General features: G+C 67.6%; 110 protein-coding genes, 3 tRNA genes and 1 pseudogene (2 of these 114 only partly in view). 42 read left to right on the top strand and 72 right to left on the bottom strand.

The window, feature by feature from the left end; all coding sequences use genetic code 11:
• Together ACLD0U_RS05825 and ACLD0U_RS05820 are read right to left on the bottom strand one after the other, a co-directional pair.
• On the bottom strand, positions 1-395 hold the beginning of the coding sequence (locus ACLD0U_RS05825) for a class I SAM-dependent methyltransferase (RefSeq protein WP_206823808.1). It extends 406 nt beyond the left edge of the window; 395 of the gene's 801 nt are visible here — the first part of the coding sequence; its start codon is at positions 393-395; the stop codon falls past the left edge of the window.
• Between the two features lie 10 nt (positions 396-405).
• Positions 406-2,760, bottom strand: coding sequence for an ATP-binding cassette domain-containing protein (locus tag ACLD0U_RS05820; RefSeq protein WP_410340068.1), 2,355 nt, complete (start codon positions 2,758-2,760; stop codon positions 406-408).
• 162 nt (positions 2,761-2,922) lie between these two features.
• On the opposite strand from ACLD0U_RS05820, the gene ACLD0U_RS05815 reads away from it, so the two are divergent.
• Entirely contained in the window at positions 2,923-3,495 is a 573-nt protein-coding gene (locus ACLD0U_RS05815; RefSeq protein WP_206549886.1) for an HdeD family acid-resistance protein, read from the top strand.
• 90 nt (positions 3,496-3,585) lie between these two features.
• Here ACLD0U_RS05815 and ACLD0U_RS05810 read toward each other — a convergent pair whose 3' ends face one another.
• Positions 3,586-4,350, bottom strand: a complete 765-nt coding sequence (locus ACLD0U_RS05810; RefSeq protein ID WP_179410850.1) for an SDR family oxidoreductase — start codon at positions 4,348-4,350, stop codon at positions 3,586-3,588.
• Positions 4,351-4,461: 111 nt separating this feature from the next.
• On the opposite strand from ACLD0U_RS05810, the gene ACLD0U_RS05805 reads away from it, so the two are divergent.
• The 4 genes from ACLD0U_RS05805 (at position 4,462) to ACLD0U_RS05790 (ending at position 7,138) form a co-directional block, all read left to right on the top strand.
• Entirely contained in the window at positions 4,462-4,944 is a 483-nt protein-coding gene (locus ACLD0U_RS05805; RefSeq protein WP_410340067.1) for an NfeD family protein, read from the top strand.
• Positions 4,944-5,861, top strand: coding sequence for an SPFH domain-containing protein (locus ACLD0U_RS05800; protein WP_179410852.1), 918 nt, complete (start codon positions 4,944-4,946; stop codon positions 5,859-5,861). The genes ACLD0U_RS05805 and ACLD0U_RS05800 overlap by 1 nt, the downstream gene beginning before the upstream one ends.
• The gene (locus tag ACLD0U_RS05795) at positions 5,858-6,634 is read left to right on the top strand and encodes a glycerophosphodiester phosphodiesterase family protein (protein ID WP_410340066.1); all 777 of its coding nucleotides are present in this window, start codon (positions 5,858-5,860) and stop codon (positions 6,632-6,634) included. Before ACLD0U_RS05800 ends, ACLD0U_RS05795 begins: the two co-directional genes overlap by 4 nt.
• Positions 6,635-6,754: 120 nt before the next feature.
• Complete coding sequence (locus tag ACLD0U_RS05790; protein ID WP_179410854.1) at positions 6,755-7,138, top strand: RNA polymerase-binding protein RbpA; 384 nt, start codon at positions 6,755-6,757, stop codon at positions 7,136-7,138.
• A 15-nt stretch (positions 7,139-7,153) separates the two neighbouring features.
• On the opposite strand, the gene lnt is transcribed toward ACLD0U_RS05790, so the two are convergent.
• From lnt to ACLD0U_RS05745, 9 genes are read right to left on the bottom strand one after another with little or no spacing between them, the layout of a single operon-like run.
• On the bottom strand, positions 7,154-8,677 hold the full coding sequence (lnt, locus tag ACLD0U_RS05785) for an apolipoprotein N-acyltransferase (RefSeq protein ID WP_410340271.1): 1,524 nt from the start codon (positions 8,675-8,677) through the stop codon (positions 7,154-7,156).
• Positions 8,678-8,682: 5 nt separating this feature from the next.
• The gene (locus tag ACLD0U_RS05780) at positions 8,683-11,157 is read right to left on the bottom strand and encodes a DEAD/DEAH box helicase (RefSeq protein WP_206820540.1); all 2,475 of its coding nucleotides are present in this window, start codon (positions 11,155-11,157) and stop codon (positions 8,683-8,685) included.
• Positions 11,154-11,918 carry a twin-arginine translocase subunit TatC gene (gene tatC / locus ACLD0U_RS05775; RefSeq protein WP_206551199.1) on the bottom strand — a complete coding sequence of 255 codons (765 nt, stop codon included), beginning with the start codon at positions 11,916-11,918 and terminating at the stop codon, positions 11,154-11,156. The genes ACLD0U_RS05780 and tatC overlap by 4 nt, the downstream gene beginning before the upstream one ends.
• A gap of 57 nt (positions 11,919-11,975) precedes the next feature.
• Positions 11,976-12,242 carry a twin-arginine translocase TatA/TatE family subunit gene (locus tag ACLD0U_RS05770; RefSeq protein WP_206549889.1) on the bottom strand — a complete coding sequence of 89 codons (267 nt, stop codon included), beginning with the start codon at positions 12,240-12,242 and terminating at the stop codon, positions 11,976-11,978.
• Between the two features lie 42 nt (positions 12,243-12,284).
• Positions 12,285-13,262: a helix-turn-helix transcriptional regulator gene (locus ACLD0U_RS05765; RefSeq protein ID WP_410340065.1), complete on the bottom strand. Its 978-nt coding sequence runs from the start codon at positions 13,260-13,262 to the stop codon at positions 12,285-12,287.
• A 2-nt stretch (positions 13,263-13,264) separates the two neighbouring features.
• The gene (locus ACLD0U_RS05760) at positions 13,265-14,251 is read right to left on the bottom strand and encodes a helix-turn-helix transcriptional regulator (protein ID WP_222446119.1); all 987 of its coding nucleotides are present in this window, start codon (positions 14,249-14,251) and stop codon (positions 13,265-13,267) included.
• Positions 14,248-15,156 (bottom strand): hypothetical protein, encoded by a 909-nt coding sequence (locus ACLD0U_RS05755; RefSeq protein WP_410340064.1) that lies wholly within the window; start codon positions 15,154-15,156, stop codon positions 14,248-14,250. Before ACLD0U_RS05755 ends, ACLD0U_RS05760 begins: the two co-directional genes overlap by 4 nt.
• A gap of 10 nt (positions 15,157-15,166) precedes the next feature.
• Positions 15,167-16,177, bottom strand: coding sequence for a tRNA (adenine-N1)-methyltransferase (locus ACLD0U_RS05750; protein ID WP_179410860.1), 1,011 nt, complete (start codon positions 16,175-16,177; stop codon positions 15,167-15,169).
• A complete protein-coding gene (locus ACLD0U_RS05745; RefSeq protein WP_347401191.1) occupies positions 16,174-16,851 on the bottom strand; it encodes an HAD family phosphatase in 678 nt (225 codons plus the stop codon). Before ACLD0U_RS05745 ends, ACLD0U_RS05750 begins: the two co-directional genes overlap by 4 nt.
• Before the next feature lie 86 nt (positions 16,852-16,937).
• Here ACLD0U_RS05745 and ACLD0U_RS05740 point away from each other — a divergent pair, with 86 nt between their 5' ends.
• Positions 16,938-17,780, top strand: coding sequence for a PAC2 family protein (locus ACLD0U_RS05740; RefSeq protein ID WP_206549894.1), 843 nt, complete (start codon positions 16,938-16,940; stop codon positions 17,778-17,780).
• A gap of 3 nt (positions 17,781-17,783) precedes the next feature.
• Here ACLD0U_RS05740 and ACLD0U_RS05735 read toward each other — a convergent pair whose 3' ends face one another.
• Together ACLD0U_RS05735 and ACLD0U_RS05730 are read right to left on the bottom strand one after the other, a co-directional pair.
• Positions 17,784-18,614 carry an undecaprenyl-diphosphate phosphatase gene (locus ACLD0U_RS05735; protein WP_179410862.1) on the bottom strand — a complete coding sequence of 277 codons (831 nt, stop codon included), beginning with the start codon at positions 18,612-18,614 and terminating at the stop codon, positions 17,784-17,786.
• A 41-nt stretch (positions 18,615-18,655) separates the two neighbouring features.
• Positions 18,656-19,951, bottom strand: a complete 1,296-nt coding sequence (locus tag ACLD0U_RS05730) for a M20/M25/M40 family metallo-hydrolase (RefSeq protein ID WP_410340063.1) — start codon at positions 19,949-19,951, stop codon at positions 18,656-18,658.
• Between the two features lie 113 nt (positions 19,952-20,064).
• Between ACLD0U_RS05730 and ACLD0U_RS05725 the strand changes: the two genes are divergently transcribed.
• Positions 20,065-20,149, top strand: a tRNA-Leu gene (locus ACLD0U_RS05725).
• 206 nt (positions 20,150-20,355) lie between these two features.
• On the opposite strand, the gene ACLD0U_RS05720 is transcribed toward ACLD0U_RS05725, so the two are convergent.
• The 3 genes from ACLD0U_RS05720 to ACLD0U_RS05710 form a co-directional block, all read right to left on the bottom strand.
• Positions 20,356-21,003, bottom strand: a complete 648-nt coding sequence (locus ACLD0U_RS05720) for a Pr6Pr family membrane protein (protein WP_410340062.1) — start codon at positions 21,001-21,003, stop codon at positions 20,356-20,358.
• A gap of 178 nt (positions 21,004-21,181) precedes the next feature.
• Positions 21,182-22,279: a VIT1/CCC1 transporter family protein gene (locus ACLD0U_RS05715; protein ID WP_179410865.1), complete on the bottom strand. Its 1,098-nt coding sequence runs from the start codon at positions 22,277-22,279 to the stop codon at positions 21,182-21,184.
• A gap of 122 nt (positions 22,280-22,401) precedes the next feature.
• Positions 22,402-24,144, bottom strand: coding sequence for a DEAD/DEAH box helicase (locus ACLD0U_RS05710; RefSeq protein ID WP_179410866.1), 1,743 nt, complete (start codon positions 24,142-24,144; stop codon positions 22,402-22,404).
• A gap of 94 nt (positions 24,145-24,238) precedes the next feature.
• On the opposite strand from ACLD0U_RS05710, the gene ACLD0U_RS05705 reads away from it, so the two are divergent.
• Complete coding sequence (locus ACLD0U_RS05705; RefSeq protein ID WP_179410867.1) at positions 24,239-25,081, top strand: SGNH/GDSL hydrolase family protein; 843 nt, start codon at positions 24,239-24,241, stop codon at positions 25,079-25,081.
• Positions 25,082-25,093: 12 nt separating this feature from the next.
• Here the strand turns inward: ACLD0U_RS05705 and ACLD0U_RS05700 are convergent, their stop codons facing one another.
• Positions 25,094-25,894, bottom strand: coding sequence for a TrmH family RNA methyltransferase (locus tag ACLD0U_RS05700; RefSeq protein ID WP_410340061.1), 801 nt, complete (start codon positions 25,892-25,894; stop codon positions 25,094-25,096).
• A gap of 63 nt (positions 25,895-25,957) precedes the next feature.
• On the opposite strand from ACLD0U_RS05700, the gene ACLD0U_RS05695 reads away from it, so the two are divergent.
• Positions 25,958-26,806: a Sir2 family NAD-dependent protein deacetylase gene (locus ACLD0U_RS05695; RefSeq protein ID WP_224817812.1), complete on the top strand. Its 849-nt coding sequence runs from the start codon at positions 25,958-25,960 to the stop codon at positions 26,804-26,806.
• A gap of 23 nt (positions 26,807-26,829) precedes the next feature.
• On the top strand, positions 26,830-27,414 hold the full coding sequence (locus ACLD0U_RS05690; protein ID WP_224817811.1) for a histidine phosphatase family protein: 585 nt from the start codon (positions 26,830-26,832) through the stop codon (positions 27,412-27,414).
• 36 nt (positions 27,415-27,450) lie between these two features.
• On the opposite strand, the gene ACLD0U_RS05685 is transcribed toward ACLD0U_RS05690, so the two are convergent.
• Genes ACLD0U_RS05685 through ACLD0U_RS05665 form a run of 5 tightly spaced genes read right to left on the bottom strand, consistent with a single transcriptional unit; the run spans position 27,451 to position 33,400 of the window.
• Entirely contained in the window at positions 27,451-28,269 is an 819-nt protein-coding gene (locus ACLD0U_RS05685) for an HpcH/HpaI aldolase/citrate lyase family protein (protein ID WP_410340060.1), read from the bottom strand.
• Positions 28,270-28,746, bottom strand: a complete 477-nt coding sequence (locus ACLD0U_RS05680) for a MaoC family dehydratase (protein ID WP_179410872.1) — start codon at positions 28,744-28,746, stop codon at positions 28,270-28,272. It lies immediately after the preceding gene.
• A gap of 9 nt (positions 28,747-28,755) precedes the next feature.
• Positions 28,756-29,922 carry an acyl-CoA dehydrogenase family protein gene (locus ACLD0U_RS05675; RefSeq protein WP_410340059.1) on the bottom strand — a complete coding sequence of 389 codons (1,167 nt, stop codon included), beginning with the start codon at positions 29,920-29,922 and terminating at the stop codon, positions 28,756-28,758.
• Complete coding sequence (locus ACLD0U_RS05670) at positions 29,919-31,841, bottom strand: acetyl/propionyl/methylcrotonyl-CoA carboxylase subunit alpha (RefSeq protein ID WP_410340058.1); 1,923 nt, start codon at positions 31,839-31,841, stop codon at positions 29,919-29,921. The genes ACLD0U_RS05675 and ACLD0U_RS05670 overlap by 4 nt, the downstream gene beginning before the upstream one ends.
• A gap of 5 nt (positions 31,842-31,846) precedes the next feature.
• Positions 31,847-33,400, bottom strand: coding sequence for a carboxyl transferase domain-containing protein (locus tag ACLD0U_RS05665; protein WP_410340057.1), 1,554 nt, complete (start codon positions 33,398-33,400; stop codon positions 31,847-31,849).
• Between the two features lie 111 nt (positions 33,401-33,511).
• On the opposite strand from ACLD0U_RS05665, the gene ACLD0U_RS05660 reads away from it, so the two are divergent.
• Positions 33,512-34,108, top strand: a complete 597-nt coding sequence (locus ACLD0U_RS05660; RefSeq protein WP_410340056.1) for a TetR/AcrR family transcriptional regulator — start codon at positions 33,512-33,514, stop codon at positions 34,106-34,108.
• A gap of 4 nt (positions 34,109-34,112) precedes the next feature.
• On the opposite strand, the gene ACLD0U_RS05655 is transcribed toward ACLD0U_RS05660, so the two are convergent.
• The 3 genes from ACLD0U_RS05655 to pdhA are packed head-to-tail and all read right to left on the bottom strand — an operon-like array spanning position 34,113 to position 37,626.
• Positions 34,113-35,492: a dihydrolipoamide acetyltransferase family protein gene (locus ACLD0U_RS05655; protein WP_410340055.1), complete on the bottom strand. Its 1,380-nt coding sequence runs from the start codon at positions 35,490-35,492 to the stop codon at positions 34,113-34,115.
• Complete coding sequence (locus ACLD0U_RS05650; protein WP_206551202.1) at positions 35,489-36,517, bottom strand: alpha-ketoacid dehydrogenase subunit beta; 1,029 nt, start codon at positions 36,515-36,517, stop codon at positions 35,489-35,491. The genes ACLD0U_RS05655 and ACLD0U_RS05650 overlap by 4 nt, the downstream gene beginning before the upstream one ends.
• Positions 36,518-36,519: 2 nt before the next feature.
• On the bottom strand, positions 36,520-37,626 hold the full coding sequence (pdhA, locus tag ACLD0U_RS05645; RefSeq protein WP_206549909.1) for a pyruvate dehydrogenase (acetyl-transferring) E1 component subunit alpha: 1,107 nt from the start codon (positions 37,624-37,626) through the stop codon (positions 36,520-36,522).
• Between the two features lie 168 nt (positions 37,627-37,794).
• Between pdhA and ACLD0U_RS05640 the strand changes: the two genes are divergently transcribed.
• Positions 37,795-38,268: an Lrp/AsnC family transcriptional regulator gene (locus ACLD0U_RS05640; RefSeq protein WP_179410877.1), complete on the top strand. Its 474-nt coding sequence runs from the start codon at positions 37,795-37,797 to the stop codon at positions 38,266-38,268.
• On the opposite strand, the gene ACLD0U_RS05635 is transcribed toward ACLD0U_RS05640, so the two are convergent.
• The gene (locus ACLD0U_RS05635) at positions 38,240-39,148 is read right to left on the bottom strand and encodes an alpha/beta fold hydrolase (RefSeq protein ID WP_179410878.1); all 909 of its coding nucleotides are present in this window, start codon (positions 39,146-39,148) and stop codon (positions 38,240-38,242) included. The genes ACLD0U_RS05640 and ACLD0U_RS05635 overlap by 29 nt on opposite strands.
• A gap of 67 nt (positions 39,149-39,215) precedes the next feature.
• Here ACLD0U_RS05635 and ACLD0U_RS05630 point away from each other — a divergent pair, with 67 nt between their 5' ends.
• Positions 39,216-39,491: a hypothetical protein gene (locus tag ACLD0U_RS05630; protein WP_224817805.1), complete on the top strand. Its 276-nt coding sequence runs from the start codon at positions 39,216-39,218 to the stop codon at positions 39,489-39,491.
• Positions 39,492-39,516: 25 nt separating this feature from the next.
• Here ACLD0U_RS05630 and ACLD0U_RS05625 read toward each other — a convergent pair whose 3' ends face one another.
• On the bottom strand, positions 39,517-40,122 hold the full coding sequence (locus ACLD0U_RS05625) for a MarR family winged helix-turn-helix transcriptional regulator (RefSeq protein ID WP_206549911.1): 606 nt from the start codon (positions 40,120-40,122) through the stop codon (positions 39,517-39,519).
• A gap of 90 nt (positions 40,123-40,212) precedes the next feature.
• Here ACLD0U_RS05625 and idi point away from each other — a divergent pair, with 90 nt between their 5' ends.
• Genes idi through ACLD0U_RS05585 form a run of 8 tightly spaced genes read left to right on the top strand, consistent with a single transcriptional unit; the run spans position 40,213 to position 49,067 of the window.
• The gene (gene idi / locus ACLD0U_RS05620) at positions 40,213-40,791 is read left to right on the top strand and encodes an isopentenyl-diphosphate Delta-isomerase (protein WP_410340054.1); all 579 of its coding nucleotides are present in this window, start codon (positions 40,213-40,215) and stop codon (positions 40,789-40,791) included.
• Positions 40,788-41,885 carry a polyprenyl synthetase family protein gene (locus ACLD0U_RS05615; RefSeq protein ID WP_179410882.1) on the top strand — a complete coding sequence of 366 codons (1,098 nt, stop codon included), beginning with the start codon at positions 40,788-40,790 and terminating at the stop codon, positions 41,883-41,885. Before idi ends, ACLD0U_RS05615 begins: the two co-directional genes overlap by 4 nt.
• Before the next feature lie 53 nt (positions 41,886-41,938).
• Positions 41,939-42,793: a phytoene/squalene synthase family protein gene (locus tag ACLD0U_RS05610; protein WP_242519427.1), complete on the top strand. Its 855-nt coding sequence runs from the start codon at positions 41,939-41,941 to the stop codon at positions 42,791-42,793.
• Positions 42,790-44,424, top strand: a complete 1,635-nt coding sequence (gene crtI / locus ACLD0U_RS05605; RefSeq protein WP_410340053.1) for a phytoene desaturase family protein — start codon at positions 42,790-42,792, stop codon at positions 44,422-44,424. Before ACLD0U_RS05610 ends, crtI begins: the two co-directional genes overlap by 4 nt.
• A complete protein-coding gene (locus ACLD0U_RS05600; protein WP_179411862.1) occupies positions 44,424-44,771 on the top strand; it encodes a lycopene cyclase domain-containing protein in 348 nt (115 codons plus the stop codon). The genes crtI and ACLD0U_RS05600 overlap by 1 nt, the downstream gene beginning before the upstream one ends.
• Positions 44,768-45,958: a prenyltransferase gene (locus ACLD0U_RS05595; protein WP_410340052.1), complete on the top strand. Its 1,191-nt coding sequence runs from the start codon at positions 44,768-44,770 to the stop codon at positions 45,956-45,958. Before ACLD0U_RS05600 ends, ACLD0U_RS05595 begins: the two co-directional genes overlap by 4 nt.
• The gene (locus ACLD0U_RS05590; protein WP_410340051.1) at positions 45,955-48,171 is read left to right on the top strand and encodes an MMPL family transporter; all 2,217 of its coding nucleotides are present in this window, start codon (positions 45,955-45,957) and stop codon (positions 48,169-48,171) included. The genes ACLD0U_RS05595 and ACLD0U_RS05590 overlap by 4 nt, the downstream gene beginning before the upstream one ends.
• Positions 48,168-49,067, top strand: coding sequence for a TIGR01777 family oxidoreductase (locus ACLD0U_RS05585; protein WP_410340050.1), 900 nt, complete (start codon positions 48,168-48,170; stop codon positions 49,065-49,067). Before ACLD0U_RS05590 ends, ACLD0U_RS05585 begins: the two co-directional genes overlap by 4 nt.
• A 20-nt stretch (positions 49,068-49,087) precedes the next feature.
• On the opposite strand, the gene ACLD0U_RS05580 is transcribed toward ACLD0U_RS05585, so the two are convergent.
• Positions 49,088-49,163, bottom strand: a tRNA-Arg gene (locus tag ACLD0U_RS05580).
• Positions 49,164-49,210: 47 nt separating this feature from the next.
• Here ACLD0U_RS05580 and orn point away from each other — a divergent pair.
• Together orn and ACLD0U_RS05570 are read left to right on the top strand one after the other, a co-directional pair.
• On the top strand, positions 49,211-49,837 hold the full coding sequence (gene orn / locus ACLD0U_RS05575; protein ID WP_179410944.1) for an oligoribonuclease: 627 nt from the start codon (positions 49,211-49,213) through the stop codon (positions 49,835-49,837).
• A 36-nt stretch (positions 49,838-49,873) separates the two neighbouring features.
• Positions 49,874-49,949 (top strand) — tRNA-His (locus tag ACLD0U_RS05570).
• A 57-nt stretch (positions 49,950-50,006) separates the two neighbouring features.
• Here ACLD0U_RS05570 and ACLD0U_RS05565 read toward each other — a convergent pair.
• Positions 50,007-50,870: a CPBP family intramembrane glutamic endopeptidase gene (locus ACLD0U_RS05565; RefSeq protein ID WP_410340049.1), complete on the bottom strand. Its 864-nt coding sequence runs from the start codon at positions 50,868-50,870 to the stop codon at positions 50,007-50,009.
• A 138-nt stretch (positions 50,871-51,008) separates the two neighbouring features.
• Between ACLD0U_RS05565 and ACLD0U_RS05560 the strand changes: the two are divergent.
• The 4 genes and pseudogenes from ACLD0U_RS05560 to ACLD0U_RS05545 all read left to right on the top strand — a co-directional run.
• Positions 51,009-51,407: pseudogene (locus ACLD0U_RS05560) on the top strand (GNAT family N-acetyltransferase); the annotation flags it as partial.
• Positions 51,408-51,521: 114 nt separating this feature from the next.
• Positions 51,522-51,866 carry a metallopeptidase family protein gene (locus tag ACLD0U_RS05555; RefSeq protein ID WP_241263598.1) on the top strand — a complete coding sequence of 115 codons (345 nt, stop codon included), beginning with the start codon at positions 51,522-51,524 and terminating at the stop codon, positions 51,864-51,866.
• Positions 51,863-52,153: an ATP-dependent Clp protease adapter ClpS gene (gene clpS, locus ACLD0U_RS05550; protein ID WP_410340048.1), complete on the top strand. Its 291-nt coding sequence runs from the start codon at positions 51,863-51,865 to the stop codon at positions 52,151-52,153. Before ACLD0U_RS05555 ends, clpS begins: the two co-directional genes overlap by 4 nt.
• Positions 52,150-52,644 (top strand): DUF2017 family protein, encoded by a 495-nt coding sequence (locus ACLD0U_RS05545; protein WP_410340047.1) that lies wholly within the window; start codon positions 52,150-52,152, stop codon positions 52,642-52,644. Before clpS ends, ACLD0U_RS05545 begins: the two co-directional genes overlap by 4 nt.
• Positions 52,645-52,650: 6 nt before the next feature.
• Here the strand turns inward: ACLD0U_RS05545 and ACLD0U_RS05540 are convergent, their stop codons facing one another.
• The 6 genes from ACLD0U_RS05540 to gatC are packed head-to-tail and all read right to left on the bottom strand — an operon-like array spanning position 52,651 to position 58,152.
• Complete coding sequence (locus ACLD0U_RS05540; protein WP_410340046.1) at positions 52,651-53,232, bottom strand: hypothetical protein; 582 nt, start codon at positions 53,230-53,232, stop codon at positions 52,651-52,653.
• A complete protein-coding gene (locus ACLD0U_RS05535) occupies positions 53,216-53,536 on the bottom strand; it encodes a hypothetical protein (RefSeq protein WP_179410949.1) in 321 nt (106 codons plus the stop codon). The genes ACLD0U_RS05540 and ACLD0U_RS05535 overlap by 17 nt, the downstream gene beginning before the upstream one ends.
• 9 nt (positions 53,537-53,545) lie before the next feature.
• Positions 53,546-54,790: a DNA polymerase IV gene (gene dinB / locus ACLD0U_RS05530; RefSeq protein WP_224817796.1), complete on the bottom strand. Its 1,245-nt coding sequence runs from the start codon at positions 54,788-54,790 to the stop codon at positions 53,546-53,548.
• Between the two features lie 34 nt (positions 54,791-54,824).
• On the bottom strand, positions 54,825-56,342 hold the full coding sequence (gene gatB, locus ACLD0U_RS05525; protein WP_179410951.1) for an Asp-tRNA(Asn)/Glu-tRNA(Gln) amidotransferase subunit GatB: 1,518 nt from the start codon (positions 56,340-56,342) through the stop codon (positions 54,825-54,827).
• Complete coding sequence (gene gatA, locus ACLD0U_RS05520) at positions 56,342-57,856, bottom strand: Asp-tRNA(Asn)/Glu-tRNA(Gln) amidotransferase subunit GatA (protein ID WP_179410952.1); 1,515 nt, start codon at positions 57,854-57,856, stop codon at positions 56,342-56,344. The genes gatB and gatA overlap by 1 nt, the downstream gene beginning before the upstream one ends.
• The gene (gene gatC, locus ACLD0U_RS05515; RefSeq protein WP_179410953.1) at positions 57,853-58,152 is read right to left on the bottom strand and encodes an Asp-tRNA(Asn)/Glu-tRNA(Gln) amidotransferase subunit GatC; all 300 of its coding nucleotides are present in this window, start codon (positions 58,150-58,152) and stop codon (positions 57,853-57,855) included. Before gatC ends, gatA begins: the two co-directional genes overlap by 4 nt.
• Positions 58,153-58,199: 47 nt before the next feature.
• On the opposite strand from gatC, the gene ACLD0U_RS05510 reads away from it, so the two are divergent.
• Positions 58,200-59,906 (top strand): long-chain-fatty-acid--CoA ligase, encoded by a 1,707-nt coding sequence (locus ACLD0U_RS05510; protein ID WP_410340045.1) that lies wholly within the window; start codon positions 58,200-58,202, stop codon positions 59,904-59,906.
• Between the two features lie 100 nt (positions 59,907-60,006).
• A complete protein-coding gene (locus ACLD0U_RS05505; protein ID WP_410340270.1) occupies positions 60,007-61,863 on the top strand; it encodes a DEAD/DEAH box helicase in 1,857 nt (618 codons plus the stop codon).
• Positions 61,864-61,942: 79 nt separating this feature from the next.
• On the opposite strand, the gene ACLD0U_RS05500 is transcribed toward ACLD0U_RS05505, so the two are convergent.
• The 5 genes from ACLD0U_RS05500 to ACLD0U_RS05480 all read right to left on the bottom strand — a co-directional run bounded on the left by ACLD0U_RS05500 (position 61,943) and on the right by ACLD0U_RS05480 (position 68,804).
• Positions 61,943-63,490 carry a DUF222 domain-containing protein gene (locus ACLD0U_RS05500; protein WP_410340044.1) on the bottom strand — a complete coding sequence of 516 codons (1,548 nt, stop codon included), beginning with the start codon at positions 63,488-63,490 and terminating at the stop codon, positions 61,943-61,945.
• Between the two features lie 87 nt (positions 63,491-63,577).
• Positions 63,578-64,024: a GNAT family N-acetyltransferase gene (locus ACLD0U_RS05495; protein WP_242521890.1), complete on the bottom strand. Its 447-nt coding sequence runs from the start codon at positions 64,022-64,024 to the stop codon at positions 63,578-63,580.
• A gap of 54 nt (positions 64,025-64,078) precedes the next feature.
• On the bottom strand, positions 64,079-66,448 hold the full coding sequence (ligA, locus tag ACLD0U_RS05490) for an NAD-dependent DNA ligase LigA (RefSeq protein WP_410340043.1): 2,370 nt from the start codon (positions 66,446-66,448) through the stop codon (positions 64,079-64,081).
• A 69-nt stretch (positions 66,449-66,517) separates the two neighbouring features.
• Positions 66,518-67,615: a tRNA 2-thiouridine(34) synthase MnmA gene (mnmA, locus tag ACLD0U_RS05485; RefSeq protein ID WP_179410957.1), complete on the bottom strand. Its 1,098-nt coding sequence runs from the start codon at positions 67,613-67,615 to the stop codon at positions 66,518-66,520.
• Positions 67,616-67,625: 10 nt separating this feature from the next.
• A complete protein-coding gene (locus ACLD0U_RS05480; RefSeq protein ID WP_410340042.1) occupies positions 67,626-68,804 on the bottom strand; it encodes a cysteine desulfurase family protein in 1,179 nt (392 codons plus the stop codon).
• 97 nt (positions 68,805-68,901) lie between these two features.
• On the opposite strand from ACLD0U_RS05480, the gene glgX reads away from it, so the two are divergent.
• The 3 genes from glgX (at position 68,902) to glgB (ending at position 75,320) form a co-directional block, all read left to right on the top strand.
• Positions 68,902-70,971, top strand: coding sequence for a glycogen debranching protein GlgX (gene glgX, locus ACLD0U_RS05475; protein ID WP_410340041.1), 2,070 nt, complete (start codon positions 68,902-68,904; stop codon positions 70,969-70,971).
• A gap of 75 nt (positions 70,972-71,046) precedes the next feature.
• Positions 71,047-73,116 (top strand): alpha-1,4-glucan--maltose-1-phosphate maltosyltransferase, encoded by a 2,070-nt coding sequence (locus ACLD0U_RS05470; protein WP_410340040.1) that lies wholly within the window; start codon positions 71,047-71,049, stop codon positions 73,114-73,116.
• Positions 73,113-75,320 (top strand): 1,4-alpha-glucan branching protein GlgB, encoded by a 2,208-nt coding sequence (gene glgB / locus ACLD0U_RS05465; RefSeq protein ID WP_410340039.1) that lies wholly within the window; start codon positions 73,113-73,115, stop codon positions 75,318-75,320. Before ACLD0U_RS05470 ends, glgB begins: the two co-directional genes overlap by 4 nt.
• 45 nt (positions 75,321-75,365) lie before the next feature.
• Here the strand turns inward: glgB and ACLD0U_RS05460 are convergent, their stop codons facing one another.
• Both ACLD0U_RS05460 and ACLD0U_RS05455 read right to left on the bottom strand, forming a co-directional pair.
• Complete coding sequence (locus ACLD0U_RS05460; protein ID WP_410340038.1) at positions 75,366-76,304, bottom strand: tetratricopeptide repeat protein; 939 nt, start codon at positions 76,302-76,304, stop codon at positions 75,366-75,368.
• Positions 76,301-78,154: a glycosyl transferase gene (locus tag ACLD0U_RS05455; protein ID WP_410340037.1), complete on the bottom strand. Its 1,854-nt coding sequence runs from the start codon at positions 78,152-78,154 to the stop codon at positions 76,301-76,303. Before ACLD0U_RS05455 ends, ACLD0U_RS05460 begins: the two co-directional genes overlap by 4 nt.
• 175 nt (positions 78,155-78,329) lie before the next feature.
• Here ACLD0U_RS05455 and ACLD0U_RS05450 point away from each other — a divergent pair, with 175 nt between their 5' ends.
• Positions 78,330-79,409: an AI-2E family transporter gene (locus ACLD0U_RS05450; protein WP_206549935.1), complete on the top strand. Its 1,080-nt coding sequence runs from the start codon at positions 78,330-78,332 to the stop codon at positions 79,407-79,409.
• Positions 79,410-79,424: 15 nt separating this feature from the next.
• Here the strand turns inward: ACLD0U_RS05450 and ACLD0U_RS05445 are convergent, their stop codons facing one another.
• From ACLD0U_RS05445 to ACLD0U_RS05400, 10 genes are all read right to left on the bottom strand, one after another.
• Positions 79,425-79,712, bottom strand: coding sequence for a hypothetical protein (locus tag ACLD0U_RS05445; RefSeq protein WP_224817786.1), 288 nt, complete (start codon positions 79,710-79,712; stop codon positions 79,425-79,427).
• Between the two features lie 9 nt (positions 79,713-79,721).
• The gene (locus ACLD0U_RS05440; protein WP_410340036.1) at positions 79,722-80,234 is read right to left on the bottom strand and encodes a transglycosylase SLT domain-containing protein; all 513 of its coding nucleotides are present in this window, start codon (positions 80,232-80,234) and stop codon (positions 79,722-79,724) included.
• A 197-nt stretch (positions 80,235-80,431) separates the two neighbouring features.
• Positions 80,432-81,016, bottom strand: coding sequence for a DivIVA domain-containing protein (locus ACLD0U_RS05435; RefSeq protein WP_410340035.1), 585 nt, complete (start codon positions 81,014-81,016; stop codon positions 80,432-80,434).
• A complete protein-coding gene (locus ACLD0U_RS05430; protein WP_410340034.1) occupies positions 81,013-82,230 on the bottom strand; it encodes a phosphatidate cytidylyltransferase in 1,218 nt (405 codons plus the stop codon). The genes ACLD0U_RS05435 and ACLD0U_RS05430 overlap by 4 nt, the downstream gene beginning before the upstream one ends.
• Positions 82,231-82,233: 3 nt before the next feature.
• On the bottom strand, positions 82,234-82,788 hold the full coding sequence (gene frr / locus ACLD0U_RS05425) for a ribosome recycling factor (RefSeq protein WP_179410965.1): 555 nt from the start codon (positions 82,786-82,788) through the stop codon (positions 82,234-82,236).
• A gap of 72 nt (positions 82,789-82,860) precedes the next feature.
• Positions 82,861-83,577 (bottom strand): UMP kinase, encoded by a 717-nt coding sequence (pyrH, locus tag ACLD0U_RS05420; RefSeq protein ID WP_179410966.1) that lies wholly within the window; start codon positions 83,575-83,577, stop codon positions 82,861-82,863.
• A 93-nt stretch (positions 83,578-83,670) separates the two neighbouring features.
• Positions 83,671-84,498: a translation elongation factor Ts gene (gene tsf, locus ACLD0U_RS05415; protein WP_410340033.1), complete on the bottom strand. Its 828-nt coding sequence runs from the start codon at positions 84,496-84,498 to the stop codon at positions 83,671-83,673.
• 41 nt (positions 84,499-84,539) lie between these two features.
• On the bottom strand, positions 84,540-85,379 hold the full coding sequence (rpsB, locus tag ACLD0U_RS05410; RefSeq protein WP_179410968.1) for a 30S ribosomal protein S2: 840 nt from the start codon (positions 85,377-85,379) through the stop codon (positions 84,540-84,542).
• A gap of 261 nt (positions 85,380-85,640) precedes the next feature.
• A complete protein-coding gene (locus tag ACLD0U_RS05405) occupies positions 85,641-86,048 on the bottom strand; it encodes a hypothetical protein (protein ID WP_206549937.1) in 408 nt (135 codons plus the stop codon).
• A gap of 107 nt (positions 86,049-86,155) precedes the next feature.
• Positions 86,156-87,334 carry a phosphotransferase gene (locus tag ACLD0U_RS05400; protein WP_410340032.1) on the bottom strand — a complete coding sequence of 393 codons (1,179 nt, stop codon included), beginning with the start codon at positions 87,332-87,334 and terminating at the stop codon, positions 86,156-86,158.
• 89 nt (positions 87,335-87,423) lie between these two features.
• On the opposite strand from ACLD0U_RS05400, the gene ACLD0U_RS05395 reads away from it, so the two are divergent.
• From ACLD0U_RS05395 to ACLD0U_RS05385, 3 genes are all read left to right on the top strand, one after another.
• Entirely contained in the window at positions 87,424-88,959 is a 1,536-nt protein-coding gene (locus ACLD0U_RS05395) for a sensor histidine kinase (RefSeq protein ID WP_410340031.1), read from the top strand.
• A 2-nt stretch (positions 88,960-88,961) separates the two neighbouring features.
• Positions 88,962-89,618 carry a response regulator transcription factor gene (locus ACLD0U_RS05390; RefSeq protein WP_179410972.1) on the top strand — a complete coding sequence of 219 codons (657 nt, stop codon included), beginning with the start codon at positions 88,962-88,964 and terminating at the stop codon, positions 89,616-89,618.
• Between the two features lie 196 nt (positions 89,619-89,814).
• A complete protein-coding gene (locus ACLD0U_RS05385) occupies positions 89,815-90,402 on the top strand; it encodes a murein hydrolase activator EnvC family protein (protein ID WP_410340030.1) in 588 nt (195 codons plus the stop codon).
• A 36-nt stretch (positions 90,403-90,438) separates the two neighbouring features.
• On the opposite strand, the gene ACLD0U_RS05380 is transcribed toward ACLD0U_RS05385, so the two are convergent.
• From ACLD0U_RS05380 to ACLD0U_RS05340, 9 genes are all read right to left on the bottom strand, one after another.
• Complete coding sequence (locus ACLD0U_RS05380) at positions 90,439-91,341, bottom strand: tyrosine recombinase XerC (protein ID WP_410340029.1); 903 nt, start codon at positions 91,339-91,341, stop codon at positions 90,439-90,441.
• A gap of 47 nt (positions 91,342-91,388) precedes the next feature.
• Complete coding sequence (gene dprA, locus ACLD0U_RS05375; RefSeq protein ID WP_410340028.1) at positions 91,389-92,564, bottom strand: DNA-processing protein DprA; 1,176 nt, start codon at positions 92,562-92,564, stop codon at positions 91,389-91,391.
• A complete protein-coding gene (locus ACLD0U_RS05370; RefSeq protein ID WP_410340027.1) occupies positions 92,561-94,093 on the bottom strand; it encodes a YifB family Mg chelatase-like AAA ATPase in 1,533 nt (510 codons plus the stop codon). The genes dprA and ACLD0U_RS05370 overlap by 4 nt, the downstream gene beginning before the upstream one ends.
• On the bottom strand, positions 94,090-94,452 hold the full coding sequence (locus ACLD0U_RS05365; protein ID WP_410340026.1) for a YraN family protein: 363 nt from the start codon (positions 94,450-94,452) through the stop codon (positions 94,090-94,092). Before ACLD0U_RS05365 ends, ACLD0U_RS05370 begins: the two co-directional genes overlap by 4 nt.
• A gap of 97 nt (positions 94,453-94,549) precedes the next feature.
• The gene (locus ACLD0U_RS05360; protein WP_179410977.1) at positions 94,550-94,876 is read right to left on the bottom strand and encodes a DUF2469 family protein; all 327 of its coding nucleotides are present in this window, start codon (positions 94,874-94,876) and stop codon (positions 94,550-94,552) included.
• 28 nt (positions 94,877-94,904) lie between these two features.
• Positions 94,905-95,564, bottom strand: a complete 660-nt coding sequence (locus ACLD0U_RS05355) for a ribonuclease HII (RefSeq protein ID WP_179410978.1) — start codon at positions 95,562-95,564, stop codon at positions 94,905-94,907.
• Complete coding sequence (lepB, locus tag ACLD0U_RS05350; RefSeq protein WP_224817773.1) at positions 95,564-96,289, bottom strand: signal peptidase I; 726 nt, start codon at positions 96,287-96,289, stop codon at positions 95,564-95,566. The genes ACLD0U_RS05355 and lepB overlap by 1 nt, the downstream gene beginning before the upstream one ends.
• Positions 96,290-96,408: 119 nt before the next feature.
• On the bottom strand, positions 96,409-96,756 hold the full coding sequence (rplS, locus tag ACLD0U_RS05345; RefSeq protein ID WP_179411870.1) for a 50S ribosomal protein L19: 348 nt from the start codon (positions 96,754-96,756) through the stop codon (positions 96,409-96,411).
• 174 nt (positions 96,757-96,930) lie between these two features.
• Positions 96,931-97,416 (bottom strand): MFS transporter permease, encoded by a 486-nt coding sequence (locus ACLD0U_RS05340; RefSeq protein WP_179410980.1) that lies wholly within the window; start codon positions 97,414-97,416, stop codon positions 96,931-96,933.
• A 105-nt stretch (positions 97,417-97,521) separates the two neighbouring features.
• Between ACLD0U_RS05340 and map the strand changes: the two genes are divergently transcribed.
• On the top strand, positions 97,522-98,304 hold the full coding sequence (gene map, locus ACLD0U_RS05335; RefSeq protein WP_179410981.1) for a type I methionyl aminopeptidase: 783 nt from the start codon (positions 97,522-97,524) through the stop codon (positions 98,302-98,304).
• A gap of 97 nt (positions 98,305-98,401) precedes the next feature.
• Here the strand turns inward: map and ACLD0U_RS05330 are convergent, their stop codons facing one another.
• Genes ACLD0U_RS05330 through rpsP form a run of 5 tightly spaced genes read right to left on the bottom strand, consistent with a single transcriptional unit; the run spans position 98,402 to position 101,144 of the window.
• Entirely contained in the window at positions 98,402-99,142 is a 741-nt protein-coding gene (locus tag ACLD0U_RS05330; protein WP_206823757.1) for a class I SAM-dependent methyltransferase, read from the bottom strand.
• Between the two features lie 28 nt (positions 99,143-99,170).
• Positions 99,171-99,860, bottom strand: coding sequence for a tRNA (guanosine(37)-N1)-methyltransferase TrmD (gene trmD, locus ACLD0U_RS05325; protein WP_179410983.1), 690 nt, complete (start codon positions 99,858-99,860; stop codon positions 99,171-99,173).
• 20 nt (positions 99,861-99,880) lie between these two features.
• Complete coding sequence (gene rimM, locus ACLD0U_RS05320; protein ID WP_206549947.1) at positions 99,881-100,477, bottom strand: ribosome maturation factor RimM; 597 nt, start codon at positions 100,475-100,477, stop codon at positions 99,881-99,883.
• A gap of 1 nt (position 100,478) precedes the next feature.
• Positions 100,479-100,709 (bottom strand): RNA-binding protein, encoded by a 231-nt coding sequence (locus ACLD0U_RS05315; RefSeq protein ID WP_071644715.1) that lies wholly within the window; start codon positions 100,707-100,709, stop codon positions 100,479-100,481.
• Between the two features lie 6 nt (positions 100,710-100,715).
• Positions 100,716-101,144 carry a 30S ribosomal protein S16 gene (gene rpsP, locus ACLD0U_RS05310; protein WP_410340025.1) on the bottom strand — a complete coding sequence of 143 codons (429 nt, stop codon included), beginning with the start codon at positions 101,142-101,144 and terminating at the stop codon, positions 100,716-100,718.
• A gap of 204 nt (positions 101,145-101,348) precedes the next feature.
• Here rpsP and ACLD0U_RS05305 point away from each other — a divergent pair, with 204 nt between their 5' ends.
• Positions 101,349-102,497 carry a glutamate--cysteine ligase gene (locus tag ACLD0U_RS05305; RefSeq protein WP_206820595.1) on the top strand — a complete coding sequence of 383 codons (1,149 nt, stop codon included), beginning with the start codon at positions 101,349-101,351 and terminating at the stop codon, positions 102,495-102,497.
• A 47-nt stretch (positions 102,498-102,544) separates the two neighbouring features.
• Here the strand turns inward: ACLD0U_RS05305 and ACLD0U_RS05300 are convergent, their stop codons facing one another.
• Positions 102,545-103,519: a sugar-binding transcriptional regulator gene (locus ACLD0U_RS05300; protein ID WP_179410987.1), complete on the bottom strand. Its 975-nt coding sequence runs from the start codon at positions 103,517-103,519 to the stop codon at positions 102,545-102,547.
• Between the two features lie 107 nt (positions 103,520-103,626).
• Between ACLD0U_RS05300 and ACLD0U_RS05295 the strand changes: the two genes are divergently transcribed.
• A complete protein-coding gene (locus tag ACLD0U_RS05295) occupies positions 103,627-105,327 on the top strand; it encodes a glycerol-3-phosphate dehydrogenase/oxidase (protein WP_206821670.1) in 1,701 nt (566 codons plus the stop codon).
• 266 nt (positions 105,328-105,593) lie between these two features.
• Here ACLD0U_RS05295 and ACLD0U_RS05290 read toward each other — a convergent pair whose 3' ends face one another.
• Complete coding sequence (locus ACLD0U_RS05290) at positions 105,594-106,475, bottom strand: LysR family transcriptional regulator (protein ID WP_410340024.1); 882 nt, start codon at positions 106,473-106,475, stop codon at positions 105,594-105,596.
• 78 nt (positions 106,476-106,553) lie between these two features.
• Between ACLD0U_RS05290 and ACLD0U_RS05285 the strand changes: the two genes are divergently transcribed.
• Entirely contained in the window at positions 106,554-107,456 is a 903-nt protein-coding gene (locus tag ACLD0U_RS05285) for an EamA family transporter (protein ID WP_218847954.1), read from the top strand.
• Positions 107,457-107,463: 7 nt separating this feature from the next.
• Here the strand turns inward: ACLD0U_RS05285 and ffh are convergent, their stop codons facing one another.
• Positions 107,464-109,014, bottom strand: a complete 1,551-nt coding sequence (gene ffh, locus ACLD0U_RS05280) for a signal recognition particle protein (RefSeq protein WP_410340023.1) — start codon at positions 109,012-109,014, stop codon at positions 107,464-107,466.
• 51 nt (positions 109,015-109,065) lie between these two features.
• Positions 109,066-109,650: a TetR/AcrR family transcriptional regulator gene (locus tag ACLD0U_RS05275; RefSeq protein ID WP_179410991.1), complete on the bottom strand. Its 585-nt coding sequence runs from the start codon at positions 109,648-109,650 to the stop codon at positions 109,066-109,068.
• 128 nt (positions 109,651-109,778) lie between these two features.
• Between ACLD0U_RS05275 and lipB the strand changes: the two genes are divergently transcribed.
• Both lipB and lipA read left to right on the top strand, forming a co-directional pair.
• Complete coding sequence (gene lipB / locus ACLD0U_RS05270; protein WP_410340022.1) at positions 109,779-110,432, top strand: lipoyl(octanoyl) transferase LipB; 654 nt, start codon at positions 109,779-109,781, stop codon at positions 110,430-110,432.
• Positions 110,429-111,421, top strand: coding sequence for a lipoyl synthase (gene lipA / locus ACLD0U_RS05265; RefSeq protein ID WP_206823748.1), 993 nt, complete (start codon positions 110,429-110,431; stop codon positions 111,419-111,421). The genes lipB and lipA overlap by 4 nt, the downstream gene beginning before the upstream one ends.
• Here the strand turns inward: lipA and ACLD0U_RS05260 are convergent.
• On the bottom strand, positions 111,418-111,510 hold the 3' portion of the coding sequence (locus ACLD0U_RS05260) for a DUF2004 domain-containing protein (protein ID WP_410340021.1). It continues 408 nt past the right edge of the window; only the last 93 of its 501 coding nucleotides appear in the window; the start codon falls outside the window, past its right edge — the gene reads right to left on this strand; its stop codon occupies positions 111,418-111,420. The genes lipA and ACLD0U_RS05260 overlap by 4 nt on opposite strands.

Genomic DNA, 111,510 nt, shown 5'->3' with positions numbered 1-111,510 from the left:
GCTGCTTCGCGCAACGCAAGGATTCGATCAGCATAGGCGGCCAGGTGATACAGAGGGCCGAGCAGCAGGGCCGCATCGAAGGACCCAGCGGCGAACGGCAGCTCTCTGGCGTCTCCCACCCGCGCGTTGAGGCCGAGCGCGCGGGCTTGCTCGACGTGACGCGAAACCGGATCGAGAACTTCGACGACGTAGCCGGCATCCGTCAGCGCGCGTGCGTGGATTCCCGCGCCGCCACCGATGTCGATCATCGTGCCCGCCGAGACATGCTCCCGAATGATCTCTTGCGTCCGCACGTACTCCAGCGGACCCTGCGCCGAACGCGTCGTCAGACGCGCATGCTCATCGAACACACTCGTGTAGTAGGACTGGATGCGGGCATCAATGTCCTCCTGCATCGGCACCGAGTCACGCCCCGACGTAGTCGGCGAGGTGCTGCCCTGTCAGCGTCGAACGCGCCGCCACGAGGTCGGCCGGGGTGCCCTCGAACACCACGCGACCGCCGTCGTGTCCTGCCCCCGGGCCGATGTCGATGATCCAGTCGGCGTGCGCCATCACCGCCTGGTGGTGCTCGATCACGATGACCGTCTTTCCGGAATCAACGAGCCGGTCGAGCAGCGCGAGCAGATTGTCGACGTCGGCGAGGTGCAAGCCGGTGGTCGGCTCGTCGAGCACGTATGTCTCTGCCGCCTCGCCCATCTGGATGGCGAGCTTCAGGCGCTGACGCTCTCCGCCCGAGAGAGTGGAGAGCGGCTGGCCGAGCGTGAGGTAGCCGAGCCCGACGTCCTCCATACGGCTGAGGATCTTCACGGCCGCGGGGATCCTGGTATCGGGTGCCGAGAAGAACGCGTGCGCCTCGGCCACGGGCAGATCGAGCACCTGCGTGATATCGAGTCCACCCAGCCGGTAGTCGAGCACCGCTGCTTGGAAACGCTTGCCGCCACAATCCTCACAGGGCGTCTCGATGGTGTCCATGAACCCGAGCTCTGTCACGATCACGCCGGCGCCCTTGCACGTGGGGCATGCGCCTTCGCTGTTCGCACTGAACAACGCGGGCTTGACGCCGTTCGCCTTCGCGAATGCCTTGCGGATCGGATCGAGCATTCCGGTGTACGTGGCGGGGTTGCTGCGGCGCGAGCCCTTGATCGCCGTCTGATCGATCGAGACGACGTCCGGACGCGGCGAAATGGAGCCGTGCACGAGTGAACTCTTACCCGAGCCAGCGACACCGGTGATCACCGTGAGCACCCCGGTCGGGACGTCCACATCGACGTTCTTCAGATTGTTCGCGTTGGCACCGCGTACCTCGATGACCCCGGTACGTGTGCGGACGCCCTCCTTGAGACGCGCGCGATCCTTCAGATGTCGGCCGGTGACCGTGTCACTGGCGGCGAGGTCCTCGACCGAACCCTTGAAGTCGATCTCGCCTCCCGCGCTACCGGCTCCGGGGCCGAGATCGACGACATGGTCGCCGATCGCGATGGTCTCTGGCTTGTGCTCGACGACCAGAACGGTGTTCCCCTTGTCGCGCAGCTGCAGCAGCAGGGCATTCATCTGCTGAATGTCGTGCGGATGCAACCCGATCGTCGGCTCATCGAAGACGTAGGTGACGTCGGTGAGGGATGATCCCAGGTGCCGAAGCAGCTTGATGCGCTGGGCCTCTCCCCCACTCAGCGTGCCCGACGGGCGCTCCAGGCTCAGATACCCGAGTCCCAGTGTCACGAAGGAATCGAGATTCGCCCGCAGCGCCTCCAGCAGCGGACCGGCACCGGGGAGTTCCAGCCCGCGGACCCAGGTGGCCAGGTCGGTCACCTGCATCCGACAGGCATCGGCGATGCTGACGCCATCGATCTTCGACGACCGCGCCCCCTCCGTCAGACGGGTCCCGTCGCATTCGGGGCATGTGGCGAACGTCGCGGCGCGTTCGACGAATGCGCGGATGTGCGGCTGCAGGGCGTCGATGTCTTTGGACAGCATCGACTTGCTGATCTTGGGGATTAATCCCTCGTAGGTGATGTTGATGTCGTTGATCTTGACCTTGGTCACCTCGCCGTACAGGAACAGGTGGCGCTGCTTCTCGGTGAACGAGGCGATCGGCTTGTCGGCCGGGTAGAAGCCCGAGCCGGCGAACTGCTTCACCATCCACCCGTCGGCGGTGTAGCCGGGCACCAGGATGGCGCCGTCCGACAGCGACTTCGATTCGTCGACGACCTGTGTCAGATCCAGATCCGACACCGATCCCCTGCCCTCGCAGCGTGGGCACATACCGCCCAGATAGACGGCATCCTTCACGATCTTCTTCTCGCCGCCCGGCCCCGTCATCACACCGCTCGCGCGCTGGGTCGGGATATTGAACGAGAAGGCCGTCGGGCCACCGATGTACGGTGCGCCGAACCGCGAGAACAGGATGCGCAGCATTGCATTCGCGTCCGTGACGGTTCCCACCGTTGACCGCGGGTTGGCGCCGAGGCGTTCCTGATCGACGAGGATCGCCGTCGTGAGGCCCTCGAGCACGTCGACATCCGGTCGCGGCACCGATGGCATGAACCCCTGCACGAAGGCGCTGTAGGTCTCGTCGATCATGCGCCGGGACTCCGCCGCGATCGTGTCGAAGACGAGAGAGCTCTTGCCCGACCCCGAGACGCCGGTGAAGACCGTGAGACGCCGTTTCGGGATGCTGACGCTGACGCTCTTGAGGTTGTTCTCGCGTGCCCCCTCGACGCGGATGACGTCGTGGCCGTCCGCCGGATGCCTGTCTGCCACGGGTGGCTCCTTCCGCCGGGTTTTCTACGCCGGACCGTCTGATCCTTGCATCCACGTCCGACACACGCCACCCTCCATGGGCGAGAAAGTCGTGTGCCGGCGCCGGCACCCCGCTACGCTGAGGAACATCACCTTCATAGGAGACTCAAGGAAAGGTTCCCCATGACCGATGCACTCACTGAAGCGAAGAGCTTCATGAAGTCCGTTCGCACGTTCCTCGCCGTGTCCGGTGCGATCGCACTGATCGCCGGCATCGTTCTGCTCGCCTGGCCGAGCAAGACCGCGGTGATCGTCACCGGTATCTTCGCGTCCTACCTCATCGTCGGGGGCCTCGTCTACATCGGGCTCGGCATCTTCTCGGGCAAGGGTGGCGGCTGGGCCCGTGTCGGGCACATCCTGCTGGGTCTGCTGTATCTCGCGGCAGGAATCATCGCCTTCGCCAACCTGGGCGCGGCGAAGGTCACCCTGGCGATCGTCGTCGCCATCTTCATCGGCATCAGCTGGATCGTCGACGGCGTCGTCGCCTTGAGCATCATGGGGCAGAAGACCACTAAGGTCTGGACGCTGCTGTACTCGCTGCTCAGCATCATCGCCGGTATCGTCGTCATCCTGTCGCCGCTGTACGCAGCCGCCCTGCTGTGGATCGTGCTCGGCGCCTCGCTCGTGGCGCTGGGACTCATCCAGATCATCCGTGCGATCACGATGAAGAAGGACGTCGAGGCACTGGCCGTCTGACCGTCCCCTCACAACGAGAGAAGGCGCCCCGAGCAATCGGGTCGCCTTCTCTCGTTCGTGCGACGGTCGAGACCGACCATCGCACAAGGGTCACTCGGCGATGAAGTCCGAAGTGTCACCGATGAGTCGTGTGTTGTCTGCCGGAACCGCGTCGATGGCCGCCTGCGCGACCTCCGCAGCAAACTCGGACACGTTGTAGAGCTTGCCGGCAGACTCGCGGCGCCCGGCGATGGCACCCGGGTTCGCGCGCTCGAGCAGCGTGGCCGTGATGGTTCCCTCGATCATGTCGCCGGAGACCACCGTGAAACCGATGCCCTTCTCAGTCAGCCCCGGGATCAGCTCACGAAGAGCGTCTTCACCGGCGCGCTTCGACTTGGCGACCGGCTCGTACTCGGGCATGGTCGGGGTCGTCCGGATGAAGTGCGCCTGGTGGCTGGTGACGAACACCACGCGGGCGCCGTCACCCAGCAGCGGCTCGGCTGCCTTCAGCACACCCACCTGCGCGTCGCGGTTGAGCTTGAGTGCGTAGTCCTCGGCCATGCCGGATTCCATGCCGCCCGATGCGTTGAGCACCAGGATGTCAAGACGCCCGAACTCATCGCGCACCTGGTCGAACATCGCCGAGACCGACGCGGGGTCGGTCAGATCGGCGCCCACGACCAGAGCCCGGCGTCCCAGCGCACGCAGCTCGTTCGCGAGCTTCTCAGCGCGCGGCGCCTTGTTGCGGAAGTTGATCACGACATCTGCGCCGGCCTCGGCGAAGTAGCGGATCGTGTCGGCGCCGATACCTCGCGACGAACCGGTGACCAACGCCACCTTGCCGTCGAGGGATCCGGCGGGAAGAACCTGGGACATAACTACTCCTCGGGGGCGCGGATTTCGCACGTTCAGCGACGTCCCAGCCTACAGCGTCGCGGGTCGGGCCGAGCGTTCCCCACGCGTGGTAAGTTGAGCGCAGGAGGGCCCATGGACGGCTTCACGACATTCATCACGGTCATCGACGAGTGGGCGTGGATCGGCTGGATCGTGCTGATCGCCCTCTTCTTGGTGATCGAAATGCTCACGCTCGATCTCACCTTCCTGATGCTGTCGTTCGGCGGCGCCGTCGGCCTGGTCACCGACTTGGTCGGGGTACCGATCTGGGCGCAGGTCATCATTGCCGGCGCCGCGGCCGCGGCCTTCGTGTTCTTCTTGCGGCCACCGTTACTGCATCGCCTCAGCCGGGATGAAGATCCGACACCGACGAACCTCGACGCGTTGCTCGACCAGCGTGGCGTCGCACTCACCGACATCACCCAAGGGTCGGGACAGGTCAAGCTCGGCAACGGTGACACCTGGACCGCGCGGAGCTTCGACGGTGCTCCGATCAGTCAAGGCAGCCGTATCGCTGTCACCGAGATCGACGGCGCGACCGCGATCGTCCACCCCGTCACGGAAGAGGACTTCTGATGGACAGCTCGATCATCCCTGCCGCGATCGCCTGGGTGCTGGCGATCGCCGTCATCATCTTCGTGCTCGTCACCCTGGCGCGGGCGATCCGGATCATCCCCCAGGCGACAGCCGGCGTCGTCGAGCGACTCGGTCGCTATCACAAGACACTTACGCCGGGCCTCAACCTTTTGGTTCCGTTCATCGACCGGCTGCGCCCGTTGATCGACATGCGCGAACAGGTGGTGTCATTTCCCCCGCAGCCGGTGATCACCGAAGACAACCTCGTCGTCTCGATCGACACGGTGGTCTACTTTCAGGTGACCGACGCCCGCGCCGCTACCTACGAGATCGCGAACTACCTCGGCGCCGTCGAGCAGCTCACGACCACGACGTTGCGCAACGTCGTCGGCGGACTCAACCTCGAAGAGGCGCTCACCAGCCGTGACGAGATCAATGGGCAGCTGCGGGTGGTGCTCGACGAGGCGACCGGCAAGTGGGGCATCCGCGTCTCGCGGGTCGAGCTGAAGGCGATCGACCCGCCCGTCTCGATCCAGGACTCGATGGAGAAGCAGATGCGTGCCGAGCGTGACCGTCGCGCTGCGATCCTGACGGCCGAGGGGTCGAAGCAGTCGCAGATCCTCGAAGCCGAGGGTCAGCGTCAGGCCGCAATCCTCAAGGCCGAGGGTGACAAGCAGGCGGCTGTGCTCCGAGCGCAGGGTGAGGCCGAAGCGATCCAGAACGTCTTCACGGCGATTCACCAGGGCCGTCCCGACGACAAGCTGCTCGCCTACCAGTACCTGCAGATGCTTCCGAAGATCAGCGAGAGCGAATCCAGCAAACTCTGGATCATCCCCAGCGAGCTCACCGAGGCGCTCAAGGGCATCGGCAGCGCGTTCACGCCCCGCCCGGGCTCCGACTCACAGCGCGACGCGTGACGCACCCGTACTTCCGAGGAATCGACGGTCCCAGGGTTCTCGCGCACCGCGGTCTGGCGTCCGCCCCCGGGCAGGATCCCGCGATCTGGGAGAACACAGCAGCAGCATTCGCCGCGGCGGATGCTGCGGGAGCGCGCTATATCGAGACCGACTGCCAAGTCACCGCTGACGGCGACGTCGTACTGTTCCACGACAGCACGCTGCAGCGCATCGCCGGGGACCCTCGGTCGATTGCTTCGGTGCGCACCGCCGAGCTTGTCGATCTCTTCGCCGACCACGGTGGGCTGCTGACGGTCACCGAAGCTCTCGAGGCCTTTCCGCGCTCACGCTTCAACATCGATGTGAAGGTTGCCGCTGTCGCCGCCCCGATCGGTGCGCAGATCGCTCCGCACGCGCACCGCGTTCTGTTGACGAGCTTCTCAGACCGCAACCGCGCGGCGGCGCTGGACTCCGTTCGACGCGCGGGCGCCGAGATACCACCGGCGACCTCCGGCGGTAAGCGCGTCATCGCGGCGTTGCGTGCACTCTCCGGGGCCCGCCTCTCCCCCGCTCGCGCACTGCGCGGCGTCGACGCCGTGCAGATCCCCGAACGTCATGCCGGCGTGCGCATTCTGACGCCCTCACTCGTGCGGGCGGCGCACGCGCTGGGGGTCGAAGTGCATGTGTGGACCGTCAACGATCCCGCCGAGATGCAACGCCTCGTCGATGCGGGCGTCGATGGAATCGTGACCGATCGTGCGGATCTCGCGCTGGGTACGCTCGGTCGACCCTGATACACCCAAAACGTCGTCCTTAACCTGAGAATATCCTGAGTCTTCCGCGCAGAACTCGCGACCATGCATGAAGCGCACAGGCGCGAGCGCTATACCTGACAGCGACGAGAGGACCACACAATGGCAGATCGCAGCCTTCGCGGCATCCGATTGGGTGCGCAGAGCCTTCAGAGCGAAGAGGGCGTCGTTTTCATGGAACGTCGCGCTACGACGTACAAGTGCGAGTCGTGCGGTCAGGAGACCACGCTGATGTTCGCCGCGGATGCGGAGTCTCCGCAGACCTGGGAGTGCCGCGCGTGCGGCGCGGAAGCGGTGCTGCAGGTCGACGGCGCATCGGTCAAGCTCGAAGAGGCCGACGAGAAGGCGGCCCGCACGCACTGGGACATGCTTCTCGAGCGTCGCACCCGCGACGAGCTCGAAGAGCTTCTCGCAGACCGGCTCGCCTACGTGCGGGCACGTCGTGGCGACGGTGACGACCCGTCGCACGAGCGCATCGGCGCATGAGGCACCGACGCTGAATCACTCGCGCCGGGCGCGCACGCCGGCGATGATCAGCGTGACGCAGCCTGAGACCAGCAGCACCAGCTGAATCCAGGGGCCCAGCACGACACCCGCCGTGAGGCCGGAGCGTAGCTCGACATCCTCGAGCAACGCTCCGGCCTCATCTGCGTCCAGCGACGAGACGGTCGAGCCGTCCGGACGAATGATCTGACTCGTGCCCACCGTAGAGACGTTGACGACGCTGCGCCCCGTCTCGATCGCGCGCATGCGCGCGAAGGCGAGCTGCTGCAGGTTCTCGTCGGTGCCACGGAAGTCGGCGTTGTTGGTCTGGAACACGAGCACTTCGGCACCGGCGGTCACACTCTCGCGGATGACCTCGTCGTAGATCACGTCGAAGCAGATGGCCAGCCCCACGCGCACGCCGTCGACGTCGACGAACGGCGGGTTGACGCCCGGCGTGTACTCCCTGCCGATCAGGCCGATGAGGTCGGGAGCGATGGCGTAGTAGAAGTCACGGTCCGGCACGTACTCGCCGAACGGCACCGGGTGGCGCTTGTCGTGACTCTGCGTCGCGGTGCCCTCGTCGGTCCACAGGAAAGACGTGTTGAAGTACTCCTCGCCGCGTTGCGTCGCGGTGTTGGCGAGCAATGGCGCGTCGAAGACGTTCACCAGCCGGGTGAGCCGCCGTGCTGTCGCGGGATCCTGGAACGGGTCGTAGTCGACCCCGCCCTCCGGCCAGACGACGAGGTCGATATCCTCACCGCGCAACGCATCCATCGCCTCGGTCTGCGCGGTGATCACACCGTAGGGTTCGCGATCGTCGAAGTACCCGGTCGCACCGTTGCCCTGCACCGCGGCGATGCTCATCGCTCCGGACGGCGTCGTCGGGAACAGTGGCGTGAACACGAGAACGAGCACCGTCAGCGCCGGGGCGATCAGGCGCAACGGCTGTCGCCACGTGCGCATTCGTACGACCTCGATCAGCAGGGCTACCGCCGCGACCATCAGGAAGGTCAGGCCGCTCACGCCCACCCACGAGGCGACCGGAGCGAATGGCCCTTCCGACTGCGTCATGCCCAGCCGTGCCCAGGGAAAGCCACCGTACGGCCAGTTGCCGAGAAAGAGCTCGTGCACCGTCCAGAGCGCTGCGACGGTGAGTGGCAGCACCACGGTCCTGCTCCGCGGCCAAGCGCGTGGAAGCCACCGGTACGCCAGCGTGATGGGCACCAGCGCAATGGCCGTCAGCGCTGCCTCGAGCACGAACAGTGCCACCCATGGAATCGGGCCCAGATAGCGGGCGGTCCACGACACGAGCAGGGCGAACAGCACGAGTCCGTAGACCGCAGCCACCAGCAGCGCGCCGCCGAAGCGCCGGCCGATCAGGGCGGGCAGCAGCAGGGCAAGTGCGACGAAAGCCAAGGGCCATGCCGCCACTGCGGGGAAGGCGAAGTTCATCAGCACACCTGCGGCCGCGGCCATCGGTACGGCGAGCCACAGGGGCACGAGCGGGCGCACAGGAGCCGCGGTGGCGGATGCCGGCATCCGGGTCACACCGCCGAGTACGCGACGATGCCGCGACGCACACCATCGAGTGCACGCCGTGCAGTACGGGCGAGCTGGTCGTCCTCGGCGACGATCGAGAGCTGATCGAGCAGATCGATCGTCTGCTTCGACCAGCGCACGAAGTCACCCGCAGCCATATCGGCATCGACCAGCACCCGATCGAGGGAACCGCCTCGCGTCCAATTGTGCATCGCCGCAGCGAGCCCAGGAGCCAGCGGCTCGGTGCGTGGCAGGCCGTAGTCGTGCTCCAGCTCATCGAGCTCGACCCACAACCGCATCGTCTGGTCGTAGGCGATGCGGAACGCCCCGCGGGGCAGACCACGCTCGCCGAGGTTCTGTTCATCACGGCGGGGTTCGTACACCAGGCAGCTCGCCATGGCCGCAAGCGAGGGTGCATCGAGGTTGCGCCACAGGTTGTTCCGTAGCGCCTCTGCGACAAGCAGATCGCGCTCTCCGTAGATGCGACGCATCGTGCGGCCGGCCTCGGTGAGAGCGAGGTCACCGCCCTCGCCGTCGAGATAGCCGACCACCTGCAGCACGTCGATGACGCGGTCGAAAGTGCGGGCGACAGTGCCGGTGCGGGTCTCGATCTGCCGGCGTGTGCGATCGGTCTCGCGCTTGAGGGAGTAATACCGCTCTGCCCACCTCGCATGGGCTTCCCGATCGGGGCATCCGTGGCAGGAGTGGCGCTGCATGCGCGTCCGCAGACCCTGGATCTTCTTCATCCGCTTCTCGCGGACGGCTCGGGGCGCCGCCGCGTCCTTGCGGTTCTTCTTCTCGAGGTCGCTCAGCTCGCGGCGGATCGCCGCGTAGTCGGGAAAGTCCCCGTGTTCGCACTTCATCGCGGTGCGGTAGCCCTGCAGGGATTCCTCGGCGTCCTTGACCTTGCGTGCCAGGCCGACCACGGCGCGGTCCGCCTGGAACTGCGCGAACGACGATTCGAGGATCTCGCGCGCCCGTTCCCGACCGAACCGGTCGATCAGGTTGACGGCCATGTTGTAGGTGGGGCGGAAGCTGGAGTTCAGCGGATAGGTGCGCCGCGAAGCCAGCGCGGCGACCGCCTGCGGGTCCATGCCCGCGGTCCATTGCACGACCGCGTGACCCTCCACATCGATGCCGCGGCGGCCGGCGCGCCCCGTGAGCTGGGTGTACTCCCCTGAGGTAATCGCGACCCGCGCCTCGCCGTTGAACTTCTCCATCTTCTCGAGGACGACGGTGCGCGCGGGCATGTTGATTCCCAGCGCGAGCGTCTCGGTGGCGAAGACGGCCTTCACGAGCTTTCGCTGGAACAGTTCTTCGACGACTTCCTTGAAAGCGGGCAGGAGGCCGGCATGGTGGGCGGCGACACCCCGCTCCAGATTGTCGCGCCACTCCCAGAATCCGAGCACATCGAGGTCCTCGTCCTGCAAGGAGCGTGTGCGGTCATCGACGATCGCCTTGATCTCGGCGCGTTCCTCCGCTGTGGTCAGTCGCACACCGGCGCGTCTGACCTGCTGCACGGCAGCATCGCACCCGACGCGGCTGAAGATGAAGAAGATCGCCGGCAAGAGGTTCGCCCGTTCGAGCAGACGGACCACGTCGGGACGATCCATACGCTCGATGCGGCGCTCGTCGGCACCCCTGTTCGGGCGCTTACCGCCGCGCGGCGGGCGTTGAGCGTGACGGCCGGCGTGGCGGTTGCTGCGGTACTCCTGCGCCCGACGATTGCTCTCATGTCGCGGACCGGAAGAAGAGCGCAGGCGTGACAACTCCTGATTGACCTGTGCCGTGGCGACACCGGCGCGGTCGTCGAACAACGGCAGCAGGTCATCGCGCACCAGCACGTGCTGCTCCAGCGGTACCGGGCGGATCTCGGAGACGATCACATCGGTGTCACCGCGGACCGTGTCAAGCCAGTCACCGAACTCCTCGGCGTTCGACACCGTGGCACTGAGAGAGATCAGTCGCACATCCTGCGGAAGGTGCAGGATCACCTCTTCCCACACGGGGCCGCGGAACCGGTCGGCGAGGTAGTGAACCTCGTCCATGACGACATAGCGCAGCCCGCGCAGGGCGTCGGAGTCGGCGTACAGCATGTTGCGCAGCACTTCGGTAGTCATCACGACGATGCGCGCGTTGCCGTTGATGTTGGTGTCGCCGGTGAGCAGACCGACCTGGTCCGCGCCGTACACATCGACCAGCTCACGGAACTTCTGATTCGACAGCGCCTTCATCGGCGTGGTGTAGAACGCCTTGTCGTTCGCGGTCTGCATCGCCATGTGGATCGCGAACTCGCCGACGATCGTCTTGCCCGCACCGGTGGGGGCGGCGACCAGCACACTGCGCCCGCGCTCGAGGGCCTGACAGGCTTCGACCTGGAACGGGTCCAGGTCGAAGCGCTGCTGGGCCGAGAACGCCTGTGTCTGCGGGTGCTCCGCGGCCGATCGGGCTGCCGCGTAGCGCTCAGCGGGTGATGTCATGCTGCCGGGGCGTCCGGGTCAAGACCTGCGGCGATCTCGCGCTTCTTCTTGCGGCGGTCGAACAGCAACGACAACAGGGCCGCGGCGAAGTAGAGCACCACGAGAATGCCGGCCAGCAGCAGCATCGAACCGATGTCGGCCGCGGGCGTCGCGATCGCCGCGAACAGCGAGGCGACAAGGATCGCGATCCGCCACCCCTTCAGCATCGCCGCACCGGACATCACACCGGCGAGGTTCAACGCCACCATGAACACCGGCAGCACGAACGAGACACCGATCACCAGAACGAACTTCAGGATGAAGTCGTAGTAGTAATCGGAATCGAAGAAGTTCACGCCGATCTCGGGCACGAAGCTCGACATCACTTCGATCACGTGCGGTGCCACCAGCACGGCGACGTACCCACCGGTGAAGAACAGCGGTATCGCCGCACCGACGAACGCGAGCGTGTACCGGATCTCTTTCTTGGTGAGCCCCGGCATGACGAACGCCCAGATCTGCCACAGCCAGACCGGTGCCGACAACAACAGACCGATCGACAGAGCCATGCGGATTCGCAGGTTGAATCCAGAAGCGATGCCCGTGAACATCAACTCCGCGAAGTCGCCACCGCGCTCTTCATCGATGATGCGGATCGGCTCGGTCAGGAAGTTGATGATCGGGTCGGTGACGATGAATGCGATCACCATACCGGCCGCGAGGCCGATCACCGCGATGATCAGTCGCTTGCGAGCCTCGCGCAGATGCTCGCCGAGCGACATGCGTCGATCGCGCTTCCCGTCCTCGGGCTGCGCTTCGACGTTCAGTTCAGTCACGGCCTAGGAAGCGCGAGGCGGTGTGTCCTGATCAGCAGGACGCTCCGCGGATGGCTTTGCCGGAGCCGAAGTGCCCGTTGCCGTCGCGTCGGCGGCGTCGGGGGTCGTCGCGTCTGCGTCGTCCTCCTTCATCGCCTTCATTTCGCCCTTGAAGACACGAGCGGACTGGCCGAGGCTCTTCGCCAGCGCCGGCAGCTTCGCCGCGCCGAAGAGAAGAAGGATGATGATCAGAATGATCCACAGGTGTGGTCCTGCGAAGAGATTGCCCATGGATGTCTCCTCTGGATGGGTCAAGGTTGGTTCAGTCTATCGTCACGAATCGGTGCTGGGGACGACGTACAACGCGAGTCCGGCGGATGCCCATTCCTGCGTCGCTGCGCGTGCCGGGGGTGGGTCGAGCACCTCGACGGCACCACCGAATCGTGCCGCGATCCGCTTGATGCCCCGCGGATCGGCCATGTGGAATCGCAGCGTCACCAGGCCTGCGGAGCGTGCGATTTCATCGTGCGAGAGGGCGCCGAGCAGGGGGACGAGCCGCTCCGGCAGACGCACAGTGACGGGCCCCGCCTGCGTTCCCGCGCCGAAATCGGGCGGTGCGGCGGCGTCGGTGTGCGTGATGGCGATGTCGGTGAGTTCGGGATCACTCACACGATCGAGGTGGAACGTGCGCATCGCCTGGCGCAGATGGCACCAGCCCTGCAGATACCACTGCCCGTTCGTCAGCAGGATCTGCATCGGGTCGACGGTACGCACCGTCGGTTCGGCATCCGGTGCGTGATAGCGGAACGACACGGCGACGCCTTCGTGGAGCGCACGCGAGACGACGTGCTGCACGGCGCTGACCTCGACCGGGGCGACCACCAGGTCAGGCGGCGCGTCCGCGGATCCTCGGGACAGCTTGGCCATCAGTCCCGAGACCAGGCCCGAGTCTGCGACCGCGGGAACGGCCGCGACCATCTGCAGGCCGGCGAGCAGGGCCGCGGCCTCACGCGCGGTGAAGCGCGGAACACGCCGCAGCGCGACGTCGTTGGTGATCTCGATCACGCCGTGCTCATCGAGCAGGTCCCAGTCGATGTCGAACATCTCCTGCGGCGGTTGCCAGAATCCGGAATCACCGGGCAAGCCGATCACCGTCAGCTTCTCGACCATCTGTCGCATCTGCACGGGCGTCACGCCGAAGTCGGCGGCGGCCTCGTCGAGGGTGACCTGGCCGCGTTCGAGGAGATATGGCACGAGCGTCAGGTACAGTCGCACGCGATCCGCCGCGAGCAACGGTGCACGGGTTGTCATCGTCAGTCACCTCCGTCGGAGTGCACGCGACTGATCGCCCGGAGGCGGTCGATCACGGCGTCGCGCAGGTCGGCAGGTTCGACGACGCGCACCTCTGGCCCGTAGGCGGCGAGCTCGTCGGCGAAGACGTGTCGGTCGACGTAGGGCACGCGGATGCCCTGTGCAGCGACCGTGGAACGGCGCCCGAGTCGCAGTGCCGCCTCGGTGCCCGGGGTCACCTCGAGCAGGGCGCTCTGTGCCGCGGCGACCGCTGCGAGTCCCGACAGCGCGCGCTCGCCCGCCCCGATGCGCAGGGACGCGTCGAACGTCTGGCCGGTCACCTTCACATCACTGACGATTCTGCTCAGCAGGAACGTCCGATCGGCGGCGGCATCCAGATCGATGCCGAACACATGCCAGCGCGCCTCGTACTCGACCAGTGCCAACGGTCGGATTCGCCGCGTGCTGGCCGCGGCGTCGCCGGGCTTGAGGTACTCGAAGACGACGACTCGACTGCGCTCGATGCCCTCCTGCAGCTTGGGGAACGCAGCATCGCGCGCCGCGATGCGCGGGGCGAAGCCGATGATCGGTTCGTCGCCGTCGATACCCAGCGCGCGGATCTTTCGCACACCCGCTTGAGCGTCGACCGAGACGGACTCTGCACTCCAGACGCTGCCCGCCAGACGAAGCACGGCGAGTTCCGCATCCGTGAACTCGATGTCGGCAGGCAGATCGTAATCGGCCTGCGGAATGCGGTAGCGGGCTTCGCGCAGATCATGCGGGTCGGTCGGGTCGCCGATGGTCTCGATCGGGATACCCAGGGCGCGCAGCTCGTCCTTGTCGCGCTCGAACATCTTCTCGAGCGCGTCGGGCTTGGCGCCGGCTTCTGCGCGCTGACGGTAGCCGGAGACGCTGTCGAGGATCTGTTGCTTGGTCAGGCCGATCCCCGTGGCCATCAGCGCCACGACGAGATTCGTCAGACGCTCCTCCGCGGGGATCGTGACGGTCATCCCTGTGCCAGCTCCTCGGGGATCACACCCAGGATGTCGACGACGTAGGTCACCGCGTCGCCGGTCTCGTCCGGCACGATCACCATCACCTGTGAGCCGATGGTCGCCTCGGAGATCGCCTGGGCGACCTCTTCGGGCAGGGACTGCGCGTTCAACATCACGGGGCCGTCCCACGAGCTGCCGACGACCGAGCGGTTCGCCCAGTCCACGGCCGTGTAGTGGAACATCGGTGTGCCGTCCGCGACGGCTTCGCCCCGCCCGTCGATCAGGGTCTCGACGACGACCGTCTCGGGCGCGGCGCTGCCGGGCACGATGATGCCGGGGCGACCGTCGGGTGCACGCACCACCGAGGGGATCCCGCGGGTGGTGTTGAACACGTCATCACCCTCGGCCTTCGGGAGCAGCGTGTACTGGATGTCGTAGACGGCGACGAGGCTGGCGTCGGCGCCGAGGCCGATCTGCGGTGCCAGGCCTTCGGGCAGATCGGCGGCCGGAATCGCGACGGCGACGCGGCCTCCCTCGGTTGCGCACTCCAGCGCCTGTTCGACGCCGGGGAACTCTGCCGCGGCAGAGTCCGGGCTCCAGACGCTCAGCGCGGAGTGGATCGGTTCGCCGGTGTCGCCGTTGACCAGCATCCGAGTCATGATGGCGTTCTGGTTCGACGCGGCGATTGCGGGGCCGTCACCGACGATGAGGTCGGTGTACTTCACTTCCGACGCGCGAACCGGCATGTCGATCGCGACCTGCGGCGTACCGAAGGCGCCAACGACCTCGACGGACGCCGCCAGGCCGGTCGACGAGACACGGTCGCAGTCCGCGGCATCGTTGCCCGGCACCGCAGAGCAGCCGGTCAGAGCAAGGGCGGACAGGGCCAGGGCCGAGAGAGCAGCGGTCGTTTTACGCACGCGCCCCAGTCTATTCCGAAGCGGGCGGTACCTCGCGCGACGAGGCGGCGATCCTGGCGCCGGCGGCTGCCTTCTGCGCCTCGCGTACGCGCTTGCGCAGGTTCTTGTCGGTGATCTCCCGGTCGCCGACAGCCCCCGGCGTCCACAGCTCGACGTCCTCATCCCCATAGCTGGACTTCGAGGCACGGCGACGCACTTCGGGCGGGACCGCACCCGGTGCGAGGCGGCGGGCCGTGAGCAGGAAGCCGGTGTGCGCGACCATCCGGTGGTCCGGGCGGACCGCGAGACCCTCGACATGCCAGCCGCGCACCATCGTCTCGGACGCATCGGGTTCTGTGAACAGTCCGGTTCCGCGGATGTACTCGGCCACTCGCGAGAGCTGCGTGGCGGTCGCGATGTAGCAGATCACGACGCCGCCCGGCGTGAGGGCATCCGCCACGGCATCCATGCAGTCCCAGGGCGCGAGCATGTCGAGCACGACACGATCGACGGTGCCGGGTTCGAAGCGGGTGGGGAGCTCCTCTGCGAGGTCGCCGACGACGACGTCCCACGTGTCGGGCGTCTCACCGAAGAAGGTCTCGACGTTCGCCTTCGCTACCTCGGCGAAGTCCTCGCGGCGCTCGAACGAGGTCAGCGCACCGTCGTGCCCGATCGCGCGCAGAAGCGCGAGCGAAAGCGCTCCGGACCCCACGCCCGCCTCGACGACGACGGCACCGGGGAAGATGTCAGCCTGCATGACGATCTGCGCCGAGTCCTTCGGGTACACGATGGCGGCACCGCGCGGCATCGACAGGGCGAAGTCGCGCAGCAGCGGCCGCAGCGCCAGGTAGTCGTGGCCGGAACTGTTGGTGACGACGGAACCGTCGGGCTGCCCGATCAGGTCGCGGTGGAACAGCACACCGTGATGCGTGTGCAGCTCGCCATCGGCGCGCAGGGTGATCGTGTGCATCCGCCCCTTCGGGCCGGTGAGCTGAACGCGATCCCCCTCGCGGAAGGGGCCGCTGGGGCGTGCGGCGGTCATCGTGCCACCCCCGCTCCAACGCGCGTGCGCAGATCCGAGATGTCGGCGGCGGTGCGTCCGTCCAGTGTCGGCCAGAGCTCGTGCGCGCCGAGGTCGTCGAGAGCGACGATGTGCGGAACCCCGAGCGTCGTCGCGCCGGATGCCAGTCCCGCGGCCAGCCCGGTCGGTGAGTCCTCGATGACGACGGCGTCGGCGATGTCGACGCCCAGCTGAGTCGCGGCGGTGAGGTAGGGATCCGGGTGCGGCTTGGGGCGCTCCACGTCGTCACCGGCGACGACGACGTCGAAGGCCGGGAAATCGATCAGGCTCACCACGTCGAGTGCCATGCGGCGCAGTGACATCGTCACCAGGGCGGTCGGGATGCCCGCAGCGCGCAGGTCGGCGAGCAGCTCGCGCGCGCCGGGGCGGAACGGGACACCCTCAACACGCAGGCGCTCCGAGACGCGGTCGGTGAGCAGCTGGACAATCGCTTCCGGCTCCATGTCGACGCCGGCCGCGCGCAGGATCTTCGCGCTGTCGATCAGGGCGTTGCCGACCAACTGCAGCCCATCTTCAGGGGTCCACGTGCCGCCGTACGACTCGACGAGTTCGGTCTCGACGGCGATCCAGTAGGGCTCGGTGTCGACGAGGGTTCCGTCCATGTCCCACAGGACTGCGCTGGGCTTATCACTCACCGAACCATGCTAGCCGTGTCAGAGCCCGCTCCGCGCGGGCCCCCACTAACCTGGAGGGATACCCAAAGCCGACGGAGAGGAGCTCGGTGGACGCCCTCGGCTCTCGTATCATCATCGCCGCGTTCGACGGCTGGAATGACGCCGGCGAGGCAGCCAGTGGTGCCATTTCGGCGCTGCGCGAGTCCACGGACTACCAGCGCGTGCACTCCGTGGACGCTGAACTGTACTTCGACTACCAGTACACCCGACCCGCGACGCGGATGGACGCGACCGGGCAACGCGAGCTCGTGTGGCCCGAGGCGTCGCTCTGGCGGCCCACGAGCGCGACGGAGGGGCCGGAACTGTGGCTGCTGACCGGTTCGGAGCCGGCGCGCGCCTGGCAGGCGTTTGCGAACGAGTTCATCGACGTCGCCCTGCGTGACGACATCACCGGTTTCGTCACCCTGGGGGCGATGCTGTCGGACGTGCCGCACACCCGGCCGATCTCGGTGTTCGCCACCAGCCAGGAAGAACGGGTGCGCGAGGCGCATGGGCTGGAGAAGTCCACCTATGAGGGGCCGGTGGGCATCCTCAGCGTTCTCGATCATTTCGCCACCCGCGCCGAGATCCCCACGGCGAGCCTGTGGGCGAGCGTGCCGCACTATGTGGCATCCGCAGCGCCGTCTCCGAAGGCGACGCTCGCGTTGCTCGACCGCCTGGAGGAGCTCACCGGCGTCGGCCCCGTGCGCGAGCATCTGCGCACCGAGGCGGCCGCCTGGGAGGCCTCGATCGACGCAGCTGCCGCCGAGGACGACGATATGGCCGAGTACATCCGTCAGCTCGAGCGAACCCGCGACACCTGGGACTCCCCCGACGCCTCGGGGGATGCGATCGCCCAGGCGTTCGAGCGCTACCTGCGCCGTCGGGGCGATGGCCCCGACAAGCGCTGATCGTCACATCGCGGGGATCACGCCCGTCGACAGCATCACGATGATGGCGATGCCGAGCAGCACCCGGTAGATCACGAACGGCAGGAAGCTGCGCTTGGAGATCCAGTTCATGAAGAACGCGATCACGCCGAGGGCGACGACGAAGGCGATGCCGGTCGCGGCGAACGTCTCGCCCAGCGTGAAGTGCTGGTTCGGGTCACCCCAGTGCTTGAACAGCTGGTAGAAGCCGCTGCCGAACACGGCGGGGATCGCCAGCAGGAACGCGTAGCGCGCGGCGGCTGCGCGCTCGTAGCCGAGGAACAGACCCATGGTGATCGTCCCGCCCGAGCGTGAGACGCCGGGCACCAGTGCGAGCGCCTGGGCGAATCCATAGGCGACGCCGTCCGGGTAGGTCAGCTGGTTGAGCTTGCGCTTCTTCGCACCGACGTAGTCGGCGATGCCCAGCAGGATGCCGAACGCGATCAGCATGATCGCGACCAGCCACAGCGATCGCAGGACGGTCTCGATCTTGTCTTGGAAAAGCAAGCCGAGCGCGACGATCGGCAGGCTTCCGATGATGATCAACCAGCCCATCCGGGCGTCGGGGTCATTGCGCGGCACGCGCCCGGCGAGCGATCGGAACCACTGGCCGATGATCCGCACGATGTCGCGCCAGAAGAACACCACGACGGCGGCTTCGGTACCGATCTGGGTGATCGCGGTGAAGGCGGCGCCGGGGTCCTCACCCGAGGGCAGGAACGTACCCACAATGCGCAGGTGCGCGCTGGACGAGATGGGCAGGAACTCGGTGAGTCCCTGCACGATGCCGAGAATGAGCGCTTCGAGCAGGTTCATGCGGTGCTTTCAGATGGTGCGGGAGAAGCGGCGGATGCTGATCAGCAGACGCGCAGCAGATCGGCCAGCACGCGCTGGCCGAAGACAAGCGAGTCTACGGGCACGCGCTCATCGACACCGTGGAACATCCCGGTGAAGTCGAGGTCGGCGGGCAGCTGCAGTGGGGCGAAGCCGTAGCCGGTGATACCGATAGCCGCCAGCGCTTTGTTGTCGGTGCCGGCGCCGAGCAGGTACGGGATGACGGGCACACCGGGGTCATGTCGGCCCAGTGCGGCCACCATGTGCTCGACGAACTCGCCCGCGAAGGGCGTCTCCATGCCGATATCGCGCACGACCGTCTGGATCTCGATGTCTTCACCGACGATGCGCTGAAGTTCGGCGAGCACGTCGTCCTCAGTACCGGGGATCACCCGGACGTCGATCAGTGCCTCGGCGCTCTCGGGGATGACGTTGTGCTTATAGCCGGCGCTGAGCGCTGTCGGGTTCGCGGTCGTGCGGAAGGTCGACCGCAGGAAGGCCTCGGCCGGACCCGCGGCGGCAGCGAGGGCGTCGGGGTCGTTGACAGGGCGTCCGGTGAGCTCGCTGAGCCCTTCGAGAAGGGCCTGAGTCGTCGGAGTGAGCCGGATGGGCCACCGGGTGCGCCCGATCGCTGCAACGGCCTCTGAGAGGCGCGTGACGGCGTTGTCCTCGTGGAACCGACTGCCGTGCCCGGCGCGGCCCTTCGCGACGAGTCTGAGCCACATGAGGGCTTTCTCGCCCACCTGCAGCAGGTACGCGCGGTGGTCATCAACCGTGATCGAGTATCCGCCTACCTCGCTGATCGCCTCGGTGGCGCCAGCGAACCACTCGGGCTTGTCCTGAACGACCAGCGCCGACCCCTCGACGCCACCGTTCTCCTCGTCGGCGAAGAAGACCAGGATCACGTCGCGGTCGGGCTGCTCCCCCGCACGCAGCAGATCGGCGACGGCCGCCAGGATCATGGCATCCATATTCTTCATGTCGACCGCGCCGCGGCCCCACAGCATCCCGTCACGGATCTCGCCAGCGAACGGATCGACGGTCCAGTCCTCGGCGACGGCCGGGACGACGTCGAGGTGGCCGTGAACGACAAGCGCTGGCCGATCCGGGTTGCGACCGGGAACGCGGGCCATGACATTGGTGCGCCGCGGGATCGGTTCGTAGTACTCCGGCTCCAGGCCCAGGCTCTTCAGGAATGCGCCGACGTACTCGGCGGCCTCCCTCTCTCCGTTGGCCTTGCCGCCGCCGTAGTTGGACGTGTCGATGCGGATCAGGTCGCGCGCGATCCGGGCGACCTCGGGAACGGATGAGTCGGGCATGGCACCAGAGTATCGAAGACACTCAGCCACGCCCGGGCGTCATGCGGGTTCGTACCGACCTCGGGATCGTGCTAATGTCATTCTTCGGTCGGCAACGACAAAAACCAACACCTGCGCGGGTGGCGGAATAGGTAGACGCGCTAGCTTGAGGTGCTAGTGCCCGATAAGGGCGTGGGGGTTCAAGTCCCCCCTCGCGCACAGCAGGAAATGACCCCGAACCGGGAAACCGGTTCGGGGTCATTTTTGTCTGCACGAGCAACGTGGGCGTATGGGGTTTCGGCTCGTCCCCGGCACCGCAGCCGAGGGGGTGACCGACACCATCCTCGAACTCAGCGCCTAACCATCACCGCAAAGGACACGGCGCTACGCCACTGCCGGGGACTTGCCTGTCGCCGTCACTCTGTTCACGAAGGTGTGAGACCGGGCTGTTCTTCGCTGATGACCTGCGGAAGACGGCTCGTCCACCAGACAAGCACACCCACCGCAGTGAGAGCCGCGAGAAGTCCCGCTACGTGGACGACGAGCGAAACCAACCCTCGGCTAGGAAGGAGAAAGCCGTATGGAACCCACCCATCGGTCGCCCCGCGGAGGAGGACGACAGCTGCCCACGCGATTGGATACGGAAGCACCCACCACACTCGCGACCAGGGAAGAGTGCGTCGCCCCGGGCCCGCGATCCAGTCGAGAACGATGAAGGCCGGAAGCACCAGATGCAAGGTGACGCTGACCCAGGCGGGAGCAGAACCGGTTCCCGGAACGAGCGTGTTGTAGATCACGCCAACGATGACCATGCAAGTGGTCGATACTGCTCTCGCCACCACAATGCAGTCGTGTCGCGCCCAGCGCGTGACACCAAACGTGCCAGCAACTACAAGCAACGACGCCGTCAGCAGCGCCGTGAGGTTGGTGAAGTACCCAAAGTAGTTGAAAGGGTTTCGCTCGGCGGTGCCTGCCCCAAGCGAGTATGTGTACGCAAGCACGACAAGGACTGCGGCGCCGACAACCACTCGCGCAATCTGCCAGAACTTCACATGTGTCTGGAGCGTAGACATGCCTTTACGATATGCGGGCGCGGGCTGCCATCCTCGGACTTCGCCGCCGGCTTCCTTGGTCGAGAGGACGTGCCCATGAAAGCCGTTCTCTCACCGACCTCGTCGCCCGCGGCCTGGGCCCATCGAAGACCAAGTGGCCGACGGTGGGGTCATTCTTGTATGTGCAGGCGCACCGCGCTCACACCGCGCCGACGCCGAAGGCCAGTCCCAGCGCGTACGTGATGGCCGCAGCTCCGAATCCGATCACGAGCTGTCGTAGCGCGCGTGACAGGGGTGGCCCGCCCGAGAGGATGCCGACCATCGCGCCGGTCGACAGCAGGGCGATCCCGACCAGCGCCAGCGCGACAAGGATCGCCGTCATGCCGCTGAGGCCGAAGATCCACGGCAGCACCGGGATGATCGCCCCCGAGGAGAACAGCAGGAAGCTGGAGATCGCGGCCATCCAATCGCTGCCGACCACATCATCGGCGTCGTACCGGGCAGCAGGGCCGACGGGCGTCGGGAAGGTGCGCCGCACACCGACACGTGCCGCGGCGACGACCTTCTGGGCGCGTGCGAGGGCTTCGACCTCGTCGACCCCACGTGCGCGGTAGACCAACGCGAGCTCGTTGGCATCGATGTCCAGGTCGCCCGCATTGGCATCCGCATCGTCGTTCGCCTCGGTCGCCGCCAGCAGTTCACGCTGCGAGCGCACTGAGACGAACTCCCCTGCGCCCATCGACAGCGCTCCGGCGAGGAGCCCCGCGATTCCGCTGAACAGGACGAAGGACGAGCTGACGCCCGTCGCGCCGATTCCCAGCACGAGGGCGAGGTTCGACACCAGTCCGTCGTTTGCACCGAACACGGCGGCGCGGAATGAGCCCGACAGACGCCTCCTCCCCCGTGCCGCCAGACCCCGCACCACTTCGTGGTGCACCTTCTCATCGGCGCGCATGGCCGGAGTGGCGTACTGCTCGGCGTCATAGGGCGATCGCGCCTCAGCGCTCTGCGCGAGTGCGAGCACGAAGATCGACCCGAACCGGCCCGCCATCCAGCCCAGCATGCGAGAGCGCACTCCGGCGCGCGGAAGGCGGGTCGGCTCCTCGCCGCCGAGCAGGTCGAGCCAGTGCTGCTCGTGACGGCGCTCCGCCTCGGCGAGGGCGAGCAGAATCTCACGCTCCTCCCCCGTGCGCCGTGCCGCCAAGCGCGTGTAAACAGCGCCTTCCGCACGTTCTTCGACAAGGTACCGAGCCCACCGCTTGCGGTCAGCAGCGGTGGGTTGGACGGGGGTGGTCATGCATCCTCCGGTGTCGTGAGCGAACGCTCCACGCTACCGAGCAGAGGGCGCTGGAACCGCACCAGGACAAGGATTGACAGGTTTTCGGAGCGCCGAAGCGCGACGCGGTGACGGCCGGGCGGTCAGGAGCGCACGCGCTTGCGCAGCACGTCGATGCGCGACTGCAACTGGGTCACCGTGGCCTGCGCGACCGCCGGCCCGCCGCAGACCCGACGCAGCTCGGCGTGCACCTGTCCGTGTGCCTCTCCGCTCTGACGCGCGTACAGACCGACCAAGCTGTTGAGCAACTGACGCTGCTCGCGCAGCGTGCGGTGCAGCGGAGCTGGCAGGGTCGTCGTCGCCTCCGGCGGCGCCGCCGCCTCTCGCTCCTGGCGCAGGCGGCCCTGGCGCGCCTGGCGCTGCATCAGCAGCTCATGCACGTGCTCGGGTTCGAGAAGGCCCGGGATGCCGATGAACTCCTCCTCCTCGGGGGTTCCCGGCTCGGCGAGCTGACCGAACTCCTTGCCGTCGAAGACCACACGGTCGAAGTGCGCCAGCGACGAGATCGCCTGGTAGCTGAACTCTTGCGTGAGGGCATCCGAGGCATCGTCCTCACGGTTCGCGCTCTCCAGCAGTGAGTCCTCGAGACCGTCGTCGTCCTTCGTCTGACGGTCCAGCGCATGATCGCGCTGCTTCTCGAGCTCATTGGCCAGCGTCATCAGCACCGGAACGTTGGGCAGGAACACACTGGCGGCCTCGCCGCGACGCCGCGCGCGCACGAACCGACCGATCGCCTGAGCGAAGAACAGCGGCGTCGATGACGACGTCGCGTACACGCCCACCGCCAGACGCGGCACGTCCACACCCTCGGACACCATGCGCACCGCCACCATCCAGCGACGGGTGTTGCCGCTGAACTGCTCGATGCGCTCCGACGCCGAGGCGTCGTCCGAGAGCACCACGGTGGCCTGCTCGCCCGTGATGCGGTGCAGGATCTTCGCGTAGGCACGGGCGACCGTCTGGTCGGTCGCGAGCACCAGCCCACCGGCATCCGGCACATGATGGCGGATCTCACTCAGGCGGCGGTCGGCGGCCGACAGCACCGCCGGCATCCACTCACCCTCGGGGTCGAGCGCCGTGCGCCACGCCTGCGAGGTGACGTCCTTGGTGTTGTCCTGGCCCAGATGCGCTTCGAGCTCGTCACCGGCGCTGGTGCGCCAGCGCATCTTGCCGGCGTACATGTGGAACAGCACCGGACGCACGACGCCATCTTCGAGCGCGCGGCCGTACCCGTACGCGTAGTCGGTGGTCGAGATACGCGCACCGGACTCATCGGGGTGGTACTCGACGAACGGGATCGGGGCCGTGTCGCTGCGGAACGGCGTTCCCGACAGCAGCAGGCGGCGCTTGGCCGGGCCGTACGCGTCGCGGATCGCGTCGCCCCAGCTGAGCGCGTCGCCGCCGTGATGCACCTCATCGAGGACCACGAGGGTCTTCGCGTCCTCGGTGAGGTGGCGGTGCACCGACGAGCGTGCAGCGACCTGCGCGTAGGTGACGACCACGCCGTGATACTGACGCGACGGTGCCCAGTGGCTGTTCTTGAACTGCGGATCGAGGCGGATGCTGACGCGCGCCGCGGCATCCGCCCACTGCGTCTTGAGATGCTCGGTGGGCGCGACGACGATCACGCGGTTGACTTCGCCCATCCGCAGCAGTTCAACGGCCAGCGTTAGCGCGAACGTCGTCTTACCGGCGCCGGGCGTCGCGGCGACGAGGAAATCGCGCTGATCGGCGGCGAAGTAGCGGTCGAGGGCCTCGCGCTGCCATGCCCTGAGCTTGTCTGCGGTTCCCCACGGGGCGCGCTGAGGGAAGGACGGAGAGAGCATCCTCACTACGATAGGCCAGCTCACTGACAACGCGCGGTAGGCTCTCTAACCGCGCACAGGAGACCCCTGCGGCGCCGCTGTCAAGGAGAAGACGATGACCGATCGCGACTCATCGCGCACCCCGTACGTCGCCAACGAAGGCCCCCACCCGTGGCGCCGTTTCGTCGCTGTCGGCGACTCGTTCACCGAGGGCATCGGCGACCCGGATCCCGTCGCCGTCGGCACGCATCGCGGCTGGGCCGACCGCGTCGCCGAGGTGCTCTCCCAGGACGTGGATGACTTCGCCTACGCGAACCTGGCCGTGCGCGGAAAGCTCATCGCCCAGATCGCAGAGACCCAGATCGACGCGGCTGTCGCCCTGCGTCCCGACCTCATCTCGATCTGCGCCGGTGGCAACGACGTGATCCGGCCGGGCACCGATCCGGACGAGATCGCCTCCCAGCTCGATGACGCAGTGACCCGGCTGTCGACCACCGGTGCTGCCGTCGTGCTCTTCACGGGCATCGACACGGGCTTCACCCCGGTGTTCCGCCCGTTCCGCGGCAAGGTCGCGATCTACAACGAGAACGTGCGCGCCGTCGCCGAACGCCACGACTGCATCGTCGCCGACCAGTGGGCGCTGAAGACGATCCAGGACATGCGCTTCTTCGACGATGACCGCCTGCACTTGAACGCGCTCGGTCACCACGAGGTGGCACGCATGGTGCTGCGGGCACTCAACGTGCCCAATGACCTGCAGGCTATGCAACCCGAACCGCTGCCGATGCGCACCTGGCGCGAAGCGCGGGCCGAAGACATCGGGTGGGCACGCGAACACCTCGTGCCCTGGGTGCTGCGGCGTCTGCGCCACCAGTCCTCGGGTGACAACGTCACGGCGAAGCGCCCGGAGGCCGTGCCGTATGTCCACCTCGACGATTCGGAAACGGGCCAGAACTGACCGCGACCGCGATCAGCGGGTGATCGCCCACACGGCGACCGCCGCGGCCGAGGCGACGTTGAGCGAGTCGACACCGCCGGCCATCGGGATCGTGACGACGCGGTCGGCCACCGCGAGGGCATCCGCCGAGAGTCCCTCACCCTCGGTGCCCATGACCAGGGCGATCCGATCGGGACGCGAGGCGGCGTAGTCATCCAGCGGCACCGCATCATCACGCAACGCGAGAGCGGCGATCTCGAAACCGTGCGCGCGCAGCTGGTGTGCGGCATCGGCCCACTCCCCGATACGCGTCCAGGGCACCTGAAACACCGTGCCCATGCTCACCCGCACGCTCCGTCGGTAGAGCGGGTCGCCACACCGCGGCGTGACCAGCACAGCATCCGCTCCCAGTCCTGCCGCGGCGCGGAACGCCGCACCGATGTTGGTCGGGTCGGCGATGTCTTCGAGCACGAGCACCCGCCGTGCGTTCTCGAGCACCGTGGTCAGCGCAGGAAGTTCCGGACGCCGCATCGCTGCCATGACGCCCCTGTGCACGGCGAAGCCGGTCAGCTCGTGCGCCACGGCATCCGACACCACGTACACCGGCACATCGCGTCCGTCCAGAAGCGCTGCGACGTCATCCAACCAGCGCTGCTGCGTGAGCACGGATCTCGGTACGTGCCCCGCCGCCAGGGCGCGTTCGATGACCTTCGCGGACTCGGCGATGTACAGCCCGCCCGCCGGCTCCTGCACGCGCCGCAAAGCCGCATCGGTGAGGGAACGGTAGTCATCGAGCACGTGGTCGTGTGCATCGGTCACGGGCAGCAAGCGCATCCCTCCACTCTTCCACCTTCCCCATCCGCCCCATCACCTCGTCGCGGGTCCTAGACTGCCCCCGTGACGTCGATCGAACCGCAAGCCCTGGATCCCGACGCCATCGATCGTGCCGCCGCCCTGCTGCGCGGCCGCCGAACCGCCGTGCTCACCGGCGCGGGCATCTCGACCGACTCGGGCATTCCCGCCTATCGGGGTGCCGGGGCACCGCCGCGCGTGTCGCCCATGACCATCCAGACGTATCTGTCTGATGAAGCGGCCCGCCGGCGCTACTGGATGGGCGGTCACCTCGGCTACCGCCGGTTCACCTCGCCCGATCCCAACGGCGGGCACCGCGCACTCGCTGCTCTGGAGCACAACGGGGACGTCACCGGTGTGATCACACAGAACGTCGACGGTCTGCACCTGCGTGCGGGCAGCCGGCGGGTCGTCGAACTGCACGGCACGATGCATCGCGTGCGGTGCCTGGACTGCGGACAGGTCTTCGACCGGCGGGCCATCAGCGCGCAGATCGACGAGCTCAACCCGTGGATCGCGGTGCCGGAGAACGTCGTGCTCAACCCCGACGGGGACGTGACGCCCGAGAGCGCGGACGGCTTCGTGATTCCGCCGTGCACGGTCTGCGGCGGGATGCTGAAACCCGAGGTGGTCTATTTCGGAGAGTTCGTCCCCACCGGGCGCTTCCGACTCTCTGAGGCACTCGTGCACGGCTCGGATGCCCTCCTGGTGGCGGGCACCTCTCTGACGGTGAACTCGGGCATCCGCGTGATCGAGCGCGCGCGCCGGCGGGGAATGCCCCTGGTCATCGTCAACCACGAACCGACCCGAGCCGACCGGTGGGCCGATGCCGTGGTCAGCGGCGGTACCACGCCTGTGCTGACCGGCATCGCCCGCGCGCTCGGCGCTCTCTGAGCCGGCTCGCGTAGGCTCATGCCGTGACCCTGCTGACTGTCGTGCGCCATGGCCAGACCAACTGGAACCTCGATCGACGCATCCAGGGGTCGACCGACATCCCCCTCAACGACACCGGACGCGCGGATGCCCGCCGCGCAGCGGCGGTGCTCGCGGGATCCGGTTACGACGCCGTCTACGCCAGCCCGTTGATGCGGGCACGCGAGACCGCGCAGATCATCGCCGACGAACTCGCTCTGCCTGAGCCCGTGCTCACCCGCGGGATGCGCGAACGCGAGTTCGGCGAGGGCGAGGGGCTGCTCGTCGACGAGTACCTGCAGCGCTGGGGCGACTGGACGGCGACCGTACCCGGTGCCGAAACACTCGACCAGGTGCGCGATCGGGCGCTCAACTCGCTCGAACGGATCGCCCGCGCTGCCCGACGCCGCTCGGCGCCGCGCGCCGAATCCATCGTCGTCGTCAGCCACGGCGGCGTGCTGCGGGCGCTGCTGCTGCACGCATCGGGCGGAACGCTGCCCCGCGAGGGCGACGTGCTGCGCAACGGCTCGGTGCATCGCTTCGTCGCCGAGCGCGGCAGCCTTCGTCTGCTGGAATCAGTCGCGGCATGATGCCGCGCCGCACCTGACGCCAGGCCGCAGTCGACGTCATCCGTCGATACGCATGCCCCGTTCGACCACGGCACGCGCGTGCCGCAAGACCGGCTCATCGATCATGCGGCCCTCGAACCGGAACACGCCACGCTCCCCCTCTGCGGCGACCAGCACGGCACGGGCCCAGTCGACCGTGGCGGCGTCCGGCCGGTAGGCCTCACGGATCACAGCCACCTGCTTCGGATGAATGCAGGCCGTCGCGCCGAAGCCCGAGGCGACGGCATCCGCCGCTTCTTCGGCGAGTCCCTGCACGTCGTCGATGTCGAGGTGCACCGCGTCGATCGCGGTGCGGCCGTGCGCGCCGGCGGCCAGCAGCACCTGCGCTCGCGCCTGGCGGGCCACGTCGCGGTAACGCCCGTCGGCGAACCGGCTGGACAGGCCACCCAACGAGGCGACGAGGTCCTCGGCCCCCCACATCAGCGCGACCGTGCGTTCGTGCGCCGCGATCTCGCCCGCGCGGTGCACGCCCAACGCCGTCTCACACAGTGCGATGATCTGCTGGTCCGCGCGGAAGGCATCCAGCATCCCGGGGTCCTCGCTCTTGGCGACCATCACGCGACGGAACGACGTACGCGCGAGCACGTCGAGATCCTTCGCGAAGTCCGCCGTGTCGGGAGCATTGACCCGCACGATCACGCGCTCCGGATCAAGAGCGGCGGCGGCGATGTTCTCGCGCGCCTGCGCCTTGGCAGCGGGGAGCACCGCATCTTCGAGGTCGAGGATGACGGCATCCGCCTTCTGCAGCGCACCCGTGAAACGCTCCGGGCGGTCGGCCGGGCAGAAAAGCAGGGCAGGGCCCATATCGAGTGACATCTACTCCCCCTCGGGTCGGCAGTGCACCAGCACCGTGCGGCTCGCCGTCGCGACCACCGTGCCGTCCTGGTTGCGTCCGGTGTGCGACACGGTGCAGATGCCCTGCCCGGGGCGCGACGACGAGAGCCGCTTGTCGACGATCACGCTCTCGGTGTACAGCGTGTCGCCGTGGAACAGCGGATGCGGAAACGCGATGTCGCCCAAGCCGAGCTGTGCGACCAGCGTGCCCTGGGTGAGCTGTCCGACCGACGCGCCGACCATCGTCGACAGCGTCCACATCGAGTTCATCAGTCGCTGCCCGAACGGCTGTTGCGCCTGCGCGAACGCCGCATCGAGATGCAGCGCCTGGCTGTTCATCGTGAGCGTCGTGAACAGCACGTTGTCGGCCTCGGTGGCTGTGCGACCCGGCCGGTGCAGATAGCGCGCACCCACCTCGAACTCCTCGAAGTACAGGCCGCGCTGGACGATATCGGTCATGACGTCACGCTACCCGGCCAGGCCCAGCGCTCGCGCGATGACGAGAAGCTGCACCTCGGTGGTGCCCTCGCCGATCTCGAGGATCTTCGAGTCGCGGTAGTGACGTGCCACGGGGTATTCGTTCATGAACCCGTTGCCACCGAAGATCTGCGTGGCGTCGCGGGCATTGTCCATCGCCGCGTCGCCCGCGACCAGCTTGGCGATGGCCGCCGCCTCGGCGAACGGCTTGCCGGCATCACGCAGTCGCGCCGCATGGTGCCAGGCCAGACGGGCGGTGTGCACCCGAGCCCGCATGCGCGCCAGCGTGAACTGCGCGTTCTGCCGGGTACTGAGTGCCGCGCCGAACACCGTGCGCTGCCGCGCGTAGTCGACCGCGGCCTCGAGGCATCCCTCGGCTGCTCCCGTCGCCAGCGCGGCGATCGCGATGCGCCCCTCGTCGAGAATGCTGAGGAAGTTGCGGAAACCCGCTCCGCGCTCGCCGAGCAGATTCTCCTCCGGCACGCGCACACCCTGCAGGGTGAGGGGGTGGGTGTCGGATGCGTTCCAACCGACCTTGTCGTAGGCCGGTTCGACGGTGAACCCCGGGGTGCCATTGGGAACGATGATCGTCGAGATCTCCTTGCGCCCCTCGCGCTCGCCGGTGACCGCGGTCACCGTGACGAACCGCGTGATCGCGGTGCCGGAGTTGGTGATGAACTGCTTCGTGCCGTCGATCACCCACTCATTGCCGTCAAGACGCGCCGTGGTGCGGGTGGCGCCGGCGTCGCTGCCGGCCTCGGGTTCGGTCAGACCGAATCCGGCGAGGGCCTGACCTTCGAGCAGCGACGGCAGGTACTCGCGCTTCTGCTGTTCGGTACCGAAGCGGTAGATCGGCATGGCACCCAGGCTCACGCCCGCCTCGAGCGTGATGGCGATCGACTGATCGACACGGGCGAGTCCCTCGATCGCGATGCCCAACGCGAGGTAGTCCCCTCCCTGCCCGCCGTACTCCTCGCTGAACGGCAGACCGAACAGGCCCATCTCGCCCATCTGCCGCACCACGTCGAGATTCAGCGTGTGCGTGCGGTCGGCCTCGTACGCCTGCGGTGCGACCACCTGCTCGGCGAAGTCGGCCACCATCGCGGCCAGCTCGCGCTGGTCCTCGTCGAGATCGGCGTAGCGCATCTCATCGGTCATGCTGTCTCCTCCTCACTGACACGGACGACCGGTTGGTCGCGCCGCACCTGGTCGCCCAACGCGACCATCAGATGCACGATGCCGTCGTGCGGCGCGAGCACCGGGTGCTCCATCTTCATCGCCTCGATCGACACGAGCGGATCGCCCGTGCGCACGCGGTCACCGTCCGCGACATGAACAGCGACGATGCTGCCGGGCATGGGCGCACGCCCCTCGGGCTCGCTCGGCCCAGCATCGGGCATCCGATCCGCCAGCCGGCGACGCATCCGCTCGCGTCGCGAGAGCGGACGCAGGCGCATCGTGACCCCGTGGTCCGACACCCAGAGCGCGCCGTCGTCGTCGCGGGCGACGGCGGCACCCGGCGCGCCGGCCGCGGGCGCGACGACGATCTCGTCGTCATCCGTCAGGAACGCTGCGGGGTCCGTCGGCCGGGGTGACCCCAGCCGCCACCCCGAGAGTTCGTGCCAGAGTGGCCCGACCGCGCCGGTCTCTGCGCTCGACGTCGGCGCGATCGACGCGACCGAGGCCAGCATCCGCTCTGTCGGCTCACCGGGCGACACCGGAAGCATGGTGTCGATCAGCCCGGTGTCCAGATCGCCCGATGCGACCCGGTCGTGGGCGCAGAGGGCGCGCAGGAAGGCGATGTTCGTCTCGACGCCCAGCACCACCGTCCGGGAGAGGGCGGCGTCCAAGCGGCGCAGCGCCGTCGCACGATCAGGACCCGAGGCGATCACCTTCGCGATCATCGGATCGTAGAACCCGGTCACCTCGGAACCGGTCTCGACGGCGGCGTCGACACGGACCCCCGCCGGTACGTCGAAACGCAGCGCCCGACCCGTCGACGGCAGAAATCCGCGCTCAGGGGACTCTGCGTACACCCGCGCCTCGACGGCATGCCCGCGCAGCTCGGGTGCCTGCGACAGGGCTCCCCCGGCGGCCACCCACAGCTGCAGGGCCACGAGATCGAGGCCGGTCACCTCTTCGGTCACGGGGTGCTCGACCTGGAGCCGCGTGTTCATCTCGATGAAGAAGATCTGATCGACGGCATCCGCCTCGACGAGGAACTCCACCGTTCCGGCGCCGACATACGCCACGCTCTGCGCGGCGGCGACGGCCGCATCCCACAGCCGCTGCCGGACGGGCTCCGGCAGGTGGGCCGCGGGCGCTTCCTCGATCACCTTCTGGTGCCGACGCTGCAGCGTGCACTCGCGCTCGCCGAGCGCGATGACATTGCCGTGGGCGTCACCGAACACCTGAACTTCGATGTGCCGCGGGCGCCGCACCAGGCGCTCGAGCACCAGCGCATCGTCGCCGAACGCGGCCGTCGCGATGCGCCGCGCCGAAGTGAGGGCGGATGCCAGTTCAGCGGATGACGCGACGACCTCCATCCCCTTTCCGCCGCCGCCCGCGCTGGGCTTGACCAGCAGCGGGTAGCCGACCTCATCGGCACGGGCGCGAATCTGCGCGTCCTCGAGACCCGTCGCGTCGAATCCGGGCACCACGGGCACACCGTGCTGCGTGACGTGCGCGCGGGCACGGGCCTTGTCACCCATGATCTGCAGGGCGCGCGTCTCGGGGCCGATGAAGATCACGTCGGCGTCGGCGCAGGCCTCGGCAAGGGCGACGCTCTCGGACAGGAAGCCGTAGCCGGGGTGGATCGCGCGCGCCCCGGTGGTGCGCGCAGCCGCCATGATCGCCGTCACATCGAGATATGACTCCGCCGCGGGAGCCGCGCCGATGTGCACCGCCTCATCCGCTTCGCGCACGTGCGGCGCCGTGGCATCGGCGTCGCTGTAAACGGCAATGCTGCGGATGCCGAGGTCGCGCAGCGTTCGGATGATCCGTCGGGCGATCTCACCGCGGTTGGCGACGAGGACGCTCTCGACGCGGTGCAGCAGTTCTGGTGTCCAGTCGTACATGTGCATCACATCCGGAAGAGGCCGAAGCGGGGTTCGGGCAGCGGGGTGCGCGAGACGACGTCGAGCGCGAGTCCGAGCAGGTCGCGGGTCTGGTCGGGGTCGACGATGCCGTCGTCCCACAGTCGGGCGGTGGCGTAGTAGGGCTCGCCCTGCGCTTCGTACTGCGCGCGGATGGGCTCCTCGAACGCGGTGCGTTCCTCGGCGCTCCAGGACGAACCGGTGGCGGTGAGCTGATCCTCCTTCACCGTCGCGAGGACGGATGCCGCCTGCGCACCGCCCATCACCGAGATGCGGCTGGCGGGCCAGCTCCACAGGAACCGCGGCGAGTACGCCCGACCGCACATCGAGTAGTTGCCGGCGCCGAACGAGCCGCCGATGATCACGGTCAGCTTCGGCACGCGGGTGGTCGCGACAGCCGTGACCATCTTGGCGCCGTCCTTGGCGATGCCGCCGGCCTCGGCGTCGGTGCCGACCATGAAGCCGGTGATGTTCTGCAGGAACAGCAGCGGGATGCCGCGCTGGTCGCACAGCTCGATGAAGTGCGCGCCCTTGACCGCGGACTCTCCGAACAGCACACCGTTATTCGCGACGATGCCGATCGGATGCCCGTGCAGCGCGGCGAATCCGGTGACCAAAGTCGTGCCGTACTCGCGCTTGAACTCGTGGAAGGTGTCGACGTCGATCAGTCGGTCGATCACCTCGTGCACGTCGTAGGCGGCGTTCACGTCGACCGGAACGACGTCGTACATGCTGCCGGACGCCTGCGGAGGCTTGGCCGTGGCGACCTTCCAGGCCGGCTCGTGCGGCGCGGGTAGGGTCGCGACGATGTCGCGCAGGATCTCGAGAGCGTGCTCGTCGTCCTCTGCCAGGTGGTCGACCACGCCGGAACGGCGCGCGTGCAGCTCGCCGCCGCCGAGCTCCTCGGCCGTGACGACCTCGCCGATGGCGGCCTTGACAAGAGGAGGACCGCCGAGAAAGATCGTGCCCTGCCCGCGCACGATCACGGTCTCGTCGCTCATCGCCGGAACATACGCGCCGCCGGCGGTGCAGGATCCCAGCACCGCGGCGAGCTGTGGGATGCCCTCGGCCGACATGCGGGCCTGGTTGAAGAAGATTCGACCGAAGTGGTCGCGGTCGGGAAAGACCTCATCTTGCTTGGGCAGAAAAGCGCCGCCCGAGTCAACCAGGTACAGGCAGGGCAGCCGGTTCTCCAGTGCGATCTCCTGGGCGCGGAGGTGCTTCTTCACGGTGAGTGGGTAGTAGGTGCCGCCCTTCACAGTCGGGTCGTTGCAGACGACCATGACGTGCCGCCCATGCACCAGGCCGATCCCGGCGACGACGCCGGCGGCGGGCGCTTGGTCGTCATATAGACCATGCGCGGCGAGCGGGGCGACTTCGACGAACGGGCTACCCGGGTCGAGCAGGCGCGCGATGCGCTCGCGCGGCAGCATCTTGCCCCTTGCGACGTGACGCTCGCGAGAGCGCTCGGGGCCGCCCAGCGCGGTCTCGGCAAGGCGCTGCCGCAGTTCTTCGGCGAGCGTCGATTGGGTGACGACCATCGCGTGTCCTCCTCGACTCACGGCGGATGTGGCAGCGAAGTGCTGACAACTCGTACGAGATTGGTTAGTGTTCACTAACCCGATAAATCAGGTTAGCGAGGATTAACCGAAATGACAATGCCCTCCACGCCCCGCGATCGAGCGAAGGCCGAGCGCACCGACGCGATCCTGGTCGCCTCCGCTCGCCTGTTCGCCGAACGCGGCTACTCCGGCGCCAGCCTGGAGGACATCGGAGCGGCGGTCGGCATATCCGGCCCCGCCGTGTACCGGCACTTCGCCGGAAAGCAGGCGTTGTTGGCGGCGCTGCTGATCGGCGTCAGTGAACGTCTGGTATCCGGCGGCGAAGCGGTCTCCGCCGCGCATGACTCCGCGCCGGAACGGATGCGTGCGCTGGTCGAGTTCCACGTGGACTTCGCGCTCGGCAACGCCGATGTCATCCGTGTGCAGGACCGCGACATCGCCCACCTCACTGCCGACGCGCGCGCATCGGTGCGACGCCTGCAGCGGGCGTACATCGAACTGTGGATCGATGTGCTCGGCGACATCGTGCCCGCCTCGCGCGACGAAGCACGCCTGCGCGTGCAGGCGTGCTTCGGTCTGCTCAACTCGACGCCGCACAGCACGAGCGCGGCGCTGAGAACTCGACGCTCCACCGCCGAGTTGCTCACCGTTATGGCGCTGAGCGCGCTGCTCACCGCCGCCGGCTGAGTGCTCAGAAGAGCATCGCGCGTCCCGGCTGTTCGAGCAGATCCGAGACGTCCTTCAGGAACCGTGCCCCCTCTGCGCCGTCGACCAGGCGGTGATCGAACGACACGCTGAGCGTCATGATCTGCCGCAGCGCGATCTCGCCGTTGTGTTCCCAGGGCTGCTTGCGCACAGCGCCGACCGCCAGGATGCCGGATTGGCCCGGAGGCAGGATCGGCGTACCCGCGTCGATCCCGAAGACACCGATGTTGGTGATCGAGAACGTGCCGCCCGCGAGTTCGGCCGGGCTGGTCTTGCCCGCGCGCGCCGTCTGGGTGAGCTGGGTGAGGGCGTCTGCCATACCGGTCAACGACTTCTGTTCGGCGTCGCGGATGATCGGCACGATCAGTCCTCGGTCCGTTGCCGCGGCAATGCCGAGGTCGACGTAGTGGTTGTGCACGATCTCACCCGCGGCCTCGTCCCACGTGGCGTTCAGTGACGGGTTGCGCCCGAGCGCGAGACAGACCGCCTTCGCGACGAGCACCAGTGGGCCGATCCGGTGTTCGGCCAGCGAACGGTCGGCGCGCAGCTGATCGATCAGTTCCATCGTCGCGGTGACGTCGACGCTGTGGAACGTCGTCACGTGCGGCGCTGTGAAGGCGCTCTGCACCATCGCCTGCGCCGTGTGCTTGCGCACACCCTTGATGGGCACGCGGGTCTGTGCGCGTTCTCCGCGAGCGGGTGCGCCGACACCCGCGGGCACACTGGTCTCTGTCGCGACAGCCTTCGGCTCCGCCTCGGGCGCGCCGACGCGATCGGCGTAGGCATCAACGTCGGAACGCGTGATGACCCGATCGCCGGCCTCCGCAGCGACCAGTACCAGATCGACGCCGCGACGCTTGGCATATGCGCGCACGGGCGGCGTCGAACGGGGCCGCTCCCCCGTCGCAGGCTCCGCCGCGCTCGGCGGAACGGCATCGTGCGGTGCGGCCTCGATGACGGCCGCGTCCGCCACCGACTCGGATGCCGCGGATGCCGCACTTCTGCGCGCACGGCGTGCCGGGCGCGCGCCCGAGGACGGGGCCGCACCATAGCCGACGAGGTTCGGCTGGGCCTTCTCAGCGGTCTCCTCAGTCTCTGCGGCCTTCGGCGCGGACTCGCCTTCGGCCCCGGCGACGTCGAATGCGATCAGCGGGGCGCCGACGGCGACGGTCTCGCCGGCAGCCGCGTGCAACGAAGCGACCGTGCCCTCGTAAGGCGACGGCAGCTCCACGACGGCCTTGGCGGTCTCGACCTCGGCGAGGGTCTGGTTCAGCGCGACGGTGTCGCCCGGCTGCACCAGCCACTGCACCACTTCGGCTTCGGTGAGGCCCTCACCCAGGTCGGGAAGTCGGAATTCGGTGATCAACGCTCTGTCCCCTTCGCGTCGGTGGCTTCGCTGAGGCTGTTCGGTCGGTCCATCACACGATCGACGGCATCGAGGATGCGGTCGAGATCGGGCAGGTGGAACTTCTCGAGCTTCGCCGGCGGATACGGGATGTCGTGCCCGGTCACCCGCAGCGGGGCCGCCTCGAGGTATTCGAAGCAGCGCTCGGTGATGCTGGCGATCACCTCAGCGGCGACTCCCGCCTCGCGTGATGCCTCGTGCGCGACGACGACACGGCCGGTGCGACGAACAGCTGCCGCGACGGTGTCGTAGTCGATGGGTGACAGTGAACGCAGATCGATGACCTCGAGCGAGATCCCCTCGTCTTGCGCTGCTTCGGCGGCGTCGAGCGCCGTGCTCACCATGGCGCCGTACGTGATGACCGTCGCATCCGTTCCCGGCCTCACGATGCGCGCCAGTCCCATCGGCGGCGCATCCGCCAGCGACGCATCCAGATCGACCTCGCCCTTGTGGTGGTAGAGCCGCTTCGGCTCGAAGAAGATCACCGGGTCGTCGCTGGCGATGGCCTGCTGCAGGCAGCGGTAGGCGTCCTGCGGATCTGAGACGGCGATCACGCGCAGACCTGCGGTGTGCACGAAATACGCCTCGTTGGACTCCGAGTGGTGCTCGGCCGCACCGATGCCGCCCGCCCAGGGCACCCGGATCGTGATCGGCATCTTCACCCGCCCCTGCGTGCGGTAATGCAGCTTGGCCACCTGAGACACGATCTGGTCGAATGCCGGGTAGATGAACCCGTCGAACTGGATCTCGACGACCGGTCGATAGCCGCGGAATGCGAGACCGACGGCGGTTCCGACGATGCCGGACTCGGCGAGCGGAGTGTCGATCACGCGCTGCTTGCCGAACTCGTCGAGCAGGCCGTCCGTGATGCGGAACACACCTCCGAGAGTGCCGATGTCCTCGCCCATCAGCACAACCTTGTCGTCATCGCGCATCGCCTGGCGAAGACCAGCGTTGAGGGCCTTGCCCATCGTCATCTGCACCATGCTCACGCCTCCTCGTATGCGGCCAGGTAGGCGGCGTACTCGGCGCGCTGGCGCTCGATACCCGAGTGAGGCTCGGCGTACACACCATCGAACACGGCCAGGGCAGGACGGGTCACCATTCCGATCGTCGCGGCGCGCATGTCGCGCGCCACCGCGTCGGCTTCGGCCTGCACGGCATCGAGGTGCTCCTGGGGCAGCTCACCGGCGGCTCGCAGGTGCGCCTCCAGGCGGGCGATCGGGTCGCGCTCGCGCCACAGCGCCAGCTCGGCATCGTCCCGGTAACGCTTGGGGTCATCCGCCGTGGTGTGCGGCCCCATCCGATAGGTGACGGCTTCGAGGTAGGCCGGACCCTTGCCAGAACGCGCGTGCTCGAGGGCCCAGCGCATCGCGGCGAGACAGGCAAGCACGTCGTTGCCATCGACGCGCATGCTGGGAATGCCGAAGCCGGGGGCGCGCCCGGCGAGCGGGTACTGCGACTGCAGGCCGACCGGCTCGGAGATGGCCCAGTGGTTGTTCTGGCAGACGAAGACGACCGGCGCACGGTACGACGAGGCGAACACCATCGCCTCGTTCACGTCGCCCTGACTGGTCGCGCCGTCACCGAAATAGCTCACGGCGACCTCGTCGGCACCGTCGTGCATGATGCCCATTCCGTAGCCGACGGCATGCAGAGTCTGCGCACCGATGATGATCTGCAGCGGCGCGATGCGGAGGGCATCCGGGTCGTACGCGGATCCCTCTTCGCCTCGCCACATGCGGGCGTAGTCGCCCGGTGCCGCGCCGCGTGCATACATGACGCCGGTCTCGCGGTAGCTGGGGAAGACGTAGTCGCGCTTCTCGAGGGCGCGGGCGGTGCCGACCTGTGCGGCTTCCTGCCCGTTGCACGGCGCCCAGAGACCGAGCTGTCCTTGACGCTGAAGAGCGACGCCCTCGGAGTCGATGCGGCGCACGACGACCATGTCGCGGTGCAAGTCTCGCAGCGTCTGGAAGTCGACGTCCTGAACGTAGCGGTCGAGTTGCGGATTCGACAGGCGGGAACCGTTGGGCGCGATGATGCGCTCGGTCAAGTCGTTCTCTGTATCGACGATCGGTGTGGTGTGCGGTGACATCGGTGTCCTCCTGACGTGGGGCCCTTGTGGGGCGTTCACGGCGTTCCCGACAGCTCAGTCGGGGCTTCTTGAAGCGTACGTCGGCATGACACGACGCTCAAGCATGCCTGGGTGTGTTGAGCATGTTGCGCATTCAGAGGTGTTCTCCACCTGCTAACGTGTGGCACTATGCCCGCTCTCGATCGTGTCGATCTCGAACTGCTCACGGCCCTCTCCGAAGACCCTCGCATGACGGTCGTCGCCTTGGCGGAGCGCCTCCGACTCTCACGCAACACGATTCAAGCGCGGATGGCCCGCCTCGAGCAGACCGGCGTGCTGGAGTCCTACGAGCGCTCATTCTCGACGGAGGTGCTGGGCTTTCCTCTGCAGGCCTTCATCAGCATCGGCGTGCGCCAGACCGAGTTGCCGCGCATCATCTCCGAGCTCGCCCGAGTGCCCGAGATCGTGCAGGCCCATGGCCTGAGTGGTCCGATCGATCTGCTCGCCAGGGTCGCCTGTCGCGATGCGCGACACCTGTTCGACACGGACGCCCGCATCCTGGCGATCGATGGCGTGGAGCGTACCGAGACCTCGCTCGCGATGGGAGAGGTGATCCCCTTCCGGGTGGCAGGTCTTATCGGCCTGGCGCGACGGGAAGCCTGAGGAACCGGCGGATCGCGCCCGCCGCTTCGGCCGGCGCCTCGTAGTGGATGAGGTGCCCGACGCCACTAATCTCGGCAAGCTGTGCCTGCGGGAACATTCCTGCCAGGGCCCGTTCGGATTCGATGGGTGTGATCTGGTCTCGCGTGGCGGCGATCAGCAGGGTGGGCACGTCGATCACACCGGCGAAGGCACGCACATCGTGCGAAACGCTGGTCACGAACGCGTCGTGCAGCACGTCACGGTCCGCGAAGCTCGAGAAGTAGGTGTCGTGCTGATCGTGGATGAACCGGCGTAGATGACGATCAGGGGTGGTCGCCATAGCGATGCTGGCGACGCGCACGATCCAAGGATGCCGCAGCAGCGCGGTACCGGGCTTCTCGGGTAGTCGCGCACCCATCGTGTAGTAGAAGATCGCGAGCCGGGTGAGCACACCCTTCGGCCCCTCCAGTGCGGGTGCACCGATCGGGTTCACGAGGATCAGCTGTGGCGTCTCGAGTCCGCTGGCGACCGCCGCAGACGCAACGATCGAACCGAACGAATGTCCGAGGACGACAGAACCCGGGGCCACGGTGCGAGCGAACTCGCACAACCAGCCGGCGTACAACCCCAGGTCGTGCTCTCGCTCGGCGACAGGCACCGTCTCGCCGAAGCCGGGGAGGTCCGGCGAGATGACGCGGATGCCCGGCAGGTACGCGACGATCGGCTCCAGCCCATGATGCTCGCCGCGGAACCCGTGAACGGCCACCACCGTCGGTACGTCGGGCACGTCAATGGCGGGACCGTACACCCAGTAGGCCGTGGGCGATCCCAGCACATCAACCTCATGACGCGCGACCGGAATCTCGCTGAGCCGGGCGGCGTACGGGGATGAGACAGGCATGCGCATGAGTCTACGCGATGCGATGTCGGTGCCCGTCCGTATGTTCGAATCAGCGGAAGGAGTCACCATGTCCAACAGCACCGACACCCTATCCGGGACCCTGCCCGGGCTCCAGTGGCCGACACCGTGCCTGCGGGCGCGTACGGAGCACCTTGATCGCGCGGGAGATGCGCTGTGGCGCGTCATCGATGCGCGGGGAAACGTTCGCGGTCACCTGCGCGTCATCGTTGACCCGCTCGGCATTCGCTACCGTGCTGAACGACTACACCTTGCCTCTCGCGCATTCCGGCTCGTCGGTGAGTTCTGGAGCGCCGACGACGCAGTGACCTCGCTACGGCAGTGAAGTCGGTCGCTCTGGCGGGGCGGCGTTAGCCCTCCGCGCGATGACCTGCGGCCCCCGTGTGCTCGTCCTGCGCCCAGGCCTCGTTGCGCAGGGTGATCTGCTCGGTCATGTCTTCGAGGAACCTGACCACGGTGGCGCGTTCCTCGGATGTCAATCGCGCTGCCGCGTGAAAACGCTTGGCCTGCAGGCGCCCCACCGTCTGCTTAGCCGCCTCTTTGGTCTCCTCGGTAATCGAGATGGCCAACGCTCGGCGATCGTTGGGATGCGGTGAACGCGTGATGTGGCCTGCCGCTTCGAGCCGGTCGAGCAGTTTCGTCGTGGACGCGGTCGAGATGTTCAGGTGCGCTGCGATGGCGCTGGGCGTGACAACGGTCTGCGCGTGCTGCGCGACGATCAGCATGTGCAGCGCGCGCATATCCGACCGCCCCAGTTTCATATAGCGCTGAGACGCCTCTGACAGGCGCTGCTCGGCTTCGCGCAGCCGCCCCAGCGCGGCCATCACGGCGGCGATCTCCTGCATGTGCTCAGGAGACACCCCAGTCCTGTCGATGAGAGCGGAATCCGGGTCGTTCTTCTCGACGTCGTAAAGGCTCGGCAGAACAGTCGCGTTGCCCTTCTCCTGCTTCGACATGTTCATATGATAGCGGAGTAGGTGTTTTCAGCTTGGCGAGTTATTCGCTAGGCTAGCGATATCACGGTCGGAGAGAACGCGAGGCGAGACATGGCGGTCCACAGAACGTCCCCGGAAGGCAGCGCTCACCCCGAGGGTCGAGTGGTGCTGCTGAACGAGTCTGGGCAGGCCATCGGCACCGCCGACAAGGAAGGCGTGCACAACCGCGCGACGCCCTTGCACCTGGCGTTCTCCTGCTACCTCTTCGACGCGGACGGCAACGTGCTCATCACTCGGCGCGCGTTGGGCAAGCGCAGCTGGCCCGGAGTGTGGACCAACAGCTTCTGCGGCCACCCCGAGCCCGGCGAGGATCTCACGTCGGCCGTCGAACGGAGGGCGCTGCAGGAACTCGGGGCGCAGATCCGCGACGTCCGTGTTGTGGATCCGAACTTCCGCTATCGCGCTGTCGACGCCGGGGGCATCGTCGAGAACGAGGTCTGCCCCGTGCATCGAGCAACCGTGATCGGCCCCCTGTCGCCGAACCCCGACGAGGTGATGCAATGGGCCTGGGTTGCACCGGAGGCGCTGCTGAGGTCCGCAGAGCTGACGCCTTTCGCGTTCAGCCCCTGGATGATCCTGCAGGCGCCCGCACTGGCGCGCATGATGGAGACGGAAGGACAGGCGAGATGACCAGCACCGTTCGCGAGCCGCGCCAGACGTCCGACCCGCACGACGCCGTCGAGGCGGAGATCCGTGCGCTCTTCTCGCGCTCTTCAGGAACCGCCCAGGCCTACGGCGCCGACTTCTCCCGCCTCTGGTCGCTCGCCGGGGAGCACATGCAAGGCGGAAAGCTGGTTCGACCGCGTCTGCTGCTCGACACGTACATCGCCTTGAGTCAGAACACCCGGGGCGGGTGGGCCGATACCCGCAGCGCTGTGCGTGTCGCTGCAGCCGTCGAGGCGCTGCACTACGCGTTCCTCCTGCACGACGATGTGATCGACGGAGACCTGTACCGACGCGGACGCCCCAACCTGATCGGCGAGCTCGCGCGCACGACAGCGGATGAGGCGCGTGCCGGCGCCGTATCCCATTGGGCGCAGGCCGGGGGTATTCTCGCGGGAAGTCTGCTGCTCTCGGGCGCCCATCAGGTGTTCGCGCGCATCGATGCCCCCGCTGTGGAGCGCATCCGTCTGCTGGATCTTCTCGACCACACCGTCTTCGAGACGACGGCGGGCGAGTTCACCGATGTGGGCTTGAGCGACGGCCTCGTGGCGCCGGATCTCGATACTGTGCTCGCCATGACCCGCCGGAAGACGGCTAGCTACAGCTTCGAGTTGCCGTTGCGTGCGGCGGCGATCCTGGCCGGTGCCGCGCCGGAGCTCGAACACGCGCTCAGCGCGGCGGGGTCGCATCTGGGCCTCGCCTATCAGCTGCAGGACGATCTGCTCTCGACGTTCGGTGACGCGCACGAACATGGAAAGGACCCGTACTCGGATCTTCGCGAGGGCAAGCAGACGGCGATCATCTGCTTCGCCCGCCTGAGTGGGCTGTGGCCTTACATCGCCGAGGACTTCGGCGACCCGGATCTGACGCTCACCAGCGCCGAGCGCCTGCGAGATCGCCTGCGCGAGTGCGGCGCAGAGGAGTTCGTGAGCGGTCTGGTGCAGCAGCAGCTCGCGGGCTTCTACGACGTGCTCGCGGCCACGGGTACCGGAGCAGTACCGTCGGCGGTCCGAGAAGTCCTGCTCGCCCTCGCAGAGCGCATCGAAGGGCGCCGCTCATGAGCATGTCGGCGCGGACCGCATCGAGCACTCCCTCGCTCACACGCTTCACGAGAATGGCAGAGACCGTATCGCAGAGCGTCATCCGCGCCTACTCAACATCGTTCGGCCTCGCGACGCGGCTCCTGGGACGCCGTCACCGCACACACGTGCGCAACATCTACGCGCTGGTGCGCGTCGCCGACGAGATTGTCGACGGCGTAGCGAGCGAAGCGGGGCTGTCCGGGGCGGATCAACGTGCGGTGCTTGATGCCTACGTCGTCGAGACCCATCGCGCGATGCAGACCGGCTACAGCAGCGACCTGGTCATCCATGCGTTCGCTGCAACCGCCCGAGCCGCGGGGATCGACGAGACGCTGACCCGACCGTTCTTCGACTCGATGCGCACCGATCTGCTCAATGCCGGGACCGAGAACACCGTGTTCGATCCGCGCGCACATGCCGCGTACGTGCATGGGTCGGCCGAGGTCGTCGGATTGATGTGCCTGCGCGTGTTCCTGCGTGGGCAAGAGGTGACCGAGAGCACGCGGACGCGTCTGGAGCACGGCGCCCGTCAGCTCGGTGCGGCGTTCCAGAACGTCAACTTCTTGCGTGACCTCGCCGACGATACAGAACGCCTCGGGCGCAGCTACCTCGGCAACGATCGCAGGCTCTCCGATGCGGAGGTACTCGCCTGGGTTGCGAGAATCCGCGGGCAGCTCGCTGATGCCAAAGCGGTGATTCCACTGTTGCCGCGCGACGCGCGTGCCGCAGTGCGCAGCGCCCACGCGCTGTTCGGCAACCTCACCGACCGCATCGCGCGCACCCCGGCCGAACAGCTCTACGAGAAGCGCATCCGTGTTCCTGATGCGATCAAGACAGTCCTGGTGGCGCGTGCCATATTCATGACAGTGAAGGAGCGAGATCGATGACCCGCACGGTGATCATCGGCGCCGGTGTCGCAGGGCTTGCGACGGCGGCACTGCTTGCCCAGGAGGGCCACGACGTCGTCGTGCTCGAGAAGAACTCCCGCGTCGGCGGCCGCGCCGGGACCCTCGAGCGTGACGGGTTCCGGTTCGACACCGGACCGTCCTGGTATCTGATGCCGCGTGTGTTCGAGCACTTCTTCGGCATGCTGGGCACGTCCGCCCAGGAGCAGCTTGACTTGCGCTTCCTCGACCCCGCGTACCGGGTCTTCAGCGAGCCGGATCAGCACGGCCGGCAGCGGGAACCGCTCACGGTTCCACTCGGCGCCGACCGAGTACTGCAGACGTTTGAGGCCACAGAACCGGGAAGCTCTGCAGTGCTGCGTGCGCATCTGGCATCCGCGACCCGTACGACCGACCTCGCAGAACGCTACTTCCTCTACAACCCGTTCACTCGGCTGCGGAGTCTGCTCGCCGGCGAGGTGATCCGCGGACTGCCGACGCTGACACGGTTGCTCGCCTCTTCCCTGGAGTCGTACGTCGGGAAGCGTTTCGACGATCCGGTGCTGAGGCAAGTGCTCGGATACCCGGCGGTCTTCCTCGGAACCGATCCATCCGCTGCACCGGCCATGTACCACCTGATGAGCGCGCTCGATCTCGATGAGGGCGTGCAGTACCCGATGGGTGGGTTCTGGCACCTGGTTGAGACTCTGGAAACGCTCGCCCGCTCTGCCGGGGCGCAGATCGTGACGGATGCCAGCGTCGAGCGCATAGAGACCGCCCCCCGGCGCGGCCGCGGCCGGCGCCGACACACGGTCACCGGCGTGACGTGGCGAGATGCTCACGGAGCCGAGCATCTCGAGAAAGCCGACATCGTCGTCTCCGGTGCGGATCTGCATCACACCGAGACACAGCTGTTGCCACCGCGGCAACGGACCTTCCCCCAACGGTGGTGGGACAAACGCACCAGCGGGCCGGGCGCTGTGATCGCCCTGCTCGGCGTGCGAGGCGAGCTGCCCGCACTCCCCCACCACTCGCTGCTGTTCACGACTGACTGGACGGCGAACTTCGACGCCATCTTCGGTGTGGACGCGCGTGTTCCCGATCCGGCGTCGATCTACGTGTGCCGTCCGAGCGCCACCGATCCCGGAGTGGCTCCTGCCGGGCATGAGAACCTCTTCGTCCTGATTCCGGTGCCGGCCGATGAGAGCATCGGGCGCGGCAGCCTTCACGGTTCGCCGTCCACAGCGGTCGAGAACGCGGTCGATGCCGCGATCGATCAGATCGCGTCGTGGGCCGATGTTCCGGACCTGCGCGAACGGATCGTCGTGCGCGAATCCATCGGCCCTGCGGACTTCGCGGCCGATTACCATTCCTGGCACGCCGGCATGCTCGGCCCCGCGCACATTCTGCGACAGAGTGCCATGTTCCGCGCGCAGAACGCTTCGCGAAAGGTCGAGGGCCTCTACTACTCGGGGTCCACGACGGCACCCGGTGTGGGCGTGCCCATGTGCCTCATCAGCGCGGAGCTCGTGCTCAAGCGCATCCGCGGCGACCACAGCGCCGGGCCACTTCCGACGCGCGTGAGCAGCGCCGCCCGCTCGGCGGATGCACGCGTGGCGGGAGCGGAACGATGATGGGGATGCTGTACCTCGCAGCACTGCTGCTCGTGATCGGATGCATGCTTCTGATCGACTACCGTTTTCGGCTGTTCTTCTGGCACGACCCCGCAATCGCTCTGCTGATCACCGTCATCGGGACCGCGCTGTTCCTGCTGTGGGATGTCGCCGGCATCGCCGCGGGCGTCTTCCTTCGCGGCGAGAGCCCGATCGCCACCGGGATCGTACTCGCCCCCGAACTGCCGCTTGAGGAACCGTTCTTCCTGATCTTCCTCGTGCTGTGCACGATGGTCGTCTTCACCGGCACCCTGCGGATCCTCGGCTGGATACAGCAGACGCGCACGCGGACGGCGGACCGGTCGTGACGTATCCACTGATCGCGACTCTCGGACTTGCGATCGCCGCCTGTGGGGCGATCGCCCTTCTCGCCGTCGCGTTCCGCCGCGCACCGCGTGTTCCCCGCTCACGCGTGCTCATCGCCCTGCTGCTCACAACCGTGCTCATGCTGGCTCTGACGGCGCTGTTCGACAACCTCATGATCTCGGCCGGCTTGTTCCACTACGCACCGTCACACCTGCTGGGCGTGTCGATCGGTGTCGCGCCCGTCGAGGACTTCGCCTACCCGCTGGCAGGGGCGCTGCTGTTGCCGGCCGCCTGGGTAGCGCTGCAGAAGGGCGGCTCGGCGCGCCGGGAGGACTTCAGGCAACTGGTCGTTGCCTCTCGTCCGATCAGCTGGATCAACACGGCGTTCCCTTTCGCGGCGGCGTACGTGATGACCACACGCGAGATCGACGCTGTCCTCCTGATCGGCTTTCTGTACTTCCTGGTGCCCTACAACTTCGCGATGTACGGCATCAATGACGTCTTCGACTACGCGTCGGACGTCGCCAACCCGCGCAAGGGCGGTGTGGAAGGGGCTTTGCTGCCCAGGAGGCTCCATACGCCGACGCTGTGGATCGCCGCCCTCACAAACATCCCCTTCCTCGTGCTGCTCGCGCTCGCGGGTGGCCCCGCGGTATGGGGCGCGCTCGCCGTGAGCGCCTTGGCCGTCGTCGCGTACTCCGCGCCGGGACTTCGGTTCAAGGAACGCCCCTTCCTGGATTCGCTCACCTCAAGCACGCACTTCGTCAGCCCCGCGGTGGTCGGTCTGCTTCTGGCCGGCGCAGATCTCACGGGGGGCATCCTGCTGTTGCTGTCGGCCTTCTTCCTCTGGGGTATGGCAGCGCACGCCTTCGGGGCGGTGCAGGACATCGTGCCGGATCGTGCGGCGGGCATCCACTCGATCGCCACGGCGATCGGCGCGAACGCGACCGTGCGTGTGGCACTCGCGCTGTGGACGGCTGCCGGCCTGCTCATGCTCGCCGTGCCCTGGCCCGGTCCGCTCGCCGCCATCATCGCCGTGCCCTACCTTCTCAACTGCGCGCCGTTCTGGTCGCTCACCGACGAACGCTCCGCAGAGTCCAACCGGGCCTGGCGTCGGTTCATCGCACTCAACTACTTCTCTGGTTTTCTCGTCACCCTCCTCCTGATCCTGGAATGGAACAGCGCATGACTCACACCACCCGTAGCGAACGACGCGCGGCCGCCGATCGGCCCGCCGTTCCGAAATGGTTGCGGATCCTTCTGCCCGCCGCACTCATCCTGACGTGGCTGACCGTCGCGGGCATCGGCGGCCCCTACTTCGGCAAGGTCGACGAGGTCTCATCGAACGACCAGACGAGCTACCTGCCCGAGTCAGCCGACGCGACCCGTGTGCAGGAGATGCTGGGAGATTTCGACGACTCCGAGGCGATACCGGCTCTCGTCGTCTTCGTCTCCGACGAGCAGCTGAGCGACGAGCAACTCTCGTCGCTGGCGGAGGTCATGACGAAGGTCGCGACGATCGACGGCATCGGTGCGGACGTGTCGCCACTCATCCCCTCTGAGGACGGCCTGGCCGCGCAGGCATTCGTGCCCATCCTCAGCAGCGCCGAGGTCGGCGACACCGTCGCAGAGCTGAGCGCAGAGCTCGCCACCGCAGCACCCGAAGGCATCGAGACTTTCGTGACGGGACCGGCTGGGTTCACCGCCGACCTGGTCTCGGCGTTCGCGGGGATCGATGGGTTGCTGCTCGGCGTGGCTCTGCTGGCAGTGCTTGTCATCCTGCTGCTGGTGTATCGATCGTTCCTGCTGCCGATTGCGGTCCTGTCGACTAGTCTGTTCGCCCTGTGCGCCGCGCTCCTCACGGTGTGGTGGCTGGCAAAGTGGGACATCCTGCTGCTCAGCGGCCAGACGCAGGGCATCCTCTTCATCCTCGTGATCGGCGCCGCGACCGACTACTCGTTGCTGCTCGTGGCCCGGTACCGCGAGGCGCTCCGGGTCGAGAACGACAAGTGGGTCGCGACCATGTCAGCGATCAAGGGTTCGTTCGAGCCGATCCTCGCGTCGGGTGGAACGGTCATCGCCGGCCTGCTGTGCCTGCTGCTCAGCGACCTGAAGTCGAACAGCGCACTCGGCCCGGTGGCATCGATCGGGATCATCTTCGCGATGCTCTCGGCGTTGACACTCCTACCGGCGATGCTCTTCGCGTTCGGACGCGCGGCCTTCTGGCCGCGACGTCCGCGGTTCGAGCCGGATGTTGTCGCCGCGGAAGACGGGATGCCCGATCGCGGCCTGTGGACCAAGCTCGCTCACCTCGTGCAGCGGCGACCGCGCATCATCTGGGTTGCCACCACGCTCGTTCTGCTGATCGGAGCGCTGGGCGTGACCCAGCTGAAGGCGGATGGCGTCGCCCAATCCGAACTGGTGCTCGGGCAGTCCGAAGCGCGAGATGGTCAGCAGGCACTGGGCGAGCACTTCCCGGGTGGTTCTGGAAGCCCTGCGCTGATCATCGTGGACGAGAGCGAGATGGACGACGCGGTCGCCGTGTTGCTCGCCGATGACGGGATCGATGGCGTCGCGGTCACCACCGAGGACAGCCCGAGCGGATCCGCGCCGGTGACAGCGGAGGGCATCACCCCGGTGGGCCCACCCGGAACCCCCGAACCGAGTCCCACCACGGTCGACGGTCAGGTTCTTCTTCGTGCGACGCTGACGGATGCCGCAGACTCGGCAGCCGCGGGGCAGACCGTCACCGACCTTCGGGCGGAGTTCATCGATACGGCACCGAGCGCCCTGGTAGGCGGTGTCACCGCGACAGCCGTCGACACCAACACCGCCTCGATCCATGACCGCAATCTCATCATCCCGCTCGTCCTTGCCGTCATCACGCTGATTCTGATGGTGCTGCTGCGTTCGGTGCTCGCGCCCGTGCTGCTGATCATCACAACGGTGATCTCGTTCGGCACCGCGATGGGCGTTTCTGCTCTGGTGTTCAACGGTCTGTTCCAGTTCCCCGGCGCTGACCCGGCCGTGCCGCTGTTCGGGTTCATCTTCCTGGTGGCCCTCGGTATCGACTACAACATCTTCTTGATGACCCGCGTGCGCGAGGAGTCGCTCCAGCACGCCACGCGCAAGGGAGTGCTGCGCGGGCTCGCGATCACCGGCGGGGTGATCACCTCGGCCGGCCTCGTGCTCGCTGCAACCTTCACGGCGCTCGCGGTCATCCCGATCCTGTTCCTGGTGCAGCTGGCGTTCATCGTCGCCTTCGGCGTGCTGTTGGACACGTTCGTCGTGCGCACCCTGCTCGTACCGGCCCTGTCGTACGACCTCGGCCGGGTGATCTGGTGGCCGTCCAAGCTCTCGAAGCACCCGCAGCCTGAGAACCACGAGCCGGAGGCACCATGAGCGCGCACGTCGTCATCGCGGGCGGTTCCGGGCTGATCGGAACCGCGCTCACGGACGCCCTCGTCGCGCGAGGGGATCGCGTGACCCGACTGGTACGCCGTCCCCCGGCTCACCCGGGAGAGGTCCAGTGGCAACCGGAGGACGGCGTGCTGGATCCGCGCGCCTTGGAGGGCGCGTCCGCGGTGGTGGCGTTGAACGGCGCCAGTGTGGGACGGATGCCCTGGACAGCCCCTTACCGACGGAAGCTGCTTTCGTCGAGGCTCGCTCCGACGACGACTCTGGTGGCGGCCCTGCGCGACCTCGGCAGGGGTGCGCCGACGCTTGTGTCAGCATCCGCGGTCGGGTACTACGGCTCTGTGCCCGGTCGGATGCTGACGGAGTCCTCCCCCGCCGGTGACACGTTCCTGGCACGCGTGTGCATCGAGTGGGAGGGCGCCGCTCGGCAGGCGGCGGACGTCACACGGGTGGCGCTCGCGCGCACTGCACCGGTGATCCACCGCAGGGGTGTGCTGCGTCCGTTGATCGCGCTCACCTCCCTCGGCGTCGGTGGCCCCTTGGGAGGCGGTGACCAGGTCTGGCCCTGGATCTCGCTCGACGATGAGGTGCGCGCACTCCTGCACATCATCGATCAGAACCTCGACGGCCCGGTCAATCTCACAGGGCCGGCGTCCGCGACGGCGAATGACGTCGGCCGCGCGCTCGCACGCGAACTTCACCGGCCATTCTGGTTGCCTGTGCCGGCGTGGGCGCTCCGGAGCGTGCTCGGCGCACCGGCGGCCGACTCGCTGCTGCTCGCCGATGCGGATGTGCGGCCGACGGCGCTTCTCGACAGCGGCTTCCGCTTCGTGCATGACACCGCAGACGCCGCAGTGGCAGCCGCCGTCGCGGCACGGTGATGCGGTGGGGCGGTGATCGTTGGTGCCCCCTGCAGGATTCGAACCTGCGACCAACAGATTAGAAGGCTGCTGCTCTATCCACTGAGCTAAGGAGGCGTGTACGTCTACGGTACCGTGTCCGGGCCCGCCGCTAGGATCAAGGGATGGTTTCTGCGTCTGAGAACGACCGGCTGGTGTGGATCGACTGCGAGATGACGGGACTCGACCTCGCCGTCGATGAACTGGTCGAGATCGCCGTCGTCATCACGGACTTCGAGTTGCGGGTGATCGACCCCGGGTTCCAGGTCGTCATCAAGCCGAGCGATGCCGCGCTGGCCAACATGGGCGATTTCGTGACCGAGATGCACCGCACGTCGGGGTTGATCGACGAGATCCCCCACGGCGTGTCGCTCGCCGAGGCCGAGGCGCAGACCCTCGCATACATCAAGCGCTTCGTTCCGATGGAGCGCAAGGCGCCGCTGGCGGGCAACACGATCGGCACCGACCGGATGTTCCTGGCCAAGTACATGCCCGGTGTCGACGGGCACCTGCATTACCGCAACGTCGACGTCTCCAGCATCAAGGAGCTCTCGCGCCGCTGGTACCCGCGGGTGTTCTTCCAGGCCCCCGAGAAGAACGGCGGACACCGTGCATTGGCCGACATTCTGGAGTCCATCCGCGAGCTGCACTACTACCGTGAAGCGGTCTTCGTAGCCGAGCCCGGGCCCTCTTCCGACGAGGCCAAAGACATCTCGAGTCGCACCGTGTCATCGTTCACTCAAAACATGTAATAGACTCTAAGGGTTGCCCGCTGAGGCGGGCACATGGTGGGTATAGCTCAGCTGGTAGAGCACCGCGTTGTGGTCGCGGGGGTCGCGGGTTCAAGCCCCGTTACTCACCCCAATCAGGTCAGGCCCGGACTCCTCCAAGGAGTCCGGGCCTGACCTTTTCCGTTGCCCGTTACTTCTCGACGCGATCGCCGAGACTGTAGTGCGCGCGGCCGACACGCCCGCGGATGAAGATCAGCAGCACAAGTCCGACGATGATCACAACGGGGTTCGCGAGGTTCGCGATCGGCATCAGCGCGCTCGCCTCTCCCACCTGTCCCTGCTCGCCGATGGCGCCGGTGATCAGGAACTGGCTCGGATCGGTTGAGGCGTGCAACAAGATCGCCAGGATCAGCGTGCCGCTGACGCGCATCGAGAGGTACATCAGCACGCCGAACGTGAACGTGTACGCCACCAGCACGGCGACGGGAAGCAGATCCGTCGTGCCGATGAAATTCCCGGCGTGCAGGATGCCGAACAGCAGCGACGATAGCGCGGCGACGACCCACTCGCTGTATCCGCCGCGGCGCAGCAGTTGCACCGCGAAACCACGGCACACGAGCTCCTCGGTGAATCCGATGCACAGTCCGAGGAACAGTGTCATCAGCGTCACCCCGACCCCGACCGCTTGATAGTCGACGGCCGCGTACCGCACCGCGTTGAAGCCCAGCACGACGACGACCGCCAGCCACATCCACCAGCTGCCGCGGATCGGCTGTGACCCGAACAGCTCTTTCAACCAGCCGAACGACCAGGCGAGCGCGAGCATCAACAGCCCGGTGACGAGGATCGACAGTGTGTGACCGATCAGCACGTTCTGAGGCGAGGCGAACGTACCGCCCGGCGTCATCATTCCGCCGAAGAGAGTGTGGATGAGCCACGCGACGCCCTGGTAGAGCACCCAGTAGAAGATCACCAGTAGCAGGGCCTTCCACCACCCGCCGTTGTTCCAGAAACTGCGCCACTTCGATGTCTGCACCATTGCTGAACCGGCCATGCGTTCTCCTTCTGAGAACCTTCTCTGCGTTGTGTGAGTGATGCTAGCAACGGGGGAAGCGCCCGCGACAGCCTCTGTGGAACGCGTCGGTGCTCTTCGCCGAGGGCCGCGATCAGAACGAGTCGATACGATCGATGCATGGCCTCGCACGTCCGTATCGCAACAGACTCCGATCTGCCGTCGATCGCGAGGATCGAGGCCACCGCCGACACCGCATTCGACGCAGTCGTGGACCGTACCGCATGGGGCTCTCCCCCGTCCGGACAGGATCGCTGTCAGCATCCGGGGTTCCTTCTCGTGGCAGCCGACGACGAGGCCGGTCCGGCCGTGGGTTTCGTCCACGTCATCACGCACGATGATGTGGCGCACCTGGAGCAGCTTTCGGTGCTGCCGGAGCACGCCCGGCTCGGTCACGGCACGGCCCTTGTACACGCCGCGCTCGACGAGGCACGTGCGCGCGGTGCGAAGCAGATCACGTTGCGCACCTTCGCCGAGATCCCCTGGAACGCACCGTTCTACGCCTCCCTCGGTTTCGCTGAGGTCCCGACGCCCTCGGACAGCTTCACGGCGGCTCTCCTCGACGCCGAGCAGCGCGCTGGGCTCGTCGATGTCGGTCCGCGCGTGCACATGAGCCTCGACCTCGGCGCCGGGATGGAGATGGATGCCGATGCCTTCGAGGCTCTCGTGATCGACGAACTCGACAAGCTGCCCGACGACATGGTGGACGGCCTGGACAACGTCGTGTTCGTCGTCGAGGACCGCGCGGAGACCGGCGAGGAGTTGTTCGGCCTGTACGAGGGGTTCGCGCTGACCGAGCGCGGTCAGTACGGGATGGGTGAGCTGCCCGACCGCATCATCGTCTTCCGCGAGACGCATCTCGCCGCGTGTGCGGATGAGGCCGCGCTGCGCGCGGAGGTACACACGACGTTGGTGCACGAGATCGCGCACTTCTACGGCATCGACGACGAGCAACTGCACGAACTGGGGTGGGCATGAGCACGCCGTCCTCGACGCCAGTTCTCGATGAGCAGCTGATGGCGGCCCCTCTGGTGCCGTGGCAGCTCGTCGTGTGGGATGACCCCGTGAACCTGATGAGCTACGTGGCACGCATCTTCCGCACGTACTTCGGGTATCCGGCCGAGCAGGCCAACAGGTTGATGCTCGCCGTGCACCACGAGGGTCACGCCGTGGTGGCGACCGGTCCGCGCGAGACGATGGAGGCCCATGCGCATGCAATGCACGACTTCGGCTTGTGGGCGACGGTGAGGCGGGCGCCTCAGTGACGACGGATCTATCGCTCTCGCTCGCGACGATCGAGGTGCATAACCTGCAGCGGCTCATCGACGAGTTCCTCGAGGTCATCGCCGACGGCAAAGTGACAGACGACCCCGGTCTGAGCCGCATCGCACCGGCCGCCTATGCCGATGATCCCGCAGCGGCAGCCGAGTTCCGCGCGGCCACACGCGATGGCCTGTTCGATCGGCGGACGGCGGATGCCCTCGATGTGCGTTCCGATCTCGGCGCGCCGCTCGAGGGCGGCTCAGCTCCGTCGACGCGCGCAGCCATGCGGCAGCGGACGATACGGATCCCACCGGAGCACGTAAACGCCTGGCTGCGAACCCTGGCAGCGGTGCGGCTGGTCGTCGCCACACGACTCGGCATCGACATCGCCGACACCCACGGGCCCGACGACGAACGCTTCCACGTCTACGACTGGCTCGGATACCGGCTCGAACAGCTGGTGATGCTCGCGGACGAGCACGACGCGGGGTGAGACGCCTCAGGGTGTCGTGAAGACCATCGTCGCCAACTGCGCCGGGTGTTCGCGAGCGATGTGCGCATCCTCCTGCGCTGCCCACATGTCCCAGTGGTCGCGGAATACGTCGCCGTCCCGTTCCAGCGCGCGGCTGCGCCGCGCTGAGGCGGGGCCGTCAACCCACACCGTCAGGTGCGCCAGAGGAGCGGATGCCCGTGTCAGTGCACCGCACCCCTCGACGATCAGCCCGAGATCGGGGTCGACCGCGTGCGCTTCAGCGGGCTCGTCATGCTGCCAGTCCCAGCGGTGCCAGCGACCGATCCGCTGACGGCTGTGTGGCAGCAGGGCGCCTTGGCGCGCGATCTCGGCGCCCCGCGTCAGCCCGTCCCACCCCGGGTAGACCGAGTCCAGCGCGAACAGTTGCACGGGCTGCGGCAACGGCCAGGCACGCACCAGTCGCGCGGCGAGGCTGGTCTTTCCTGCTCCGCTGCGCCCGTCGATGACGACCACCGGATTGGGCACACCGAGCCCGGCGACAGCCGAACGGATCTGCTCGGTGGCGCCGGTGAGCACCGCGTCCAGAGGGTCGCTACTTCTTGAGGGCACGGATGATGCGCGTGATGGCGCGTCCGGACACCCAGACGAAGGGCACGGCGACAGCGAGCAACGTGATCAAGTTCGGCTCGAAGCGCAGACCCTCCTCACGGCGCACGTAGACGCCGAGCGGAACAGCCACTCCGCCGCCTGCGCCGCCGTCGCCCTGCTGTTCGACTTCGCCGCCGGCGAAGCATGTGATCGCGAGCGCCACCGGGGTGACGCCGACTCCATCTACGTCGACCGTCTCACCGTAAGCGCTCTTGACCCCGAGAGAGGCGGCCTGCTTTCCCAGTTCCAGTGCAATGTTCGGCATGACCCCACGCTAGTCCACCGGCGGATGCCCCGGCGACCGGCTCTCCCCTCGACTCATGTGCCGCGCCCGGGTGATCATGCCGACACCGAATCGTGCCCGTGCATCGTCGAGCGTGCCCTCCAGCCGGCGCTGGTCCTCGTCGTCGTCCCACAGCGCCAGCGCGCCCGCAGCCGCCGGGCGAAGGCGCTCTGCGCGGACGCCGACCAGACGCACGGGATCGCGCCGGTCGATCTGCTCGAACAGCGACAGTGCGGTCTCGCCCAGCCGCTGTCCGACATCGGTCGCCTCGGCAAGCGACACCGACCGGTTGACCGTGGTGAAATCGGCGAAGCGGATCTTGATCGCCACACCGCCGGCATGCCAGCCCGAGGCGCGTAGTCGGGCGCCGACCCGATCGGCAAGGCGCCGCAGCTCGGAGCGCAGCAACTCGTGGTCCTCGACATCGCGGTCGAAGGTCTCCTCATGCCCGATGCTCTTCTCGATCCGCTCGGTCTCGACGGTGCGGGCGTCCTGCCCCGTCGCGAGCGCACGGATCCGCTGTCCCAGCGCCGGACCGAGCGCGCGCTCCAACGCCTCGGGAGGCGACGTGCGCACATCGCTGATGAGGCGGATGCCGCGGCGGGCGAGGGCATCCGCCGCCTTCGGGCCGACACCCCACATCGCACCCACCGGGCGCGGGTCGAGGAACTCCTGTGTGCGGGCGGCAGGAACGATCAGCATGCCATCGGGTTTGGAGATGGTCGAGGCCATTTTCGCGACGTGCTTGGTCGCGGCCACTCCGACGCTGCACGTGATGCCCACCTCGTCCTGCACACGGCGGCGGATGAGCACGGCGATACGGCCGGGACTCCCCCACAGCCGGCGTGCGCCGCGCACATCGAGGAACGCCTCGTCGATCGACAGTGGTTCGACCAGCGGGGTGATGCTCTCGAAGATCGCCATCACCTGTGCGGACACCGCACGATAGCGTTCGAAATCGGGTGGGACGACCCGCGCCGTCGGACACAGACGGAGCGCCTGCCCCACCGGCATCGCGCTGCGCACGCCGTATCGGCGCGCCTCGTACGATGCGCTGGACACGACTGAGCGCCCTTCGCGTCCGCCGATGATCAGGGGCAGCCCCCGCAGCGAAGGATCATGCAACACTTCGACAGCGGCGTAGAACGCATCCATGTCGACATGCAGGATGCCGGTGCCGCTGTCGTCCGCCCCTTCGGGCGAGACCAGTCGTCCCGATCCGTCACCGCGTCCCATGCCTCCATTCTCGTGGAGGCATGGGACATCACGGTCAGTCCTGCGCGGCCCGTTCCAGGATCAGCTCTCGCACGCGTGCGGCGTCGGCCTGTCCCTTCATCGCCTTCATCACGGCGCCGATCACGGCACCGGCCGCCTGCACCTTGCCGTCCTTGATCTTGGCGAGCACATCGGGCTGCGCGGCGAAGGCGTCATCGATCGCTGCGATCAGCGCACCGTCATCCGAGACGACGGCCAGTCCGCGGGCATCCACGACCTCCTGCGGCGTCCCCTCGCCGGCGATGACGCCCTCGAGCACCTGGCGGGCCAGCTTGTCGGTCAGCGTTCCCGCGTCGACGAGCTGCTGCAGCGCGGCGACGTTCTGCGGGCTGACGAGATCGGCGACGTCGCGCTCCTGCGCGTTCGCGACGCGCGTGATCTCGCCGGTCCACCACTTGCGGGCCGCAGCCGGCGTCGATCCGGCGTCGATTGTCGCGGCGACGACATCGATCAGACCGCCGTTGCGCACGTCCTGGAACTCCAGGTCGGTGAAGCCCCAGTCGGCCTTCAGCCGGCGACGGCGGGCGATCGGCTGCTCGGGAAGAGCAGCACGCAGCTCCTCGACCAGCTCTCGCGCCGGTTCGACCGGCAGCAGGTCGGGCTCCGGGAAGTAGCGGTAGTCGTCAGCATCCGACTTCGGACGCCCCGGCGAGGTCGTGCCGGTGTCCTCGTGCCAGTGGCGCGTCTCCTGGATGATGACCCCGCCGTCGGCGAGGATCTGCGCCTGGCGCTGGATCTCGTAGCGCACGGCACGCTCGACCGAGCGCATCGAGTTGACGTTCTTCGTCTCGGTGCGTGTTCCGAGCTTCTCCTGCCCGCGGGGACGCAGAGACACGTTGGCGTCGCAGCGGAGGTTGCCGCGCTCCATGCGCGCCTCAGAGATACCGAGTCCGCGCACGATGTCGCGGATGGCCGCGATGTACGCCTTGGCGATCTCAGGCGCACGGTGCTCGGCACCGAAGATCGGCTTGGTGACGATCTCGACGAGCGGCACACCCGCACGGTTGTAGTCGACCAGCGAGTACTCCGCACCCTGGATGCGACCGGTGGCACCACCCATGTGGGTGAGCTTTCCGGCGTCCTCCTCCATGTGGGCGCGCTCGATCGGGATGGTCACCAGCGTGCCGTCCTCCAGCTCGACCTCGACCGAGCCCTCGAAGGCGATCGGCTCGTCGTACTGCGAGATCTGATAGTTCTTACCCAGGTCAGGGTAGAAGTAGTTCTTGCGCGCGAAGCGGCTCGATTCGGCGATCGAGCATCCGAGCGCCAGGCCCAGGCTGATCGACGAGCGCACCGCGGTGGCGTTGACCACCGGGAGCGAACCCGGAAGCCCGAGGTCGACCGGCGCGATCAGCGTGTTCGGCTCGGCGGCGTGGAACTCTTCGTGCGCGGGGTTGGGTGCGCCCGAGAACATCTTCGTGCGCGTGTTCAGCTCGACGTGCACCTCGAATCCGAGCACCGGCTCGAACAGCTCGAGGGCCTTGTCGTAGTCCATGAGCTTTGCGGTGGCCATCAGCGGGTTCCTCCCAGGGTGGGGGCCTTCTCCAGGAGGGGTGCTCCCCAGGAGTCCAGCAGCGCGGCTTCGAGAGCGGCGCCGACGCGGTACAGACGCGCGTCCTGACGCGCGGGGGCGAGGAACTGGATGCCGACGGGCAGCCCATCCTCGGATGCGAGCCCCGACGGGATCGAGATGCCCGGCACGCCGGCGAGGTTGGCGGGAATCGTCGTCAGGTCGTTGAGGTACATCTGCAGCGGGTCGTCGATCTTCTCACCGATCTTGAACGCTGTGGTCGGTGCCGAGGGCGTCGCGATCACGTCGACCTGCGCGAACGCCTCATCGAAGTCGCGCTGGATGAGCGTACGCACCTTCTGGGCGCTGCCGTAGTAGGCGTCGTAGTAGCCGGCCGACAGCGCGTACGTGCCGAGGATGACGCGTCGCTTGACCTCGGGGCCGAAGCCGGCCTCACGAGTGGCGGACATGACGTCCTCGACCGTGGAGTTGCCCTCTGGCGTGACGCGGAGCCCGAAGCGGACCGAGTCGAACTTGGCGAGGTTGCTGGAGGCCTCTGCCGGGAGGATCAGATAGTACGCGGCGACGCCGTACTCGAAGTGCGGGGCCGAGATCTCAACGATCTCCGCGCCCTGCGCCTCCATGAGGGCGAGCGACTCGCGGAACGAGGCGGCGACGCCGGGCTGGAATCCCGAGTCGGGCAGTTCCTTGACGACGCCGACCTTCAGGCCCTTCAACACCTGACCGGTCGCGCCCTCACGTGCGGCCTCGGCGAACGACGGCCACTGCTCGTCGAGCGAGGTGGAGTCATTGGCGTCGTGGCCACCGATGACATCGTGCAGCAGGCCCGCGTCGAGCACGGTGCGCGTGACGGGACCCACCTGGTCGAGGCTGGATGCCAGGGCGATCGCGCCGTAGCGGCTGACCCCGCCATAGGTGGGCTTGATGCCCACGGTGCCGGTGACATGCGCGGGCTGACGGATCGACCCACCGGTGTCGGAACCGAGCGCGAGCGGAGCCTCGAAGGCAGCGACTGCCGCTGCCGAGCCGCCGCCGGATCCGCCGGGGATGCGGTCCAGATCCCAGGGGTTGCGGGTGGGGCCGTACGCGGAGTGCTCGGTCGACGAGCCCATTGCGAACTCGTCCATGTTGGTCTTGCCGAGCGGCACCAGTCCCGCAGCACGTGAGCGTGCGACGACGGTCGCGTCGAACGGCGACATGTAGCCCTCGAGGATCTTCGATCCGCTCGTGGAGGGCTGATCGGTGGTGACCAGGACGTCCTTGATGGCCAGCGGCACACCGGCGATCGGGCCGAGCTGCTCACCCGCGGCGCGCCGGGCATCGACCTCGGCGGCGGCCGCAAGGGCGTGCTCGTTGACATGCAGGAACGCGTGCACATCGCCGTCGACGGCGGCGATGCGGTCGAGGTGCGCCTGGGTGGCCTCGACGCTGGAGATCTCGCCGGCGCTCAGCTTGTCGCCGAGTTCCGCGGCGGTCATGCGGATGATGTCGCTCACTGCTCTTCTCCCAGGATGGCCGTGACGCGGAAGCGGCCGTCGGCGGCATCCGGTGCGTTCTGCAGGGTCTGCTCGGGCGTGAGCGTCAGGCCGACCTCATCGGGGCGGAAGACGTTGCTCAGCGGGATCGGATGGCTGGTGGCCGCCACATCGGGCGTCGCCACCTCCGACACCTTGGCGATGTTGTCGACGATGGCGTCCAGCTGACCGGTCAGCTGGGTCACCTCGTCGTCGGTGAGCTTGATGCGCGCGAGCACGCCGAGATGGCGCACGAGATCGGGGGTGATTTCTGACACCACGCCAGTCTACGAGAGCCCCGGCCCTGCACACGTAAGCTGAACCCGTGACGACGTTCGATCCCCCGCGCCCCTGGACCGCCAGCTACGCAGACAGCGTTCCCGAGGATCTTCCCCCGGTGACCGGGTCTCTCATCGACATCGTGGAAGCGTCGGTGCGCGACTACCCGGATGCCCCGGCCCTGCAGTTCTTCGGGCGCGAGACCACCTACCGCGACATGCAGGACGCGATCGAGCGCGCCGCAGCCGGTCTGCGCGATCTCGGCGTCGGCCTCGGCGACCCCGTCGCCATCGTGCTGCCCAACTGCCCGCAGCACATCATCGCCTTCTACGCGGTGCTGCGCCTCGGCGCGGTGGTCGTCGAGCACAACCCGCTGTACACCGCTCGCGAGCTGCGCAAGCAGTTCGAGGACCACGGCGCCACGCACGCGATCGTCTGGAGCAAGGTCGTCGAGACCGTGCAGCAGTTCCCCGACGATCTGAAGGTGACGAACTTGATCTCGGTCGATGTCACCACGGCTATGCCCTTCATGACGCGACTCGCCCTGAAGCTGCCGATCGCGAAGGCTCGCGAGTCGCGCCAGGCGCTGACGGCCAAGGTGCGCGGCGCGATCAGCTGGGATCAGCTGGTGGCATCCGCTCCGCTGCCCTCGTCGCACCCGCGTCCGCAGACCGATGACCTCGCGATCATCCAGTACACCTCGGGGACGACCGGCACCCCCAAGGGCGCATCGCTGACGCACCGCAACCTGCTCGCCAATGCCGCGCAGGCCCAGGCCTGGGTGCACTCGATCACGCGCGGCGACGGCTGCGTCGTCTACGCGGTGCTGCCGATGTTCCACGCATACGGACTGACGCTGTGCCTGACGTTCGCGATGTCGATGGGTGCGCGGCTGGTGCTGTTCCCCAAGTTCGATCCCGACATGGTGCTGGAGGTCACGAAGAAGCACCCGGCGACGTTCCTGCCGCTCGTGCCGCCGATCGCCGAGCGTCTGCTGTCGGCCGCGAAAGAGAAGGGCGTCTCGCTCGCGGGCACCGAAGTGGCGATCTCTGGGGCCATGGCGCTTCCCCACGAGCTGGTCGTGCCCTTCGAGGAGGCCAGCGGTGGATACCTGGTCGAGGGCTATGGCCTGAGTGAGTGCTCGCCCGTGCTGATGGCGAACCCGGTGGCCGAGCACCGTGTCGCCGGCACGATCGGGCTGCCCCTGCCCGGCACCGAGTGCCGCGTGGTCGATCCCGAGAACCCCACGCAGGACGTGCCTGCCGGGTCGCCCGGAGAACTGATCGTGCGCGGCCCCCAGGTGTTCTCCGGCTACTACGGCAAGCCGGAAGCCACCGAGGCGGTCTTCGTCGACGGCTGGTTCCGCACCGGCGACATCGTGACGATCGATGAGAAGGGCTTCGTGCGAATCGTAGATCGCATCAAAGAGCTCATCATCACGGGCGGGTTCAACGTCGCCCCCACCGAGGTGGAGGGCGCGCTGCGTCAGCACCCCGATGTCGTGGATGCGGCGGTCGTCGGTCTGCCGAGCGAACACTCCGGCGAGGAGGTGGTCGCCGCGATCGTGGTGGATGCCGGCGTCGACCCCGACATCGAGTCGATCCGTGAGTTCGCGCGCGGAATTCTCACGCCCTACAAGGTGCCGCGACGGCTGTTCGTCGTCGATGAGCTGCCTCGTTCACTGATCGGCAAGGTGCTGCGCCGCCAGGTGAAGGAGCGTCTTCTGGAGCTGACCGGCGGCGGACAGCGGTGACGACACGCCGCTGAGCATCGCGCCCTGCTGCGACCGCCAGCACTCTCACATCCGGAGGCACTATCGTTGGTAGGTGACTGCTGACGAGAATGCCGCCGCTGTGCCTGCCCCCGACTCCTCCACCGACTCCGGAGAGGCCGTCGCCGAGCAGTCGTCGACGCCCGGCTTCGATGACCTTGGCATCAGTGGCCCGGTGCTCCGCGCCATCCGCGACCTGGGTTATGAGACGCCGTCGCCGATCCAGGCCGCGACCATCCCCCTGCTGCTGCAGGGGCGCGATGTGCTCGGCACGGCGCAGACCGGTACCGGCAAGACGGCCGCGTTCGCGCTGCCTGTGCTCGAGAACCTCGATCTGACGCAGAAGACGCCGCAGGCGCTCGTGCTCGCACCCACGCGTGAGCTGGCGCTGCAGGTCTGCGAGGCGTTCGAAGCCTACGCCTCGCGCATGAAGGACGTACGGGTGCTGCCGGTTTACGGCGGGCAGGGCTACGGCGTGCAGCTCTCGGCTCTGCGTCGCGGCGTCCACATCGTCGTCGGCACGCCCGGCCGCATCATGGACCACCAGGCCAAGGGCACGCTCGACCTGTCGGAGCTGAAGTACCTGGTGCTCGATGAGGCCGACGAGATGCTCAAGATGGGCTTCGCCGAGGACGTCGAGCAGATCCTCGCGCAGACCCCGAGCGACAAGCAGGTGGCGCTGTTCTCGGCGACGATGCCCGCGGCGATCCGCCGGCTCGCGCAGCAGTACCTGAATGTGCCCGAAGAGGTCGCCATCAAGGCGAAGACCAGCACGAACCAGAACATCACTCAGCGCTACCTGGTGGTCTCGTACGCGCAGAAGGTGGATGCCCTCACGCGCATCCTCGAGGTCGAGAACTTCGACGGCATGATCGTGTTCGTCCGCACCAAGAACGAGACCGAGACGCTCGCCGAGAAGCTGCGTGCCCGCGGGTACTCGGCGGCGGCCATCAACGGCGACGTTCCGCAGGTGCAGCGTGAGCGTTCGGTGAACCAGCTCAAGGACGGCAAGCTCGACATCCTCGTCGCCACCGACGTCGCGGCCCGCGGCCTGGACGTCGAGCGCATCAGCCACGTGGTGAACTTCGACATCCCCACCGACACCGAGTCGTACGTGCACCGTATCGGCCGCACGGGTCGTGCCGGCCGCACCGGCGATGCGATCAGCTTCATCACCCCGCGTGAGCGCTATCTGCTCAAGCACATCGAGAAGGCGACCCGTCAGCAGCCCGCGCAGATGCAGCTGCCCACCACCGAGGACGTCAACACCACGCGCCTGGCGCGCTTCGACGACGCGATCACCGCCGCGCTCGGCGAAACCGGACGTATCGAGGGCTTCCGTGACATCATCGCCCACTACGTGCGCAACCACGATGTTCCCGAGGCCGACGTCGCTGCCGCTCTGGCCGTCGTGGCGCAGGGCGAGACACCGCTGCTGCTGGACCCCGCCGACGACGCACTGTCGAAGGCGGTCGAACGTGACAACCGTCCCCCGCGCGAGCGGCAGGAGCGCTCGGATCGTGGCCCTCGTGAGCGGCGCGGACGCGGCGACTACACGGCGTACCGCATCGAGGTCGGGCGCCGCCACCGGGTCGAGCCGCGGCAGATCGTCGGAGCACTCGCGAACGAGGGCGGCCTGGGACGCGATGACTTCGGTGCCATTGCGATCAAGCCCGACTTCTCGATCGTCGAGCTGCCCGTGACGATGGACCGCGCGGTGCTTGAGAAGCTGCGCGACACCCGCATCTCGGGGAAGCTGATCGAGATCAAGCCCGACCGCGGTGTGCCGAACCGGCGTGCGCCGCGCGACGACGACCGTCGCGGCGGCTACCAGGGATCGCGTGATCGTGGGGGCTACCAGCGTGACGACCGCGGCGGGCGCGGTCGCGACTTCCGTGACGAGGGCGGCACGCGCAAGCCGCGCCACAAGAAGGACTGATCTGTCGCAGCGCCGGCGCGCGGGTGCTGAGGCGTGGGGCTGGCGCGGGGCCACGATTGACTGGCCCCGGCAGGTCAGGTCAGAACGGCGCGGCGGATCGTGCCGGTGAGGGATTCGCGCCGTCGCCGCCGCTGTCGTTGCACTGCGTATCGGCTTCGGTCAGCGCGGTCTCGGTAAAGGTGACGGTGTTCTGCGGGGGTGGCCGGTCGACATAGAACCGCCCCGTGGGGCTGCGCCATTCGAGGAGTCCGCTCCCCCGTTGCTCCGCCATCCATGGGGAATGGTGTTTCAGCACATGATGTCGGCGACACAGTGCCCCGAGGTTGCCCTCCTCGGTGGCGCCGCCGAAGGCGGCGTCCTGTGTGTGGTCGAGATCGCTGTCGATGGCCGGCATACCGCACGTGGGGAACCGGCATCGTTGGTCTCTGGCTCGCAGATGACGGCGAAGCTGCTCGCTGGGCCGGTACCGGTCGACGGCGAGCAACATCCCCGTGACCGGGTGGGTGAGTAGGCGGTTCCATCCCGACGCGGCGCCGGCAAGTACGCGCGCGGTATGCGCGTCGATCGGGCCGTGCCCGTCCAGTTCCGCGTTGACGCCTTCGCGCACGCCGATGACTGCGGCGTCACCAGTACGGGCGTCGTTGTCACTAGCGCCACGACCGGCGTCAGCGCATCCGCCGCCAACGGCGTCGCAACGGCCCGCGCCGCGCAGAAGGCGAAGGGCAGTGGCGTCGCGGTCCATCAGCGTGAGGAACGGGATCGTCACGCTGACCCGCGGCCGGATTGCGGCGAGCAGCCCGTCGTCCGTGTCGTGCCCTGCCGGTGCGCCGGTCAGCAGCAGGTTCATGGCCAGGTCGAAGCGTCGCTGCGCGAGCGTGCGGACATCCTCATCGATCGCGACGTGGGCGTCGTGTGTCGCCGCCGGGCCGAACGCGGTGCCGGGCAGCGGATCAGACAAGGGCTCAGCCTGCCGATGCGGGCCGCTCAGGACCGCGCGGCTACTCGCCTTCGCCATCGACGTGAGCCTGTCGAATGCGCCGTGCACAAGAACGGATGGTCCGAACACGTGCAGTTCCGCCATGGCGTCCGGGTGGTCGCTGACCCACGCGCCGCGGAGTTCACGGGCATCCTCATGCCGTTCGTCGAGCGACTTCGGCTGGTACTGCTGAGCCAACCGCTCGGCGATGGGCCGGGTGCGATTCGGCGACTCACCGCACGCGACCTCCAACACGCGCGCGGCGTATCGGTCACGTGACTCCGCATCGTCGATGTGCTCCCCCGCCTCGACGATCACCCTGGTGTGCCCGGCGCTGATCGCGCCGGCGCCCTGAGCCGCCCACACGCGCGGAAAGCGCTCGACAACCTGTTCTGCAGCGAGCATGCGCCGTTGCACCGTTCGGTCGCTGACCCGCAACGCCGCGCCGAGCTCAGCTGCCACCGTACGTAGCGAGAGGTCGGCCTCGTCGACTTCACCCGCCGCGTCCAGTGCCCAGCGACTGGCCAGTGCGAGCACTCCGTCACGTGCCGCCTGCATGCTGCTGATCGACTGCTCGATGGACTGCGCGAGCTCGACCAGCTCATCGAGCGTGGTCACCTGCTCCACCGTCACGTCCATCAGCGCCGTCATGCCTCTAGTACACCAGCGACCACCGACATTCGAACATCCATACAGAACGGCAAGCGGGTATCAGACGGCGTGCCCCGACGAGAGGTCTCAGCCGAGCCGTTGAGCGAAGTGATGCGAGACGATGTCCATCCGCTCGCGCAAGTAGAACCGGTGCGCGTCGAAGCGCTGCACCCCGGAGTCGAGGTCGAGCACCCGGCATCCGGCAGCGGCGGCGCGGTTGCGCAGTTCGCGGAGCAGCAGCGCCCCGTACCCACGCGAGCGCTCCGTTGCCGCGGTCGAGAGGTCGTCAATGTAGAGCTTGCGGATCGCGCTGGTGTTGGCGATGACCCGCCATCCAGCCACAGCGACGCACCGATCTTCGGTGAACACGGCGGTGAAACGCAGTCCCTGCGGTTCCCCCTCGCGGAGCACCTGTGCGAGCAGCTCCGCAGTGAGATGCGGGCGCAACTCCTGCAGCACAGGCAGCGCCTGCGCCCAACGGGCATCGCCCGTCGTGAGATCCACCAGGGTCACGTCAGCAGCGTTCTCGGTCATGCCCCGAGCCTAGGGGTAGTGCGTGGCGGATCTCCTCAGACGACTATCAGCCGATCAGCCATCCAGCGCGTCCGGCCCTTCGGTCACCAGCACGCGGAACTGGGCCGCGTCGAGTACACGAATGCCCAGCGCCTCGGCCTTCGCGAGCTTGGAACCGGCACCGGGGCCGGCCGCCACGAAATCGGTCTTCTTCGAGACGCTGGAGGCTGCTTTGCCGCCCGCCGCGAGAATGGCCTCCTGCGCACCTTCCCGCGTGAAGCCATCGAGCGAGCCCGTGGCCACCACCGTGAGGCCGTCCAGAACGCCCCCTTCGACGGCGTCCGCGCCGGGACCCGGATGCCCGGGCGTCGCCCACTGCACACCCGCAGCGGTCCACTGCTCGATGATGTCGCGGTGCCAATCGACCTCGAACCAGTCCCGGAGCGAGTCGGCGATGATCTCGCCCACACCCTCGACCGCGGCGAGCTCGTCTCGCGTTGCCGCGCGGATGACATCCAACGATCCGAACCACTGCGCGAGTGCGCGTGCGGCCACAGGGCCGACATGGCGGATGTTCAGCGACACGAGTAGCCGCCACAGCTCCTTGCCCTTCGCCTTCTCGAGCTCGGCGAGCAGTTTGACCGCCGCGCCCGAGGGCAACGTCTCGCGATAGTCCTTGCGGATGCCCGCGCGACGCCGTTCCGCGGCGTCCATGTGCTCTGTGCCCGGCGGGTACTGCGCGGGTCCCTGCTTCTGGAACGGCCACCGTCGCACCGGTTCACCGGTCTCTTCGTCGATCTTGGGTTGGCCCGTCTCGGCGTCGCGCACGATCACCTCAATCGGCACGATCTGCTCCAGCGTCAGCGAAAACAATCCTGCCTCGGTCACCAGCGGCGGCGTGGCCGGAAAGCTCGGCTGCGTCAGCGCGGCCGCGGTCACCTCACCGAGCGCCTCGACGTCGAGAGCGCCGCGCGACCCAATGTGCTCTACGCGCCCCCGCACCTGGGCCGGGCACGAGCGCGCGTTCGGACAGCGCAGATCGATATCGCCCTCTTTCATCGGCCGAAGCGGCGTACCGCACTCGGGGCACTCGACGGGCATCACGAACTCCCGCTCGCTGCCATCGCGCTTGTCGACAACCGGGCCGAGGACCTCGGGGATCACATCTCCGGCCTTTCGCAGCACCACGGTGTCGCCAATGAGCACACCCTTGGCCTTGACGACGTCTTTGTTGTGCAGGGTCGCCTGACGCACGACCGATCCCGCGACATGCGCCGGTGCCATGACCGCGAAGGGCGTCGCACGCCCGGTGCGCCCCACCGAGACGACGATGTCGAGCAGCCGGGTCTGCACTTCTTCGGGCGGGTACTTGTATGCGATGGCCCAGCGGGGCGCCCGGCTGGTCATGCCCAGTTCGTCGTGCAGCGCAAGCTCATCGACCTTGACGACGATGCCGTCGAGCTCATGCTCGATGTCGTGGCGGTGCTCACCGAAGTACGCCACGAAGTCGGCGACCTCGTCGATGCTGTGGCAGACCTTCGTGTGCGGACTGGTCGGCAGACCCCAGCCGGCAAGGAGCTCGTACACCTCGCTCTGCGCCTGCACGGGCGGGTCCTGCCATGCCCCGATGCCGTGCACGTACAGCGCCAGCGAATCGATGCGCAGCAGGCCGGCTTCGAGCTCGAGGCCGCTCTTCTTGTCGATCTGCTGCCGGAGTCCCCCGCTGGCGGCGTTGCGCGGGTTCGCGAACGAGGGGAACCGGCGCGCCGCAGCAGTGCGCGCCTTCTCTTCGTCGAACGGGCGTTTGGCCCCGCTGCGCGCCTCCCAGCGGTGCAGGGTCTCAGCGTATGCACGTTCACGGAAGTCCGCCTGCGCCGCGTTGAGTCTTTCGAATGCCGCGACAGGGATGAACACCTCGCCGCGCACCTCGACGATCTCGGGATGTCCCGCCCCGCTCAGCCGCTCGGGAATCGAGGCGAGCCTGAGCGCGTTCTCGGTCACGATCTCGCCGACGCGTCCATCGCCACGGGTCGCCGCAGACGTCAACACGCCGTTCTCGTACCGCAGGTTGATCGCCAGGCCATCGATCTTGAGCTCGGTGAGCCAGGCGACGTCGCGGCCGGCCGCACTCTGCGTCTTCTGCTGCCACTCGCGCAACTCGTCGAGAGAGAACACGTTATCGAGGCTCAGCATCCGTTCGGCGTGCTCGATGGTGTCGAGACCGGTGGCCTCAGCAGCGCCGACCATCTGCGTCGGCGAGTCCTGCCCCCGAAGCTCGGGATGCAGGCGTTCGAGCTCTTCGAGCCTGCGCATCCATCCGTCGTACGTCGCGTCGTCCACCATCGAGGTGTCGCGGCCGTAGTACGCCTCTTTCGCCTCGAGAATGCGGGCAGTCAGCTCCTCGACCTCGACGCGGGCGTCTGACAGCGTGATGTTCTCTGACACAGCTCGAGTCTACGAGCCGGGTACGACATCCCTCGCCCGAAGCCGGTCCCAGGGCTCAGCGCTCAAGGCTCAGGCCTCGACGGGAACCGCCGAGACCGTCGTGTCGATCGTGAACTGGCCGAGTACCCGCGTGCCCACGTAGATCACGGCGCTCTGCCCCGGGGCGACGCCGTCGAGCGGCGAATCGGGCACGACGCGCACACCGGCATCCGACACGAACGCGCGGGCCGGCACGGGGTCGGCGTGCGCGCGGATCTGCACTTCACACGCGAACTCGGATGCCATCGGCGCGGCTCCCGCCCACGAGAAGCGCTCGCCCGAGATCTCGGCGATCGCAAGCGCCTCCTTCGGCCCCACGACGACGGTGTTCGACACCGGTCGCACTTCGAGCACGAAACGCGGCTTGCCGTCGTCGGCGGGCACGCCCAGACGCAGTCCGCGCCGCTGTCCCACCGTGAACGCGTGCGCGCCCTCGTGCGTGCCGACCACGGCACCGGTGCGGTCGACGACGTCGCCGGTGGCCGTGCCGACCTTCTCGGCGAGCCAGCCGCGGGTGTCGCCGTCGGGGATGAAGCAGATGTCGTGGCTGTCGGGCTTCTGCGCCACGCTGATGCCGCGCTCGGCGGCCTCCGCGCGCACGAGCGCTTTCGACGGCGTGTCACCCAGCGGGAAGTACGTGTGCGCAATCTGCTCGGCGTTGAGCACACCCAGCACATACGACTGGTCCTTCGCCGCGTCGGAGGCCCGATGCAGCTGCAGGCCGTCCTCCCCCTCGATCAGGGTGGCGTAGTGCCCGGTGCAGACAGCATCGAAGCCCAGCTCGATCGCCCGTTCGAGCAGTGCGGCGAACTTGATCTTCTCGTTGCACCGCAGGCACGGGTTGGGGGTGCGTCCGGCCTGGTACTCCGAGATGAAGTCCTCGATGACGTCCTCGCGGAAGCGCTCTGAGAAGTCCCACACGTAGAACGGGATGCCCAGAAGATCTGCGGTACGGCGGGCATCCATCGCATCCTCGATCGTGCAGCATCCGCGACTGCCGGTGCGCAACGTGCCCCCGGCGCGTGACAGTGCCAGATGCACACCCACGACGTCATGTCCGGCGTCGACGGCGCGCGCCGCCGCTACCGCGGAGTCGACTCCACCGCTCATCGCCGCCAGAACTCGCATGGTCTCCAGTCTACGAGCGGCCGGCTGGAGAGGCGCGGTGAACGGAATCGGCGATCACGGCGAGAACGGCATCGACGTCGGCATCCGTCGAGGATCGCCCCAGCGTGAAGCGCAGCACGCTGCGCGCGTCGGACTCGCCGCGCCCCATCGCCATCACGACGTGCGACGGCTCGGCCACGCCGGCCTGGCACGCCGACCCCGTGGATGCCGAGATGCCGGCCATATCGAGAAGGAACAGCAGGCTCTCACCCACGGCGCCGGGAAAGAGCAGATGCGCGTTGCCGGGGAGTCGGTCGTCCGCATCGCCGAGCAGCACGGACGACGGCACGACGGAGCGGATGCCCGTGACCAGTCGGTCGCGCAGGGCGCTCAGCCGTGCGTACTCGTCAACGCGCTCGCGCTCCGCCGCCTCGAGCGCCTCCGCGAACGCGGCGGCTCCGGCGACGTCCTGCGTCCCGGCGCGCAGCCCGCGCTGTTGACCGCCGCCGTGCAGCAGCGGCGCGATGCGCGCGCTGCGCGCGACCATGAGCGCGCCCGTGCCGACCGGTGCGCCGACCTTGTGGCCTGCGACGCTCATGGCCACCAGGCCCGCCCCGGGCGGAGCATTCCCGCGCAGCCCGCGAAACGACAGCGGCAGGTGGCCGCAGGCGGCCACGGCATCCAGGTGCAGCGGCACGTGCGCAGCTCCCGCGGCGGCGGCCAGAGCGGACGCATCATTGACGGTGCCGACCTCGTTGTTCGCGACCAGCGCCGTCGCCAGCGCGGCGCCAGGCAGCGCCTGCGCGAATGCGTCGAGGCGAATGCGTCCGAGCTCATCAATCGGGGTGCTGCGCACCACCGCCGAATCGGCGGCATCCCCCGCCGCCAGCGCGGCAACCGTGTCCATGGTGGCGTGATGCTCGCCATCAGGCAGCACGATGGCATCCGATCCTGGCGCACGCGAACGCCACAGGCCGTGCAGCGCCGTGTTGATCGACTCGGTGCCCCCTGAGGTGAACACGATCTCGATCGGTTCGCAGTCGAGCACGGCCGCGGCGCGCTCGCGCGACTCCTCCAGCAACCGCCTGGCGTCCTGACCGGCGGCGTGCGTGGACGCCGCATTGCCGACGACCTCGGTCGCGCTCAGCCAAGCGTCGCGCGCCTCTTGGCGCAGCGGAGTGGTGGCCGCATGATCCAGGTAGTACCGCACCCTCTCATTCTTCCACCGCGTCCACCGTCGCGAGCGGTTCACCGGAGCCCGCAAGGGGATTCACCGCCGTGCACCCGGCGCCTCTAGGCTGTTCCCCATGCCCGCGACCCGCACGCCCTCCTTCAGCGGTCCCACCCTCGACGACCTCGGCGTGCGCCTGCACGACGGCGTCGGCACCCTCCGGGTGTGGTCGCAGAACGCGTCATCCATCGAGCTCGTCCTCTTCGATGAGTACGACCTGGACTGGGAGACGGCGACCCTGCCCCTCGTCCGTCGCGCCGGCGGCGTTTGGGAGGCCACCACCGAACTGCTGCAGCCGGGCGCTCGCTACGCCCTCCGGGTGGACGGCCCCCACGGGCCCGGCAACGTCTTCAACCCCGAGACCCTGCTTCTCGATCCCTACGCGCGCGGCCTCGCCGAGGGTTCCGGATACCAGGAGTGGCGCTCCGTGGTCATCGCCGACGGGTTCGATTGGGAGGGCGTCGGCAAACCGCGCACGCCGCTCGAAGAGACCGTCATCTACGAGGGGCATCTGAAGGGCCTCACGAAGCGCCATCCCGAGGTGCCCGCCGCGTTGCACGGCACCTACGCAGGACTCGCGCACCCCGTGATGGTCGACTATCTGCGCGACCTGGGCGTCACCGCCGTCGAGCTGCTCCCCGTGCAGGCGTTCGTGCCCGAACCACGACTGCTCGAACGCGGCCTGACCAACTATTGGGGCTACAACACCCTGAACTTCTTCACACCGCACACCGCCTACGCCACCGAGGCCAGCCGCAACGCGGGCCCCGAAGCCGTACTCGCCGAGTTCAAGGGCATGGTCAAACGGCTGCACGAGGCCGGCCTCGAGGTGATCCTGGACGTCGTCTACAACCACACCAGCGAAGAAGGCATCGGGGGGCCACGCTCCAGCCTGCGCGGCATCGACAACGCCGGCTACTACCGCCAGCAGGCAGACGGCGCATACATCGACACCACCGGCGTCGGCAACACGGTCAACACGGCCACCGACGCCGCAGCCCGACTGGTGCTCGACTCGCTGCGCTACTGGGCCAACGAGATGCAGATCGACGGCTTCCGCTTCGATCTCGCCGCAGCGCTCGGGCGCAACGCCTCGCACGAGTACGACCCGCAGCACCCTTTGTTGCTCGCCATCCGCGACGACCCCGCGCTACAGGACGTCAAGCTCATCGCCGAGCCCTGGGACGTCGGAATGGGCGGCTGGCAGACCGGCAACTTCCCGCCCGGCTGGAGCGAATGGAACGACCGCTACCGAGATCGCGCGCGCAACTTCTGGCTCAGCGACATCGACTACGCCCGCCGGGCCTCGGCACCGGTCGGCGTCGGTGGCTTCGCCAACCGCCTCGCTGGTTCGGCGAACACGTACAGCGAAGAGCGCGGCCCGCTGGCGAGCATCAACTTCGTCACGGCACACGACGGGTTCACCCTGCACGACCTCGTCTCGTACGACGTGAAGCACAACGACGCCAACGGCGAGCACAACCGTGACGGCGCCGACGTGAATCGTTCCTTCAACCACGGCGTCGAGGGCGAGACCGACCGTCCGAACGTGCTCGCCGCACGCCGCAAGGCCATGCGCAATCTCATGGGCACCCTGCTGTTGTCGGCGGGCATTCCGATGATCACGGCCGGCGATGAGTTCGGCCGCACCCAGCGCGGCAACAACAACGCCTACTGTCACGATTCCGCACTCACGTGGCTGAGCTGGGAGCACGAACCCTGGCAACAGGATCTGCACGCGCACATCTCTCTCCTGACCCGGCTGCGCGCCGAGAATCCGGCGCTGCGTCCCGCACGGTACGCCCGACTCGGCGAGCATGTGCCCGAGGCTTCCGAGATGGACTGGTACGACCAGAACGGCCAGACGATGGCCGCGGAGCAGTGGAACGATCCACGGCACCGCACACTGCAGTACGTCGCCGCCAGCGTTCCTCACGACGGTGAGAGCAACCGGATCCTGCTGATCGTGCACGGCAATGAAGCGCCGATCGACGTGCGCCTGCCCGACAACATCGAGAACGCCACCTCGTTCGTCTCGCTGTGGTCGAGCGCAGACGAGTCACCAACCGAAGTGGAGCACCGGTATGCACCCGGTGACGTGCTGCCGATCACCGGCACGTCGATGCAGTTGTTCCGCGTGGAGTGACCCTGTCTGGCCCCGGAACGCGGCCCGCGTGACGGCGCGGTGCAATCCCGCCCCGGAGCGCGGTACATTCTCAGTGTGGCGGCACCGACGGCTCAAGAATCCGCGGGGCTGAGAAGCCCCGCACTCATCCCCGCACGCCCTGCGGTCGACACTCCGGTGATCGGCGGCACGGTCGGCCGACTGCCCCTGTTCGACCCCGCACCGCGCGTGCCCCACGGTCACCCGGCCAAGGCCTTCGTGGGTGAGGTGGTGCCGTTCGATGTGGTTGCCTTCCGCGAGGGGCACGACCGCATTGGCGTGCACCTGCGGTTGACCGACCCTGCCGGCAACGAGACTCTGCACCGGCTGACGGCGTTGGCCGATGGCACCGACCGCTGGCGAACCCGGATCGCCCTGGACCGACAGGGCGACTGGCAGTATCGCTTCGAGTCCTTCGCCGACGACTTCGCGACCTGGGCGCACGACGCCGCCGTCAAGGCCGAGGCGGGCATCGACGTCACCGTGATGAGCCAGCTGGGCAACGCGCTGCTCACCGCTGCGGCATCCGAGACCGACCGTCCCGACGCCGAACGCCGGATGCTGAAGAAGGCCGCTCGCGCCCTCTCCACAGCGGATGCCGACGCCCTGCACGCCACGGCGATCGACCAGCGACTGGCATCCGCGTTCGCCGCCCGACCGCACGCGTCGCTCGGATCGCACACCGAGTGGCTGACGCTTCGCGTCGACCGCGAGCTCGCGGGCGTCAGCGCGTGGTACGAGTTCTTCCCCCGCTCTGAAGGCGCTGTGCGCCGCAAGGACGGATCGGTACGCAGCGGCACCCTGCGCACGGCCGCCAAGCGGCTACCCGCCGTCGCCGACATGGGATTCGACGTCATCTACCTCGTGCCGATCCACCCGATCGGCACGACCAACCGCAAGGGTCGCAACAACACGCTCACCACAGAGCCGGGCGACCCCGGATCGCCGTACGCCATCGGCTCAGCCGACGGCGGACACGACGCGATCCACCCCGACCTTGGCACCGAGAAGGACTTCCGGGCATTCGTGCGCGCGGCGCGCACCGCCGGCCTCGAGGTCGCCCTCGATCTCGCCCTGCAGGCCTCCCCCGACCACCCCTGGGTCACCGAGCACCCCGAGTGGTTCACGACCCTTCCCGACGGCACGATCGCGTACGCCGAGAACCCGCCGAAGAAGTACCAGGACATCTACCCGCTCAACTTCGACAACGATCCCGCCGGGATCTACGCCGAGATGCTGCGCGTCGTCATGCACTGGGTCGATCTCGGAGTGAAGATCTTCCGCGTCGACAACCCGCACACCAAGCCACTGCAGTTCTGGGAGTGGTTGATCGCCGAGGTGGGCCGACGCGACCCCGACGTCATCTTCCTCGCCGAGGCGTTCACCCGCCCCGCGGTCATGCGCGCGCTCGCCGCGATCGGGTTCCAACAGAGCTACTCGTACTTCACCTGGCGCAACACCAAGACCGAGCTCGAGGAGTTCCTCACCTCGGTGTCGCACGAGACCAGCGACTACATGCGCCCGAACCTGTTCGTGAACACGCACGACATCCTCACCGAGTACCTGCAGTTCGGTGGTCGCGCCGCCTACCGCATCCGCGCATGCATCGCCGCAACGGCAGGACCCGTCTGGGGTGTGTATGCCGGGTACGAGCTCATCGAGAACGTGGCGCGCCCCGGGTCTGAAGAGAACATCGACAACGAGAAGTACGAGTACAAGTTCCGCGACTGGGACGGCGCCGAGCAACGCGGCGAGTCACTCGCGCCGCTGCTGCGCAGGCTCAACGCGATCCGTCACGCGCACCCGGCGCTCGGGCAGCTGCGCAACCTGTCGATGCACTGGAGCGACGACGATGCCGTGCTCGTCTACTCCAAGCACCTGGATGCCGCTTTCACCGGTACCGGCACCGCGGACACCCTGATCATCGTCGCCAACGTCGACCCACACTCGGTGCGCGAGACGACCGTGCACCTCGACACCCGCATCTGGGGAATCGAGCCCGGTGACCACTATGAGGTCGAAGACCTGTTGACCGGAGCGGTCTGGACCTGGAACGACCACAACTATGTGCGGCTCGACGCCTTCGCCGAGCCGGTGCACATCCTGAAGGTGAAGGAGCGATCATGAGTCACACCGACAGCGTCTCCGTTTCCGACGAGTGGCGAAAGGCCGCCGGCGGCACGCACCACGATCCGCATCGACTGCTGGGCGCTCATCCGATGACCGACGCCGTCGGGCGAACCAGCACGGTGATCCGCACCCGACGGCCGCTCGCCGAATCGGTCACCGTGGTGTTCGCCGACGGAGATCGCATGGATCTCAGCCACACGGCGCACGGCATCTGGGAGGGAACCCACCCCGGCCCGCCTGTGCCGTACCGCATCGCCACCACCTACGCCGGGCATGACGAGGCCCTCGCCGGCGATCCCTATCGCCACCTGCCGGCGATCGGCGACCTCGACCTGCACCTGATCGCCGAAGGCCGCCACGAACGGCTCTGGGAGGTGCTCGGTGCCCATCCGCGGGTGTTCGACGGTGACACCGGCGTCGACTTCGCCGTCTGGGCGCCCAACGCGCAGGCCGTGCGCGTGTGCGGCGACTGGAACGAGTGGAACGGTGAAGGCCACGCCATGCGGTCGATGGGGGCGAGCGGCATCTGGGAGCTGTTCATCCCCGGCGTCGGAGTCGGCAGCCGGTACAAGTACGAGATCCTCACGCCGGACGGCGACTGGGTGCTCAAAGCCGATCCGATGGCTCAGCAGGCAGAGCTGCCACCCGCGACAGCATCCGTCGTCGCGCTCAGTGCCTACCAGTGGGGCGACCACGCCTGGCTCACCCGGCGTGCGGCACGCCACGCGGTCGCCCAGCCGATGTCGGTGTACGAGGTACACCTCGGCTCGTGGCGCGGTGGTCTCGGCTACCGCGACGCCGCCGCTCCCCTGATCGAGCACGTGCAGGCAACCGGCTTCACCCACGTGGAGTTCATGCCGCTGGCAGAGCATCCGTTCGGCGGTTCCTGGGGCTACCAGGTGAGCGGGTACTACGCCGCGACCAGCCGCTACGGCTCCCCCGATGACCTGCGCTACCTGATCGACCAACTGCACCAGGCCGGCATCGGCGTGATCATGGACTGGGTGCCAGGGCACTTTCCCAAGGACGCCTTCGCCCTCGCGCAGTTCGACGGACGCGCGCTGTACGAGCACGCGGACCCACGACGCGGCGAGCACCAGGACTGGGGCACGCTGATCTTCGACTACGGACGCAACGAGGTGCGCAACTTCCTCGTTGCGAACGCGCTGTACTGGCTCAGCGAGTTCCACGTCGACGGTCTGCGTGTCGACGCGGTCGCCTCGATGCTGTATCTGGATTACTCCCGCAACGACGGCGAATGGGAACCGAACGTGCACGGCGGGCGCGAGAACCTTGAGGCGATCCGCTTTCTGCAAGAGGTCAACGCCACCGCCTACCGACTGCACAAGGGCGTGGTGATGATCGCCGAGGAGTCGACGGCATTCCCCGGGGTCACCGCCCGCACCGACCACGCCGGACTGGGCTTCGGCTTCAAGTGGAACATGGGCTGGATGAACGACTCGCTGAAGTACATGCAGCGCGATCCGGTGCACCGCTCGCACCACGAAGGCGAGATCACCTTCTCGTTCGTCTACGCCTTCGGTGAGAACTACATGCTGCCGATCAGCCACGACGAGGTCGTGCACGGCAAGGGAAGTCTCGTCTCACGGATGCCGGGCGACCATGCGCACAAGCTCGCGAACGTGCGAGCCTACCTCGGGCACATGTGGGGGCACCCCGGCAAAAAGCTGCTGTTCATGGGACAGGAGTTCGGACAGATCGCCGAATGGTCCGTCGACCGCGAGCTCGACTGGTGGCTACTGGATCAGCCCTCCCACCGGCAGCTGCAGCACTTCGTCGGGGCGCTCAATGAGGTGTACCGTGCGCAGTCGCCGCTGTGGGAGCGCGACAATGACGGCACCTCGTTCTCGCGCCTGGGTGCGCCGACATGGGATCCCAGCGTTATCGCGTTCGAGCGTCGGGATGCGCACGGCGGACGCCTCGCGGTGGTCACCAACTTCGCCGGCGTGGTCCGCACCGGCTACCGCCTCGCGCTGCCCGTTCCTGGCGCCTGGCAGGAAGTGATGAACACGGATGCCGCCGAGTACGGTGGCAGCGACACCGGCAACCTCGGGATGATTTCAGCGCAGAAGGATGCCGATGACGCGCCCGCTATCGCGACGGTCACTCTTCCTGCACTGTCGACGCTGTGGTTCCGGTATCAGCCCGAGCCGCACCTGCCGACGCCCAGTCAGTGGTGATGAGTCGAGCTGCGCTCCTCGCGGGAGCGCAGCTCGGCTCAGAGCTCAGAAGAGCAGCGATGCCAGGCGCGTGCGTGCGGACGCCACGCGCGGGTCGGCGGGCCCGACCAGGTCGAACAGCTCGACGAGGCGTGCGCGCACGCGCGGTCGGTCGTCACCATCGGATGCGACGAAAAGGTCGAGCAGTCGACCGAACGCATCGTCGACGTGTCCCCCGGCGATGTCCATGTCGGCCACCGCGAACTGGGCGTCGACGTCAGCCGGAGCGGCGGCAGCAGCCGCGCGCACCTGCTGCAGGTCCAGTCCCTGGACCCGGTCGAGGAGACGCACCTGCCCGAGGCCGGCCTTGGCCTCCTCGTCACGCGGATTCTCCGCCAGAGCCTTCTCGTAGGCGGTGATCGCCCGCGGGTAGTCGCCGGCCTCAATGGCCTCGAATGCCTCTGCGTGCAGCGGCGGCAACGGCGCCTCTTCCGGCTCGACGGCCTGTTCGTCCGACTCGGCGCCGTCTGCGGGGACGCTCCCGGTCACGCCATTCTGCGCGGCCACTTCGAGCAGCCGAGCGAAGACCTCGCGCACCTGCTCCTCGGGGACGGCGCCGGTGAACATCGGCACCGGCTGCCCGCCGATCAGAGCCACAACCATCGGAATGGACTGCGCACGGAACGCCTGCGCGATCTGCGGGTTGGCATCGACATCCACCTTGGCGAGCACGACGCGACCATTCTGCTCGCGGGTCACCTTCTCGATGATCGGGCTGAGCTGCTTGCAGGGGCCACACCATTCGGCCCACAGATCGACGACCACGGGAACGGTACGCGAGAGCTCGAGGATCTCGCCGAACGTGGCGTCGGTGACATCGACGACGACGCCCGGGGCGGCCGCCGATGCAGCGGCGGTGGCGTCGGACGCCGGCTGCGTGTCACGTCCGCGCAGAGAAGAGAGGTCGACAGCTCCGCGGAGAGCCGCGGCAGAGATTTCGGTCACTTGATCACCTTCACGCTGAGGAGGTCCTGGTGGTACGCGAGCAGACGGATCTGCTCATTCGAGCCCTGCGCCGGAACGGCGAAGAACAACTGGATCGCGTAGGTCGTCTCGAACCCCTTCGCCGATTCCTTGACATCGGTCAGGACCTTCGCCTCTTCGTTGTCGCCGATTCTGATCACGGCGTCCTTGTTCGTGGGAGTGATCCGTTCTGTGTCCAACACGCTGACCGCGACGACCGCACCACTGTCCAGAGTGGCGAACGACAGCGGCTCATCAGACGACCCGGTCATGTTGAACTTTGCCTTCGACGTCTTCGCGGCGTCCTTGTCCTTCAGCCCCTGGACGACGGCATCCCTGCTGTCGCGCACCGTCTCGGCCAGGGACTGCGACATCTCGTCGAATCGTCCGGCGTACTCGCTCTTGTCGCCCTCGTCGACATAGTCCGCGAAAGCGTCCGCCAGCTCAGAGGGAGGCAACGAGAGGAAGGGCGACTCGGTCGGCACCCGCGTGGCGCCGAGCCAGGCCGGCGCAACATCCGGGAACTCCGACGAGGCGGGCATGTCGGCGATCTCAGCGACCCGATAGTCGGCCCATGGGTCGGCCTGGGTCATGGTCAGCAGGACGGGCGGCACCGTCTCGTCCTCTTCTGACACCGTCAGTACGAGCACGCTGCGTGGCCAACTGTCCGTCGCCTCGGGCAAGAGGATCTTCACCTTGTCGCGCGGAGCCGTCATCTCGCCATCGCGCTCGGCGATCTCATCACGCAAGATGTACTCGGTGCGACGGCTCTCCAAAGCCGGCCCGCTCAGGCGCGTCTCGGCCAGATCGATATCGAGATCGGCATCCGCCTGTGCGACGGTCGCCGCGATCTCAGAGACGATCCGCTGGCCCTGCTTCTCGCTGACGACGGGCGGCTTCTGGTCCTCGGGCGTGACGATAGTCGGCGTGGGGGTGGGTGTGGGCGTGCCAGCGCCGAACTCGGGCCACGAGTCCGCCGTGCACCCGGTGGCAAGGACAGCGGTCATCGCCAGCGCGGGCAGACCGATGGCAAGGCGCCGAGTGGTGGCGGACCGGCGCTGCTGCGCGTGCTCCCCACCCGAGGCTCGGTCACTGCCCTGTGCCGGGCCGGTCGGAGCCTGGACTCCCCCGTCGATCGCTGCCGCCGCTGCGGAATCAGCAACGCCGATCGGCTGCGTCTCGGGCAGAGGTCCGACGCCCTTGCGTCGGGGGCCGCGGCCTCGTCGCTGGTGGCGGATGGCGAGGATGTACAGCACCAGACCGACGACGAGCATCACACCGCCAGCCGTCATGAGCGGACCGACCATCGGGGTGCTGTTGTCGAGCGGCCAGGAGATCAGAATGTTCTCGGGTGCCGGCTCCACACCGTCACGGGCGATGAGCACGCTGTGTCCCTCGGTGAGCTGCAGTTCGGTCACCAGCTTGTCCTGCTCACTGAACGAATCCAGCCAGAGATCGGAGCCGACCGGGCTACGCCCAGCGGTCTCCCCGCCGACGGCGGGTTCCTGTGCCGCGTCCACGGCGGTGGACTCCGGCTCGCCCTCCGCAGTGAGCGTGACGTGAGTGTACTCAGCGTCCGAGAGCCACGCCTCCATGTCGGCGGTGCGTCCGTACGCCACGAAGATGTCGCCCTCGCCGGTCACGATCATCGTCTGCAGTCCTTCGCGGGACGCGAGCACTTCGGCGTCGACGAGGACGAAGGGAGCGGGTTCGCTCACACTGAGTTCCATCTGCTCGGCAGACGGCCCCTTGAAGATGGTGTCCTGGGCGATCCCGGCTCCGATGAGAACCGTGGCCAGCACGAAGGCCACGACGGCCCATACGAAACGCACGAATCAGCTCCTTACGTGACCCCGGGCATTCGCCGATGGTCTCCGTTCGGCTTCCGATTTTAGCGAAACCACCTGTGCGTTGCCCACGAGGCGCGGGCACGCGTCTGAGTCGGCCCGTCGCGCGTCGTACGGAACGCGAGCGATTAGGCTTCTCTGCACGGCGATCAGGAGAGCAATGAAGATCCACAACACGTTCCGCACCGCGCTCGTGGCGACCCTCGGGGTGGGGCTGGGCATTCTGATCCTGACGAGCATGCAGACGCTGTCGACGGTGATCCTCTACATCGGAACCGCACTGTTCCTGAGTCTGGGCCTGGATCCGGTCGTCAGCATGCTCGAACGGCGCGGTCTGCCTCGTTGGGCGGCCGTCGTCGTGACGATCCTCGCCGTGCTGAGCATTTTCGCCGCCGTGGTTCTCATCGTGCTGCCGGTGTTGATCGAACAGATCTCGCAGCTGGTCGAGCAACTGACGCCTCTCGTACAGAACGGTGAACGCACGATCGACTCGCTGAAACAGTGGATGACCGATACGTTCCCGAATCTCGCTGTTGACGACGTCTTCGCGTACGTCACCGACTGGATGGAGCGCGAGGACTGGCAGAGCACTGTCGCCGACTGGACCGAGACCATCGGTGCGGGCGTGCTCGTCGTCGGCGGAGCGGTACTGGCCGGACTGTTCGGCGCCTTCATCGTGCTCGTGCTGACGATCTATCTGACGGCGTCGACACCGTCGCTCAAGAGCTCGGTGTATCAGCTGGTGCCGGCGTCGAAGCGTGAGCGCTTCATCGATATCGCCGATCAGATCACTGACTCCGTCGGGCACTACGTCATGGGCCAGGTGTCGCTCGGGGTCATCAACGGCATCCTCAGCGCGATCTATCTGTCGATCATCGACGCACCCTTCACCGCCGTGCTCGCCGTCATCGCGTTCTTCTTCTCGCTGATCCCGCTCGTGGGAACGCTCACCGGGTCGACAATCATCGTGCTCGCGTGCCTGCTGCCCGGGGTGGGTTCCCCCGCCACCGCGCTGGCGGCCGCCATCTACTATCTGATCTACATGCAGGTCGAGGCGTACTTCATCGCACCGCGCATCATGAGCCGTGCCGTATCGGTGCCCGGTGCCGTCGTGGTGATCGCCGCGCTGTCCGGCGGCGCACTACTCGGTCTGCTGGGCGCACTGATCGCCATCCCGGTCGCGGCCAGCATTCTGATCATCTACCGACAGGTCGTCATCCCACGGATGGACAGCCGCTAGCTGTAGCACCTCGTCTCAAGCGATGCGCCAGCACTGCGTGTGCCAATGCCGTCGAGCCGCCAGGTCAGCCGTCTCACCCAGAACGCCGTCCGCGCGCCAGACCACGACATGCGCCGTCTGCGGGACGATCGCGCGGTGGCATCCCGGACACGTGTAGTCCTTGACGGCCTGTACCGCGGAAACGGGCTGTACGACCCATTCGCGGCCTCGCCGGGTCTCGGTTCGCTTCCAACCCGCCAACAGGCGCTGGAAAGAGTCCTCGGCGTCAGAACGCTCGGGTCTTCTCTTGCGTGAACGTGCCATGCCGGTGGATTACCACCAGTGGTTGCGGGTCCAGAAATCGTACGCCGCAGCCCAGCTGCCGTAGCGCCCGGTCGCATAGCCGTTGCCCCAGCGGAGGTTATCGACCGGGTTGTATCCGTTCCCCGGCACCTTGCTGCACGGCAGCGCCTGCACCAGACCGCATGCCCCCGAAGACGGGTTGGTCGCGTTCGGATTCCATCCGCTCTCGCGCGAGACGATGTAGTCGACGTATCCCCAGTCGGACTGCGCGATGCCCGCTGCCGTCATCCAGTCCTGCTTCGAACCGCCGCCCGAGTAGCGTGGCGGTGCGGCGCTACCGCCTCCGCCTCCACCACCGCCGCTGGACGATGCGGCGACCGGAGCGGGCTTCGGCTTCGGCTTCGGCTTCACATACACGTCGAAACCGCTGCGGACCATCGCCTCGATCTTCGCGCCGTCTGCACTGACCGCAATGCTCTGCGTTTCACCTTCGGCCACCGAGAACGCCGTCAGCGGCGCCTCCTGCGTCTGAGGCTCTGCCATCGCCATGCCTGTCGGGGCGATCATCGCCGCGGACAGCCCAACGACCGCGAGGCCTGCCAGTAGCGTCTTCCCACGGCGCCGCTGAGGGCGGGACGCCTTCGGCCGCTGCGATACAGGTCGCGTCGAGATCAATTGGTTATCGGGAGTCACGATGGGCACCAGTCTATGCGCACTTGTCTGAATCATCGATGAACGCGTCAGCGGACAGCGAGCATCACCTCGATGGTCGCATCAAACACAGCATCCACCTGCTCCTCGCGATAACCGCCGCGCTGCATGCGGAACGCGGCGCCACGCACCTGCGCGACAGTCAGCGCGTCGCCGTCGCGCAGAAAAGCAGCGATCCGGTCAGCCGCATGATCGACCTCGTCGATGCGGTACCCGAAAGTGAGGAAGCCGGTACGGGCGAACCGCTGGCCCGCCGGGCGGCTGAGACGGTCGAGCACGATCTGCGCTTCCTCGCGCGCACCGGCGACCCATGCATCGACCCCGCTCTCGTGCACCGTGCGCTCACGCGATCGCGCAGCGAACGCATCTTCCACGCGGGCAAGAGCGGCATCGACGTCAGAGATGACATAGCCGTGCTTCACCAATGGGAACGATGCCGACCGCACGTCCGCAGCGCCGAAGTCCGGGCGTCCGCTCTCGAACGCGGCACGCGCCGACTCGAGAAAGGTGTCGACCGCGGCGCGGTGATACCCCCGGGTGCGGCCGGATGTCAGGGGGAACGCCGCAGGTGCCTCCTCAGCAGGCGTCGAAACAGCGTCATCGTCTCTCATCATGCTCCGATCCACGGTGCGAGCAGGAACGACAGCGCCAGAGCCGGGACCGTCGAAGGCAACAGGCTGTCCAACCGGTCGAGCACTCCGCCGTGACCGGGCAACCAGGAGCTCATGTCCTTGATGCCGAGATCGCGCTTGAGCATCGATTCGCCCAGATCTCCCAGCGTCGCCGACAGCAGGATCGACCCGCCGAGGATGAGCCCTGCCCACCAGGGCAGGTGGAGTGCGAAGATCGACATCAGCACACCCACGAGCAGAGCACCGGCCACAGCCCCTGCGAAGCCCTCCCAGGTCTTCTTCGGGCTGATGCGCGGCGCCATCGGATGCTTGCCGAACGCCAGCCCTGACGCGTAGGCGCAGGTGTCTGCCGCCACGGCGATCGCCACGAAGGACAGCACCCACCACTCGCCGTTGTCGCGACTGAGCAGGATCAGGGCCATGGACGTGAGGAACGGAACGTACACCTGCACGAACGCGCTCACCAGCACGTCAGCGAGAACGTCGCCATAGGTACGGCCATCCTGCGCGACCATCTGTGCGACCATTCGCCAGACCGCGACGAACGCGATAGCAGCGAACAGCACGACCCAACTGACCCACAGCGTCGTGAAGTATCCGACGAGCAGTATCGCTGCGCCACCGAGCAGTTGCGGGACGACGTCGATCCGTCGCCCACCCGCGCGCAGCGCGCGCGAGATCTCGTAGGTGGCCAGCAGGCCTGCCGCAACCGCGAACGGAACGAACAGCACCTTGTTGAACAGCAGTGAGGCAAGCAGCACCGCACCGATCGCAACACCGATGAGGATCGCCACGATCAGATCGCGGCCCGTGCGCTGCTTGATACGTTCGTTCGCCTGGTCGAACTGCTCTCGTGCCTGCGATACCTGCGACTCGATCTCATCCCGCGCCGCGCGCCACTGGTCACGGATCACGTTGTGATCGTGGTGGTGCTCTTCGTCGGCACCGGACCGCGGCGTCGTCGAATCAGGCATCGGCGGCCGGGGCGGCACGCTGCTCGCGTCGAACGCCGGAAAGGCGGCGTCGGTGAGCGGCACCGCCGCCGGTGCGACCGGTTTCGTGCCGCGCACCGGCGTGTCGGTGTCTTCCGCCGACGAAGCGGCGGCCTCCGGGGCCTCCGGGGACGAGGACTGCTCGCTCAAGCGTGCTTCACGCCGCGTGAGCGGACGTTCCTCGGAGTCGCTATCACCAGGCATGGATCAGACCTCGAGGAGCTCTGCCTCTTTGCGCTTGAGCGCCTCGTCGACGGCATCGACGTGCTGACGGGTGAGAGCATCCAGCTCTTTCTCACCCCGCGCGATCTCGTCCTCGCCCACCTCGGCCTTGAGCGCATCGAGCTGGTCCTTCGCCTTCCGGCGGATGCCGCGCAGCTGCACCTTGGCATCCTCGCCCTTGGAGCGAACGAGCTTGACGTACTCCTTGCGGCGCTCTTCCGTCAGCTCAGGCATCGTCACGCGAACGATGTTGCCGTCGTTGGTCGGGTTCGCACCCAGGTTCGGCATGTCGCGGATAGCCTGCTCGATCGCCTTGAGAGCGCTCTTGTCGTACGGCGTGACGATGAGCGTTCGCGCTTCGGGGTTGGCCATCGAGGCGAGCTGCGCGATCGGCGTCGGCGAGCCGTAGTAGTCCACCATCAGCTTCTGGAACAGCTGCGGGTTGGCACGACCGGTGCGCACCGTGGCGAAGTCCTCTTTGGCGGCATCGACCGCGCGCGTCATTCGTGCAGTGGTATCAGTGAGGACATCCGCGATCACGGGGGCTCCTTAGGTCGGGGGTTTCAGCAATTCTATCCGGCGCGTGCGCGCCGATTCGCGAGCGACGAACCGTCAGGAGGTGACGAGCGTGCCGATCTGCTCGCCCAGCAGTGCCCGGGTGACGTTGCCCGCGGGCTCCATCCCGAACACGCGCATGTCCATGTTGTTGTCCATGCACAGGCTGAAGGCGGTCGAATCGACCACCTTGAGACCGCGCTGCAGCGCATCACGGTACGTCACGCGGTCGATGCGCTCGGCACTGGCATCCTTGTGCGGGTCCGCGGTATAGATCGCGTCGACGCCGTTCTTCGCGACGAGCACCTCATCAGCGCGGATCTCGAGCGCGCGCTGCGCCGCGACGGTGTCGGTCGAGAAGTACGGGAGGCCGGCGCCAGCGCCGAAGATGACGACGCGCCCCTTCTCCATGTGGCGCTCCGCGCGCAGCGGAATGTACGACTCAGCGACCTGCGTCATCGAGATCGCCGACTGCACGCGCGTCGCCGCACCTGCCTGCTCCAAGAAGTCCTGCAGGGCGAGTGCGTTCATGACGGTCCCGAGCATGCCCATGTAGTCGGCGCGCCCGCGGTCCATTCCACGCTGGCTCAGCTCCGCACCGCGGAAGAAGTTGCCCCCGCCGACGACGATGGCGACCTCGACGCGATCGACAGCCGCCGCGATGTCGCGAGCGATCTGACCTACGACGTCGGGGTTGACGCCGAGCTGTCCGCCGCCGAATGCCTCGCCGGAGAGCTTCAGAAGGACGCGACGGCGTCCGGTGCGTTCAGTCATGGGGTGTGTCCTCTCATCCCGTCTCAAGATAGCGCCTCATGGGCATGAATAAGGGGGTTCGGATCGTGTGGATCCGAACCCCCTTGAAGGAAGTTACGCGCCGACCTTGAAGCGCGCGAAGTCGGTGACGGCGATGCCGGCGTCCTTCGCGACCTGCGCCACGGACAGCTTGTTGTCCTTCGCGTAGTCCTGCTCGAGGAGTGCGACCTGCTTGAAGTAAGCGGTCACGCGGCCCTCGACGATCTTCGGCAGAGCCGCCTCGGGCTTGCCCTCGTTGCGCGAGATCTCGGTCACGATCTCCCGCTCCTTCTCGACGTCGGCCGCCGGCACGTCCTCACGCGTGAGGTACGAGGGGTTCGCGAACGAGATGTGCTGGGCAATGCTGCGCGCGGTGTCCGCGTCGTCACCCGAGTAGGCGACGACAACACCGATCTGCGGCGGCAGGTCCTTGCTGGTGCGGTGCAGGTAGACCGAGTACGCGTCACCCTTCAGGGTGCGGACGCGACGCAGTTCGACCTTCTCGCCGATGATGGCGGCCTCGTCCGAGATCAGCTGCTCGACGGTCTGGTCGCCCACCGAGGCTGCGAGAGCAGCCTCCAGCGAGTCGGCACCGACGGCAGCAAGCGCGTCGGCAACCTTGTCGGCCAGAGCGATGAAGCGCTCGTTCTTGGCGACGAAGTCGGTCTCGCAGGCGAGCTCGATCAGCGTCACGCCGTTCTCGGTCTCGCGAGCGGCGATCAGGCCCTCGCTCGTCGAGCGGTCGGCGCGCTTCGCGTTGCCCTTGGCGCCCTTCAGGCGCAGGATCTCAGTGGCCTTCGCGACGTCTCCGTCAGCCTCTTCGAGCGCCTTCTTGGTGTCGACCATTCCGGTGCCGAGCTGCTCGCGCAGTGCCTTGATGTCGGCGATGGTGAAGTTGGCCATTGTGGTGGCTCCTTGCTTCGTGTCTGTGCGTACGGGGTGGCTTACTTGGCGTCGGCGGCAGTCTCGGCCGGAGCCTCGTCCGCGGCCGGAGCCTCGGCGGGGGTCTCTTCGGTCGAAGCAGCCTCGGCACCGGTCTCGAGAAGCTCGCGCTCCCACTCGGCGAGCGGCTCGGCGTCGCCGGCCTCGGGGTTGTGCTTCTGCTGCAGGCCCTCAGCGGCAGCGTCGGCGATGATGCGAGTCAGCAGCGAGACCGAGCGGATCGCGTCGTCGTTGCCGGGGATCGGGTACTGGAAGTCGTCCGGGTCGGCGTTGGTGTCGAGGATGCCGATGACCGGGATACCCAGCTTCTTCGCCTCGTCGATGGCGAGGTGCTCGCGCTTGGCGTCGACGACCCAGAGCGCCGAAGGGGTCTTCGACAGGTTGCGGATACCACCGAGCGACTTGTGCAGCTTGTCGAGCTCGCGCTTCTTGAGCAGCAGCTCCTTCTTGGTGAAGCCGGATGCTGCCGGGTTCTCGTAGTCGAGCTCCTCGAGCTCCTTCATACGAGCGAGGCGCTTGGCGATCGTCGAGAAGTTGGTAAGGAGGCCACCCAGCCAGCGCTGGTTGACGAAGGGCTGACCGACACGCTCAGCCTGCTCGGCGAGGATCTCCTGTGCCTGCTTCTTGGTGCCGACGAACAGGATCGTGCCGCCGCGTGCGACCGTCTCCTTGACGAAGTCGTATGCGTTGTCGATGTACGCCAGCGACTGCTGCAGGTCGATGATGTGGATGCCGCTGCGCTCGGTGAGGATGAAGCGCTTGACCTTCGGGTTCCACCGACGCGTCTGGTGTCCGAAGTGAACGCCGCTGTCGAGCAGCTGGCGGATGGTGACCACAGCCATGGTCGTCTCCTGGTTCTGGCGCGTGGCGCCGTTGAGGTTGTTTTCGTCGGCTTTGCGACCGACGATCCTGGTGCCCGGCGCACACCCGCCTGCCGTAGAGCAGGACCGCTGGGAGTGGATGCCGCGAAGAGATTCGCTATGGGCACGCGTAGTCACCCCGACTTCGAGGTGCCCTCCCAGTGTACAGGATCGCCCTCACTCCCAGATGACACGAGCGAGCCCCGGGAGAGTTCCCGGGGCTCGCTCGCTCTGCAACCGAAGTCAGTCCGATGCTGCGGACGCCACTGATGCCGCCGACGCTGCCGAGGCGACGCTCGGCGGAGAGACGGCCGACGGGGCGGATGCGACGCTGGGGGCGGATGCGACGCTGGGCGCCGAGTCGGCGCTGGGCGCAGAGTACGGGGAGGCTGCGGACGCCACGGATGCTGCGGATGCCACGGTCACCGCGCTCGGCGCGCTGACGACGGTCACCGACGAGTTCGTCTGCTGCAGGTGCACGGTGGCACCGTCGATGACACCGCCGCGCTCGGTCACCTCACCACCGGGGACGACAGTCCCCTCGGTGGTCTCCAGGCGCATCGTGTCAGCCGCGGCTGCCGCTGCGGTGGCCATCACGCTCAGGCCGACCAGTCCGCCGACGCCGTATGCGATCCACTTCTTCTTCGTCATCGTGCAGTCCTTCGCTTCTCATGGGACCGGCTCGTGCGCCGTTCCGCCTGTGTATCTATCGTCTCGACCCCTCCTAAGCAGTATCGAAAGAGATCATGAGGGCGTTCTTATGTTTCTTCGGTCTGGTCCCCCGCCGAGCCGCCGTCGACGATGCGTTGCGCCGTGGCGCACAGCGTCTGCGCTCCTGTCGTATCGCCGTGAACCCGCGCGCTGTTGGCTTGACCGAGCAGATGGATGCCCGTGAATCCGCGGACACGGGGGTCGCCCCAGCGCTCCAACGCCGCGTCAGCGAGCCTCCCGATGCGGGCACGATGATCAACACCCGTGAGGCGCGCGCTCGCGACCGCATGGGCGATGAAAGCTGCGGAGTCCTCGGCCGCGTCACCGCGCCCCAGCGTATCGACGTCGATCATGCCGCTGATGCCGGCGCCCTCACCCGCAAGAAAGAGCTGCCCGAAGTGCAGATCACCGTGCACGACGGTGTCTTCTCGCACCGTCGCGTTCGCCAGCAGTGTTCGGATGCCCGCCACCAGACGCTGCACCCCGACGGCGTCCCCCGCGTGACCCGCGTACCAGTCGAGGCGGCCAGCGATCGACGGGGCCGGTCGGTCCCAGACGACGCCCGAGATCTGCGCACGGAGCGCGTCGACCGAATCGAGCAGCGATCGGGGGCTCCACCGGGTATCCGCCGCCGGCGTACCCACCGCCGAGTCCAGCACAAGCAGCCCGTCCGGCGCCCAGCCACGCAGGGTCGGAACGGGCAGGCCGGCTTCCGTGCAGGCAAGATGCGCACCCACAATCCGGTCCAGACGCCGCGGACGCACCACCTTCAGCCAGACATCGCCACCATCGGTTGCGGCGCGCAGCACTGCGCGGCGTCCAGGGCGGTACCCGACCATGGTCAGCTCACCCGTGGCGACGAGTCCCAGTCGCGCCAGCAACGCCTTGGCCGCGTGTCCGAACGCCGTCGCGGCGAGGGCGGGCAGGTGGGGATCCGCCGGGTGCGCCCAGATCCGCGCCTCGGGGCGCGCCGGGTCATCCCCTGTCGCCAACCCCGTTTCGGCCCGTACCGGAAGGCGCGACGTGTCCACGTACCAGATCTGCTCCGGTGAGTCCGCCGTCGGTGCGAATCCCGAGACTGAGCCTTCACCGAGGGGTTCTCTGCTGACCAGGCGGAGCGCCGTGCCGTCGCCCCCGGTCTCGGCGGCAACGTCACCGAGCGCCTCTCGCAACAGCATGAAGTCGGGGTCGCTGTGCAACGGGTGCGATCGGGCGTGAGCGTGCATCCACTCATTGCATCATGAGGCGCCCGTCGACTCGATGAGACCTCTCTTAGGGCGTCAGTGCGTTGTGAGGATTGCGGGATACTGGGGTGGTGACCGGCCCCGCAGACTCCTCGAATCGCCGGAGCCGTCTCGCGAGCGTGCTGCGCCCGCGCATGGTCTCCGTGCGCACCCGCATCGTCGCCGCGATCACCGCGACCATGGCACTCGGTCTGCTCGCCGTCGGAGGCGCTGTGTACTTCGTTGAGCGCCAGTCGACCCTGGACCAGATGGACGAAAGACTGCGAGCCAACCTCGACACCACCCGGTTCATCGTCGCAGAAGGGGAAGCGCTGGCATCCGACTCTCCCGAGCGTCAGCCGTGGAGCACCCCGACCGCGGCGCTGCGCTCGGTCGTTGAGCGCATGAGCGCCGATGACAACACCGGTGTCATGGGAATGGTCGCGAACGAGATCAACATGGTTCCCGGCGTCCGGCTGGACGTCGACCTGAGTGGCGCGGATGTGTTTGCGGAGTACATCCAAGAGCAGACCGCCGCCGGTGAACCGGTCATCGGGACGTACGTCGACGACGACCTCGCCTGGCGCTACCTCGCAGCCCCCATCGTCGTCGAGAGCAGCACAGGCGATGATCCCGCGGTGTTCGTCATGGTCTATGACATCCACGCCGAGCTGGCAGAGTTCGAAGACACCGCGCGGGTGTTCGTGATCGCTTCGCTCATCGCCCTCGTCCTCGTCGCCGCCGTCGGCGGCATCGTCGCCACGCGATTGCTGCGACCGCTGCGACAGATGCGCGAGATCGCGACGCGCGTATCGGCGCGTTCGCTGGACGAGCGAATTCCCGTTGTCGGCAACGACGACGTCGCCGACCTCGCCCGAACGATGAATGCGATGCTGGATCGGCTCGACGCGGCTCTCGATTCGCAGCGCCGTCTGCTCAGCGATGTGGGACACGAACTGAAGACGCCGATAACGATCGTGCACGGGCATATCGAGGTGATGGACCCGACCGACGTCGAGGACGTGCGTGCGACTCAGGCTCTGACGCTGGATGAGCTCGAGCGGATGGGGCGCCTTGTGCAGGATCTCTCCGACGCCGCTTCGCTGCACGGATCATCGCCCGTGACTCCGACGTCGGTGGATCTCGCCGATCTGCTCGATCAGATCGCTCGCAAGGCGCAGGGCATCACCGGAGCCGAGATCAGCGTCGGTGCGCGTGCGCGCGGGAGGGCGATGATCGATGCCGCCCGCGTCACCCAGGCGATGCTGCAGCTCGCGCAGAACGCCGTCGCCTACGGCGGTGGCCGCATCGTGCTCGGCAGCAGACTGACCGGACGGCATGTCGAACTGTGGGTGCGCGACTTCGGCCCTGGTATTCCCGACGAAGACAAAGACGAGATCTTCGAGCGGTTCCGTCGCGCGGCCACCTCGGACGGCGTCAACGGCAGCGGGCTCGGCCTCAATATCGTGCGCCTGATCGCTCACGCACACGGCGGCAGCGTCCGCGTTGACGACGCCGCGGGCGGCGGGGCCCTGTTCACGATCCGCTTGCCACGCGGGCCGGTCGACGAGGCGCAGATCGATCGCGAAGCAACACCCGCTGGCGTCGCGCCGGCCGAGAAGGAGTGACGATGGCATCCATCCTCATCGCCGACGATGAACCCCGCATTTCGGGGTTCATCGACAAGGGATTGCGCGCGGCGGGGTTCGCCACCCGGGTTGCCGCGACCGGCCCCGACGCGCTCGCGTTGGCACTCACCGACGAGTTCGACCTTCTCGTGCTCGATGTGAATCTGCCCGGTTTCGACGGCTTTCACGTTCTGGAGCAGCTGCGCGGTTCGGGCTCGACCCTGCCCGTGATCATGCTCACCGCCCGCGTCGAGTTGCACGACACGATCGCGGGTCTGGAGGGCGGGGCCGATGACTACCTCGGCAAGCCGTTCCGTTTCGACGAGTTACTCGCTCGCATTCGCCTGCGCATGCGGCGGGACGCGCCGGGTGCATCGCTGGATCTCAGCCACGGCGAACTCCACCTGGATGTGCGCAGCAGACGCGCCCGTATCGGTGAGCACGATGTCGAGCTGTCGGCCCGCGAGTTCGCCCTCGCCGAAGAGCTGGTGCGACACGCAGGACAGGTGCTCAGCCGTGAGCAGCTGCTCAGTCGCGTGTGGGGTTACGACTTCGATCCGGGGTCGAACGTCGCCGACGTGTACATCGGTTATCTGCGTCAGAAGCTCGGGTCTGATCTGATCGAGACCGTGCGCGGGGTCGGCTACCGCTTGGTGTGAGATTCGGCGGCGAGCCTGTCGTCCCCAGAACGGCTCGCCGGGACAGTTCTCCACCGCCGCCGGAAGTAGCGCTCGCACCGCGGTGCAGCGCGGGCAGGGTGGACGGATGCGCCCACCGTCTCGCGTTCCCCTCTCAACCCGCCGCTCCCCCATCCGCACGCCTGTGCGATGGCGGAGACACGCGGCGGACGGCCAGATGCTCCTGCTGGTGCGGGTCGCGCTCATCGGCGTCTTGCTGGGCCTCGGCGGCGTGGGAACGGTGCGCGCCGACGCCGCCGTGGTCGGCCCGGCGATTGCTGCCGACGGAGCCCGTGCAGCGGATGCTGCCGCGGCCGCCGATACCGATGTCGAGGCGCCGCCGGGCTTCCCGTGGCGGTGGCCGGTAGGCGGTGCGCGACGCGTTGTCGAGCCGTTCCGAGCACCGGCGCATGACTACGGGCCGGGCCACCGCGGTATGGACATCGCCGTCGTCTCTGGTGCGGATGTGCATGCTCCGGCGGGTGGCGTGGTGGCATTCCGCGGCACCGTGGTGGATCGTCCGCTGGTGACCATCGACCACGGGGCCGGGTTCGTCAGCACCTGGGAACCGGTGTCGTCATCGCTGGCGCCCGGCGATGTCGTCACCGTGGGCGCCGTGATCGGTGCGGTCGCCGAGGGGGGTCACACCGTGCGCGGCGCGATGCACATCGGGGTGCGTGTCGACGGGGAGTACGTCAATCCGTTGCCGCTGTTCGGGCAGGTGCCGCGGGCGGTTCTGCTGCCGTGCTGCTCAGCTGCGCCGTGAGTGCTCGATACTCACGGTGCGCGTCACGCCGCAGATTCACGCGCGCGGATGAGCGAGGCGATAGCTCGCGGTGAGGCGTTCGGCCGAGACGTGGGTGTAGATCTGGGTGGTGCCGAGACTGGCGTGCCCCAAGATCTCCTGGACCGCGCGCAGATCAGCGCCGCCGTCGAGCAGATGCGTCGCGGCGGAGTGTCGTAGCGCGTGGGGGCCCACGTGCTCGGCACCGACGATCGGGGCGAGTACCCGTGCGACGAGGGTGTACACGCTGCGAGGGCCGATCCGTGCGCCGCGCGCCCCGAGGAACGCAGCGGGTCCCGGACGCTCGGCGCGGGCGTGGAGGGTGGGACGCGCTCGGGAGAGATACGCGCCGATGGCATCCGCCGCGGGCCCCCCGAATGGAACGACGCGCTCCTTGGCTCCCTTGCCGAGCACCCGTACCGTGCGGCGCTGCAGCTCGACGTCGTCGACGTCGATGCCGCACAGTTCGGAGACGCGCATTCCCGAGCCGTACAGCAGCTCGAGCATGGCGTGGTCGCGCAGTGCGATCGGGTCGCCGTCCGCAGCGATCGTGCGCTGGGTATCGAGCAGATCGCGGATCTCCTCGCTCGAGGCGATGACCGGCAGCGTCTTGGCACGCTTGGGGGTGACGAGGCGAAGACTGGGGTCGGCGCCGATCAGGTCGTTCTCCTGTGCCCAGCCGAAGAACGAACGCACGGCCGCGGCGCGCCGCGCGAGCGTCGAGCGGGCGTCACCGCGCTGGGTGGCCTGCCATAACCATTCGCGCAGGATCTCGAGATCGATCGTGGTGAGATCGTCAGCGGCCAGCACGCGTCCGAGATCGGCGAGGTCGGAGCGGTACGCACGCACCGTCGCCGACGAGAGGCGACGCACCTGTTCGAGGTGGTCGCAGAACGCCTGCACAGCCGCTGAGTACCGCATCAGTCCAGGATGCCGCGGACCCGAACTCGCCGCGGGCTGCCGCGCCGTCATGTACTGCGTAGCCACCCTCCGTTGCGCTGCGACACCTCGCCGTCGAGCGCGAGAAGCCCGAGGAGTCCGCGCACCCGGTCCACGGACAGGCCGCTGTTGCGGGCGATCTCCTGCGCGTCACGAGGCGTTCGCGTACTGAGCGCATCACGCAGGCGGATCCGGTCGGGATGCTCGGAATCGGATGATGTCCGGGGTGTCGATGCCTCACCCCAGAGCTCTCTGACGTCTTCCGCGCTGGTCACGCACACCGCGTCGTACTCGCGCAGCAGGCGATGGCAACCGGCCGAGGCGGCAGAGGTCACCGGCCCGGGCACCGCGCCGAGCGGTCGCCCGATGCTGGCAGCGTGCCCGGCCGTGTTGAGGGAACCGCTGCGCCACCCCGCCTCGATGACCACGGTCGCCATGCCGGCAGCGGCGATCATGCGGTTGCGAGAAAGGAACCGCCACTTGGTCGGCGCGGCCCCACACGGCACCTCGCTCAGGACGGCTCCTGCGGCCCGGATGCGGTCGAACAGCTGCTGGTGCCCGACGGGGTACGCACGGTCGACACCGCCGGCGAGAAACGCAACCGTCCGGCCGCCCGCGCCCAGGGCGGCACGGTGGGCCGCGCCGTCGATGCCGTATGCGCCTCCCGAGATCACGAGCGTTCCCGCGCCGGCGAGGTCACCGGCGATCTCGCCGGCCACCGACTCCCCGTATGAGGTTGCAGCGCGGGCTCCGACGATGGCCGCGCCAGTTGTGCAGTCCAGCGCGGTGAGGTCGCCACGTGCCCACAGCGCGACAGGTGCGTGCGCTCCGAGGTCGTCCAGTCCGGCCGGCCAATGCGCGTCGTCCGGCAGCAACAGGCCACCGCCGACGTGCTGACATGATGTGAGTGCCTCACGCACTGCTTCTGGTCGCGCACGCGGTCTCCAGCGGGCCAGCGCTTCAGAGAGCTCGCGCGGTGAGATCACGTGCGGCGGCAGAAGCTGCGGCTCACCCAGGGCGATCCGCAACGCCTGGGGAGCGCCGAAGGCTGAGATGAGCGCACCGGCCACGCCGTCACCCGGTTCCACGAGCACCGACCACGCGGCACGGGCTGCTGTCTCGGCGGTGTCGGCATCGGGCCGCAACCGTTCGGCGGCACGGCGCACATCGATGTCATCGATGAGGTGGACAAGGGTCTGCGTCATGGCAGCAGTCCTTTCTTCAGGAACAGGGCTCGTCCCAGTTCGTCAGCGCCGGGCATCCCGAGTCCGTCGAGATCGGCGAGCGTCCACGCGATGCGCAAGACGCGGTCGTAGGCGCGTAAGGTGACCGTGCCGCGTTCGAGTGCGCGATCCAGCGGTGCGCGCACGGATGCGGGTAGTCGCAGGTCCCCCTGCCTCAGCCGTTCCCCGGGCACATCACCGTTCACGCGCCATGGTGTGTCCTGCCAGCGCTCCTGTGCGGCGGCGCGCGCCGTGAGCACGCGCTCGCGCGCGACCGCGGAGCTCATCCGGGATCGCTCCCCCGACGTCGCTCGCGAAGCGGCGACGCGCGCCACCTGCAGATCGATGTCGATCCTGTCGCGTAGCGGTCCGGACAACCGGCCCGCATAGCGGCGGATCGCCATCGGCGGGCATGTACAGTCCGACCCACGGACTCCGTACTGACCGCACGGGCAGGGGTTCATGGCCAGGATCAGCTGAAACCTCGCGGGGAACGACGCGCTGAATCCGGAGCGGATCAGCTCGATGCGGCCCGATTCGAGCGGCTGCCGCAACGCGTCCAGCGCAACACGCTGGAACTCCGGGGTCTCGTCGAGGAACAACACACCCCGGTGCGCGCGCACGATGGCGCCGGGCCGCGCCACGCGCGACCCGCCACCGACCAGCGCGGCGGCCGACGCGCTGTGGTGCGGTGCTTCGAACGGTGCCACCGACTCGAGGCGCGTCACGGCACGCCCGGTCAGCGAGCGAATCGCGGCCACTTCGAGTGCCTCCGCCTCGGTCAGGGGCGGAAGGATGCCAGGCAGCCGCCGCGCCAGCATGGTCTTGCCCGCACCCGGTGGGCCGCTCAGCATCATGTGGTGTCCCCCGGCGGCCGCCGTGATCATCGCGTCGACGGCGTCATCCTGCCCGACGACATCGGCGAGTTCCAGATGAGCGTCCTCCTCGAGGTCGTCTTCCCCAGGCAACACGACCGGATCGACCTCGAGCGGCTCGATCTCGGCTCCGTGGAGCGCAGCGACCTCGGCCAACGACGTCGCTGCCCGCACCTCGATACCCGGCACCAGGCGCGCCTCGTCGGCATTGGCGTGCGGCACGATGACGCGTTCGAAGCCGGCCCGGGCCGCCGCGTAGACCGAGGGCAGCACGCCGGGAACCGGACGCAGCCGCCCGTCGAGACCGAGCTCACCGATGTGCACGGTCGCGCGAATGGCATCCGCCGAGACGGTTCCCTCCGTCGCCAGCGTCGCGACGGCGATGCTCACGTCGAAACCTGACCCGTGTTTGGGCAAGTTCGCCGGTGACAGATTGACGGTCACGCGACGACGCGGAAACGGCAGCCCGACGTTCACGCAGGCGTTGCGCACCCGCTGCGCGGACTCTCCCAGAGCCTTGTCGGGCAATCCGATGATCTGGAATCCCGGGGTCTGGTTGCTCAGGTCAGCCTCGACCTCGACCAGGTGCCCATCGACGCCGGTGAGGGCGACCGCCCAGGTGCGTGCCGTGCTCACAGCATGTCCACGAGGTGCTCAAGGCGCGCCGTTCGGGCATCCGCTCCGATCAGACCGATGGCCTCCAGACGCACCGGACGGCGGCGCGCGGCATCAGGGTGCTCGGCGGCCCAGGCGAACGCCAGCTGCCACAGCCGCCGTCGCTTGCGTTCATCGATGGCTTCGAACGGGTGCCCGAAGGCCTCACTGCGCCGAGTCTTCACCTCGACGATGCAGAGCATCCCATCGTGCACCGCGACGATGTCGATCTCGCCCTGGGCGCATCGCCAGTTGCGATCGAGCACCGCGTACCCGCTGGCTCGCAGATGCTGCGCGGCGCGTTCCTCGCCTGCTCGCCCGAAGTCGTCTTTCGCTGCCATGACGACAGCCTGACGCGCGGCGGAGACCCTCGAACGCCACTATCCCGCGCGTTGTGGAGAGGTCACCGAGATCGGAGATCTGGGGACAAACGGTGCGTCACTGCCCGTCGAGCGACAGCTCGTCCGGAATCTCGAACTCGCGCCGCTGCAGCTCCTCGACGTTCACGTCCTTGAACGTGAGCACGCGCACCGCCTTGACGAAGCGATCTGCGCGGTAGATATCCCACACCCAGACATCCGACATGGAGATCTCGAAGTAGAAGTCGTGCTCGGTGTCGCGGCGGACGACGTTCACCTCGTTGGCGAGGTAGAACCGGCGCTCGGTCTCGACCACGTACTGGAACTGCTGAACGACATCGCGGTACTCGCGGAACAGCGCAAGCTCGAGCTCGCGGTCGTAGTCGTCGAAGGCGTCGTCATCCATGATGGCTCCAGTCTAGGCGAGAGCGCGCTCAGAACAGGGTCGGCGCCTCGGCGATCGCCCACGAGGCACGGTGGAACGGCGAAAGTCCCTGCGCGCGGATCGCCTCGCGATGCTCACGACTCGCATACCCCTTGTTGCGATCCCACTGATAGGCCGGGTGCTCGGGGTGCAGAGACGCCATCAGGCCGTCCCTGGCGACCTTCGCGATCACCGAGGCGGCCGACACCGAAGCGCAGTCGCGGTCACCCTTGATCACGGTCCTGACCGTGACGGATGCCGGGTGCACGGCGCTGAGGTAGTCGTGGTTGCCATCGAGGATGATGAGCGTCCGATCCAGCGATGCCCCGTGATCGACCACGGACTGCACGGCGCGGGAGGCCGCCAGACCGAGCGCGCGCATGATGCCGACCTCATCGACCTCATCTGCCGTTGACCATCCGACACCCGATGCGGACACCCATGCCTGCGCACGCTCCGCCATCTCAGGGCGCCGCTTCTCGGTGATCATCTTCGAATCGCGCAGGCCCTCGGGTACTCGGCGCCGCGAGCCACGGGCATCCATCACCGCCGCGCCGACGGCGACGGGACCTGCCAGCGCGCCGCGACCCACCTCATCGAGCGCGATGATCAGGTCGAAGTCCTTCAGCAGCTGTCGCTCCAGCCGCAGTGTCGGTTCGACGACGGCCATCACGGCTCCGGAACGGCTTGGAACACGTCGTCGTGCGTGTCGATCATGCCGAAGCGATTCAGCGGCCACGTCGTCAGGAACGCCCGTCCGACAACGTTCTCCAGCGGTACGAACCCGCCACCCGGGAGCTCCTGGTGCGCCCGGGAGTCCTGCGAGCGATCGCGGTTGTCGCCCATCACCCAGACGGCGCCTTCCGGCACCGTGACATCGAACTCGGTGTTGGACGCCGCGGTGTCCCCCTCGGGAAGATTGAGGTACGAGAGCTCATTCACCGGCGAACCGTTGATGGTGAGCTGTCCGAGAGCGTTGCAGCAGACGATGTGATCACCGGGCATCCCGATCAGACGCTTGACGAGGTGATCCTGCGCGTCCGAGGTCGAGATGCCCACGAACGTGAGCACCCAATCGGTCGCTTCGACGAGGCCCGGACGCGCCGGGCGCTGTGGTGCCGGAGGGAGCCACCCACCCGGGTCCTGGAACACGACGACGTCACCGCGTTCATAGCCGGCCCAGCGCGGAGTCAGCTCGTCAACGAGGATGCGGTCATCGATCAGCAGCGTGCGCTCCATCGAGCCGGAGGGGATGTAGAACGAGCGCACAACGAACGTCTTCACGACGAACGAGACCAGCGCCGCGATGAGGATGATGACGATCACGTCACGCAGGAAAATCAGAAAGCCCCTGCCTCGTGATGGGCGCGGTGCTGCCTCTGCGGCGTCTGTCATGTGCATCCTTCTTCGTCGGGCTCACCGCCCGGGGCGGCCGCTACCAGGTTCGCATATCGCGACCGCAACGAGAGAACCCCGGGACGCTGTGTCCCGGGGTTCTCTGCGCATTCGGCGTGTCAGTTCTCGCGCTTCTCGCGGATCTTCGCCTTCTTGCCACGCAGGTTGCGCAGGTAGTACAGCTTCGCGCGACGCACGTCACCGCGGGTGACGACCTCGATGTGGTCGATCACCGGCGAGTGCACCGGGAAGGTACGCTCGACGCCGACCTGGAAGCTGATCTTGCGGACCGTGAAGGTCTCGCGCACACCGTCGCCCTGGCGGCCGATGACGACGCCCTGGAACACCTGGACACGCGAGCGGTTGCCCTCGGTGATGTTCACGTGCACCTTGACGGTGTCACCGGGGTGGAAGACAGGAATGTCCGAACGGAGCGATGCCGCGTCAACGGCGTCGAGGATCTGCATGATCGTCTCTCTCTGCACCCGCCACAGGTCGGGGGCATTTTTCAAAGGGTCAAGAGTGGGTGTGTGCCAAGCGGAGCACGAGGCATCCGTGGGCTCCCCTGAGGCAGAGCCGGTTCACGGCACAAGCATCTATTCTGCCACGAAGTCCGGTTTGCTTCCAACCGCGCGGCGCGCTCAATCCTGCGGCCGGCGCTCCTCGACGATGAACACCTCGGATTCGTACGAAGATGCCGGATCCGAGCGCGACATGCTCGACCACGTGATGGTCTCGCGGATTCGCGCGCCGGAGCCGCGCGCCTCGTTCCACAACTGCCACAGTTGCAGCCAGAACAGACCGAGCGCGGCAACGATCGCGCCGGTGAGCAGCCAGGGGAAGGCCCCGTCGATGAAGCAGGCGACGGCGATCGTCAGGCCGTGCCACACCGCGAAGCCCAGGACGTCCCACCAGGACACCGCGCGTTCGGCGCGCACCGACGGACGCGATCGGGTGAGAAGGGTCAGCACGAGCTGCCCGATGAACAGCGACGGCACGGCGATCAGCAGCACCCACAGCAACGCCCAGCCGGACTGCCCGAAGATCGCCCATCCGACGACCATCCACAGCGGCAGCAGGAACGCCGATGGCAGCAGCCAGTGGAAGAACGCCCGTCGTAGAACCATGCTTCGATGTTACGTCCCCGACGGCGCTGATGGCCGCGCGTTCGCTGTGGGCATCCGAACAGCCGGCATCGGGGAGAATGGGATGCTGACGAGAGGACACCCCCGATGATCGAACTGCGCACCCCGGCCGAGATCGACGAGATGCGCGCCGCTGGCCGCTTCGTGGCCGAGACGCTGGCCACGCTTCGCGACGAGACGAAGGTGGGGACCAACCTGCTCGCCATCGACAAGCGCGCGCACGACCTGATCCGCCGTGCCGGTGCGGAGTCGTGCTACATCGACTACGCCCCGTCGTTCGGCCGCGGCCCGTTCGGCAAGGTGATCTGCACCTCGGTCAACGACGCGGTGCTGCATGGCCTCCCCCATGACTACGTGCTGCGCGACGGCGACCTCGTCTCGCTCGACTTCGCCGTCTCGGTCGACGGCTGGGTGGCGGACTCGGCGATCTCGTTCATCGTCGGCACTCCCCGCGATGAGGACCTGCGCCTGATCGACACCACCGAGCGTGCCCTGGACGCGGCGATTGCCGCCGCGGTCGTGGGCAACCGGATCGGCGACATCTCAGCATCCATCGCCGAGGTCTCGCATGGCGGGGGCTACTCGATCAACACCGATTTCGGTGGACACGGCGTCGGTCGCATCATGCACGGTGACCCGCACATCCCCAACGACGGCCGCGCCGGCCGCGGGTTCCCGCTGCGCGCGGGCCTGGTCTTCGCCCTGGAGCCGTGGCTGCTGGCGACGACCGACGAGCTCATCACTGACGCGGACGGCTGGACGCTGCGCAGCGCTGACGGCTCGCGCGGCTCGCACTCCGAGCACACGGTCGCGGTCACCGACGAGGGCCCGATCGTGCTCACCGACCGCAGCTTCCTCGGCGTCGACTGACGATTCAGGCAGGCGACCTCGTCACCGAGAACAGGCTCGTTGCTCAGAACAGGATGATTCTCGGGGAATCATCCTGTTCTGGTGCGCCTCCCTGTTCTCAGACGCGTGCTCGGTAAACGTACACGTCCGTGATCTGCGGCAGGTCCAAGATCTCGCGCCCCGCAGTCGCGGGGTCGGCGTCGAGGATGCGTTCGACATCAGCGGTCATGCGTGCGCGCTCGGCATCGGATGCTGTCATGAAGCTGCTCACGGTGTGCCAGCGCGCGATGTAATCGGCACGAGAGATGCTCTCCGCCCAGGGAACAGTCACGCGTTCGACGACGTCGAAGCCCGGGAGCTGCTCCGCCGCAGAACTCGTCGTCTCGTCTGTGTCCCCTACGGCCGGGTGAGCGACACGATGGCACGCGCGGTCCCAGACGCAACGAGGGTCGGATCGGTTCCAGAGCAGGCCGAGCAGCCCACCGGGAACCAGTACACGGGCGATCTCGGCACACGCCGGTTCGCGATCGAACCAGTGGAACGCCTGCGCGACCGTCACGACGTCGACAGAGTGATCGGATGCCGGAATCGACTCGGCTGCGCCGATCATCGTCTCCACGCCGGGCAGTTTCGCCCGCAGGATGGCGAGCATCTGCTCGGATGGCTCGACGGCGATCACGCGGTCGACGCGGCCGACGAGCAGCTCGGTGAACTTCCCCGTGCCCGCGCCCAGGTCCAGAGCCACGCGCGCTGAGGCGGGAACGATGGCATCCGCTGCCTCTGCGGGAAACCCGGGACGGTAGCGGTCGTAGTCGGCACCGGCAGTGAGAAACGAGCGGGCAAGCGTCTGGTCGACCATGCCCCGACCGTACCAGCGTGACGCGCTGCTACTCGGCGAGCAGGTCGGGGCGTCGCTGCCGGGTGCGTTCGATCTGCTGCTCGCGGCGCCATGCGGCGATCGCGCCGTGGTTGCCGCTCAGCAGCACGGAGGGCACCTCGCGCTCGCGCCATGTCGAGGGCTTAGTGTACGACGGGTACTCGAGCAGACCGTCCTCGTGCGATTCCTCGACGAGACTCTCGGGGTTGCCGACGACGCCCGGAATCAGGCGGCCGATGGCTTCGGTCATGGCCATGACGGCCACTTCTCCCCCGTTGAGCACATAGTCTCCGAGGCTCATCAGCCGCACGTCGCCGAGTGTTGACGCGTACTCGAAGACGCGCTCATCGATCCCCTCGTAGCGGCCGCAGCCGAAGATCAGGTGCTCTCGATGTGCCAGCTCGCGGGCCGTCGACTGGCGGAACAGCTCGCCCGCGGGAGACGGGAAGATGATGGTCGGTCGGGTGTCGAGCCCAGCGGTGAGGTCATCGAGCGCGAGCCCCCACGGCTCGGGCTTCATCACCATGCCGGCACCACCGCCGTAGGGCGTGTCGTCGACCGTGCGATGACGATCGTGGGTCCAATCCCGCAGGTCGTGCACATGCAGGTCGAGGATGCCCGAATCGCGCGCCTTGCCCAGCAGGGACAGCGTCAGGCCGTCGAAGTACGACGGGAAGATGGAGACGACGTCGATGCGCATGCGTCGATGCTAACGAGGTGTCACTCGCCGCCGGAGGCGGCGGCATCCGAGGTATCGGGCGCGGTAGCATCCGATCCCGCGCCGGGCGCAGGGAGCTCCTCGAAGAGACCGGGCGGCGGCGTGACAACGACGCGACCGGCGGCCACGTCGACAGTCGGGACGATGGCCTCGACGAACGGGACCATCACCTCGCCGCTCTCGGTGGAGACGATCAGCAGGTCCTGGGCGGGCAGGTGCTCCACGCGCACGACGCGGCCGACCACGGCACCGTCTCGGACCACGTCGAGACCGGCGAGCTGGTGCGCGTACCAGGCGTCGTCCTCGACCTCGTCGTCTTCGTCCATCCACAGGATGGCCCGCACGAGCGACTCCGCTGCGGTGCGGTCATCGACGCCTTCCAGGAAGACGACGGAGTTGCCGTTCATCACGCGGTACTCGCGGATGGTCACGGTCTTGCCGTGCCACGCAGATGCCTCGGGCACCTGCAGCGTGAACTCGGCCCCCGGCACGAAGCGGCGCTCGGGGTTGTCGGTGTAGAGCTCGAGCTTCAACGCGCCTTTGAGACCGTGTGCCTTGAGCAGACGGCCGACGCGGAGCTGATTGCGATCCGCTGACACGTCAGTCGTCCGCGACGTCGACACGGACGCGACGTCCGTCGGCGAGGGCGGAGATCAGCGTGCGCAGCGCCTTGGCGGTGCGGCCGCCGCGCCCGATCACGCGACCACGGTCATCCGGGTGCACATGCACCTCGAGCAGATCGCCTCGGGGCGATGCGGATGCGGTGATGCGGACATCGTCCGGGTGATCGACGATCCCCTTGACGACGTGTTCGAGCGCGGCGGCGAGCACAGCGGATTACTCTGCGTCTGCGGCGGGAGCCTCAGCGGCCTCCGCGTCAGGGGCGGGAGCCTCCTCAGCGGGAGTCTCCTTCTTCTCGGCCTTGGGCTTGACGACCGACTTCTTGTCGGCGTCGACCTCGAAGGCGGCCTTGGCCTCGGCGACCTGGACGGTCGACTTGGCGTCCTTGTCGCCCTTGAACTTGCCCCAGTCGCCGGTCAGCTTGAGCAGCGCGGTGACCTGCTCGGTCGGCTGAGCGCCAACCGACAGCCAGTACTGCGCACGCTCCGAGTCGACCTCGATGAACGAGGGCTGCTCGGTGGGGTGGTACTTGCCGATCTCCTCGATGACGCGACCATCGCGCTTGGTGCGCGAGTCGGCGACGACGATGCGGTAGTACGGCGCACGGATCTTGCCGAAACGCTTGAGACGGATCTTGACAGCCACGATTCTCCTGAATGGTGTGGAAAGGAAGTTGAACCGGTCGCCTGGAGCGTGGGGTGCACACCCGGCGGAAGCTCTGCGGGGGGACGGATGCTGGATAGAGGGTCGAGCGGCCGTCCGACCCTCTATTCTGCCAGATTCCGGGGGCGACCGCGAAACGACACGGCGATGCGCGTCGCGCGGTGCCCCACGTGTCAGACTGTGCGCGTGACGATCGAGTTCGCCTCCTCGGCCCGCAGCACGGTGGGCCTCGAATGGGAGGTCATGCTGGCCGACCCCGCCACCGGCGACCTCGTCGGGCGCGCCCCCGAGCTGCTGACCGCGCTCGAAGCGCAGAGCGCCCCCGAACGCCACACCGTCACGGGTGAGCTACTGACGAACACGATCGAGGTGACGAGCGGGATCGGCACGACCGTGGCGGATGCCGTCGCCGACATCGGTGCGGCGATCGACGCGGTGCGCCGTGCCACGGATCCGGCGGGCATCGAGCTGCTCTCCGCCGGCAGTCACCCGTTCGCGCAGTGGTTCCACCAGCGCGTGACCGACAAGACGCGCTATCGCAAGCTGATCGAACGCACGCAGTGGTGGGGCCGCAACATGATGATCTGGGGCATCCATGTGCACATCGGCGTCGAGGACCGCGCCAAGGTGCTGCCCATCGTCGGTGCTCTGACGTCGTACCTTCCGCATCTGCAGGCGCTGGCGGCGTCCAGCCCCTACTGGGCCGGCGAACGCACCGGCTACGCCTCGAATCGCGCGCTGGTGTTTCAGCAACTGCCGACCGCGGGTCTGCCCTGGGCGCTCGAATCGTGGACAGAGTTCGAGAGGTACGTCGACGACATGACGCGCACGGGCGTGATGTCGGATGCCTCCGAGATCCGCTGGGATATCCGTCCGGCGCCACGGTGGGGAACGATCGAGGTGCGGGCCTGCGACGGCATGTCGACGCTGGCCGAGCTCGCATCGGTTGCGGCACTCACCCAGTCGCTGGTGGAGTTCTTCTCGCGAGAGCTCGATCAGGGGCGCGCGTTGCCGATGCTGCCGCCCTGGTTCCACCGCGAGAACAAGTGGCGTGCGGCCCGCTACGGCTTGGACGCCGATGTGATCGTGGATCGCGCCGGATCCCAAGTTCCCGTCCGAGAGCACCTTGATGCCGTCGTGGATGATCTGATGCCGATCGCGCGCGATCTGCGCTGCGCCGATGAGCTCGCCGGCGTGCACTCGATCGTGAGCGAGGGGGCAAGCTACGAGCGCCAGCTGGCCGCCGCTCACCATGCCGACGGCGACCTGCGCGCGGTGGTGCACCACCTCATCGACGAGTTCCGCAACGGGCCCGCGGCACCTCTCCCCGACTGAACTCAGCCCAACGCCGTTCAGCGCAGCACCGTTCAGCGCAGCACTGTTCAGCGCACGGCATCCGCGAGCATCCGCGCCAAGCCCTCGTCGAGAACCACGTCGGTGACGATCCCGGCCGCGATGGCCGCCTGCAGCGACGTCAGGCGCGCCGCACCCGAGACGACGCACACCCGCCGCGGCACCCGTCGGAGCCGATCGAGGCCGGGGCCGGTGCTACGAGCATTCAGCCGGATGTCGCGCCACGTGCCATCCGCGCGGAAGAACACCGTCGCCACGTCGCCGATCGCCCCGTCCTCACGCAGGCTGCGGAAGTCGTCACGCCCGAGATAGCCGCCGACGTAGACGCGACTCGGCACCTCGGCCTGCGGCGACCCCAGGCCGAAGACAGCAACGTCCATCTTCGCCTGGAACGACAGCACGCGCCGGGTGCTCCGCTCCTGCCACATGGCCTCGCGCGTGCGCGGATCATCGAAGAACGCGGGCACGGGGAACTGCTCGACCTGCGCACCGAATGCCTGCCCGAAACGCTGCAGGATGTCACTGGAGTACTCCAGGCCGCTGGTCTGCGTGTTCCCTGCGCCGTTGAGCTGAACGATCGTCGTACTGTGCGTCTGCTTGGGCACCAGCGAGCGGCTGACCATTCCCAAGGTCGAGCCCCATGCGACGCCGACCACCATGTTGGAATCGATGAACTGCGACACCTGCCGTCCGGCCGTCAGCGCCACCCGCTCCAGACGCTCAACCTCGTTCACCACACCCGACATGGGCACGATGTGCGCGTTGACCTTCAGTCGCGACCGGAGCTGCTCTTCGAGCTCGCCGGCGTGCGCAAACGGCGAGTTGACCCGGATGTCGACGAGGCCGCTCTCGCGGGCGTGCGACAGCAACCGCGACACCGTCGAACGCGACGTTGCGAGTTCGGCGGCGATGGCATCCATCGTCATGTCCTGCAGGTAGTACAGCTTGGCGGCGGTGAGCGCCGCGTTCGTCCGCGCGTCCATCGCGCCGCTCTCTGTGACCATCGTCCTCACCTTTCCCTTACCAGCTTTGCACAAACGTGCAGAACGTTTGCGAGATCCTGTCAATCGACGGATGCTGGAAGCGACAGCGAGGAGACACTATGGCAGTCATGACCCGTGCCGCACGCCGTGCCGACGAGATCGCGGCCGTGCGCGAGACCGAACGCACCACGGTGCTCATCATCGGCGCCGGAATCAACGGCATCTCGCTGTTCCGCGATCTCGCCCACCAGGGCATCGACGCCGTGATCGTCGATCGCGGCGACTTCGCGAGCGGCGCGTCAGCGGCGTCGAGTCACATGATCCATGGTGGCATCCGCTATCTCGAGAACGGCGAGTTCCGCCTCGTACGCGAATCCGTGCAAGAGCGCAACGGCCTGCTGCGCATCGCTCCGCACTACGTCAAGCCGCTGCAGACGACGATCCCGATCTACTCGACGTTCTCGGGCATCCTCTCGGCCCCGCTGCGCTTCCTGACGCACCGCTCGGGCAAGCCGACCGAGCGCGGCGCCGTGCTCATCAAGGCGGGTCTCACGCTGTACGACCTGTTCTCGCGCGACGGCGGTTCAGTCCCTCGCCACCGCTTCCTCGGCCGGCGGCGCTCGCTCGAGGAACTCCCCGCACTGGACCCCGAGGTGAAGTACACCGCCACCTACTTCGACGCTTCGATGCATGACCCCGAGCGCCTCGCACTCGACGTGTTGCAGGACGGCCGGTCGGCAAACGACCACTCGCACGCACTCAACTACGTCGAGGCCATCGGGCGGGACGGCGACACCGTCGTGCTCCGCGACCGCGAGACCGCTGAAGAGTTCCGCATCCGCGCCGACGTCGTCGTCAACACGTCGGGGCCCTGGACCGACCTCACCAACGAAGCCCTCGGTCAGGTGACGCGCTACATGGGCGGCACCAAGGGCTCGCACATCGTGCTCGACAACGATGAGCTTCTCGAGGCAACCCAGGGGCGCGAGATCTTCTTCGAGCACTCTGACGGCCGCATCGTGCTGATCTACCCGCTCAAGGGGCGTGTGCTCGTCGGCACCACCGACATCGACGCCGACCCGCGCGAGCCCGCACGCTGCACAGAGGACGAGGTCGACTACTTCTTCGAGCTCATCGCCCACGTCTTCCCGACGATCGCCGTATCGCGCGAGCAGATCGTGTACCGCTTCTCGGGCATCCGACCGCTCCCCCGGCACGAGGACACGGCGCCCGGCTTCGTCTCGCGCGACTACCGCGTCGAACTCGACAACAGCGGACCCGTGCCGTTGCTGAGCCTCGTCGGCGGCAAGTGGACCACCTTCCGCGCGCTCGGCGAGTCGCTGGCCGACCGAGTGCTCGACCTTCTCGGCCGCACCCGCGCGGTAAGCACCGCGGATGCCCCGATCGGTGGCGGTCGGGGCTTCCCCCGCACGCCGCGCGCACGCGCGTCCTGGAAGCAGACGCATCTTGCGGGCGCCGGCACCCGCGGCGACGCACTGCTGGCGCGCTACGGCACCCGCGCGGCCGAGGTGTGGGCCCACATCGAGCAGCATGAGGACCAAGACCTCGCCGGTGGCGAGCTGTCCACGCGCGAGCTGGAGTGGATGGTCGACAACGAGATGGTCGTGCGCCTGGCCGATGTGGTTCTGCGCCGCACCAGCATCGCGTTCGTCGGAGCCGTGACAGCGGAGGCGCTCGAAGAGATCGCCGACGCGTTGGCGCCGATGCTGAACTGGACGCCCGATCGCCGCGACGCCGAGATCGAGGCCACGGCGCACCTGCTCAGCGAGGCGCACGGAGTCGACATCGACGTTCCGATCGCCCGCTGACGTCTTCATCCGCAGTCTGTAGGGATTTCCTCGGCGATTTCATCCTGTCGATCGATCAGGGGAGTACATTCCGTCGAGCGATCACCTTCGATCGCGACGGCACGGTGGTCACGACGGCACGGTGGTCGCGACCGGTCAGAAGGAGCACGAGCAGATCCTGCCGCAGGCGGGCTGGGTTGACGACGACGCGCGTGAGATCTGGCAGAACGTACAGGAGGCCATCGGGCTCGGTGGGAGCCCGCCTTGGACGCTGGCGAGCGTGATCGTCAACGGGCAGCATCCGATTCGATCTGCGCGACGAACGCGCGCGCCGCACTACGCGCACCCGTCGCGTGCCAGGCGAGGTACTCGGTACGGTGAGGTCCGTCGACGATGGGGGTAACGACGACAGCCGCGTGCACGCCTCGTACCGCCCCTGGCGCGAGCAGCGTGACGGCGAGTCCCGCCTCGACGAGACCAAGAAGCATGTCGACCGTGTCGACCTCGAACGCGACGTCACGGGGAATGCCGGCGTCGGCGAAGGCCCCGTCGCTCTGCGCCCGCCCGGAACTGCCCTGCGGGAAGTCCGCAAACGTCTCGTCCGTGAGATCGGCGAGCGAGATCTCGCTTCGGGATGCCAGCGGATGCTCTGTGGGCAAAACGACCACCAGGCGATCGCGGCGCAGCGCGCGAAACGCCACTCCCTGCGGGCGGACGTCGTCGCGCAGGCCCAGCAGTGCGACATCGATCTCGCCGGTGCTCGCCTGACGCATCAGTTTGTCGCTGCTCCCGACGCGCAGCTCAACCCGAACGTCCGGGTACTTGTCGCGGAACCCACTCAACAGCGCCGGTAGATCAACGGCGGTGACTGTGGGGATCACGCCCAGGGTGAGCGTACCGACGATGCGTCCGGCGGCCGCAGCCGCCTCTTCGATCGCGTTCTCGGCGGCTTCCACCGCGATCCGTGCCTGAAGAGCGAAGGCCTCCCCCGCTTCGGTCGGGCGCACGCTCCGGCTGGACCGGATGAACAGCCGCTGGCCGATCTCCCGCTCCAGCGCCGCGATCTGATGGCTGAGCGCTGACTGCGTGACGAAACAGCGCTCAGCCGCACGGGTGAAACTCGCTGTGTCGAGCACCTCAACCACGTAGCGCAGCTGTTGCAGATCCATTCAGCCATGATCACAGTTCATGGATCCCATGCCAAGTATGCGTTGGACTCATTGCTCGGAGGAAGCCACCATCGAAAGATGCCCCTGCTTCGCACGCTTCTGCTGACAGCGCTCGCCCCGATCACCTGGGGAACGACCTACCTGGTCACCACCGAGCTCCTCCCTCCCGGGCATCCGCTCTTCGCGGCGCTCATACGCGCGCTGCCCGCCGGCGTCATTGCCGTCGTCGTCGGTCGGAGCATTCCCCACGGCACGTGGTGGATGAAGGCGGCCCTGCTCGGAACGCTCAACATCGGCGGTTTCTTTCCGCTGCTCTTCATCGCGGCGGAGCGCCTGCCCGGTGGGGTAGCAGCAGCCGTTGCGGGGGCGCAGCCTCTGATCCTGCTGGCACTCGGATCTGTCGTTCTGCGTGAGCGCGTTCGCCCCGTAGCTGCGATCGCCGCGGTCGCCGGTGCGGCGGGTGTCGCCGCCATCGTGCTGGGACCCTCGGCCGCACTGGATCCGCTGGGGATCGCCGCCGCCGTAGGCGGCGTGACGTGCACCGCCGTCGGAATCATCCTCACCAAGCACTGGGGACGCCCACCGCGCACCGGTGCGGTGGCCTACGCGGGGTGGCAGCTCACCGCGGGAGGGCTTTTCCTCTTGCCACTCACGCTCGTCTTCGAAGGAATCCCCGCTGAGATCCATCCCGACAATGTGCTCGGGTACCTGTGGTTGACCACCGCCGGCGGGTTGATCGCATACGCCCTGTGGTTCCGCGGGATCGAGCGACTGCCGGTGGCAGCTCCGGGGCTACTCGCCCTGCTCTCCCCCGTCGTCGCGACGATTCTCGGCGTCGCTCTCGCACACGAGGCGTTCACACCTGTGCAGCTCACCGGCCTGCTGGTCGTACTGAGCGCGCTCGTGGCCGGTCAGCTCGCCGTGCTACGACAGCCGCGTGCCGTCACACCCCGCGCGCCCCAGCCCATGGCGACACCCTGAGGGGCGCTCAGCCCTTGCCGAACAGCTTCTGGATCTCGGCGAGGTCTGCCTCGCTCGGCGCTTGCTGACCACCCAGACCGAACCCGGAGCCGGTGGGAGTGGTGTTCGTGGTGGCCATGCCGGCATTCTCGGCAGCCCGCTTGGCAGGGTTACCCGAACGCGAACCGCCCTTGCTCTTGGCACCCTTCTTGCCACGCTTGGCAGATGCGCCGGGCTTGCCCATCGGGCCCATACCGGGGATCTGCGGCGTGCCGCCACGCGCTACGGTCTTCATCATCTTGGCGGCCTGGTCGAAGCGCTGCACAAGCTGGTTGACGTCGGTCACCGTCATACCGGAACCGCGGGCGATACGCAGACGACGCGAGCCGTTGAGGACCTTCGGATTGCGGCGCTCGCCCGGAGTCATCGACCGGATGATCGCCTCGGTGCGGTCGATCTCGCGCTCGTCGAAGTCATCGAGCTGCTGCTTCATCTGGCCCATGCCCGGCAGCATGCCGAGCATCTTCTTCATCGAGCCCATCTTCTTCATCTGCTGAAGCTGCTCGAGGAAGTCCTCAAGCGTGAAGGCCTCGTTGGCAAGCTTCTCGGCGACCTTCATCGCCTCTTCTTCATCGAAGGCCTGCTGGGCCTGCTCGATGAGGGTGAGGATGTCACCGAGGTCGAGGATGCGGCTCGCCATGCGGTCCGGGTGGAAGGGCTCGAGGTCTTCGAGGTTCTCACCCGTCGAGGCGAAGATGATCGGACGGCCGGTGACGGATGCCACCGACAGCGCGGCACCACCGCGGGCGTCACCGTCGAGCTTCGACAGCACGACACCGGTGAAGTCGACGCCCTCCTGGAAGGCCTTGGCCGTGTTGACGGCATCCTGACCGATCATCGCGTCGATGACGAACAGCACCTCGTCGGGGGTGGTCGCCTTGCGGATGTCGGATGCCTGCTTCATCAGTTCGGCGTCGACGCCGAGACGGCCGGCGGTGTCGATGATGACCACGTCGTGCTGGTGACGGCGTGCGTACTCGACGCCGTCCTTGGAGACCTTGACCGGGTCGCCGACACCGTTGCCCGGCTCGGGCGCGTAGATCGTCGCCCCAGCGCGCTCGGCGACCACCTGCAGCTGGTTCACGGCGTTCGGACGCTGCAGGTCGGCGGCCACGAGCAAGGGCGTGTGCCCCTCGCCTTCGAGCTGCTTGGCGAGCTTTCCGGCGAACGTGGTCTTACCCGAGCCCTGCAGACCCGCGAGCATGATCACCGTCGGCGGCGTCTTGGCGAACTCCAGCCGGCGCTGCTCACCGCCGAGAATGGCGACGAGCTCCTCGTTGACGATCTGCACGACCTGCTGCGCGGGGTTGAGAGCGCGATTGACCTCGTCGCCCAGTGCGCGCTCGCGCACCTTCGCGGTGAAGTCCTTGACGACGACGAGCGCGACGTCGGCGTCGAGCAGGGCGCGACGGATCTCGCGGACGGTGCCGTCGACATCGGCGGGCGTCAGCTTTCCCTTCGTGCGCAGATTGCGGAAGGTCTCGGTGAGCCGATCGGAGAGCGTGCCAAAGGTAGCCATGGTGCCTCTGATTCTACGCGAGCGCCGGGGCCCGCCCGCGCGTCGCCACACTCACCCCCAGGGAAGGTCGTGGATGCTGCGCAGCGCCTGGTCGAACGCAGCCTCCAAAGACGCCTGCCCCGCACCCTGCTCAGCCCACACCCGCAACGCGGACAGCACGGCCGCGGCCAGCGCCGCACCGAGGATGTCTGCACGGATCTCGTCGACTCCCGCACTGCGCGCCGCGCCGGCGACGGCCGAGGCGATGCGCGCGTGCCGGATCCCGGTGTCGCGCAGAAGCTCTTCCTCGACCCCCATCGCGGCCGCGTTGCGCAGCGCAAGCACGAGAGGGTCGGGCGCGAACCCACGCACGACGGGTTCGAGCGCCGCCCGCACGGCCGGGCCGTCGGCATTCCTGCCCAACGACGCCAGCGCCACCGATGCCGCCTCAATGCGCGCATCGAGCCCCGACCACAGCACGTCGCTCTTGGATGAGAAGTAGTTGAAGAAACTCGACCGGCTCACGCCGGCACGTCGAGTGATGTCTGCGACGGACGTCTCGTCATAGCCCTGTTCGAGGAACAGCTCGCACGCCGCCTCGGCCAGCGTCTCGCGTGAGGATGCCCGTGGACGCCCGGCGCGCGACGCGTTCTGCATAGCGCCCAGCGTAGCCCGTGCTGTTCGCGTCGCGGCAACCGCGAATGAGCGTATGCTGGGGCACGCCATATTCTTGGACGCAATCCAACAACACGCGCGATGGCGCCGTCTACATGGAGGACCGCGAGATGCTCGATATCCAGATACCCGGACTCGCCCCCGACTACGTGCCCTATGTCGACGGGTGGGAGTTGCAGCGCAGCATCCACCGCGACGTCGTCGATGGCATCCGCCCCGATACGCTCCTTCTGCTCGAACACGACGCGGTCTACACCGCCGGCAAGCGCACTGAGCCGCACGAGCGCCCGCAGGACGGCACCCCCGTGGTCGACGTCGACCGCGGCGGCAAGATCACCTGGCACGGCCCGGGCCAGCTCGTCGGATACCCGATCGTGCACCTGCCCGCGCCGATGGACGTCGTGGCGCATGTGCGGCGGCTGGAGCGCGTGTTGATCGACATCCTGCGTCCGCTCGGCGTCGACGGCTACCAGGTCGACGGGCGCAGCGGCGTCTGGGTGCGCCGCCCGCTCGGCGAGGACAAAATCGCCGCGATCGGCGTGCGTGTGCAGCAGGGCGTGACCATGCACGGCTTCGCGATCAACTGCGACAACACGCTGGCCGGCTTCCGCGGCATCGTGCCGTGCGGCATCACCGATGCCGGCGTGACGACGATCAGCGAGGTCGTCGGTCAGAGCGTCTCGCCCCACGACATCGTCGACGCCGTCGCGAACGCCTTCACCACCGAGTACACCGCCGATGCAGACAAGCAGGCGGCCGCATGAGCGCCGCAAGCCCCGAGGGACGCAAACTGCTCCGCCTGGAGATCCGAAACGCCGAGACCCCCATCGAGCGCAAGCCGGAGTGGATTCGCACCAAGGCGAAGATGGGGCCGGAGTACCAGGCTCTGCACTCGCTCGTGAAGAGCGAGGACCTGCACACGGTCTGCCAGGAGGCGGGCTGCCCGAACATCTTCGAATGCTGGGAGGACCGCGAGGCGACCTTCCTCATCGGCGGATCGCAGTGCACGCGTCGGTGCGACTTCTGCCAGATCGACACCGGCAAGCCCGCCGACTACGACACCGACGAGCCGCGCCGGGTGGCCGAGAGCGTGACCCGGATGGGCCTGCGCTACGCGACCGTGACCAGTGTTGCGCGCGACGACCTGCCCGACACGGGCGCCTGGCTGAACGCCGAGACCGTGCGACAGATCCACGCACAGAACCCCAACACGGGGGTCGAACTGCTCGCCAACGATCACGGCGGCAACCCGGACTTCCTGGGGCAGATCTTCGAGGCGCGCCCCGAAGTGTTCGCTCACAACGTCGAGACCGTGCCGCGGATCTTCCGCCGCATCCGCCCTGCGTTCACGTACGAGCGCTCATTGGGCGTGATCACGCAGGGTCATGACGCAGGGCTCATCACGAAATCGAACCTGATCCTCGGCATGGGCGAGGAGCCCGAGGAGGTCATCCAGGCTCTGCAGGACCTGCGCGGCGCGGGATGCGACATCATCACGATCACGCAGTACCTGCGCCCCTCGCCCCGTCACCTGCCGGTGGCGCGGTGGGTGAAGCCCGATGAGTTCGTCGGTTTCAAGCAAGAGGCCGAGCGCATCGGCTTCCTCGGTGTGCTCGCCGGTCCGCTGGTGCGCTCGTCCTACCGCGCGGGCCGCCTGTGGGCGCAGTCGATGATGTCGAAGGGGCGCGAGATCCCGCCGCACCTGGCCCACATCGCCGAGGGTGTCGAGCTCGGGTTCGCTCAGGCGGTCTAGTCTGCGCTCATCACTGACATCACGGCACCGTCGGAGCCGAGGTTGACCAGCAGCACGTCGTCGGTGGCATCCGCATCCAGCGCGTACTC

The organism is Microbacterium sp. 2216-1, from assembly GCF_046507855.1.
GTDB lineage: Bacteria > Actinomycetota > Actinomycetes > Actinomycetales > Microbacteriaceae > Microbacterium > Microbacterium esteraromaticum_C.
Note: the sequence above shows the minus strand (reverse complement) of the source record. Positions and strands in the feature narration are given on the sequence as shown.

Excerpts from the sequence above, each read along its gene's own strand:
- trmD (WP_179410983.1), bottom strand. The coding sequence starts at position 99,860 with ATGCGCATCGACGTCGTCTCCATCTTCCCGTCGTACTTCGACGGCCTG.
- ACLD0U_RS05630 (WP_224817805.1), top strand. The coding sequence starts at position 39,216 with ATGTCCAACAGCACCGACACCCTATCCGGGACCCTGCCCGGGCTCCAG.
- ACLD0U_RS05290 (WP_410340024.1), bottom strand. The coding sequence starts at position 106,475 with ATGGATCTGCAACAGCTGCGCTACGTGGTTGAGGTGCTCGACACAGCG.
- ffh (WP_410340023.1), bottom strand. The coding sequence starts at position 109,014 with ATGGCTACCTTTGGCACGCTCTCCGATCGGCTCACCGAGACCTTCCGC.
- ACLD0U_RS05285 (WP_218847954.1), top strand. The coding sequence starts at position 106,554 with ATGCCCCTGCTTCGCACGCTTCTGCTGACAGCGCTCGCCCCGATCACC.
- ACLD0U_RS05665 (WP_410340057.1), bottom strand. The coding sequence starts at position 33,400 with ATGGTCGTCACCCAATCGACGCTCGCCGAAGAACTGCGGCAGCGCCTT.
- ACLD0U_RS05535 (WP_179410949.1), bottom strand. The coding sequence starts at position 53,536 with ATGCCGAACATTGCACTGGAACTGGGAAAGCAGGCCGCCTCTCTCGGG.
- ACLD0U_RS05815 (WP_206549886.1), top strand. The coding sequence starts at position 2,923 with ATGACCGATGCACTCACTGAAGCGAAGAGCTTCATGAAGTCCGTTCGC.
- glgX (WP_410340041.1), top strand. The coding sequence starts at position 68,902 with ATGCCCGCGACCCGCACGCCCTCCTTCAGCGGTCCCACCCTCGACGAC.
- mnmA (WP_179410957.1), bottom strand. The coding sequence starts at position 67,615 with ATGCGAGTTCTGGCGGCGATGAGCGGTGGAGTCGACTCCGCGGTAGCG.
- ACLD0U_RS05340 (WP_179410980.1), bottom strand. The coding sequence starts at position 97,416 with ATGGTTCTACGACGGGCGTTCTTCCACTGGCTGCTGCCATCGGCGTTC.
- rplS (WP_179411870.1), bottom strand. The coding sequence starts at position 96,756 with ATGCAGATCCTCGACGCCGTTGACGCGGCATCGCTCCGTTCGGACATT.
- idi (WP_410340054.1), top strand. The coding sequence starts at position 40,213 with ATGGCGGTCCACAGAACGTCCCCGGAAGGCAGCGCTCACCCCGAGGGT.
- clpS (WP_410340048.1), top strand. The coding sequence starts at position 51,863 with ATGAGCACGCCGTCCTCGACGCCAGTTCTCGATGAGCAGCTGATGGCG.
- ACLD0U_RS05585 (WP_410340050.1), top strand. The coding sequence starts at position 48,168 with ATGAGCGCGCACGTCGTCATCGCGGGCGGTTCCGGGCTGATCGGAACC.
- ACLD0U_RS05735 (WP_179410862.1), bottom strand. The coding sequence starts at position 18,614 with ATGAACCTGCTCGAAGCGCTCATTCTCGGCATCGTGCAGGGACTCACC.
- ACLD0U_RS05810 (WP_179410850.1), bottom strand. The coding sequence starts at position 4,350 with ATGTCCCAGGTTCTTCCCGCCGGATCCCTCGACGGCAAGGTGGCGTTG.
- ACLD0U_RS05640 (WP_179410877.1), top strand. The coding sequence starts at position 37,795 with ATGCCCGCTCTCGATCGTGTCGATCTCGAACTGCTCACGGCCCTCTCC.
- crtI (WP_410340053.1), top strand. The coding sequence starts at position 42,790 with ATGACCCGCACGGTGATCATCGGCGCCGGTGTCGCAGGGCTTGCGACG.
- ACLD0U_RS05555 (WP_241263598.1), top strand. The coding sequence starts at position 51,522 with ATGGAGATGGATGCCGATGCCTTCGAGGCTCTCGTGATCGACGAACTC.
- ACLD0U_RS05365 (WP_410340026.1), bottom strand. The coding sequence starts at position 94,452 with ATGGCAGCGAAAGACGACTTCGGGCGAGCAGGCGAGGAACGCGCCGCG.
- ACLD0U_RS05275 (WP_179410991.1), bottom strand. The coding sequence starts at position 109,650 with ATGCAGAACGCGTCGCGCGCCGGGCGTCCACGGGCATCCTCACGCGAG.
- gatB (WP_179410951.1), bottom strand. The coding sequence starts at position 56,342 with ATGGCCACCGCAAAGCTCATGGACTACGACAAGGCCCTCGAGCTGTTC.
- ACLD0U_RS05435 (WP_410340035.1), bottom strand. The coding sequence starts at position 81,016 with ATGATGAGAGACGATGACGCTGTTTCGACGCCTGCTGAGGAGGCACCT.
- ACLD0U_RS05805 (WP_410340067.1), top strand. The coding sequence starts at position 4,462 with ATGGACGGCTTCACGACATTCATCACGGTCATCGACGAGTGGGCGTGG.
- map (WP_179410981.1), top strand. The coding sequence starts at position 97,522 with ATGATCGAACTGCGCACCCCGGCCGAGATCGACGAGATGCGCGCCGCT.
- ACLD0U_RS05770 (WP_206549889.1), bottom strand. The coding sequence starts at position 12,242 with ATGGGCAATCTCTTCGCAGGACCACACCTGTGGATCATTCTGATCATC.
- ACLD0U_RS05400 (WP_410340032.1), bottom strand. The coding sequence starts at position 87,334 with ATGCACGCTCACGCCCGATCGCACCCGTTGCACAGCGACCCCGACTTC.
- ACLD0U_RS05705 (WP_179410867.1), top strand. The coding sequence starts at position 24,239 with ATGACCGATCGCGACTCATCGCGCACCCCGTACGTCGCCAACGAAGGC.
- glgB (WP_410340039.1), top strand. The coding sequence starts at position 73,113 with ATGAGTCACACCGACAGCGTCTCCGTTTCCGACGAGTGGCGAAAGGCC.
- lnt (WP_410340271.1), bottom strand. The coding sequence starts at position 8,677 with ATGCCGGCATCCGCCACCGCGGCTCCTGTGCGCCCGCTCGTGCCCCTG.
- ACLD0U_RS05590 (WP_410340051.1), top strand. The coding sequence starts at position 45,955 with ATGACTCACACCACCCGTAGCGAACGACGCGCGGCCGCCGATCGGCCC.
- ACLD0U_RS05700 (WP_410340061.1), bottom strand. The coding sequence starts at position 25,894 with ATGCGCTTGCTGCCCGTGACCGATGCACACGACCACGTGCTCGATGAC.
- ACLD0U_RS05500 (WP_410340044.1), bottom strand. The coding sequence starts at position 63,490 with ATGACGGCGCTGATGGACGTGACGGTGGAGCAGGTGACCACGCTCGAT.
- tsf (WP_410340033.1), bottom strand. The coding sequence starts at position 84,498 with ATGGCCAACTTCACCATCGCCGACATCAAGGCACTGCGCGAGCAGCTC.
- ACLD0U_RS05635 (WP_179410878.1), bottom strand. The coding sequence starts at position 39,148 with ATGCCTGTCTCATCCCCGTACGCCGCCCGGCTCAGCGAGATTCCGGTC.
- dprA (WP_410340028.1), bottom strand. The coding sequence starts at position 92,564 with ATGACGCAGACCCTTGTCCACCTCATCGATGACATCGATGTGCGCCGT.
- dinB (WP_224817796.1), bottom strand. The coding sequence starts at position 54,790 with ATGGGACGCGGTGACGGATCGGGACGACTGGTCTCGCCCGAAGGGGCG.
- ACLD0U_RS05720 (WP_410340062.1), bottom strand. The coding sequence starts at position 21,003 with ATGTCTACGCTCCAGACACATGTGAAGTTCTGGCAGATTGCGCGAGTG.
- ACLD0U_RS05790 (WP_179410854.1), top strand. The coding sequence starts at position 6,755 with ATGGCAGATCGCAGCCTTCGCGGCATCCGATTGGGTGCGCAGAGCCTT.
- tatC (WP_206551199.1), bottom strand. The coding sequence starts at position 11,918 with ATGTCGCTCGGCGAGCATCTGCGCGAGGCTCGCAAGCGACTGATCATC.
- ACLD0U_RS05360 (WP_179410977.1), bottom strand. The coding sequence starts at position 94,876 with ATGGATGACGACGCCTTCGACGACTACGACCGCGAGCTCGAGCTTGCG.
- ACLD0U_RS05675 (WP_410340059.1), bottom strand. The coding sequence starts at position 29,922 with ATGACCGATGAGATGCGCTACGCCGATCTCGACGAGGACCAGCGCGAG.
- ACLD0U_RS05760 (WP_222446119.1), bottom strand. The coding sequence starts at position 14,251 with ATGACCGTCACGATCCCCGCGGAGGAGCGTCTGACGAATCTCGTCGTG.
- ACLD0U_RS05800 (WP_179410852.1), top strand. The coding sequence starts at position 4,944 with ATGGACAGCTCGATCATCCCTGCCGCGATCGCCTGGGTGCTGGCGATC.
- ACLD0U_RS05615 (WP_179410882.1), top strand. The coding sequence starts at position 40,788 with ATGACCAGCACCGTTCGCGAGCCGCGCCAGACGTCCGACCCGCACGAC.
- ACLD0U_RS05650 (WP_206551202.1), bottom strand. The coding sequence starts at position 36,517 with ATGGTGCAGATGACGATGGGCAAGGCCCTCAACGCTGGTCTTCGCCAG.
- ACLD0U_RS05625 (WP_206549911.1), bottom strand. The coding sequence starts at position 40,122 with ATGTCGAAGCAGGAGAAGGGCAACGCGACTGTTCTGCCGAGCCTTTAC.
- pdhA (WP_206549909.1), bottom strand. The coding sequence starts at position 37,626 with ATGTCACCGCACACCACACCGATCGTCGATACAGAGAACGACTTGACC.
- lepB (WP_224817773.1), bottom strand. The coding sequence starts at position 96,289 with ATGACAGACGCCGCAGAGGCAGCACCGCGCCCATCACGAGGCAGGGGC.
- ACLD0U_RS05385 (WP_410340030.1), top strand. The coding sequence starts at position 89,815 with ATGCTCCTGCTGGTGCGGGTCGCGCTCATCGGCGTCTTGCTGGGCCTC.
- ACLD0U_RS05330 (WP_206823757.1), bottom strand. The coding sequence starts at position 99,142 with ATGGTCGACCAGACGCTTGCCCGCTCGTTTCTCACTGCCGGTGCCGAC.
- ACLD0U_RS05610 (WP_242519427.1), top strand. The coding sequence starts at position 41,939 with ATGGCAGAGACCGTATCGCAGAGCGTCATCCGCGCCTACTCAACATCG.
- ACLD0U_RS05750 (WP_179410860.1), bottom strand. The coding sequence starts at position 16,177 with ATGACCGCCGCACGCCCCAGCGGCCCCTTCCGCGAGGGGGATCGCGTT.
- ACLD0U_RS05780 (WP_206820540.1), bottom strand. The coding sequence starts at position 11,157 with ATGACATCACCCGCTGAGCGCTACGCGGCAGCCCGATCGGCCGCGGAG.
- ACLD0U_RS05670 (WP_410340058.1), bottom strand. The coding sequence starts at position 31,841 with ATGTACGACTGGACACCAGAACTGCTGCACCGCGTCGAGAGCGTCCTC.
- ACLD0U_RS05300 (WP_179410987.1), bottom strand. The coding sequence starts at position 103,519 with ATGGTCACAGAGAGCGGCGCGATGGACGCGCGGACGAACGCGGCGCTC.
- ACLD0U_RS05495 (WP_242521890.1), bottom strand. The coding sequence starts at position 64,024 with ATGACCGAGAACGCTGCTGACGTGACCCTGGTGGATCTCACGACGGGC.
- ACLD0U_RS05450 (WP_206549935.1), top strand. The coding sequence starts at position 78,330 with ATGAAGATCCACAACACGTTCCGCACCGCGCTCGTGGCGACCCTCGGG.
- ACLD0U_RS05355 (WP_179410978.1), bottom strand. The coding sequence starts at position 95,564 with ATGGCCGTCGTCGAACCGACACTGCGGCTGGAGCGACAGCTGCTGAAG.
- ACLD0U_RS05680 (WP_179410872.1), bottom strand. The coding sequence starts at position 28,746 with ATGACCGATATCGTCCAGCGCGGCCTGTACTTCGAGGAGTTCGAGGTG.
- ACLD0U_RS05390 (WP_179410972.1), top strand. The coding sequence starts at position 88,962 with ATGGCATCCATCCTCATCGCCGACGATGAACCCCGCATTTCGGGGTTC.
- lipB (WP_410340022.1), top strand. The coding sequence starts at position 109,779 with ATGCTCGATATCCAGATACCCGGACTCGCCCCCGACTACGTGCCCTAT.
- pyrH (WP_179410966.1), bottom strand. The coding sequence starts at position 83,577 with ATGACTGAACGCACCGGACGCCGTCGCGTCCTTCTGAAGCTCTCCGGC.
- ACLD0U_RS05730 (WP_410340063.1), bottom strand. The coding sequence starts at position 19,951 with ATGCCCGACTCATCCGTTCCCGAGGTCGCCCGGATCGCGCGCGACCTG.
- ACLD0U_RS05405 (WP_206549937.1), bottom strand. The coding sequence starts at position 86,048 with ATGACGAAGAAGAAGTGGATCGCATACGGCGTCGGCGGACTGGTCGGC.
- ACLD0U_RS05715 (WP_179410865.1), bottom strand. The coding sequence starts at position 22,279 with ATGACCACCCCCGTCCAACCCACCGCTGCTGACCGCAAGCGGTGGGCT.
- lipA (WP_206823748.1), top strand. The coding sequence starts at position 110,429 with ATGAGCGCCGCAAGCCCCGAGGGACGCAAACTGCTCCGCCTGGAGATC.
- ACLD0U_RS05710 (WP_179410866.1), bottom strand. The coding sequence starts at position 24,144 with ATGCTCTCTCCGTCCTTCCCTCAGCGCGCCCCGTGGGGAACCGCAGAC.
- ACLD0U_RS05295 (WP_206821670.1), top strand. The coding sequence starts at position 103,627 with ATGACCCGTGCCGCACGCCGTGCCGACGAGATCGCGGCCGTGCGCGAG.
- ACLD0U_RS05685 (WP_410340060.1), bottom strand. The coding sequence starts at position 28,269 with ATGTCACTCGATATGGGCCCTGCCCTGCTTTTCTGCCCGGCCGACCGC.
- ACLD0U_RS05765 (WP_410340065.1), bottom strand. The coding sequence starts at position 13,262 with ATGACAACCCGTGCACCGTTGCTCGCGGCGGATCGCGTGCGACTGTAC.
- ACLD0U_RS05445 (WP_224817786.1), bottom strand. The coding sequence starts at position 79,712 with ATGGCACGTTCACGCAAGAGAAGACCCGAGCGTTCTGACGCCGAGGAC.
- ACLD0U_RS05430 (WP_410340034.1), bottom strand. The coding sequence starts at position 82,230 with ATGCCTGGTGATAGCGACTCCGAGGAACGTCCGCTCACGCGGCGTGAA.
- ACLD0U_RS05380 (WP_410340029.1), bottom strand. The coding sequence starts at position 91,341 with ATGCGGTACTCAGCGGCTGTGCAGGCGTTCTGCGACCACCTCGAACAG.
- ACLD0U_RS05440 (WP_410340036.1), bottom strand. The coding sequence starts at position 80,234 with ATGGCAGAGCCTCAGACGCAGGAGGCGCCGCTGACGGCGTTCTCGGTG.
- ACLD0U_RS05565 (WP_410340049.1), bottom strand. The coding sequence starts at position 50,870 with ATGGCCGGTTCAGCAATGGTGCAGACATCGAAGTGGCGCAGTTTCTGG.
- ACLD0U_RS05660 (WP_410340056.1), top strand. The coding sequence starts at position 33,512 with ATGACAATGCCCTCCACGCCCCGCGATCGAGCGAAGGCCGAGCGCACC.
- rpsB (WP_179410968.1), bottom strand. The coding sequence starts at position 85,379 with ATGGCTGTGGTCACCATCCGCCAGCTGCTCGACAGCGGCGTTCACTTC.
- orn (WP_179410944.1), top strand. The coding sequence starts at position 49,211 with ATGGTTTCTGCGTCTGAGAACGACCGGCTGGTGTGGATCGACTGCGAG.
- ACLD0U_RS05600 (WP_179411862.1), top strand. The coding sequence starts at position 44,424 with ATGGGGATGCTGTACCTCGCAGCACTGCTGCTCGTGATCGGATGCATG.